Annotated in this window: 104 protein-coding genes, 1 tRNA gene and 1 riboswitch (2 of these 106 cut by a window edge); of the genes, 60 read left to right on the top strand and 45 right to left on the bottom strand. The window is 61.9% G+C overall.

The features are described from left to right. The 5 genes from nikC to ACFOGH_RS16815 all read left to right on the top strand — a co-directional run. A protein-coding gene (nikC, locus tag ACFOGH_RS16835) for a nickel transporter permease (RefSeq protein ID WP_380074325.1) crosses the window boundary here: on the top strand, positions 1-810 show its 3' portion. It extends 96 nt beyond the left edge of the window; the window shows 810 of its 906 coding nt (coding positions 97-906); its start codon lies off the left edge, out of view; its stop codon occupies positions 808-810. Then, positions 807-1,637, top strand: coding sequence for an ABC transporter ATP-binding protein (locus tag ACFOGH_RS16830; protein WP_380074324.1), 831 nt, complete (start codon positions 807-809; stop codon positions 1,635-1,637). The genes nikC and ACFOGH_RS16830 overlap by 4 nt, the downstream gene beginning before the upstream one ends. Before the next feature lies 1 nt (position 1,638). After that, positions 1,639-2,388, top strand: a complete 750-nt coding sequence (locus tag ACFOGH_RS16825; RefSeq protein WP_380074323.1) for an ABC transporter ATP-binding protein — start codon at positions 1,639-1,641, stop codon at positions 2,386-2,388. A gap of 75 nt (positions 2,389-2,463) precedes the next feature. Continuing rightward, positions 2,464-3,522: a dipeptidase gene (locus ACFOGH_RS16820; RefSeq protein ID WP_380074322.1), complete on the top strand. Its 1,059-nt coding sequence runs from the start codon at positions 2,464-2,466 to the stop codon at positions 3,520-3,522. 88 nt (positions 3,523-3,610) lie between these two features. Next, positions 3,611-4,375 (top strand): SDR family NAD(P)-dependent oxidoreductase, encoded by a 765-nt coding sequence (locus ACFOGH_RS16815; RefSeq protein ID WP_380074321.1) that lies wholly within the window; start codon positions 3,611-3,613, stop codon positions 4,373-4,375. Positions 4,376-4,487: 112 nt separating this feature from the next. Here the strand turns inward: ACFOGH_RS16815 and ACFOGH_RS16810 are convergent, their stop codons facing one another. Then, on the bottom strand, positions 4,488-5,414 hold the full coding sequence (locus tag ACFOGH_RS16810; protein ID WP_380074320.1) for a LysR family transcriptional regulator: 927 nt from the start codon (positions 5,412-5,414) through the stop codon (positions 4,488-4,490). A gap of 92 nt (positions 5,415-5,506) precedes the next feature. Here ACFOGH_RS16810 and ACFOGH_RS16805 point away from each other — a divergent pair, with 92 nt between their 5' ends. Continuing rightward, the gene (locus ACFOGH_RS16805) at positions 5,507-6,742 is read left to right on the top strand and encodes a urate hydroxylase PuuD (protein WP_380074319.1); all 1,236 of its coding nucleotides are present in this window, start codon (positions 5,507-5,509) and stop codon (positions 6,740-6,742) included. Between the two features lie 54 nt (positions 6,743-6,796). On the opposite strand, the gene ACFOGH_RS16800 is transcribed toward ACFOGH_RS16805, so the two are convergent. After that, complete coding sequence (locus ACFOGH_RS16800; protein WP_380074318.1) at positions 6,797-7,585, bottom strand: peptidoglycan-binding domain-containing protein; 789 nt, start codon at positions 7,583-7,585, stop codon at positions 6,797-6,799. A 199-nt stretch (positions 7,586-7,784) separates the two neighbouring features. Here ACFOGH_RS16800 and ACFOGH_RS16795 point away from each other — a divergent pair, with 199 nt between their 5' ends. After that, positions 7,785-8,675: a GGDEF domain-containing protein gene (locus ACFOGH_RS16795; protein WP_380074317.1), complete on the top strand. Its 891-nt coding sequence runs from the start codon at positions 7,785-7,787 to the stop codon at positions 8,673-8,675. 140 nt (positions 8,676-8,815) lie between these two features. Here ACFOGH_RS16795 and hrpB read toward each other — a convergent pair whose 3' ends face one another. After that, on the bottom strand, positions 8,816-11,242 hold the full coding sequence (gene hrpB / locus ACFOGH_RS16790; RefSeq protein ID WP_380074316.1) for an ATP-dependent helicase HrpB: 2,427 nt from the start codon (positions 11,240-11,242) through the stop codon (positions 8,816-8,818). 242 nt (positions 11,243-11,484) lie between these two features. Here hrpB and meaB point away from each other — a divergent pair, with 242 nt between their 5' ends. Then, on the top strand, positions 11,485-12,459 hold the full coding sequence (gene meaB, locus ACFOGH_RS16785; RefSeq protein WP_380074315.1) for a methylmalonyl Co-A mutase-associated GTPase MeaB: 975 nt from the start codon (positions 11,485-11,487) through the stop codon (positions 12,457-12,459). Positions 12,460-12,943: 484 nt separating this feature from the next. Beyond that, positions 12,944-17,281, top strand: a complete 4,338-nt coding sequence (locus tag ACFOGH_RS16780) for a beta strand repeat-containing protein (protein WP_380074314.1) — start codon at positions 12,944-12,946, stop codon at positions 17,279-17,281. 154 nt (positions 17,282-17,435) lie between these two features. Here ACFOGH_RS16780 and ACFOGH_RS16775 read toward each other — a convergent pair whose 3' ends face one another. Further along, complete coding sequence (locus ACFOGH_RS16775) at positions 17,436-22,460, bottom strand: Hint domain-containing protein (protein WP_380074312.1); 5,025 nt, start codon at positions 22,458-22,460, stop codon at positions 17,436-17,438. A gap of 394 nt (positions 22,461-22,854) precedes the next feature. Here ACFOGH_RS16775 and rpmB point away from each other — a divergent pair, with 394 nt between their 5' ends. The 5 genes from rpmB to ACFOGH_RS16750 all read left to right on the top strand — a co-directional run bounded on the left by rpmB (position 22,855) and on the right by ACFOGH_RS16750 (position 25,554). After that, positions 22,855-23,142, top strand: coding sequence for a 50S ribosomal protein L28 (rpmB, locus tag ACFOGH_RS16770; protein ID WP_380074311.1), 288 nt, complete (start codon positions 22,855-22,857; stop codon positions 23,140-23,142). Positions 23,143-23,271: 129 nt separating this feature from the next. Then, a complete protein-coding gene (locus tag ACFOGH_RS16765) occupies positions 23,272-23,622 on the top strand; it encodes a DUF2946 family protein (RefSeq protein ID WP_380074310.1) in 351 nt (116 codons plus the stop codon). Positions 23,623-23,659: 37 nt separating this feature from the next. Next, complete coding sequence (locus tag ACFOGH_RS16760; protein WP_380074309.1) at positions 23,660-24,184, top strand: copper chaperone PCu(A)C; 525 nt, start codon at positions 23,660-23,662, stop codon at positions 24,182-24,184. 49 nt (positions 24,185-24,233) lie between these two features. After that, a complete protein-coding gene (locus tag ACFOGH_RS16755; RefSeq protein ID WP_380074308.1) occupies positions 24,234-24,785 on the top strand; it encodes a 2OG-Fe(II) oxygenase in 552 nt (183 codons plus the stop codon). Between the two features lie 112 nt (positions 24,786-24,897). Then, positions 24,898-25,554, top strand: coding sequence for a pyridoxamine 5'-phosphate oxidase family protein (locus ACFOGH_RS16750; RefSeq protein WP_380074307.1), 657 nt, complete (start codon positions 24,898-24,900; stop codon positions 25,552-25,554). Positions 25,555-25,583: 29 nt separating this feature from the next. Here the strand turns inward: ACFOGH_RS16750 and ACFOGH_RS16745 are convergent, their stop codons facing one another. Further along, a complete protein-coding gene (locus ACFOGH_RS16745; protein WP_380074306.1) occupies positions 25,584-25,895 on the bottom strand; it encodes a hypothetical protein in 312 nt (103 codons plus the stop codon). A gap of 341 nt (positions 25,896-26,236) precedes the next feature. Here ACFOGH_RS16745 and lepA point away from each other — a divergent pair, with 341 nt between their 5' ends. Further along, positions 26,237-28,036 (top strand): translation elongation factor 4, encoded by a 1,800-nt coding sequence (gene lepA, locus ACFOGH_RS16740; protein ID WP_380074305.1) that lies wholly within the window; start codon positions 26,237-26,239, stop codon positions 28,034-28,036. Between the two features lie 116 nt (positions 28,037-28,152). Here the strand turns inward: lepA and ACFOGH_RS16735 are convergent, their stop codons facing one another. After that, on the bottom strand, positions 28,153-28,941 hold the full coding sequence (locus ACFOGH_RS16735) for an HTH domain-containing protein (RefSeq protein WP_380074304.1): 789 nt from the start codon (positions 28,939-28,941) through the stop codon (positions 28,153-28,155). A 199-nt stretch (positions 28,942-29,140) separates the two neighbouring features. Beyond that, positions 29,141-29,353: a hypothetical protein gene (locus ACFOGH_RS16730; RefSeq protein ID WP_380074303.1), complete on the bottom strand. Its 213-nt coding sequence runs from the start codon at positions 29,351-29,353 to the stop codon at positions 29,141-29,143. Positions 29,354-29,480: 127 nt separating this feature from the next. Here ACFOGH_RS16730 and ACFOGH_RS16725 point away from each other — a divergent pair, with 127 nt between their 5' ends. Then, on the top strand, positions 29,481-29,777 hold the full coding sequence (locus tag ACFOGH_RS16725; RefSeq protein ID WP_380074302.1) for a hypothetical protein: 297 nt from the start codon (positions 29,481-29,483) through the stop codon (positions 29,775-29,777). Here the strand turns inward: ACFOGH_RS16725 and ACFOGH_RS16720 are convergent. Next, positions 29,755-29,943: a hypothetical protein gene (locus ACFOGH_RS16720; RefSeq protein WP_380074300.1), complete on the bottom strand. Its 189-nt coding sequence runs from the start codon at positions 29,941-29,943 to the stop codon at positions 29,755-29,757. The two genes, ACFOGH_RS16725 and ACFOGH_RS16720, sit on opposite strands and share 23 nt — an antisense overlap. 108 nt (positions 29,944-30,051) lie before the next feature. Here ACFOGH_RS16720 and ACFOGH_RS16715 point away from each other — a divergent pair, with 108 nt between their 5' ends. Continuing rightward, positions 30,052-30,369, top strand: a complete 318-nt coding sequence (locus ACFOGH_RS16715; protein WP_380074299.1) for an antibiotic biosynthesis monooxygenase family protein — start codon at positions 30,052-30,054, stop codon at positions 30,367-30,369. On the opposite strand, the gene uvrB is transcribed toward ACFOGH_RS16715, so the two are convergent. Further along, the gene (gene uvrB / locus ACFOGH_RS16710) at positions 30,370-32,550 is read right to left on the bottom strand and encodes an excinuclease ABC subunit UvrB (protein WP_380074298.1); all 2,181 of its coding nucleotides are present in this window, start codon (positions 32,548-32,550) and stop codon (positions 30,370-30,372) included. A gap of 359 nt (positions 32,551-32,909) precedes the next feature. Here uvrB and ACFOGH_RS16705 point away from each other — a divergent pair, with 359 nt between their 5' ends. From ACFOGH_RS16705 to ACFOGH_RS16690, 4 genes are all read left to right on the top strand, one after another. Then, entirely contained in the window at positions 32,910-33,221 is a 312-nt protein-coding gene (locus ACFOGH_RS16705; RefSeq protein WP_380074297.1) for an ETC complex I subunit, read from the top strand. A gap of 64 nt (positions 33,222-33,285) precedes the next feature. Next, entirely contained in the window at positions 33,286-34,716 is a 1,431-nt protein-coding gene (locus ACFOGH_RS16700; RefSeq protein ID WP_380074296.1) for a hypothetical protein, read from the top strand. 50 nt (positions 34,717-34,766) lie between these two features. Further along, a complete protein-coding gene (locus tag ACFOGH_RS16695; protein WP_380074894.1) occupies positions 34,767-35,177 on the top strand; it encodes a GNAT family N-acetyltransferase in 411 nt (136 codons plus the stop codon). A 31-nt stretch (positions 35,178-35,208) separates the two neighbouring features. After that, positions 35,209-35,285, top strand: a tRNA-Arg gene (locus ACFOGH_RS16690). Here the strand turns inward: ACFOGH_RS16690 and ACFOGH_RS16685 are convergent. From ACFOGH_RS16685 to ACFOGH_RS16675, 3 genes are all read right to left on the bottom strand, one after another. After that, positions 35,286-35,756 carry a hypothetical protein gene (locus ACFOGH_RS16685; RefSeq protein WP_380074295.1) on the bottom strand — a complete coding sequence of 157 codons (471 nt, stop codon included), beginning with the start codon at positions 35,754-35,756 and terminating at the stop codon, positions 35,286-35,288. Between the two features lie 67 nt (positions 35,757-35,823). Further along, positions 35,824-36,621, bottom strand: coding sequence for a 3-methyl-2-oxobutanoate hydroxymethyltransferase (locus ACFOGH_RS16680; RefSeq protein ID WP_380074294.1), 798 nt, complete (start codon positions 36,619-36,621; stop codon positions 35,824-35,826). Then, positions 36,622-36,936 carry a MocE family 2Fe-2S type ferredoxin gene (locus ACFOGH_RS16675; RefSeq protein WP_380074293.1) on the bottom strand — a complete coding sequence of 105 codons (315 nt, stop codon included), beginning with the start codon at positions 36,934-36,936 and terminating at the stop codon, positions 36,622-36,624. 107 nt (positions 36,937-37,043) lie between these two features. Here ACFOGH_RS16675 and ACFOGH_RS16670 point away from each other — a divergent pair, with 107 nt between their 5' ends. Beyond that, positions 37,044-38,117 (top strand): ABC transporter permease, encoded by a 1,074-nt coding sequence (locus ACFOGH_RS16670; protein WP_380074292.1) that lies wholly within the window; start codon positions 37,044-37,046, stop codon positions 38,115-38,117. Beyond that, entirely contained in the window at positions 38,114-38,872 is a 759-nt protein-coding gene (locus ACFOGH_RS16665) for an ATP-binding cassette domain-containing protein (RefSeq protein ID WP_380074290.1), read from the top strand. The genes ACFOGH_RS16670 and ACFOGH_RS16665 overlap by 4 nt, the downstream gene beginning before the upstream one ends. A gap of 1 nt (position 38,873) precedes the next feature. Here the strand turns inward: ACFOGH_RS16665 and ACFOGH_RS16660 are convergent, their stop codons facing one another. Then, the gene (locus ACFOGH_RS16660; RefSeq protein WP_380074289.1) at positions 38,874-40,076 is read right to left on the bottom strand and encodes an MFS transporter; all 1,203 of its coding nucleotides are present in this window, start codon (positions 40,074-40,076) and stop codon (positions 38,874-38,876) included. A gap of 61 nt (positions 40,077-40,137) precedes the next feature. Here ACFOGH_RS16660 and ACFOGH_RS16655 point away from each other — a divergent pair, with 61 nt between their 5' ends. Next, the gene (locus ACFOGH_RS16655; protein ID WP_380074288.1) at positions 40,138-40,605 is read left to right on the top strand and encodes a MarR family winged helix-turn-helix transcriptional regulator; all 468 of its coding nucleotides are present in this window, start codon (positions 40,138-40,140) and stop codon (positions 40,603-40,605) included. A gap of 22 nt (positions 40,606-40,627) precedes the next feature. Here ACFOGH_RS16655 and ACFOGH_RS16650 read toward each other — a convergent pair whose 3' ends face one another. The 7 genes from ACFOGH_RS16650 to ACFOGH_RS16620 all read right to left on the bottom strand — a co-directional run bounded on the left by ACFOGH_RS16650 (position 40,628) and on the right by ACFOGH_RS16620 (position 48,530). Further along, positions 40,628-41,263: a LysE family translocator gene (locus tag ACFOGH_RS16650; RefSeq protein WP_380074287.1), complete on the bottom strand. Its 636-nt coding sequence runs from the start codon at positions 41,261-41,263 to the stop codon at positions 40,628-40,630. Positions 41,264-41,272: 9 nt separating this feature from the next. Next, positions 41,273-43,213 (bottom strand): cation:proton antiporter domain-containing protein, encoded by a 1,941-nt coding sequence (locus tag ACFOGH_RS16645; RefSeq protein ID WP_380074286.1) that lies wholly within the window; start codon positions 43,211-43,213, stop codon positions 41,273-41,275. A gap of 159 nt (positions 43,214-43,372) precedes the next feature. After that, positions 43,373-44,611: a mandelate racemase/muconate lactonizing enzyme family protein gene (locus ACFOGH_RS16640; protein ID WP_380074285.1), complete on the bottom strand. Its 1,239-nt coding sequence runs from the start codon at positions 44,609-44,611 to the stop codon at positions 43,373-43,375. A gap of 30 nt (positions 44,612-44,641) precedes the next feature. Then, positions 44,642-45,859 carry a TCR/Tet family MFS transporter gene (locus ACFOGH_RS16635; protein ID WP_380074284.1) on the bottom strand — a complete coding sequence of 406 codons (1,218 nt, stop codon included), beginning with the start codon at positions 45,857-45,859 and terminating at the stop codon, positions 44,642-44,644. A 117-nt stretch (positions 45,860-45,976) separates the two neighbouring features. Continuing rightward, a complete protein-coding gene (gene pcaD / locus ACFOGH_RS16630; RefSeq protein ID WP_380074283.1) occupies positions 45,977-46,762 on the bottom strand; it encodes a 3-oxoadipate enol-lactonase in 786 nt (261 codons plus the stop codon). Then, the gene (locus ACFOGH_RS16625; RefSeq protein WP_380074282.1) at positions 46,762-47,697 is read right to left on the bottom strand and encodes a threonine ammonia-lyase; all 936 of its coding nucleotides are present in this window, start codon (positions 47,695-47,697) and stop codon (positions 46,762-46,764) included. Before ACFOGH_RS16625 ends, pcaD begins: the two co-directional genes overlap by 1 nt. After that, positions 47,694-48,530, bottom strand: a complete 837-nt coding sequence (locus tag ACFOGH_RS16620) for an alpha/beta fold hydrolase (protein ID WP_380074281.1) — start codon at positions 48,528-48,530, stop codon at positions 47,694-47,696. Before ACFOGH_RS16620 ends, ACFOGH_RS16625 begins: the two co-directional genes overlap by 4 nt. A 354-nt stretch (positions 48,531-48,884) precedes the next feature. Between ACFOGH_RS16620 and ACFOGH_RS16615 the strand changes: the two genes are divergently transcribed. The 4 genes from ACFOGH_RS16615 (at position 48,885) to ACFOGH_RS16600 (ending at position 53,852) form a co-directional block, all read left to right on the top strand. Further along, a complete protein-coding gene (locus tag ACFOGH_RS16615) occupies positions 48,885-50,663 on the top strand; it encodes an ABC transporter transmembrane domain-containing protein (RefSeq protein WP_380074280.1) in 1,779 nt (592 codons plus the stop codon). 89 nt (positions 50,664-50,752) lie between these two features. After that, entirely contained in the window at positions 50,753-51,196 is a 444-nt protein-coding gene (lysM, locus tag ACFOGH_RS16610; RefSeq protein WP_380074279.1) for a peptidoglycan-binding protein LysM, read from the top strand. Between the two features lie 149 nt (positions 51,197-51,345). After that, the gene (locus ACFOGH_RS16605; RefSeq protein WP_380074278.1) at positions 51,346-53,244 is read left to right on the top strand and encodes an acyl-CoA synthetase; all 1,899 of its coding nucleotides are present in this window, start codon (positions 51,346-51,348) and stop codon (positions 53,242-53,244) included. Positions 53,245-53,348: 104 nt separating this feature from the next. After that, complete coding sequence (locus tag ACFOGH_RS16600) at positions 53,349-53,852, top strand: hypothetical protein (protein WP_380074277.1); 504 nt, start codon at positions 53,349-53,351, stop codon at positions 53,850-53,852. Positions 53,853-54,100: 248 nt separating this feature from the next. On the opposite strand, the gene dtd is transcribed toward ACFOGH_RS16600, so the two are convergent. The 10 genes from dtd to ACFOGH_RS16550 form a co-directional block, all read right to left on the bottom strand. Beyond that, the gene (gene dtd / locus ACFOGH_RS16595; protein ID WP_380074276.1) at positions 54,101-54,544 is read right to left on the bottom strand and encodes a D-aminoacyl-tRNA deacylase; all 444 of its coding nucleotides are present in this window, start codon (positions 54,542-54,544) and stop codon (positions 54,101-54,103) included. Continuing rightward, complete coding sequence (locus ACFOGH_RS16590; RefSeq protein WP_380074275.1) at positions 54,541-55,464, bottom strand: carbohydrate kinase family protein; 924 nt, start codon at positions 55,462-55,464, stop codon at positions 54,541-54,543. The genes dtd and ACFOGH_RS16590 overlap by 4 nt, the downstream gene beginning before the upstream one ends. Before the next feature lie 63 nt (positions 55,465-55,527). After that, positions 55,528-56,499, bottom strand: a complete 972-nt coding sequence (locus ACFOGH_RS16585) for a phosphoribosylaminoimidazolesuccinocarboxamide synthase (RefSeq protein ID WP_380074274.1) — start codon at positions 56,497-56,499, stop codon at positions 55,528-55,530. A gap of 229 nt (positions 56,500-56,728) precedes the next feature. Continuing rightward, the gene (locus tag ACFOGH_RS16580; RefSeq protein ID WP_380074273.1) at positions 56,729-57,868 is read right to left on the bottom strand and encodes a primosomal protein N' (replication factor Y) - superfamily II helicase; all 1,140 of its coding nucleotides are present in this window, start codon (positions 57,866-57,868) and stop codon (positions 56,729-56,731) included. Between the two features lie 6 nt (positions 57,869-57,874). Further along, on the bottom strand, positions 57,875-58,963 hold the full coding sequence (locus tag ACFOGH_RS16575; protein WP_380074272.1) for an SPFH domain-containing protein: 1,089 nt from the start codon (positions 58,961-58,963) through the stop codon (positions 57,875-57,877). A 154-nt stretch (positions 58,964-59,117) separates the two neighbouring features. Continuing rightward, positions 59,118-59,786, bottom strand: a complete 669-nt coding sequence (locus tag ACFOGH_RS16570; protein ID WP_380074271.1) for a DUF6338 family protein — start codon at positions 59,784-59,786, stop codon at positions 59,118-59,120. Between the two features lie 4 nt (positions 59,787-59,790). After that, positions 59,791-60,750, bottom strand: a complete 960-nt coding sequence (locus ACFOGH_RS16565; protein ID WP_380074270.1) for a DUF2927 domain-containing protein — start codon at positions 60,748-60,750, stop codon at positions 59,791-59,793. Positions 60,751-60,752: 2 nt separating this feature from the next. Further along, positions 60,753-61,937: a toxic anion resistance protein gene (locus tag ACFOGH_RS16560; protein ID WP_380074269.1), complete on the bottom strand. Its 1,185-nt coding sequence runs from the start codon at positions 61,935-61,937 to the stop codon at positions 60,753-60,755. A gap of 47 nt (positions 61,938-61,984) precedes the next feature. Beyond that, entirely contained in the window at positions 61,985-62,857 is an 873-nt protein-coding gene (locus ACFOGH_RS16555) for a 5-bromo-4-chloroindolyl phosphate hydrolysis family protein (protein ID WP_380074268.1), read from the bottom strand. A 186-nt stretch (positions 62,858-63,043) separates the two neighbouring features. Further along, positions 63,044-64,228, bottom strand: coding sequence for a pseudouridine synthase (locus ACFOGH_RS16550; RefSeq protein ID WP_380074267.1), 1,185 nt, complete (start codon positions 64,226-64,228; stop codon positions 63,044-63,046). Between the two features lie 114 nt (positions 64,229-64,342). Here ACFOGH_RS16550 and ACFOGH_RS16545 point away from each other — a divergent pair, with 114 nt between their 5' ends. After that, complete coding sequence (locus tag ACFOGH_RS16545; RefSeq protein ID WP_380074893.1) at positions 64,343-64,771, top strand: nucleoside deaminase; 429 nt, start codon at positions 64,343-64,345, stop codon at positions 64,769-64,771. A gap of 453 nt (positions 64,772-65,224) precedes the next feature. Continuing rightward, positions 65,225-65,452 carry a hypothetical protein gene (locus tag ACFOGH_RS16540; RefSeq protein WP_380074266.1) on the top strand — a complete coding sequence of 76 codons (228 nt, stop codon included), beginning with the start codon at positions 65,225-65,227 and terminating at the stop codon, positions 65,450-65,452. 97 nt (positions 65,453-65,549) lie between these two features. On the opposite strand, the gene ACFOGH_RS16535 is transcribed toward ACFOGH_RS16540, so the two are convergent. Next, complete coding sequence (locus ACFOGH_RS16535; protein ID WP_380074265.1) at positions 65,550-66,146, bottom strand: flavin reductase family protein; 597 nt, start codon at positions 66,144-66,146, stop codon at positions 65,550-65,552. Positions 66,147-66,223: 77 nt separating this feature from the next. On the opposite strand from ACFOGH_RS16535, the gene ACFOGH_RS16530 reads away from it, so the two are divergent. Genes ACFOGH_RS16530 through ACFOGH_RS16520 form a run of 3 tightly spaced genes read left to right on the top strand, consistent with a single transcriptional unit; the run spans position 66,224 to position 67,954 of the window. Next, positions 66,224-66,748 carry a GNAT family N-acetyltransferase gene (locus tag ACFOGH_RS16530; RefSeq protein ID WP_380074264.1) on the top strand — a complete coding sequence of 175 codons (525 nt, stop codon included), beginning with the start codon at positions 66,224-66,226 and terminating at the stop codon, positions 66,746-66,748. A gap of 44 nt (positions 66,749-66,792) precedes the next feature. Then, complete coding sequence (locus ACFOGH_RS16525; RefSeq protein WP_380074263.1) at positions 66,793-67,551, top strand: EcsC family protein; 759 nt, start codon at positions 66,793-66,795, stop codon at positions 67,549-67,551. Position 67,552: 1 nt separating this feature from the next. Continuing rightward, entirely contained in the window at positions 67,553-67,954 is a 402-nt protein-coding gene (locus tag ACFOGH_RS16520; protein WP_380074262.1) for a GFA family protein, read from the top strand. Between the two features lie 232 nt (positions 67,955-68,186). On the opposite strand, the gene ptsP is transcribed toward ACFOGH_RS16520, so the two are convergent. Next, complete coding sequence (gene ptsP / locus ACFOGH_RS16515; RefSeq protein ID WP_380074261.1) at positions 68,187-70,436, bottom strand: phosphoenolpyruvate--protein phosphotransferase; 2,250 nt, start codon at positions 70,434-70,436, stop codon at positions 68,187-68,189. A gap of 252 nt (positions 70,437-70,688) precedes the next feature. On the opposite strand from ptsP, the gene ACFOGH_RS16510 reads away from it, so the two are divergent. The 3 genes from ACFOGH_RS16510 to ACFOGH_RS16500 all read left to right on the top strand — a co-directional run bounded on the left by ACFOGH_RS16510 (position 70,689) and on the right by ACFOGH_RS16500 (position 72,253). After that, positions 70,689-71,045: a hypothetical protein gene (locus ACFOGH_RS16510; RefSeq protein WP_380074260.1), complete on the top strand. Its 357-nt coding sequence runs from the start codon at positions 70,689-70,691 to the stop codon at positions 71,043-71,045. Positions 71,046-71,104: 59 nt separating this feature from the next. Continuing rightward, complete coding sequence (locus tag ACFOGH_RS16505; protein WP_380074259.1) at positions 71,105-71,788, top strand: L,D-transpeptidase; 684 nt, start codon at positions 71,105-71,107, stop codon at positions 71,786-71,788. 93 nt (positions 71,789-71,881) lie between these two features. Beyond that, positions 71,882-72,253 carry a DoxX family protein gene (locus tag ACFOGH_RS16500; protein WP_380074258.1) on the top strand — a complete coding sequence of 124 codons (372 nt, stop codon included), beginning with the start codon at positions 71,882-71,884 and terminating at the stop codon, positions 72,251-72,253. Here the strand turns inward: ACFOGH_RS16500 and blaOXA are convergent. From blaOXA to purD, 4 genes are all read right to left on the bottom strand, one after another. Beyond that, positions 72,250-73,056 carry a class D beta-lactamase gene (blaOXA, locus tag ACFOGH_RS16495; protein ID WP_380074257.1) on the bottom strand — a complete coding sequence of 269 codons (807 nt, stop codon included), beginning with the start codon at positions 73,054-73,056 and terminating at the stop codon, positions 72,250-72,252. The genes ACFOGH_RS16500 and blaOXA overlap by 4 nt on opposite strands. Before the next feature lie 168 nt (positions 73,057-73,224). Beyond that, positions 73,225-74,481 carry an aspartate kinase gene (locus tag ACFOGH_RS16490; RefSeq protein WP_380074256.1) on the bottom strand — a complete coding sequence of 419 codons (1,257 nt, stop codon included), beginning with the start codon at positions 74,479-74,481 and terminating at the stop codon, positions 73,225-73,227. Between the two features lie 79 nt (positions 74,482-74,560). Next, positions 74,561-76,549 (bottom strand): calcium-binding protein, encoded by a 1,989-nt coding sequence (locus tag ACFOGH_RS16485; RefSeq protein ID WP_380074255.1) that lies wholly within the window; start codon positions 76,547-76,549, stop codon positions 74,561-74,563. A gap of 219 nt (positions 76,550-76,768) precedes the next feature. Next, positions 76,769-78,031: a phosphoribosylamine--glycine ligase gene (gene purD, locus ACFOGH_RS16480; RefSeq protein ID WP_380074254.1), complete on the bottom strand. Its 1,263-nt coding sequence runs from the start codon at positions 78,029-78,031 to the stop codon at positions 76,769-76,771. 84 nt (positions 78,032-78,115) lie between these two features. Between purD and ACFOGH_RS16475 the strand changes: the two genes are divergently transcribed. Further along, complete coding sequence (locus tag ACFOGH_RS16475; RefSeq protein ID WP_380074253.1) at positions 78,116-78,667, top strand: hypothetical protein; 552 nt, start codon at positions 78,116-78,118, stop codon at positions 78,665-78,667. 87 nt (positions 78,668-78,754) lie between these two features. After that, positions 78,755-80,314 (top strand): exodeoxyribonuclease VII large subunit, encoded by a 1,560-nt coding sequence (gene xseA, locus ACFOGH_RS16470; RefSeq protein WP_380074252.1) that lies wholly within the window; start codon positions 78,755-78,757, stop codon positions 80,312-80,314. Positions 80,315-80,505: 191 nt separating this feature from the next. Here the strand turns inward: xseA and ACFOGH_RS16465 are convergent, their stop codons facing one another. Beyond that, on the bottom strand, positions 80,506-80,928 hold the full coding sequence (locus tag ACFOGH_RS16465) for a hypothetical protein (protein WP_380074251.1): 423 nt from the start codon (positions 80,926-80,928) through the stop codon (positions 80,506-80,508). Between the two features lie 68 nt (positions 80,929-80,996). Continuing rightward, positions 80,997-82,040 (bottom strand): alkane 1-monooxygenase, encoded by a 1,044-nt coding sequence (locus ACFOGH_RS16460; RefSeq protein WP_380074250.1) that lies wholly within the window; start codon positions 82,038-82,040, stop codon positions 80,997-80,999. Between the two features lie 309 nt (positions 82,041-82,349). On the opposite strand from ACFOGH_RS16460, the gene ftsY reads away from it, so the two are divergent. The 4 genes from ftsY to ACFOGH_RS16440 all read left to right on the top strand — a co-directional run bounded on the left by ftsY (position 82,350) and on the right by ACFOGH_RS16440 (position 85,666). Continuing rightward, positions 82,350-83,345, top strand: coding sequence for a signal recognition particle-docking protein FtsY (gene ftsY / locus ACFOGH_RS16455; RefSeq protein ID WP_380074249.1), 996 nt, complete (start codon positions 82,350-82,352; stop codon positions 83,343-83,345). Between the two features lie 73 nt (positions 83,346-83,418). Further along, positions 83,419-84,318, top strand: a complete 900-nt coding sequence (locus ACFOGH_RS16450; RefSeq protein ID WP_380074248.1) for an EamA family transporter — start codon at positions 83,419-83,421, stop codon at positions 84,316-84,318. A gap of 4 nt (positions 84,319-84,322) precedes the next feature. Beyond that, positions 84,323-84,937, top strand: a complete 615-nt coding sequence (locus tag ACFOGH_RS16445) for an inner membrane-spanning protein YciB (protein WP_380074247.1) — start codon at positions 84,323-84,325, stop codon at positions 84,935-84,937. 108 nt (positions 84,938-85,045) lie between these two features. Beyond that, entirely contained in the window at positions 85,046-85,666 is a 621-nt protein-coding gene (locus ACFOGH_RS16440) for a hypothetical protein (protein ID WP_380074246.1), read from the top strand. A gap of 223 nt (positions 85,667-85,889) precedes the next feature. Here the strand turns inward: ACFOGH_RS16440 and ACFOGH_RS16435 are convergent, their stop codons facing one another. Next, positions 85,890-86,807 carry an alpha/beta fold hydrolase gene (locus ACFOGH_RS16435; protein ID WP_380074245.1) on the bottom strand — a complete coding sequence of 306 codons (918 nt, stop codon included), beginning with the start codon at positions 86,805-86,807 and terminating at the stop codon, positions 85,890-85,892. 81 nt (positions 86,808-86,888) lie between these two features. Then, positions 86,889-87,611 (bottom strand): hypothetical protein, encoded by a 723-nt coding sequence (locus ACFOGH_RS16430; protein ID WP_380074244.1) that lies wholly within the window; start codon positions 87,609-87,611, stop codon positions 86,889-86,891. A 111-nt stretch (positions 87,612-87,722) separates the two neighbouring features. Then, a riboswitch (SAM riboswitch) is annotated at positions 87,723-87,799 on the top strand. 50 nt (positions 87,800-87,849) lie between these two features. Between ACFOGH_RS16430 and metZ the strand changes: the two genes are divergently transcribed. Both metZ and folE2 read left to right on the top strand, forming a co-directional pair. Next, positions 87,850-89,031, top strand: a complete 1,182-nt coding sequence (gene metZ, locus ACFOGH_RS16425) for an O-succinylhomoserine sulfhydrylase (protein ID WP_380074243.1) — start codon at positions 87,850-87,852, stop codon at positions 89,029-89,031. A 166-nt stretch (positions 89,032-89,197) separates the two neighbouring features. Continuing rightward, entirely contained in the window at positions 89,198-90,286 is a 1,089-nt protein-coding gene (folE2, locus tag ACFOGH_RS16420) for a GTP cyclohydrolase FolE2 (RefSeq protein ID WP_380074242.1), read from the top strand. Between the two features lie 260 nt (positions 90,287-90,546). On the opposite strand, the gene ACFOGH_RS16415 is transcribed toward folE2, so the two are convergent. Continuing rightward, on the bottom strand, positions 90,547-92,292 hold the full coding sequence (locus ACFOGH_RS16415) for a trypsin-like peptidase domain-containing protein (RefSeq protein WP_380074241.1): 1,746 nt from the start codon (positions 92,290-92,292) through the stop codon (positions 90,547-90,549). A gap of 153 nt (positions 92,293-92,445) precedes the next feature. Between ACFOGH_RS16415 and ACFOGH_RS16410 the strand changes: the two genes are divergently transcribed. From ACFOGH_RS16410 to ACFOGH_RS16370, 9 genes are all read left to right on the top strand, one after another. Then, positions 92,446-93,372 (top strand): glycine--tRNA ligase subunit alpha, encoded by a 927-nt coding sequence (locus tag ACFOGH_RS16410; RefSeq protein ID WP_380074240.1) that lies wholly within the window; start codon positions 92,446-92,448, stop codon positions 93,370-93,372. Next, positions 93,369-93,863, top strand: coding sequence for a DUF6446 family protein (locus ACFOGH_RS16405; RefSeq protein ID WP_380074239.1), 495 nt, complete (start codon positions 93,369-93,371; stop codon positions 93,861-93,863). Before ACFOGH_RS16410 ends, ACFOGH_RS16405 begins: the two co-directional genes overlap by 4 nt. Beyond that, positions 93,864-95,975 (top strand): glycine--tRNA ligase subunit beta, encoded by a 2,112-nt coding sequence (gene glyS / locus ACFOGH_RS16400; RefSeq protein WP_380074238.1) that lies wholly within the window; start codon positions 93,864-93,866, stop codon positions 95,973-95,975. Positions 95,976-96,100: 125 nt separating this feature from the next. Beyond that, positions 96,101-98,656 carry a putative PEP-binding protein gene (locus tag ACFOGH_RS16395; RefSeq protein WP_380074237.1) on the top strand — a complete coding sequence of 852 codons (2,556 nt, stop codon included), beginning with the start codon at positions 96,101-96,103 and terminating at the stop codon, positions 98,654-98,656. 184 nt (positions 98,657-98,840) lie between these two features. Next, the gene (locus tag ACFOGH_RS16390; RefSeq protein WP_380074236.1) at positions 98,841-99,551 is read left to right on the top strand and encodes a cell wall hydrolase; all 711 of its coding nucleotides are present in this window, start codon (positions 98,841-98,843) and stop codon (positions 99,549-99,551) included. A gap of 117 nt (positions 99,552-99,668) precedes the next feature. Then, a complete protein-coding gene (locus ACFOGH_RS16385) occupies positions 99,669-100,577 on the top strand; it encodes a dihydroneopterin aldolase (RefSeq protein WP_380074235.1) in 909 nt (302 codons plus the stop codon). A 45-nt stretch (positions 100,578-100,622) separates the two neighbouring features. Then, entirely contained in the window at positions 100,623-101,633 is a 1,011-nt protein-coding gene (gene folP, locus ACFOGH_RS16380; protein ID WP_380074234.1) for a dihydropteroate synthase, read from the top strand. Beyond that, positions 101,630-102,973: a phosphoglucosamine mutase gene (gene glmM / locus ACFOGH_RS16375; RefSeq protein WP_380074233.1), complete on the top strand. Its 1,344-nt coding sequence runs from the start codon at positions 101,630-101,632 to the stop codon at positions 102,971-102,973. The genes folP and glmM overlap by 4 nt, the downstream gene beginning before the upstream one ends. A gap of 241 nt (positions 102,974-103,214) precedes the next feature. Then, entirely contained in the window at positions 103,215-103,436 is a 222-nt protein-coding gene (locus tag ACFOGH_RS16370) for a hypothetical protein (protein WP_380074232.1), read from the top strand. An 85-nt stretch (positions 103,437-103,521) separates the two neighbouring features. Here ACFOGH_RS16370 and ilvC read toward each other — a convergent pair whose 3' ends face one another. Both ilvC and ACFOGH_RS16360 read right to left on the bottom strand, forming a co-directional pair. After that, on the bottom strand, positions 103,522-104,544 hold the full coding sequence (gene ilvC, locus ACFOGH_RS16365; RefSeq protein ID WP_380074231.1) for a ketol-acid reductoisomerase: 1,023 nt from the start codon (positions 104,542-104,544) through the stop codon (positions 103,522-103,524). Between the two features lie 136 nt (positions 104,545-104,680). Then, complete coding sequence (locus ACFOGH_RS16360; protein ID WP_380074230.1) at positions 104,681-105,826, bottom strand: Hint domain-containing protein; 1,146 nt, start codon at positions 105,824-105,826, stop codon at positions 104,681-104,683. Between the two features lie 227 nt (positions 105,827-106,053). Here ACFOGH_RS16360 and ACFOGH_RS16355 point away from each other — a divergent pair, with 227 nt between their 5' ends. From ACFOGH_RS16355 to ACFOGH_RS16345, 3 genes are all read left to right on the top strand, one after another. Further along, positions 106,054-106,509 carry an Lrp/AsnC family transcriptional regulator gene (locus ACFOGH_RS16355; RefSeq protein ID WP_380074229.1) on the top strand — a complete coding sequence of 152 codons (456 nt, stop codon included), beginning with the start codon at positions 106,054-106,056 and terminating at the stop codon, positions 106,507-106,509. Beyond that, a complete protein-coding gene (locus ACFOGH_RS16350; RefSeq protein ID WP_380074228.1) occupies positions 106,506-106,964 on the top strand; it encodes an Lrp/AsnC family transcriptional regulator in 459 nt (152 codons plus the stop codon). Before ACFOGH_RS16355 ends, ACFOGH_RS16350 begins: the two co-directional genes overlap by 4 nt. Positions 106,965-107,084: 120 nt before the next feature. Next, positions 107,085-108,209, top strand: a complete 1,125-nt coding sequence (locus tag ACFOGH_RS16345; protein ID WP_380074227.1) for an aminotransferase class V-fold PLP-dependent enzyme — start codon at positions 107,085-107,087, stop codon at positions 108,207-108,209. A gap of 262 nt (positions 108,210-108,471) precedes the next feature. Here the strand turns inward: ACFOGH_RS16345 and tldD are convergent, their stop codons facing one another. Both tldD and ACFOGH_RS16335 read right to left on the bottom strand, forming a co-directional pair. Then, the gene (gene tldD / locus ACFOGH_RS16340; protein WP_380074225.1) at positions 108,472-109,905 is read right to left on the bottom strand and encodes a metalloprotease TldD; all 1,434 of its coding nucleotides are present in this window, start codon (positions 109,903-109,905) and stop codon (positions 108,472-108,474) included. A 363-nt stretch (positions 109,906-110,268) separates the two neighbouring features. Continuing rightward, positions 110,269-111,078 carry an alpha/beta hydrolase gene (locus tag ACFOGH_RS16335; protein WP_380074224.1) on the bottom strand — a complete coding sequence of 270 codons (810 nt, stop codon included), beginning with the start codon at positions 111,076-111,078 and terminating at the stop codon, positions 110,269-110,271. Positions 111,079-111,306: 228 nt separating this feature from the next. Between ACFOGH_RS16335 and coxB the strand changes: the two genes are divergently transcribed. From coxB to ACFOGH_RS16315, 4 genes are all read left to right on the top strand, one after another. Continuing rightward, entirely contained in the window at positions 111,307-112,242 is a 936-nt protein-coding gene (gene coxB / locus ACFOGH_RS16330; protein WP_380074892.1) for a cytochrome c oxidase subunit II, read from the top strand. A gap of 71 nt (positions 112,243-112,313) precedes the next feature. Continuing rightward, entirely contained in the window at positions 112,314-113,246 is a 933-nt protein-coding gene (gene cyoE / locus ACFOGH_RS16325; protein ID WP_380074222.1) for a heme o synthase, read from the top strand. After that, on the top strand, positions 113,246-113,479 hold the full coding sequence (locus ACFOGH_RS16320) for a hypothetical protein (RefSeq protein ID WP_380074221.1): 234 nt from the start codon (positions 113,246-113,248) through the stop codon (positions 113,477-113,479). Before cyoE ends, ACFOGH_RS16320 begins: the two co-directional genes overlap by 1 nt. Next, a protein-coding gene (locus ACFOGH_RS16315) for a cytochrome c oxidase assembly protein (protein WP_380074220.1) crosses the window boundary here: on the top strand, positions 113,476-113,885 show its 5' portion. It continues 187 nt past the right edge of the window; 410 of the gene's 597 nt are visible here — the first part of the coding sequence; the start codon lies at positions 113,476-113,478; its stop codon lies off the right edge, out of view. Before ACFOGH_RS16320 ends, ACFOGH_RS16315 begins: the two co-directional genes overlap by 4 nt.

The raw sequence follows: 113,885 nt of genomic DNA, 5'->3' as shown, positions 1-113,885 counted from the left end.
CGTAACCCCTTGGCGATGATTGGTCTGACGATCTCTTTGGTGCTGATCTTCATCGCCATCTTCGCGCCGCTCCTCGCGCCGCATGATCCGATCACGCAGGAACTCTCCCGGCGTCTGCTGCCCCCCGGCACCCCCGGCAACATCCTTGGCACCGATGATTTTGGCCGCGATATCCTGTCGCGCATCCTCTACGGCAGCCGCATCACGCTTTACATCGTACTGTTGGTGATCCTGACCGCCCCCGTGGTCGGCCTGATCATCGGCACCGTCGCGGGCTATTTCGGCGGCTGGGTCGATACGATACTGATGCGGATCACTGACATTTTCCTCGCCTTCCCCAAGCTGATCCTCGCCCTCGCCCTCGTCGCCGTCCTCGGCCCCGGCATGGTCAACGCAGTCCTCGCAATCGCGCTGACAAGCTGGCCGCCCTATGCCCGCGTCGCCCGTGCCGAAACCCTCACCGTGCGCAACTCCGACTATATCGCGGCGGTGAAACTCCAAGGTGCGGGCCCCATCCGCATCATCTGGGGCCACGTCATCCCGATGTGCCTGCCTTCCGTGATCATCCGCGTCACCCTCGACATGGCCGGCGTGATCCTCACCGCCGCCGGCCTCGGCTTCCTTGGCCTTGGCGTCCAGCCCCCCCTGCCCGAATGGGGCCTGATGATCTCGGCAGGCCGCAAGTTCCTGTTTGAACAATGGTGGGTCGCCACCATGCCCGGCCTTGCCATCTTCATCGTCTCGCTTGGCTTCAACCTGCTGGGTGACGGCCTGCGCGATGTGCTAGACCCCAAGAGTGCCAGCAAATGAGCCTGCTTTCCGTCAAAAACCTCCGCGTCACCTTTGACACCGAAGCAGGCAGAGTAGAGGCCGTGCGTGGCGTATCCTTTGATCTGGGCCGCGAACGCCTTGGCATCGTGGGCGAGTCCGGCTCGGGAAAAACCATGACAGGCCGCTCTGTCCTCCGCCTGATCCGCCCCCCGGGCAAGATCGAGGCCGATGAGATGACCTTCGACGGCATTGATCTTATGAAGGCCTCCGAAACCCAGATGCGGTCCTTGCGTGGCCCCCGTATCGCCATGGTGATGCAAGATCCGAAATATTCGCTGAACCCGGTGATGAAAGTCGGCGCCCAACTGACCGAAGGCCTGCGCCAGCGTGATAAAGTCTCCAAACCCGAGGCCTATGCCAAAGCCATCGACGCGCTGAACGCAGTGCAAATCCGCGACCCGGCACGGGTGATGGAGGCTTACCCGCACGAACTTTCCGGCGGCATGGGCCAGCGCGTGATGATCGCGATGATGCTGATCCCGAACCCCGATCTGCTGATCGCCGATGAGCCGACCTCCGCCCTCGACGTCACCGTGCAGGCCGAGGTGCTGTCGATCCTCGACAATCTGGTGAAAACCCGCGGCATGGGCCTGATCTTCATCTCCCACGACCTGCGCTTGGTGGCGCGCTTCTGCGACCGCGTTTTGGTGATGTATAAGGGCAAAGTGGTGGAAGAACTCGCGGCCAAGGATCTCATGCACGCCAAACACCCCTACACCCAAGGCCTGCTGAATTGCCTGCCGCGTATTGGCGGCAACCGCGCACCTCTGCCAAGCCTTGACCGCGATGCAAGTTGGGCGAACTGACATGCTGATCGAGATCGAAAACCTCTCCGTCACCTTCACCGCGCAAGGCCGTCAGGTCCGCGCGGTGGAAAACGTCTCGCTCAACGTCAAAGCGCAGGAATCCTTCGGTCTGGTGGGTGAATCCGGCTCTGGCAAATCCACCATCCTCCGCGCGATCTGCGGGCTGGCCCCGATTTCCGGCGGCACAATCCGCATCAACGGCAAAGCGATCAGCCATGACCGCGCGTTTTCACGCCAAGTGCAAATGGTGTTCCAAGACCCCTACGCCAGCCTGCACCCCCGCCACACCCTTGACCGCACCCTCAGCGAACCGCTTGCAATCCACGGCCTGCCCCTGACCGATGCCGCCATCACCAAGGCACTTACCGATGTCGGCCTGCCGCCCAACTTCCGCTTCCGCTACCCGCACCAACTCTCGGGCGGCCAGCGCCAGCGCGTCGCCATCGCCCGCGCTTTGATGCTGCAACCGGAAATCCTGCTGCTGGATGAACCCACCTCGGCGCTTGACGCCAGCGTCCAAGCCGAAACCCTCAACCTGCTCTCACGCCTGCGCGCTGAACGCGGCCTCACCTTCCTGATGGTCTCCCATGACCTCGCCGTGATTGACCACATGTGCGACCGTATCCTCGTGATGCAGCATGGCAAAGCGGTCGAGGAACTCAGCCGCGACGCCCTCGCCACCGCCCAGATGAAAACTGACTATGCCCGCAGCCTGTTCGCGGCCTCCGCCGACCGCATGCTCGAAGGCTGATTTCATCTGTCTCTAAATATCCTGGGGTCTGGGGCAACGCCCCAGCCGCCTGCCCAAAACCCAAAGGCTTACCAAATGTTCCCCACCTTCGACGGCCACAACGACCTGCTGCTCCGCCTGCACAACCACCCCGAAAACCGCGAGGCAATCTGGCTGACGGGCGAAGGCAAAGGCCACCTGGACCTGCCCCGGATGCAGAAAGGCGGCTTCAAGGCCGGCTTCTTCGCCATATACATCCCCTCGCCCGAAGCCCACGACGCCCCCGACTATATGGCGCAGATGGAAAATCCGCCCTTCAGCATCCCCTTGGGCGATCTGATCACCGAACCCGAAGCGCTCCCCATCGCCATGTCGATGGCCCGCCAGTTCCTGTGGATGGAGCGCTCCAGCCAAGGCCAGTTCAAACTCTGCACCACCACCGCGCAAATCCGCGACTGCCTGAAAGCCAACACCATCGTCGGCATCTTGCATATGGAAGGCGCCGAGGCCATCGACGCCAACCTCGACAACCTCTACGCCTTCCACGCCATGGGCCTGCGCTCGCTCGGCCCGGTGTGGTCTCGCCCGACCATCTTCGGCCACGGTGTCCCCTTCGCCTTCCCGTCCTCGCCGAACACGGGCGAGGGCCTGACCGATGCCGGGAAACGCCTGATCCGCGCCTGCAATGAGCTGAAAATCATGATCGACCTCAGCCACATCAACGAGGCGGGCTTCAACGACGTGGCAGCGCTCTCGGATGCGCCCTTGGTCGCCACCCATTCCAACGCCCATGCCATCACCCCCAGCAGCCGCAACCTGACCGACCGCCAGTTGCACATGATCCGCGAATCCAAAGGCATGGTGGGCCTGAACTATGCCACCTCGTTCCTGCGCCGCGACGGCAAACAGAGCGGCGATATGGGCTGGGAAGATGTCCTCGCGCACCTTGATCACCTGTTGGAAAACCTCGGCGAAGACCACCTCGGCCTCGGGTCTGATTTCGACGGCGCAACCCTGCCCGACGGCATCGGCGACGTCACCGGCCAACCCGCCCTGCAACAAGCCATGCTGGACCACGGCTATGGCACGGCCTTGGTGCAGAAAATCTGCTACGACAACTGGCTGGCGCTGCTTGATCGCACTTGGGGCGCATGATGTAGGGTGCGTGATCTCACGCACCTTCCGTGACACCTCACCCACATGTAAAGGTGCGTGAAGTCACGCACCCTACAAAGGCCGCATCATGTCCAAACTCGCCCTCGTCACCGCAGGCCCCTCTGCCATCGGCCACGCCCTTGTGACCGCCCTCGCGGGCGCTGGCTATGATGTGGGCTTCACGCATCTGGGCCAAGCGCAAGCCGCCGAAACCCTGATCACACAAGTCGAATCCCTCGGACAACGCGCCCGCGCTTGGGAATCTGACGCAGGGGATGAGTCCCAAACCGCCCGCTTCCATGCCGAAGCTGCCGAATGGGCCAATGCCGCCCCCTCGGTCATGGTCAACAACGCAGGCATCCAAACATGGTCATCCCTGCTGGATCTGAAACCCGAAGATTGGGACCGCACCCTTGCCACCAACCTGCGCGGCACTTTCCTAAACACCCAAGCCGCCGCACGCGCGATGATTGCCGCAGGCCATCCGGGCGCCATCATCACGCTTGGGTCAGGCTGCAACAAACTCGCCTTCCCGAAACTGGTCGATTACACCACCTCGAAGGGTGGTATCGAGCAGTTCACCAAGATTGCCGCGGTTGAACTTGGCCCCCACAACATCCGCGTCAACTGCATCGCCCCCGGCGCCATCGCCACCGCGCGCACCGCCGCCGAGGCCCCCGATTACGATGCCACCTGGGCGCGCGTCACGCCCCTGCGCCGTGTCGGCACACCACAAGACCTGACCGGCCCCCTGCTGTTCCTGATCTCGGACGCCGCTGCTTTCGTGACTGGGCAAACCCTCTGGGTTGATGGCGGTGCCTTCAGCCAAGCCAACTGGCCGTATGAGACTTGATCGCGTGCGCCCGGTTCGGCTGTAGAGCCCTCCGGGGGGAGTATTTTTGCCAAGATGAAGTCCGCCGCAGTTTCATCTTGGCAAAAGTACTCCCGCGCGGCGCGCGCACATCTCAACCGGCGTTCCCGCTGGTCGCCCCGCGCACTGCATCGCGCACATGTGCGGCCATGAAATCGGTGAACAGCTTGACCTTCGGGTCTTTCAACCTCCGATGCTGCGACAGGCTGGAAAGCTGCGTCGGCAGCGGCGGGGTGGCCACTGCCACCGGCACCAGCGCGCCAGATCGCAGGTGATCTGCGACTTCAAAAACTGGCTTCATCACGATGCCGCGCCCGTCCAGTGCCCAACCGGTCAGCACATCGCCGTCGTCTGACTCAAACGGCCCGGTGATCTCATAGCGCCGCACCCCGTCGGGCGTCTGCAACGCCCACTGAAACTCCTTCGCCCCCGGAAACCGCAAGTTCAGACAATCATGCTTTTCCGCGACCAATGCTGCGCCATCCGCAGGCATCCCGCGCCGCGCGATATAGGCAGGGGCGGCACATAACACCCTCGGGCAATCGGCGATCAACCGCACTTTCAGTGTGGAATCCTCGAGAATCCCAAGATGAAACGCCACATCCAGCCCCTCGGCGGTCACATCAATGATCCGGTCGGATAGCCGCAACCGCACGTCAATCTGCGGATACATATCCTTGAACACCGGTACATGCGGCGCAATGAACCGCCGCCCCACTCCCAGCGGGGCCGAAACGAAAATCGTCCCCCGCGGGTTTTGCGTCACATCCATCACCGCGGCTTCGGCCTCGTCGATGGCCTCCAGCACCCGCTTGGCACCTTCAAAGAAAATCCGGCCATTCTCGGTGGGCTGCAAGCTGCGCGTGGTGCGTGAAAACAGCCGCACGCCCAGATGCTTCTCCAGTTCCGAAATCCGCGCCGAAGCCACAGCCGGCGAGGTGCGCTGATCGCGTGCCGCTGCCGACATCGACCCCAGTTCATACACCCGGACAAACATCTTGATCGTGTTGACATAGGACATTTTCGCGCCAATCTTGAAAGTATTCCCGGCGTTTTCAGGATTAACAGATCAATGCCCGGCGGTATAGCCTATCCCAAACAGGAGAATGCCGAATGTATGACTGGGTCGTGCTGTGGGAATGGGTCGAACTGGCCGTGCGCTGGCTGCATGTCACCACAGCGATGGCTTGGATCGGATCATCGTTCTATTTCATCGCGCTAGACCTTGGCCTGCGCAAAACCCCCAGCCTGCCACCGCTTGCGCATGGTGAGGAATGGCAGGTCCACGGCGGCGGCTTCTACCATATCCAGAAATACCTCGTGGCCCCGGAAATGCTGCCCGAGCATCTGACCTGGTTCAAATGGGAAAGCTACACCACCTGGCTTTCCGGCTTTGGGATGCTGTTTCTGGTCTATTACCTTGGCGCCAACATCTATCTGATCGACCCGGAAGTCGCTGACCTGACGCAAACTCAAGCCATCGCCATCTCGCTCGGAAGCCTCGCTTTCGGCTGGATCGCCTATGATCTGATCTGCAAAAGCCGCTTTGGCGACGACAATACCCGGCTGATGATCGGCCTCTACATCATCCTTGTCGGCATGGCCTGGGGCTATACCCAAGTCTTCTCGGGCCGCGCCGCCCTGCTGCACCTTGGCGCTTTCACCGCCACGATCATGAGCGCCAATGTCTTCATGATCATCATGCCGAACCAGCGCATTGTGGTCGCTGACCTGAAAGCCGGTCGCACCCCCGATCCGAAATACGGCAAGATCGCCAAGCAGCGTAGCACGCACAACAACTACCTGACCCTGCCGGTGCTGTTCCTGATGCTGTCGAACCACTACCCGCTGGCCTTTGCCACCGAATACAATTGGCTGATCGCTTCTCTGGTGTTCCTGATGGGCGTCACCATCCGGCATTGGTTCAACACCAAACACGCCCGCAAGGGTAACCCGCATTGGACATGGCTCGTTACGGTGATCCTGTTCCTGATCATCGCCTGGCTCTCCACAGCGCCGATGCGCCACCGCCCCGAGGAAGCCGCCCTGACCGGACCCGCCCTCGCTTATGCCTCTGCCGCAGGCTTTGAGGATGTGGTATCCATCGTGCAGGGCCGCTGCTCAATGTGCCACGCTGCCGAGCCGGTCTATGAAGGCATCTATTGGCCGCCAAAGGATGTGGTGCTGGAAACCCCGGCGCAAATCGCCGCCGAAGCGCAGCGCATTTACCTGCAAGCGGGCCTCACCCACGCCATGCCGCCCGCCAACCTCAGCTATATGGAACAGCCCGAGCGTGACACCATCCGCCGCTGGTTTCAATCGGCGGGGCAGGGCGGCCAGAACAGCTAACACAGCACAGCGGCCTCGGCGTCAAACCGGGGCCGCTGCGCCACTCCTGACCCTTCAACCGCCGGTTTGCTTGCGCAGCAACCGCACCTGATCGGCGGTCAGATAACCGCTGGCACGCAAATTCTCATCACGCTGCCAGCTTGCCAACGCCCGCCTTGTGTTGCTGCCAAAGGCCCCATCGACGCCATAGGTGTTGTAGCCCAGCAGGGTCAACTGCCGCTGCACCTCGCGCCGTTCATAAGAGGTCAGGCTCAACAAGCTTTCCTGCAACGCATCATCGCCCGCTGAAGGCTGCCCCGGCGTGGGCTTTACCTTGTCGCCCGCCTGCTGCGCGATCAGCGTCACCTGCCGCGCCGTGACATAGCCGGTCACGCCCAACTTGTTCGCCTTCTGCCAACGGCTGATCGCATCGCGGGTTTTCGACCCCCACAGCCCATCGGCCACGCCGGTCGAATACCCCACTGCCGTCAACTGCTGCTGGATCAACACCCGCTGCGACCGGCTTAGACCCAACGAAGCCTCAACTTGTGCCGCACTCGCGCCATTCGAGGGAATGACCGGATCGGATGTGCCCGGTGCAGGCTCAACCGTAGCACCCAGCCGCACCAGCGCCTGCTCGGCGTTGCGACGATAAATCCCCTTCGGATACTGCGCCAGATAGCTGCGATAGCCGCGCACCGTATTCACGCGCTGCGCCTCCAGATAGGCCTTCTTGTCCAGCTCTTGCGTGATCAGGGATTGCGCAATACCGGAAACAACGTCGCCCAGATCGGTCTGCGCATGAACCATCGGCGTCGCCACAAGGCTCGCCGCCAGCACCATTGGCAAAGTCAACATCCGCATGATGTGCATCCTTTCAAGAGTCCGGCCCGATTGGCCAGAACATAAGTTCGCAAGATAACGCGCCAACAACCAAACGGTTGCACCGCGTTGCCACCGCGCAGTTAAGTGCCGACGTCCGACAAAACCGATTGCCGGGTTGGGGCGATATGCTATCAACGCCAGCGCGCAACTGTCAGTCGAGACAGCAAAAAGAGGTCGCATGAAAACCTACGCTGGTCTTGCCCGGCTGTTTCCCAACAGCTTTCCTGCCAAAGTGTTTCTGATCGCCTTCATCGGCACCCATATTCCACTGATCGCCACCGTCTATTTCCTGCTGGCCGAGCGTGGCGGCGTCATGGCCAATCTTGAAATCTGCATCGTGATGTTGCTTGCCACCCTCATCGGCACCGCCGCCACGCTTTACGGCCTGCGCGCCATTCTTCAGCCGCTGTTCTTCGTGCGCGATGCAATGGAGGCCTTTGAATCTCGCCGCGAAAAGCAGGACTTGCCCGGCCAGTTCAACGACGAAATCGGCAAGATCATGGCGATGACCAATCGCCTTATCGGCGATCTTGACCTTGATCTGCGCCGCAAGAAATCGGTTGCCAACACCGACCCGCTCACTGGCCTGCTGAACCGGCGTGGCTTTGATCAAAGCGTTCCGCAAGCTGCCGTCGGGGCGATCATCTATGTCGATCTCGATCATTTCAAGGCGGTGAATGACCGCTTCGGCCATGACGTTGGCGACACGGTGCTGCGGCAAGCGGCGCAGGTGCTGACGGCGGCGGTCCGCACCGGCGACGTGCTGTCGCGCTTTGGCGGAGAGGAATTTGTCATCTTTCTGCCGGGGGGCGATCTGCTTGCAGCCAAGGCGGTGGCCGAGCGTGCCCGCGCAACCCTTGTCGCCAAGGTTCAGGTTGAGGGGGCGGCGGTGACAGGTTCTTTCGGCGTGGCCGTCACGCCCGCAGCGGGCGGCGACATTGCCGAGACGATCAGGCAAGCCGATACCGCCGTCTACGCCGCTAAGGCGCAGGGCCGCAACCGGGTCACGACATCGGAATTGGCGGGGGCGGGGATGGGGGCAATTTCAGGTGCGCAACCCGCAACCTGACAGCCGCAGCGGCTGGCGATCAGTCGGCTTCGGCTTTGCTCATCAGGCAGTTTCAGGGTCAAAGATTAGCAAATCGTAATCGACGCCTCGCAACCCATTGAAAAACAAAGTCCCAAAATGGTCCCGAGTTGGGACCGCCCTCACGTCCCCCTCGGCTTGGCCCGCAGGGTCGGCTCTGCCACCGTCGGATCTTCCGGCCAGGGATGCCGCGGATACTGGCCGCGCATATCTTTCCTGACATCCGCATAGGAAGATTTCCAGAACCCCGGCAAATCCATCGTGACCTGAATCGTCTTCTGCCCCGGCGAGGTCAGAACCACCCGCAGCGGCAGACGTTTCGCCCCCACCACCGGATGCTGCGTGACCCCGAACATCTCTTGCAAGCGCACCTCAATCCCCGGCACCTCGCCATCATAATCAATCGGCACCCGCCGCCCCAACGGCGTCTCAAACGCCCCCGGCACCAGCTTGTCGAGGCGCGCCACCTGCTCCCAAGAAAGCCGCGCCTTCAAAGCCTCAGTCAGATCAAACCCACGCAAATCCGCTTCCGTCCGCACCCCTGTCAGATGTGGCAGCAGCCACGCCTCGGCGCTGTCGAGCAAGCCCTGATCGCTGAAATCCGGCCAATCCTCACCACCCCCCCGCGCCAGTTCCACCCGCGCCCGCAGCCGCCGCGCCGCAGGCGTGAAATGCAACCCATTCAGCCGCATCCCCTCCAGCGCCGCCCGCGCCACCGCCTCGGCAGGCGCATCCCAATGCTGATCCGCCAGCACCAGCGCGCCGAAACATTCCTGCCGCCGCGCCATCACCCGGCCATCCCGCTTCGACCAGAAGCAAACCTCACGCCAGCCGATTTGATCGCCATGCACCGCCCGCAGTTCCGCCTCACTGATGCTCACCGCCTGCCGCACGGCCGCCTCGCGCGCGTCCCCATCCAGATCGGTCGCTACGATCAACCGCGCCCCAGCCAATGGCGTGCCCGCCGCCATCGCCGCCCCCTTGCCGCCCGACAGCACCCACCTTGGCGCCTCCCCCTTGCGCCGCAGCCCCACCCGATCCGGGTAGGCCAGCGCCGCCATCTGCGCCAGACTGAACCCCGCATCGCTGCTTGAGATCGCCCGCGCCAACCGCCGCGCTTCCAGCTTCACCCGCTCCACCACCGGGCGTAAAACTTGCCACGGATGCGCGGCCTCAAACCGCCGCGGGTCCGCCACCGCCGCCATCCGCAACGCCAGATCAGGCGGCGCGCCCTTCAACACATCCCGCTCACCCAGCACCGCCGCCAACACCGCCGCCTCCGGCCCCGCCACCGCCAGCATATGCGCCAGCCGAGGATGCACCGGCAGCCCCGCCAACACCCGCCCATGCGGCGTGATCCGTCCCTCGGCCAGCGCCCCCAACCCCTCCAACAAAGCGCGCGCCTCGGCCATCGCCCCCGGATTGGGTGTGGTCAGAAACCCCACCTCACCCCCCCAAAGCGCCAGTTCCAACGCGAGGCCCGTCAAATCCGCCGCCTCAATCTCTGCCGGCGGATACGCCGCCAACCCGCCTTCCTCACCGCGGGTCCAATAGCGATAGCAAATCCCCTCGGCCACGCGCCCAGCCCGCCCACGCCGCTGCTCGGCCTCGGCCTTCGTCACCCGCTCTGTCACCAGCCGCGACATGCCCGAGTTCGGATCAAACCGCGCCCGCCGCGCCCGCCCGCCATCCACCACCACCCGAATGTCCGGGATGGTCAGCGAGGTCTCGGCAATCGAAGTCGCCAACACCACCTTGCGCCCCGCCGTCGGTGCCAAAGCCGCCCGCTGCGCCGCAAAATCCATCGCGCCAAACAGCGGGCGGATCTCGCACCCCGGCAAACCCGCAAGTAAGCCTTCCACCCGCCGGATTTCACCTTCCCCCGGCAGAAACACCAGAACCCCGCCCGTCGTCTCCTCGACCGCCTGCCGCACCAAACCCGCCACCCCGGCCTCATAGCGCAGGCTCGCATCCGGGCTGCGCCCCAGCCAGCGGGTCTCCACCGGATAAGCCCGCCCCGCCGAAGTCACCACCGGCGCATCGCCCATCAGTGCCGCCACCGGCTCGGCATCCAGCGTCGCCGACATCACCACCAACACCAGATCATCGCGCAAAGCGCAGCGAATTTCCAAGGCCAGCGCCAGGCCTAGATCAGCATTCAGACTGCGCTCGTGAAACTCGTCAAAGATCAGCGCGCCGACACCCTCCAAGCCCGGATCATTCTGGATCATCCGGGTCAGAATACCTTCCGTCACCACCTCAATTCGGGTGGTGCGCGACACCTTCGCCTCACCCCGGATGCGATAGCCCACCGTCGCCCCCACCGCCTCGCCCAAAGTCTCGGCCATCCGCTCTGCCGCCGCCCGCGCCGCCAGCCTGCGCGGCTCCAGCATGACGATCCGCCCCGCGATCATCCCCGAGGCCAGCAAATCCAGTGGCACCATCGTGGTCTTGCCCGCCCCCGGCGGCGCCTGCAACACCACCATCCCGCGCGCCGCCACCGCCGCGCGCACATCCTTCAACACATCTTCTATCGGCAATCTGATCATGCCCGCTTATCCGCGATGCCAGTGCAATTTGCCAGCACGCCCTGATTTCATCTGTCCAAAAATATCCCCGCCGGAGGCTCCCCGGCTGCCACCAGCACCCCGCCGCCAAACCATTCCCCGGCAGCGCGGCCGAGGGGTGGCTCGATGCCACCCGAGGCCGCCCCTGTTTCAAGGGCATCCTGTTTCAAGCCCGCACTGGCCAAACCCCGCGGCATCGGGCAAAACCTGCGAAAGGAGTCGCCATGGATATCGCCCCTCTCGCCCACAGCTTGCAAACCGGCGACCGCCGCAGCCTTGCCCGCGCCATCACCTTGGTCGAAAGCGCCCGCGCCGATCACCGCGCGCAGGCGTTGGAGTTGCTGCAGGCCGTGGGCAACGGCAAACAGGCGTTGCGCATCGGCTTGTCGGGCACGCCGGGGGTGGGTAAATCCACCTTCATCGAAAGCTTTGGCTTGCTGCTGACGGGGCAGGGCAAGCGCGTGGCTGTGCTGGCGGTCGATCCCTCCTCGGCCCGCTCTGGCGGTTCGATCCTGGGGGACAAGACGCGGATGGAGCGGTTGTCGCGCGATCCGCTGGCCTTCATCCGCCCCTCGCCCAGCCAGGCCCAGATGGGTGGCGTGGCACGGCGCACCCGCGAGGCGGTGGCTTTGTGCGAGGCGGCGGGCTTTGACATCATCCTGATCGAGACTGTCGGCGTCGGCCAATCCGAAACCGTGGTCGCAGAGTTGTGCGATCTGTTCATCCTGCTGCTGGCCCCCGCTGGTGGCGATGAGTTGCAGGGCGTCAAGCGCGGCATCATGGAAATGGCCGATCTGATCCTGGTCAACAAGGCCGACGGTGATCTGAAACCCGCTGCGCTGCGCACCTGCGCCGATTATGCCGGTGCGTTGCGGCTGCTGCGCAAGCGCCCGCAAGACCCGCCCGGCTATCCGAAGGCAATGACTGTCTCGGCGCTGGAACAGGATGGGCTTGAAACCGCTTGGGCCGAAATGCAGGCGCTGGCCGATTGGCGGCGCGCGCAGGGGCATTGGGCCACGCGGCGCGGCCAGCAGGCGCAGCATTGGTTCACCGAGGAATTGCGCCGCGGCCTGCTTGCGGTGCTGGAAGTGGAGCCTACGCGCGGCATCGTGGCGGCTGAGGGGCAGGCCGTGGCCGAGGGCCGCAGCACACCCGAAGCCGCAGCCCGGCAAGTGCTTGCGCTGTTGCACCGCGCCTGACGCGCTGAGCCTTTCCCATCTGGGAATGACTTGTGTTTTTTCTGCCAATTTTCGCGTTTTTCTACCATATGTTGTGGAAAGCCGGTTTTGCGGTGTTTTTTCTTGGTGGCTGTCATCATCCCGTCAGCGGTTTTTGGCCTAAGGTGCCGCGATGCCGCGTTGATTGTCGGAATTCATTCGCAAGCGCTTGCCTCGGCACCGTCAGGTTGATTCGCGGCAGGTGATGTTAACCAGCGTCGAAGGTTGAGATTGCGGCGAAGCTGGTGCGATTGCTGGCGCAGATTTTTGGCGTAACTATATGATTACAAATAAGTTTCGTAAATTTGCGATGGCGAATTTTGCCACAAACTGCCGCCATTTTGCTGCAATTCGCAGTTTTTGCCTGCGCCGCTGTCCAAATTAAGCCCGAAGTCTCACCTATCTCTTTCGGCAATGACGCATTGTCCCCGGCATTCCGGCGGCCCGAACCTTAGGAGATACAAGCATGGCGACTTTTACCGGCGGAAGTGGAAATGATACCGTTACGGCTGCGGCGGGTACGATCAACGATACCCTCACTGGCCTTGCAGGCAACGATACGCTGATCGGTCTTGGCGGGGCTGACCTGCTGGACGGCGGCACCGGCACTGACACCGCAAGCTACGCCTCCAGCTCGGCTGGGGTGAATGCCAACCTGACCACTCTGACCGGCACGGGCGGCGATGCCCAGGGCGACACCTATATCTCGATTGAAAACCTGATCGGCTCGGGTCAGGCCGATACCCTGACCGGCGACACTGGCGCGAACGTGCTGAGCGGCGGCGCAGGTAACGACAGCCTCTACGGCGGTGCAGGCAACGACACGCTGGTTGGCGGCACGGGCAACGACCGCATCGACGGCGGCGCCAATATTGACACCGTCAGCTATGCCGCGGCCACTGCGGCTGTCAGCGTCAACCTGACGACGGGCCTTGCCACGGGCGGCGAAGGTTCGGACACGCTGGTTGGGATCGAAAACGTCATCGGTTCGAACTTCAGCGACACCATCATTGGCGATACGAACAACAACGTGATCGCGGGCGGCGCGCTGAACGACAGCCTTGATGGCGGCGCGGGCATTGATACGGTTGATTATTCGACCTCTGCCTCGGGCGTGACCGTCAACTTGCAGAGCGGTGTGAACACCGGCGGCGATGCCGAGGGCGACATTCTGCTCAACTTCGAGAACATCATCGGTTCGGCTGGTGCTGACAGCCTGACTGGTGATGCAAATGACAACGTGCTGACGGGTGGCGCGGGCGCTGACACGCTGGACGGCGGTGCGGGCGTTGACACCGCAGACTATTCGGCTTCGTCGGCAGGTGTTGCGGTTTCTGTTGTTTCAGGCGCGACGGGTTCGGGTGGTGATGCGCAAGGCGACCGTCTGTTCGGCATTCAGAACCTGATCGGTTCGGCCTTTAACGATACTTTGACGGGCGATGCTTTCGTCAACGTGCTGACTGGTGGCGCTGGCAATGACTTGCTGGATGGCGGCGGCGAGAATGACACCATGATCGGTGGCGCCGGGGACGACTCGTATGTGGTCGGCTCGTCGGCCGAGGTGATCACCGAACTGACCAACGAAGGCAATGATCTGGTCACGTCCTCGGTGGACTTTACCTTGGGTGCCAACCTGGAGCGCCTGACTCTGGTCGGCTCGCTGGACATCAACGGCACCGGCAACGAGTTGAACAACATCCTGATCGGCAACAGCGGCGACAGCAGCCCCGGCACGATGGGCAAGAACATTCTGCGCGGTATGGCTGGCAATGACACCATTTACGGTATGGATGGCGGCGACGTGCTGGATGGCGGCACCGGCAACGACAGCCTGATCGGCGGCAAGGGCAGCGATATCTATCAGGTGGATAGCCTGAATGACGTGCTGGTCGAATTGGCCAACGAAGGCACTGACACCGTTCAGACCACCGTCAACTGGACGCTGGCGGCAAACTTTGAAAACCTGTTGCTGGACGATGTTGGCAACATCAACGGTATCGGCAACACTGTTGCCAACCTGATGACCGGCAACGCTGGTAACAACTTGCTTTCCGGCATGGAAGGCAACGACACGCTGATCGGCAACGCTGGCAATGACACGCTGAACGGCGGCACCGGATCGGACGACATGTATGGCGGCACCGGCAACGACTATTTCTACGTTGACAGCTCGGGTGACGAGATTTTCGAACTGGCCGATGGCGGCATTGACACCGTGGAAAGCTCGGTCACTGTCACGATGGATCGCTATGTTGAAAACCTGATCCTGTCGGGCAGCGCCAATATCAATGCGACTGGTAACACCTCTGACAACATCATGACCGGCAACATCGGTAACAACGCGATGACCGGCGGCACCGGCAACGACACGCTTTACGGCGGTGCGGGCAATGACAGCCTGGACGGCGGCATCGGCAACGATGTGGTCGCAGGCGGCGTGGGCAACGATACCTACACCATCAATGCCACCGCAGATGTCGTCACCGAATTCCTGAACGAAGGCACCGATACCGTGATCGCCGGGGCAACCTGGACGATGAGCGACAATATTGAGAACCTGGTGCAGAACGGTGCCTCCAGCATCAATGCAACGGGCAACGCTTCTGCCAACAGCATCACTGGCAACGGCGGGCAGAACCTGCTGCAAGGGATGGCGGGCAATGACACCCTCGACGGCGGTGCAGGCGGCGATACGTTGGACGGCGGTGCTGGCAACGACATCATGATCGGTGGCATTGGCAATGACATCTTCATTCTGGATAGCGCCAATGATGTCGTGGTCGAAAACCTGAATGAAGGCATCGATACGGTGCAGACGGCCTTCAGCTACACCCTGCTCAACAACTTTGAAAACCTGACTTTGCTGGGCACCTCGGGGTTGTCGGGCACTGGTAACGCGATGGCAAACGTTCTGACGGGCAACACTGGCGCTAACCTGTTGTCGGGTATGGCGGGCAATGACGCCCTGTTCGGCGGTGCAGGCAATGACACGTTGGATGGCGGCACCGGCAACGACTCGATGACCGGCGGTGACGGCAACGATCGCTTTATCGTCGACAGCCTCAATGACAACACCTTCGAGACCAGCACCGGCGGCATCGACACTGTGGATACCAGCATCAACTGGACCTTGTCGTCTTACACCGAGAACCTGAACCTGCTTGGCAGCGGCAACCTTGAAGGCCATGGCAACAACCTTGGCAACATTGTCACCGGCAACACCGGGAACAACGTTCTGTCGGGTGAATCGGGCAATGACACCGTCTATGGCGGCGCCGGCAACGATACACTAGACGGCGGTGCTACCGGGGCCAGCGGTAACGATGTACTTTATGGTGGCATGGGCGATGATCTTTACTTCGTCAACTCGCTCAATGACTCGATTATCGAAGGCGCAAACAACGGGGTTGATACGGTCAGCAGTTCGGTGAACTGGTCTCTGGCGGCGAACTTGGAAAATCTGATACTCACCGGGTCCTCGGGCTTGTCGGGTGTTGGAAACGCCAGCAACAACGTGATGACGGGCAATCTGGGTTCCAACAACCTGAACGGCTTGGGTGGCAACGATACCCTGGATGGCGGCTCGGGCGCTGACACGTTGAACGGCGGCACCGGCGATGACTCGCTGATTGGTGGCTTCGGCAACGACACCTACTACGTCGACTCGCTGAACGATGTGGTCGTAGAACTGGCCAACCAAGGTGCGGATACCGTGTTCTCGTCAGTCAACTACACGCTGGCTGACGCGCTGGAAAACCTGACCTTGAATGGCACCGCTTCGATCAACGGCACTGGCAACCTGAACGCCAACGTCATCCTCGGCAATGCCCAAGACAACTATCTGTCGGGTATGGCTGGCAATGACAGCATCATCGGCGGCGGCGGGAACGATACGATTGATGGTGGCACCGGCAACGACACTATGGCCGGCGGTATTGGTGACGACAGCTACATCGTGGACAGCGCTTCGGATCGCGTCAACGAACTGACCAACCAAGGCATCGACACGGTCTATGCTTCGGTCAGCTACTCTATCCTGTCGCCGGTCGAAAACCTCACGCTGACCGGCACTGACAACATCAATGCCACCGGCAACTCGTCGGCCAACATTCTGATCGGCAACGCAGGCAACAACCTGCTGTCGGCCAGCGGCGGCAACGATACGCTGGATGGTGGTGCGGGCAATGACACGCTGGATGGCGGCGCTGGTTCTGACAGCATGTCGGGCGGTTTGGGCGATGACACGTTCATCATCGACAGCCTGAATGATGTTGTCAGCGAGGGCCTGAACGGTGGCACTGATCTGGTGCGTTCGTCGGTCAATCACGTGCTGGGCGCGAACTTTGAGAACCTGACCCTGTCGGGCAGCTTCGGGGTGAACGGCACCGGCAACGAGTTGAACAACGTGCTGACCGGCAACTCGGGCAAGAACGTGCTGAATGGCATGGCAGGGGATGACACCCTGACTGGTGGCAGCGGCGCGGATGTGCTGATCGGCGGCACCGGGGCGGATCACTTTGTGTTCGCATCGGCATCGACTTCGCAAGCGACGATCTCGGATTTCAACTCTGTTGATGGCGGGGCGGCCGAGGGCGATCTGCTGGAGTTCGTGGGTCTGTTGACGGGCACTTTTGCCTATATCGGTGATGCGGCCTTCTCGGGCACGTCGAATACCGAAGCGCGCTTTATCGCCGGTGCGCTGCAACTGGACTTTGACGGCAACGGTGCGACTGACCTGACCATCCGTATCACGGGTCTGACTGATGATGCGCAGATTTCGGGCGGGGACTTCTTGTTCTCCTGATCGGAAAAATAATTCAAAACCATGGGGCTGGCCGATCTGTTGGCTGGCCCCATGGGCATTTGTGATCGCGAATGGCGATCAGTCGGCCACTGCGCACAGCAAAACGCCGCAGACCTTCCGGCTGCGGCGTTTATGTATGCGTGGCATGGCAGGATCAGGCCGCCAGAAGCACCCTTGCCTCAAAGGATTTCAGCGTCGGGCGTGCTGCCTCGAAGCGGGCAAGCTCTCCCTCCTTGGCCAGTTCGGGGAAGATCTTGTAGATTTCTTCGCGCTGGGCCGTTTCCATGCCGCCCATGGTGCGATCGCCGGGCTGGAAGCTTTCGCTCCAGGCGCCGTCTGCCAAGATCACCTCGTGACGGTCAAACAGGATGTGCAGATAGGTCACGGCATCGACTTCTGCCACCGAGACGCCGGGCAGGCACAGCAGATGCTGCGCACGCACCAGAACCTCATCGCTGCCGAACAGCAACTCGGCGCGCGGGCCGCTGAGCAACATGCGGTGCTGGCGCGAGACCATCATGTCGGTCTCCGGCAAGCCGTGCCCCAAGGCCCCGGCGCGGATCAGGATCGGTCGCAGGCTTTCATCGGCGCGCAATTCCGCACGGGTGATCCGGCGTGACCCGATCCAGCGGATTTGCTGCATGCCGTTGTCACGGGTGGCGACCATATCGCCAACCCGCAAGTCTTCGACCGCGATTTCCCCGATAGGCGTTGCGATCATCGTTCCCGGCGTGAAGCAGGATACGATGTTTTCGATGTTGGTATAGGTCAGCGTGCCGATCAGATTGCCGCTGCCATCGAAGAAATTCACCGTGCCGTTCAGCGGGTTCAGGGGATCGCGGATGATCTTGAACGGTGCTTGGCCGGTCAGATCCAGCACGTCCCAATCGCTGCCGCTGGTGCCACCGTCGACCACATCGCCCGCACCGGCATAGATCGTGTCTGCTCCGATCCCGCCGACCAGCGTATCAGCCCCCGCACCGCCAAACAGCACATCACTGCCGTCACCGCCGTAAAGCGCATCATTGCCGTCGCCGCCCGACAGCGTGTCGGCGCCTGTGCCGCCATAGAGCAGATCGTTGCCTGCGCCGCCATCCAGACTGTCATTGCCATCGCCGCCTTGCAGCGTGTCAAGGCCCGCGCCGCCGAACAGGCTGTCATTGCCGGTGCCACCATCGACCAGATCATTGCCATCACCGCCCGAGACAATGTCATTGCCCGCGCCGCCATAGACCTGATCGTCGCCCGTGCCGCCATCGGCGTTGTCGTTGCCGTCACCGCCATAGACCGTGTCATTGCCAGCGCCACCCAAGACGGTGTCATTGCCCTGATCGCCATAAACGCTGTCGTTGCCATCGCCGCCATCGACACTGTCATTGCCATCGCCGCCGTAGACCTGATCGTTTCCGGTGCCGCCGTCCAGCGTGTCATTGCCTGCACCGCCGTAGACCAGATCGTTGCCCGCACCGCCAAAGGCTGAGTCGTCACCGATGCCGCCGTCAACACTGTCGTTGCCATCGCCGCCATAGACCGCATCATTGCCTGCGCCGCCAAAAACAGAATCCTCGCCTACGCCGCCGTCGACACTGTCATTGCCGTCGCCGCCATAGACCAGATCGTTGCCCGCGCCTCCAAAAGCCGAGTCGTCACCGATGCCGCCGTCAACACTGTCGTTGCCGTCACCCCCGTAAACCGCATCATTGCCTGCGCCGCCCAGCACGGTGTCATTGCCGAGATCGCCGTAAACGCTGTCGTTGCCGTCGCCACCGTCAACACTGTCCGCGCCATCGCCGCCATAGGCTGCGTCATTGCCGCTGCCCCCGAACACGCTGTCATTGCCGACACCGCCGTAAACGCTGTCATTGCCCGCGCCGCCATAGACGCTGTCATTGCCCGCATCGCCCGAGACGCTGTCGTCGCCGTCGCCGCCGTCCACGCTGTCGTTGCCGTCGCCACCATAGGCGAGATCATTGCCTGCGCCGCCGCTGACCACGTCTTCGCCCGCGTCGCCGTAGACCGTGTCGTTGCCGTCACCGCCATCCGAGGTGTCATTGCCAGCGCCGCCATAGACCAGATCGTTGCCTTCGTCGCCGAACGAGCTGTCGTTGCCGTCGCCGGCATAGATTGCGTCATTGCCGGTGCCGCCATAGCTGGTGTCATCGCCCGTGCCGCCATAGACCGAGTCGTTGTCCGCCCCGCCGAACAGGATGTCGTTGCTGCCCCTGCCGTCGAGATAGTCGTCGCCCGTGCCGCCGTAGAAAATGTTGGTGAATACGTCACCCGACAGCCCGACCTCATCAAAGCCGATGATGGTATCATTGAAGGCCGAGCCGATGACGCCATCGACCCCTGTCAGCTGATCGCCCTGCGCATCGCCATAAAGCGCGGTCCAGGTGGTCAGGTTGATCGAGACCGCGGCATTGCTGGTCGAGTAATCGACAAAGTCCATCCCGGCGCCGCCGTTCAGGATATCGGCACCAGCCCCGCCCGATAGCGTATCGTCGCCGTCGCCGGCATAGAGGCTGTCAACGCCCGCGCCGCCCCACAGATAGTTGTTGCCCGCATTGCCGGTCAGCACATCGGCAAAGGCCGAGCCGACGAGGTTTTCGATGCCCACCAGCGTATCGCCCGCAGCATCGCCGCCGGTATTCGCGCCGCCGTTCAGGTTGACGTTCACCGCTGCGGTCGAGGCGCTGTAATCGGCGGTATCAATGCCCGCGCCGCCATCCAGGCTGTCGTTGCCTGCGCCGCCAAACAGCGTGTCATTGCCGCTGCCGCCATAGAGGCTGTCGACGCCTGCCGCGCCGTAAAGCATATCGTTGCCGTCGGCCCCGGTCAGCGCATTCGCCGCCGCATCGCCGATCAGCGTGTCGTTGTAGGCCGAGCCGATCAGGTTTTCGAACCCGCTCAAGCTATCGCCGGTGGCATCGCCGCCCGAGGCCGTGCCCGCGGCCAGCGAAATCGCCACCGCAGCACCCGAGGCCGAGTAATCCGCCGTATCTATGCCAGAGCCGCCGATCAGCGTATCGGCCCCCGCGCCGCCTGCGATCGTGTCATTGCCCGCGCCACCGTCCAGCACGTTGGCCCCGGCATCGCCGGTCAGGCTGTCGGCCGCACCCGAGCCGGTGATGTTTTCGATCCCTACCAGCGTATCGCCTGCGGCATCGCCGCCGGTTTCAACCCCGGTGGCCAGATTGATCGTCACCCCTGTCGCCGAGCTGGAGTAATCTGCGGTATCAATCCCCGCACCGCCGTCGATCAGATCACCGCCCGCGCCGCCGCTGAGCGTGTCATTGCCGTCGCCGCCATAAAGGCTGTCGACGCCCGCCATGCCGCTCAGGCTGTCATTGCCAAGGCCGCCATAGAGTGCATTGGCGTTGCCGTCGCCGGTCAGGGTATCGTTGAAGGCCGAGCCGAGCAGATTTTCGATCCCGGTCAGCACATCGCCCGCTGCTTCGCCTGCGGTGCCGGTGCCCGTGGTCAGGCTGACGGCGACTGCCGCCGCGGCGGCGGAATAGTCGGCGTTGTCAATGCCGCTGCCGCCGTCGAGCAGATCATTGCCCAAGCCGCCAACCAGCGTGTCATTATCCGCGCCGCCGTAAAGCGAATCGTTGCCTGCACCGCCATCCAGCGTGTCAGACCCCGCCGCGCCGTAGAACACATTCGACCCGGCATCGCCTGTGATCGCATCGGCAAGGGCCGAGCCGATGATGTTCTCGATCCCCACCAGCGTATCGCCCGTGGCATCGCCGCCCGTGGCGGTGCCAAGTGCAAGGTTGATGGTGATGCCAGCGCCCGAAGCCGTGTAATCGACCACATCGGCGGTGCCAGTGCCGCCGTCCAGCAGATCGGCCCCGCCACCGCCGATCAACGTGTCGTTGCCCGCGCCGCCAAACAGCGAGTTGTCGCCCGCGTCGCCGGTCAGGTTGTCATTAAAGGCCGAGCCAATCACTGCCTCGATGCTGGTCAGGCTGTCGCCAGCCGCGTCGTTGCCCAGGTTGACATTGGTGGCCAGATTGATCGTGACTGCTGCGGTCGCGGTGGAATAATCCACCGTATCAATGCCAAGCCCGCCGTCCAGAACGTCAGACCCGGCACCGCCGTTCAGGGTATCACTGCCGTCGCCGCCATAGAGGCTGTCGACACCCGCCATGCCTGAAAGGCTGTCGGCGCCTGCGGCACCATACAGCGCGTTGGCATTGCCATCGCCGACCAGCGTGTCGTTAAAGCCCGAGCCTGCAAGGTTTTCGATGGTGTTGAACGTATCGCCCGCCGCATCGCCTGCCGTGCCGGTGTTGGTGGTCAGGCTGGCTGCGACGCCCGCCGTTGCCGTGCTGTAATCGGCCGTATCAATTCCTGCGCCGCCAAACAGGCTGTCGGCACCCGCGCCGCCCAGCAGCGTATCATTGTCGTTGCCGCCATAAAGCGTGTCATTGGCTGCGCCGCCATCCAGCCAGTCCGCTCCAGCCGCGCCATACAGCATGTTGGCAGCCGTCGAGCCGCTGATCGTGTCGGCATAGGCCGAGCCGATCACGTCCTCGATGCCCACCAGCACATCGCCCTGCGCGTCGCCGCCCAGACCCGTGCCCGCCGCCAGATCGACGTTGATCGCCGAACCTGAGGCCGAATAATCCACATCATCCGCGCCCGCGCCGCCATCCAGCAGATCAGCGCCGCTGCCCCCGATCAGAATGTCGTTGCCGTTGCCGCCATAAAGGCTGTCACTGCCCGCGCCGCCTGACAGGCTGTCGTTGCCAAGGCCGCCCCACAGCACGTTATTGCCGCCGTCGCCGGTCAACGTATCGGCATAGTCCGAGCCGAGGACATTCTCGATGCCCACCAGCGTATCACCACCGGCATCGCCGCCCGAGCCCGCACCCGTTGCCAGATTGACCGTAACCGCCTGCGTCGAGGCATCATAATCCGCAGTATCGGTTCCCGCGCCACCGTCAAGCAGGTCAGACCCCGACCCGCCGTCCAGCGTGTCGTCGCCATTGCCGCCATAAAGCCTGTCGCCGCTGCTGCCACCAAACAACGAGTCGTTGTCGTCGCCGCCATAGAGCGTATCCGTGCTTGATCCGCCATAGAGCGTATCATTGCCACCATACCCGTTCAGGGTATCGGACAGAATCGAGCCAACCAGGGAATCGTTCCCCGAGGTGCCATTATAGGTTGCCAATTTACTACTCTGCTCGCTTGCCCGGATCTGACGCCCGGATCTATTTGCGTCCCAATTATGCCAAATACGCCGAAACTGTGGCGATAATTTGTCAGATTCCGTGAAGTTTCTCAGGGGTTTGTGATAAATCGGCGACGGCTGGGCATATCTTGCGTGCCAAGCCTTGGTCGCGCGTGACAGAATCGGGCAGGGCAGGGCGGCAAAGCCCACTGGCGCGGCGTGATTTTTCGCGGCATTTTCCGCCCAAACCCGCGGTTCTTCGCGCGTTTCGCCGGGCTTTTGTCGGCTTGCACGCTTGACGCGCCGCCGGATTACCCGTAAATGCCCGAAATCAAATTCGGGTGCTGCCGAGCGGTGGCTGCCCTTTCGTCTTAAACTGACAAGGAAATAGACCATGTCTCGCGTCTGCGAACTCTCTGGCAAAGGCCCGATGTCTGGCAACACTGTCAGCCACGCCAACAACAAAAACCGTCGCCGCTTTCTGCCGAACCTCAATCAGGTCACGCTGATCTCTGACGTTCTGGGCAAGTCGTTCTCGCTGAAGATCTCGGCTGCTGCGCTGCGCACCGTCGATCACCGTGGCGGTCTGGACGCGTTCATGGCGAAAGCCAAAGACGAAGACCTGTCGGTCGACGCGCTGAAAATCAAGAAAGAGATCGCCAAGGCACAAGCCACCGCTTGATCTTTTCGACATTGTTCGCGCAAGGCCCCGCCCGATAAGGCGGGGCTTTTGCGTTTGGGAAGGCTGACGACGGGCAAGCTGACAAACTGTCACCTTCCACCATCAGGCACTTTGCGTTAAACGCAGGCCATGATCCGCCAGCTTTGCACCCTTCTGCTTGCTCTTATCCTTGCGACCACATCGGTCAGCGCGGCGGTGATGCATGCCGAAATGCAGGGCGCGCAGCAGATGGTGATCTGCTCGGACAGCGCCGCTGGCAGTGGCATTGCCACCGTTACGCTTGACGCCACCGGCAAACCCATCGCCCATCCGCATCGCTGCCCGGATTGCACCGTCAGCGTCACTGCGCTACTGCCAACCCTGTTCGCTTTGGCCAGCCGCACCGGCGTCTCGGCCCCGCCCGATCTGCTGCCACAGCCCATCGTTGCCAGCATCAGCCCGCCGCCGCAATCCGCCCGCGATCCCCCCGCCTTTGCCTGATCCGCACATCCCTCTGATCAACCGCAAAGGAAAACCCATGCGTATTCATTCGCTTATCACCGCTTTCGCCCTGTTCATTGCCGCCCCGGCCTTCGCGCATCAAGGCGTGCATATCGAAAACCCCTATGCCCGCACCAATGGTGGTATCGGCAAAACCGGCGCGATCTTTCTTGAGATCATGAACCACGCCGATACAGATGACCGCCTGATCGGCGTCGCCTCGGATGTTGCCGAAAAGGTCGAGATGCACACCCACAAGGCCGATGCGAACGGCGTCATGAGCATGTCTGCCGTCCCCGAGGGGTTTGAGATCCCCGCGCTGGAAAGCCGCTTTCTGAAACGCGGCGGCGATCACATCATGCTGATGGGGCTGCGTCAGGATCTGAAAGACGGCGATATCATCCACCTGACGCTGACCTTCGAACACTCGGGCGAGGTCAAGGTCGATGTCCCGGTCGATAACGCCCGCAAACCCGAGGAGGCAGCCGATCCGATGGCAGACATGCCGGGAATGGACCATAGCACGATGGACCACAGCACGATGGAAGCCCCCGCCAACTAACCGCAACCGAACCTCGGGCGGGGAGGCATCCCCGCCCACAAAGGCCAGCATGACACCGCATTTTTCGATCCCCAACGCGCTCTCGCCGCAGCAATGCGATGATCTGATCACCCTGATCGCGGCGCATCATCTGAAAGATGCGGGCCTTGTGCGCGGCACCACCGCTCATGACATCCGCCGCGCCGAGATCGCTTGGCTTGACGACATCCCCGAAGCCGCCTGGGTGATGGACCGCATGATTTCGCTCACCGCGCAAGCCAACCGCGAGGCGTTTCAGTTCGACCTGTCGGATTTCGGCGAAAGCCCGCAGGTCGCGCGCTATACCGCCGAACGTGCGGGCCATTTCGACTGGCACAGCGACATCGGCGCGGGCCAATGGGCCGCCAAGCGCAAGCTGACCATCGTGGTGCAACTCTCCGATCCCGCCACATACGAAGGCGGCACGCTGGAACTGCGCCCCGACAGCAACGTGACCCAAGCCCCGCGCGCCCGTGGCACCGCCACGATCTTTCCCAGCTTTGTGCTGCACCGCGTCACCCCCGTCACCGCGGGCACCCGCTGGTCGCTGACGCTGTGGTCACATGGCCCGGCGTTTCGCTAGGCTTTCTCCCGCCAGGATGCCCTGCTAGCAATTTCATCTTGGCTGTAAATACTCCCGCGCGGCGCGCTCCCGCAGCCGACAGCCGCACTGCCGGTACTCAGAAAGGCAAATCATGACCGCCGCTAAAGCCCCGAGTGACCGCACCCGCGCCCGCCGGATGCACGAGAAAGCCGCCTACGAGCGGGCCACCATTGACGCGATCCTTGATGCGATGCCGGTCGCCCATGTCGGCTATGTCAAGGATGGTGCGCCGGTGGTGATCCCCACGCTGCAATGGCGCATTGGCGATCAGATTTACTGGCACGGCTCTACCGCCAGCCGCACGCAACGCAGCGCCAGCGATGCGCAGGTCTGCGTTACCGTCACCTTGACCGATGCCATGGTGTTGGCCCGTTCAGGGCTGGAACATTCGGTCAATTTCCGCTCAGTGATGGTGTTCGGCACCGCCCGCGCCCTGACCGACCCTGCCGAGAAGGCCGAAGCCCTGCGCATGATGATGGAACAGATGTTCCCCGGCCGCTGGGAGCAGTTGCGCCCGATGACCGCGCAGGAACTCAAAGCCACCGCGATCCTGACCCTGCCGCTGACCGAGGCTTCCGCCAAGATCGGCACCGGCATGCCGACCGATCCGCCCGAGGATCTGGCAACCCCGGTCTGGGCCGGGATTTTGCCGATACAGCTGACGATGGGCCAGCCCATCGCCGATCCATCGCTGGCGCCGGAAATCACCGTGCCCGACCATGTCAAAAACTATCGTTTCGGCGGGTAGGGTGGGGCGACCTAACCAAGCGCAGCCAATCAACCGCCGCAATACGCCTGTGCTTGGGCGCTGAACGCCTTGTAGCGATCCCAGAACTCATCATCGCCGCGCGATTTTGACATCCAGACCTTATGCGCCTTTTCCGGGTCTTTGAAGAAAGACGCCGCCCGCCGCTGATCCGCGCCGCGCAGGGTCTGGTCGGCAACCTGTTGGATGCAGCCACAAAGCTGCGGGTTGGCCGCCTTGCGATCTGATCGGTTGCACGCATTCTCGATTGGCCCGGCATGGGCAAGACTGCTCATAACCGGAAGCACCACGGCCACGCTGGCCGCCAGAAGTAGTGATTTCATGTCGCTCTGCCTTTACCGCCCGCAGCCGGGTTTCCCTCACCTGCGGATCATTATGTGGAATCACTATGGCGTCAAACGCAGGATTTTTCAAGAACGCGGCCACAAGGCGCAAATCCGCTTACGGCGTGGCGTGCCCTGGTCGCAGCCCGGCAGCACAGCCCCCCGTCCGTCAGCGCGCCGTGCAAATGCGCAGATATTGCAGCGTCAAACCGTTAACAAAACCGAAATCAGCAATGCTATATATATGAAAAACATGGAATTTATGCCGGTCCCGGCTCGGGACTACCCCCCGCGTCCACAAGCCCCTTCACGGCCCAGCCAAACCAAGCTATATCGCGCGCATGACCCAGCTTGATCTCATCCGCAATTTCTCCATCGTGGCCCATATTGACCACGGCAAATCCACCCTCGCCGACCGTCTTATCCAGATGACGGGCACGGTCGCCGCACGCGACATGAAGGCGCAGATGCTGGACAGCATGGATATCGAGCGCGAGCGCGGCATCACCATCAAGGCCAACACGGTGCGGATCGAATATCCGGCCAAGGATGGCAAGACCTATATCCTGAACCTGATCGACACCCCCGGACACGTCGACTTCGCCTACGAAGTCAGTCGCTCGATGCGCGCCGTCGAAGGATCGCTGCTGGTCGTGGACGCCTCCCAAGGGGTCGAGGCGCAAACGCTGGCCAACGTCTATCAGGCGCTGGACGCAGGGCATGAGATTGTCCCCGTTCTGAACAAGATCGACCTGCCGGCAGCCGAGCCTGACCGTATCCGCCAGCAGATCGAGGACGTGATCGGACTTGATGCCTCTGATGCCGTGCTGATCTCGGCCAAATCCGGTCTGGGTATCCCCGAGGTGCTGGAAGCCATCGTCACCCGCCTGCCGCCCCCCAAAGGCGACCGCGATGCGCCCCTGAAGGCGATGCTGGTCGATAGCTGGTATGATGCCTACCTTGGCGTGGTCGTCATGGTCCGCATCATGGACGGCGTGATGAAAAAGGGCGACCGCGTCCGCATGATGCAAACCAATGCGGTTTACGGCATCGACAAACTCGCCGTGCTGAAACCCGAAATGCGTGACATTGCCGAGCTTGGGCCGGGCGAGATCGGCATCTTCACTGCCTCGATCAAACAAGTCCGTGACACCCGCGTCGGCGACACCATCACCCACGAACGCAAGGGCTGCACCGAGGCGCTGCCGGGCTTCAAACCCGCGCAACCGGTGGTGTTCTGCGGCCTGTTCCCCGTCGATGCCAATGAATTCGAAAACCTGCGCGACGCGATTGAGAAGCTGTCGCTGAACGACGCCTCTTTCAGCACCGAGATGGAAACCTCTGCCGCCCTCGGCTTTGGCTTCCGCTGCGGCTTCCTTGGTCTTTTGCACCTTGAAGTCATCCGCGACCGGCTGGAGCGCGAATATGACATCGACCTGATCACCACCGCGCCTTCGGTGGTCTTCAAACTGCACATGAAAGACGGCACCGTGCAAGACCTGCACAACCCCGCCGACATGCCCGACCTGACCTATGTCGACCATATCGAGGAACCCCGGATCAAGGCGACGATCATGGTCCCCGACGATTACCTCGGCGACGTGCTGAAGCTGTGTCAGGACCGCCGCGGGATCCAGATGGATCTGTCCTATGCCGGGTCGCGCGCGATGGTGGTCTACGACCTGCCCTTGGCCGAGGTGGTGTTCGACTTCTACGACCGCCTGAAATCGGTCACGCAGGGCTATGCCTCGTTTGACTATACGATCTCGGAGTATCGCGAAGATTTCCTTGTCAAAATGTCGATTCTGGTGAACGAGGAACCTGTCGACGCGCTGTCGATGATGGTCCACCGCGACCGGGCCGAGGCGCGCGGGCGGGCGATGGTCGAGAAACTCAAAGACCTGATCCCCCGCCACATGTTCAAAATCCCGATCCAGGCGGCGATTGGCGCGCGGGTGATTGCCCGCGAAACCCTGTCCGCCATGCGCAAAGACGTGACGGCGAAGTGCTACGGCGGGGATGCCAGCCGGAAGAAGAAACTGCTGGAGAAGCAGAAGGCCGGGAAAAAGCGGATGCGTCAGTTCGGCAAGGTGGAGATTCCGCAGGAGGCGTTTATTAGCGCTTTGAAAATGGACAGCTAAGGCTGTCCTTTTTCAAAGCGGGTGGGCGAAAGAGAATGGTGAAACCATTCGCGTGCCCACACAGTGCAGGATGGGCGCGGCGGTTTTTGAATGGCCAGTCGCTTGCATAATTTAGTTTAATCTTCCATCCCAAGCTGTTGCTTGAAGAGTTCAAGCATAGCTTTGTTCTTTTTAGACGAAATTTCCTTGTCATCAGCTTGAAGATATTCAATTTCCGAGAAATCGTCTCCGCGTTTACGATTTTGCGGAGGCTCAAGCGCTTCAATTAGTATTGCTTCCATAAGGCCAATGATTTGGCCTTGTGTAGCATTAAAATCTGGCTCGGTCAGCTTCCCAGTTTCGTCTACGCCTCTCAATCCAAACCAAGAAAAGCGATCCCAGCGGCCATTGAGGCGGTCTTTTGTGTGCTCTGCGAGGCGCTGTCCTAAAGGTCTGTCTACCGAACGTCCCACATAGATCACGCGAGAGCGATCATATAGCAAGTAGATGCCAATTTGCTCGCAGAAGTCAATTTCCTTGCTTCCTTGCTGTTGTTGGCCAAGAATTTTCGGTCTTGTTTTCCAACTAACTTTGTTAGCGTTCCAATACATTCCTACGCATTTAACAACCGGTCGTTCCTCAACCTCAAGTTCAACAGTTTCGAGCGGTTCTTGGACAGCGGGGGTGCCAACAGTAACGCTTCTAAGCATAAACATGCCCGGACTTGTTTTTATAAACGGGCTTTCATCACCCTCGTTTTTAATTGAGTTATTAATTACAACAAAAACAGTGTTTGCAGGAGTTGCACCCAATGTCTTGCGCAGCTTTTGCTTCTCAATTTCTTCAGCAATAGTTTTATAATGTAGCGATTGAACTGACTTCCCCAGTACAATCGACGCAGCCTCTTTCCACGGAGTATCGTGCATTCAACCCTCCTGATGCCCCTACACCTTTGAATTTTTACGCTTTTAATGTCAAGTGTCACGGAAAGATATCGGCACGCACAACATCGATTTAGTCGCTATAGGGGCAACCTCACCCACACAACAAAAAGGGTGGGCTAATGCCCACCCTAGATTTTATTTGAAATGGCTAGGCCAACTCGCCCGCCCCCTCCCCCAACCCTCACTTATTCCGGCAGCCCGGCACGTTCAGGTCGCGGCAGAAATAGCCACCTGCGCCGCCGATGACTGCGCCCGTCACGGCATTTCCGCCGGTGGCTCCTGCGATCACCGCACCGCCTGCGGCTCCGGCGAGGCCGCGTTCGGCGTCGCTGGCAAGGCAGCCGGACAGGCCGAATGCGGCGATACCGACGAGGATGTAGGATTTGATGGTCATGGAAGCCTCCTGTGACATTGGCTGATGCCTGCTAACGCGCCCCCCGCGGCTTCGTTCCCCGGCCAAAATGTCTCGGCGCAATTCCGCCGTTAATCATAGCTTAACCAATCCCCGGCAAGTTGTGGGGATGAAAGCCCTTATCCTCCTTCTGATCCTCGCCGCCTGTGGTGCCCAGCCCGCGCCAGAGTTTTTCAATGCCAAGCGCGTGGATGTCAGCCGCGGCGGTCGGCAATACACCGTCTATTACACCGACAGACGGGTCGAGGTGATCCGCCTCGGCTATGCCAAACGCGGCGAACATGACGACATTCGGGCGCAGATGATCGCGCTGATCCCCGAGGTGACGGGGTGCAAGCTGAATGAGGCCAGCTTGCAAGGGGATAGCGGCGAAATGCGCGGCTCTATCCGTTGTCCACGCGGGTAAGGATCAGCTTGTAGAATGCGTAAGCCCCCGCCACCATAAACAAGATCCCCCAGCCGGGACTGTCGAAGTAAAACTCGACCAATCCCCACAGCAGCGGCAGGATGCAGGTTGCCCAACGCACCCAAGCCTTGTTGAAGAACGGATCATTCGGGTCGAGGATTTTCATGCGCGGCCTTTTCGTTACTGGCTGGCACAATGCAGCGAAATGCCTGCGCTGCCAAGCCCTTGCCCGACTCGGCCCCACGGCATAGCCTGAGACAAAAGGAGGCCCGCCATGACCGAAATCTCCGCCAGTTTTCACGGCCAGACTGTGATCACCACGTTTGAGATGACCCCCGCCACCGCGCATGATCTGATGGAAAAGCTGCAAGCGGCTTACGATGAATTCATCCGGCATCAGCCGGGCTTTCTCGGCGCGGGCCTGCACATGAATGATGCGATGACGCGGGTGTGCAATTACTCGAAATGGCAGCGGCGCGAGGATTATCAGGCGATGCTGCGCAGCCCGGAAATGCGCGAGAGGAACCGTGAGATCAACACCCTGTGCAAAGGGTTCGAGCCGGTGATGTATGAGGTGGTCGCGGCGTTCTGATCACTTGCGCCGCCGCGCCTTGCCGCCCCGCATCCCGGCGCGCCCCGCGGTTGAGCGGCCCGCCATTTTCACGGCCTCTTCCACGGCTTCCTCGACCACGGATTGCCGCGCCAACGGGTCGTCGGCGATGGTCAGTTCGACCGCTTCCAGCCGCTTGACCTCATCGCGCAGGCGGGCGGCTTCTTCAAACTCCAGATTCTCGGCGGCCTTGCGCATCGCCAGCCGCAACGCATCCAGATGGCTGGCAAGGTTATTGCCCAGCATCGGCTTGTCGATCTTCGCCGTCACCCGCGCCTGATCGGTGTCGCCTTGGTAAATGCCCAGCAGCACATCCTCGACGTTCTTCTTGATCGTGGTCGGCGTGATCCTGTGCAAAGTGTTGTAGGCCATCTGTTTTTCGCGTCGGCGGTTGGTCTCGCCAATCGCGCGCTCCATGCTGCCGGTGATGCGGTCGGCATACATGATCACCCGGCCTTCCGAGTTGCGCGCGGCCCGCCCGATGGTCTGGATCAGCGAGGTTTCCGAGCGCAGGAAGCCTTCCTTGTCGGCATCCAAGATCGCCACCAGCCCGCATTCGGGGATATCCAGACCCTCGCGCAACAGGTTGATGCCGACCAGCACATCGAACGCCCCCAGCCGCAAATCGCGCAGGATTTCAATGCGTTCGATGGTGTCGATGTCGCTGTGCATATAGCGGATGCGGATGCCTTGTTCGTGGAAATACTCGGTCAGATCCTCGGCCATGCGCTTGGTGAGGGTCGTCACCAGCACCCGCAGGCCCAAAGCGGCAACGCGGCGGATTTCGTCAAGCAGGTCATCGACCTGCATATCCACCGGGCGAATTTCGATCTGCGGGTCGATCAGCCCGGTGGGGCGGATCACCTGTTCGACAAACACGCCGCCGGTCTGCTCCATCTCCCACGCCGCCGGGGTGGCCGAGACGAACACGGTTTGCGTGCGCATCGCGTCCCATTCCTCAAACTTCAGGGGGCGGTTGTCCATGCAGGACGGCAGGCGGAAGCCGTGTTCTGCCAAGGTCATCTTGCGCCGGAAGTCGCCTTTATACATGCCGCCGATCTGCGGCACCGAGACGTGGGATTCGTCTGCAAAAACAATGGCATTGTCGGGGATGAACTCGAACAGCGTCGGCGGCGGTTCGCCCGGTGCGCGGCCCGTCAGGTAGCGCGAGTAGTTCTCGATGCCGTTGCAAACGCCGGTGGCTTCCAGCATTTCCAGATCGAACGAGGTGCGTTGTTCCAGCCGCTGCGCTTCCAGCAGTTTGCCCTGCGCCACCATCAGATCAAGCGTCTGACGCAGCTCTTTCTTGATGCCGATGATCGCCTGCTGCATCGTCGGGCGCGGGGTGACGTAGTGGCTGTTGGCGTAGATGCGGATTTGCTTGAAGCTGTCGGTCTTGGCGCCGGTCAGCGGATCGAATTCGACAATCGCCTCAAGCTCCTCGCCAAAGAATGAGAACCGCCAGGCGCGGTCTTCAAGGTGAGCGGGCCAGACCTCGACAGAATCGCCGCGCACGCGGAAGCTGCCGCGCTGAAACGCCTGATCGTTGCGCTTGTAGGCCTGCGCCACCAATTCGCCCAGTACCTGCCGCTGATCATAGTGCTGGCCGACGACCAGATCCTGCGTCATCGCCGAGTAGGTCTCGACCGAGCCGATACCGTAGATGCACGACACCGAGGCCACGATGATCACGTCGTCACGTTCCAGCAGCGCGCGGGTGGCGGAGTGGCGCATCCGGTCGATCTGTTCGTTGATCTGCGATTCCTTCTCGATGAAGGTATCGGTGCGGGCGACGTAAGCCTCGGGCTGGTAGTAGTCGTAGTAGGAAACGAAGTATTCCACCGCGTTGTCGGGGAAGAAGGTCTTGAATTCACCGTATAATTGCGCAGCCAAGGTCTTGTTGGGCGCCAGAATGATCGCCGGACGCTGGGTTTCTTCGATCACCTTTGCCATGGTAAAGGTCTTGCCGGTGCCAGTTGCGCCCAGCAAAACCTGATCATGCTCGCCTTCCAGCACACCCTGCGACAGCGCGGCAATCGCCGTCGGCTGATCGCCCGCAGCTTCAAACTGGGTTTTCAACACGAACCGCCGCCCGCCTTCCAGCTTGGGGCGGGTCAGCACATCGGGGCGTTCGGTTACGGCGTTGATGTTGTTATGGGGCACAACCGATCCTTCATGCGATTCCCTGAGGAAACCAATCTATTCCGTTTTTGTTCCCATGAAAGGGGGCGAGGTCAGAAAGCGTCGCGCAGCGTGCATTTTGAAAGGTTCTGTTCACCTTTGTTGTGCGAAGGTGAAAGAATGAAATGCAATTTTAACGAAAATGCAGATCAAAGGCGCACTTTATAGTTGTCTTGGGCCGCAAGCTGCGGCAAATTGCATGGGCAAGCAGCAAACTCAGCTGTCGGTTGGTCGCACCACACACCCCACTTACACCCCTCGCGACCAATCGACAGCGCCTTCTGCCTTGCCTTTCCCCGCCAATTTCGGAATAAACGTGGCAACATACAGGGAGTTTCCTCATGCGCGCCCGCATCTATCAGCCCGCCAAAACCGCCATGCAATCTGGCACCGCGAAAACCACCGGCTGGGTGTTGGAATTCGCCCCCGCCTCGGCGCGTGAGGTGGATCCGTTGATGGGCTGGACCAGTTCTTCGGACACGCAGGCGCAGGTCAAGCTGCGCTTTGACACGCGTGAGGCTGCCGAGGCCTATGCCAACGCGAATGCGATCGAATTTGATGTGATCGAGCCGCAAAAGCGCAAGCCGATGATCCGCCAGCGCGGCTATGGCGAGAATTTTGCAACCGACCGTCGCGGTGTGTGGACGCACTGAGGCGAAAGCTCATCTTGGGCAAGTTTTAAGCGGCCCCTTTTTCAACCAAAACAAGGATTTCACCATGCGTTATACATCCCTGATCGCGATTCCTCTCAGCCTGTGCGCCGGGATGGCGGCCGCTGAAGCCACGCAAGAAGGTGCGGATGCCCTGACCGCGACGCTGCAAACCTATCTGGGCGCGACCGATGGCGTCGTCTCGGTTGAGGTGGGCGATGATGTTTACGACGTCACCCTCGATTTCGCGCCGCTGATCGCCAAGGCCCCGGCAGAGGTCAAGGCGACCGTCACCCCGATTGAATTCAGCCTGACCGACAACGGCGATGGCACGTGGGAGATGGAGCAGGATCAGCCGCTTGACCTGACCTTGTCGGTTCCCGGTGCCGCCGATATCTCGGTGAAGATTGCCAGCTACAAAAGCACCGGCACCTTTGATGAGGCGCTGCAAAGCTTCACCACATCGACCACCACGCTGACTGATATGGCGCTGAGCGAAAAGATCATCGACCCCACCACCAAATCCGAAACCAACACGTCTTACAGCCTTGCCAGCATGACCTTTGAGGGCACCGCCGAAGAGGGTGCCGATGGCGGTGTTGACAGCAAGGGCACTTACGAGGCCATAGGCCTGTCGCAGACGATGATGGTGCCGGAAATGGGCGTGCCGATCACGCTGACCGCCGAAACCCAGTCGGGCACCGCTGACATTTCCGGTCTGCGCCCGGATGCGTTCTACAAATTGATCGCCTTTGCCGTGGCCAATCCCGATGCGGCGGCAGCCGCAGCGCAGCAGGACACGCTGAAGGGCATCATCAAGGATGGCTTGCCGCTGTTTGACCATCTTGCCAGCACCAGCGCGATCAAAGCTGTCAAGTTTGACACGCCGATGGGTGCCGTTTCGATGACGGATATGGGTGTCAATGTTGAGGCGAACGGTGTGGTGGACGATGGTTTGTTCCGCGAAGCATTCAGCATCAACGGTCTCAGCCTGCCCGCTGGTTTGGTGCCGGAATGGGCCGCGCAACTGGTGCCGACGTCGCTGACGCTGGATTTCAAGGCCTCGCGGTTCAATCTGGCGGCGCCGGCGGCGATCCTGTTGGAAACGATGGATCTGGCAAACCCCAAACCCAACACGCCCGAGCAGGATCAGGCCTTGCTTGCGGCTTTGCTGCCGGAAGGTGTGGTGGATATCACGCTGGCACCGGGCACCATCACCTCGCCGCTGTACACGGTGACTTATGAGGGCATGTTCAGCGCGGGCCCCGCGACTCCGATGCCGGTCGGCAAAGCCACCATCACCGCCACGGGCATGACCGCCGTCGAACAGGCGCTAGCGGCGGGCCCGGCTGAGATGACTGGTCAGATCACCCCGATGCTGAAAATGGCGGAAAGCATGGCCAAGCCCGGCGAAAACGGCGCCTTGGTGTGGGAGTTGGAATCCACAGCAACTGGCGGCTTCCTGGTCAACGGCACCAATATGATGGGCGCACAGTGAGCATCACCATTGCCAAGGAAAGCCCGCTGGGCGCGGATTTGGCGCTGCTGATGCAGCGCCATACCGAAGATATGCACGCCGATACCCCGCCCGAGAGCATTCACATGATGGATGCCTCGGAACTGGCGATCCCTGCGGTGGATTTCTTCGTGCTGCGCGACGGTGGCAAACCTTTGGCGATGGGTGCGTTCAAACGCATTGACGCGACCCATGCCGAGATCAAATCCATGCACGTTCTGGCCGAAGCCCGCGGGCGTGGCCTGTCGCGGGCGATGCTGGATCATCTGCTGGCGGCAGCCAAATCCGCCGGTCTGCAACGCCTGTCTCTTGAGACCGGCGTGCAGCCGACCTTCGTTGCTGCCCGCGCTTTGTATTACAAAGCAGGCTTCACCGACTGCCCACCGTTTGAGGGCTACAGCGAAGACCCGAATTCGGTTTTCATGACGCGCAGCCTTGCGTAACGGCCAATCCTGCCGCAAATAGGCTAAATGCGGCTCCGTAGCTCAACTGGATAGAGCACGGACCTTCTAAGTCTGGGGTTGAGGGTTCAAGTCCTTCCGGAGTCGCCATTACCCGCTGCACGCATCCGATGGCACGTCCATGGATTTGGCGGGGCGCAGATGGCCCTGACGGATTTCGATGGGGCGAAACGGTGGGGTGTCCTGAACAGCTGGTTGCACTTGCGCCACTGTGTAGCACCCAGCGAAAAATGCCACCGATCCATCTTTGTGATGCGCTGCAATCGCGACCGGCACCGTGCTGTAGATCGTGCCCGCAGCGCCGTCGGATTGCACCTCGCCATAGGCGACATCGACCGTCGTGGTATCCTGATAGCCATCGCGAAAGCTGGCATAATCGGTGACGGCACCTTCGCCAAAATAGCTCCAGGCGCGCAGATACTCTTGTCGGTTCAAAGCGTTATACAGGGATGCCACCACCGCCACCGGGGTTGAGCGGTCATCGGTGTAATCGGGCGTGACGGCCCCGGCAGCGGTTCCGGACACGATAGCGGCCAAGGCCAGACAGATGCGCATAGTCATGTCAGTTTCCCGTCAAACAGGCGGCATAAACTCCGCCGCCACACGTTGGTTTCTGCGCAAGCCTGACCTAATCCTGCAGCGCCAGCCAATCACAAAACTGTGCCACCACATCGGCGTCACTCTCCACCAGATGCTGCGGCGCGGGGTAGCTGCCATCGCGCACATCCGCGACATAGGCCGTCATCGCGGCCACCCGCATCTGCTGCAACCGCGCGTATTCACGGGAGAAATCGGCATAGCGCTTGGCATGGCGCGGCACGTGGCCCGTGTTCTGGCCCAGCACATCATCGCTGAACAGATATTGCGCATGGCCCGCAGGCCCCGCGCCCATCGAGATCAGGAACAAGCCGGTTTTCGCGGCAATCGCAGCGGTGATCGCCTGCGGCACCACCTCTATCTCGGCGGCAAAGGCCCCGGCTTCCTCGAGCGCGCGGCATTGCTGATATACCAATTGCGCCGAGGCCAAGGTCTTGCCCACCGCCTTGAAGCCGCCGGTCCAAGTGCGCTTTGACGGGATCAGGCCGACATGGCCGCAGACCGGCAAGCCATGATCCGCCATCGCCTTTACCGTCTGCAACGACCCTGAACAATAAAAGCCATCCGCCCCGGCCTTATACAGCGGAAACGCCCATTTTAGAAAATCCGCCGTATCGCCGATCTCGTAAAAATTATCGCCCGGAAACGCGAAAGCCGTGGGGGCAGCATCGCGAAACTGCCGATCCATGATCATCGCGGGCGGGATTGACAACAGTTCCACCCCAGCCTTTTCGGCAGCCTCGGCTTCTTCCAGAGTTTCCACCCGCAGCATGGCAAATTGATGCTTGCCGCGCGCATCCAGCAGATCCTTCACCGTCAGCCGCGACATTCAAGCCACCTGAATGAAGACGCGACCGCCCTCATCCTTCACAGGGTAGGTTTTCAGGTTCACGCAGACCGGCGCACGCTTGGCCTCACCTGTGCGGTAATCGAACTGGCCGTTGTGCTTGGGGCATTCGATCACATGATCCATCACCAACCCATCCGCCAGATGCACATCCTCATGCGTGCATTTGCCTGCCGTGGCATAAAACTGGCCATCCGGGGCGTGATAGATCGCATAGGTGGCCGCCCCATGATCAAAGCGGATCAGGTCTTCGGCGTCGATATCGTCGGTCGCGCAGGCGTCAATCCATTGGGTCATGCTTTACTCCGCAGCAGCAGGGGAGGCGCTATGGCGTCGCCCTTCGTCAACCCTCTGCCATTGCATGGGGTCAGACCATTTCATCTGACAATCTGGGGGAGAAGCCCGTGGCAGAGCCTGCGCATGGCCTTGTTGGCCTGAAATACGACCCGTCGAAAAAAGCCCGGCCGCAAGAGTTGAACGTGTTCACCGCCTTCGTGATCATCGTCGCGGCATTTGAAATTCTGGGCCGCCTGATCATCGGCGAAAGCTTTTTGTTCAACACCCGTGAGGGTACGCAGGGCCTGCTCAACACCCAGCGGCTGTCGATCATCATCTTGCAAGTCGCCACCGTTGGCATCATTGCCATCGGCGTGACGCAAGTGATCATCACCGGGGGTATTGATCTGTCCTCGGGCTCGGTTGTCGGCGCCACCGCCATGGTCGCGATGAGCTTTGCGCAAACCGCGCTGGTCAACGGCAACCCTAACGCCAAGGCAATCTTTGGCGACTGGGCAATGGATTTGCCGATTCTGGTGCCGATCCTCGTCGGTCTTGGCTGTGGCCTTCTGGCGGGCCTGATCAATGGCGCGCTGGTGGCTTACACCAAGATCCCGCCATTCATTGCCACGCTGGGCATGATGGTCTCGGCGCGCGGTTTTGCGCGTTGGTGGTCTACCGGCAATCCGATTTCTTTCCCGACCGAAAGCTATAACGCCATCGGATCAGGTATGCGCCCGGTGCTGATCTTTGTTGCACTGGCGGTGCTGTTTCACCTGATCATGACATACACCAAATACGGCAAGTACAGTTATGCCATCGGTTCCAATGAACAAGCCACCCGCATGTCAGGCATCAACGTCGATCGCCACAAGGTACTGGTCTATGTGATCGCTGCGATGTTGGCCTCGATTGCCGCTATTGTGGTGTCGTCCAAGGGGCAAACCGCGCAAGCCAATATGGGCATGATGTATGAGCTTGACGCTATCGCCATGGCCGTGATCGGCGGGATTTCCTTGCAAGGCGGGCGCGGTTCGATCATCGGCACGGTGATTGGCGCGCTGATTTTCGGGGTGATCATCTCGGGTTTCACCTTCCTCAAACTCGATGCCTATTATCAGGAAATGGTCAAAGGCGCGATCATCGTCGGCGCGGTGGTTCTGGATCAATGGCGGCAGAAACGCCGGGGGGCACGGGTATGAGCGAATTTATTCTGGAAACCCGTGGCCTGACCAAGCGCTACGGCGGTGTTCACGCGCTGGAGGATGCCAATTTCACCCTGCGTCACGGCGAGCATGTGGCGGTGGTGGGCGACAATGGCGCAGGCAAATCCACCTTCGTCCGCCAGATTACCGCAGTTGAGCAACGCACTGCGGGTGACGTGATTTTCGATGGCGCGTCGGTGAATTTCGCAGGCCCGCTGCAAGCGCGTGAGGCTGGTATTGAGACGGTGTTCCAAACCCTCGCCCTTGCCGATGATCTTGACGTGCCGTCAAATCTGTTTCTGGGGCGCGAGTTGTTCAAGTTCAAACTCGGGCCATTCTCCGTGCTGGACCGCAAAGCCATGCGCGAAAAAACCATGGAGGCGCTGAAGATCACCGCCGTCAAAATCCCCAATGTTGATAACCCGATCCGCAATATGTCGGGCGGCCAGCGCCAATGCGTCTCGATCGCGCGGACGGCGGCTTTCGCGTCAAAACTGGTGATCATGGATGAACCCACGGCTGCGCTGGGGGTGCAAGAGACCGCGCAGGTGGAAAACATCATCCGCGGTCTGAAAGATCGTGGTGTGCCGCTGATCCTCGTGTCGCACAACTTGCGGCAAGTCTTTGATCTGGTCGACCGCATCGTGGTGTTCCGTCGCGGCCGCATCGTCGCCAGCTTGCGGAAAGATGAAACCGACGGCAACGACATCGTGTCATACATTACGGGCGTCAAAGGCGGCGTTGAGGCGTAATTTATCCCAGCGCGGCCTCTGGCAGGGGCCGCGCAAAAGGCCGGAACGTCATCGCCACCGCAAACGCCGCCAACCCCAGCCCAAAGCAGGTGATGTAAAGCCCGCCATAGCTGCCCGTGCGGTCAAAGATCCAACCGCCGAGCACCGGCCCAGTCGCCATGCCCAAACTGCCGGCCATGCCTGTTCCGCCCATGATCGTGCCCATCATCTTCATTGGAAAATTCTCGCGCACCAGCACCGCATACAGCGGCATGATCCCGGCATAGATAAAGCCAAACAGCGCCGCCACGGCATAAAACTGCCCCAGATCGCGGGCAAAGAAATACCCCAGCGCCCCGAACGCCTGCACCAAAAGCCCCGCCACCAGCACCTGCTTGGCGCCAAACCGATCGCCCATCACGCCAAAGCCAATGCGGCCAAACATGCCGGCAATGCCCTCGACCGAGTAAATCGACACCGCCGCCAGCGCCGCAATCCCGCAGATTTCCGCATAGGAAACCGTGTGAAAAATCGGCCCCGAGTGGGTGGCGCAGCAGAAGAAATTCGTCGCAACCAGCACGATGAACTGTGGCGAGCGCACGGCACCCCGCACCGTCATCGTATCATCCGGCCCATCCACCCCCGGCATTGCCGTTTGCATCGGAGGCCGCTTCAACAGCAAGGCCAGCGGCAACGTCACTACCGCCACGATCCCGGCCAAGATCGCAAATACGCTGCGCCAGTCATATGTCTGCACCAGCCAGGCCGCCAACGGCGACATCGTTACCGGTGCCATCCCCATCCCGGCCGAAACCAGCGACACCGCCAGACTGCGCTGCGTGGTGAACCAACCCGTCACCGTCGCCATCATCGGTGCAAAAAACGCCGCCACCGATCCGCCCACTGCCACGCCGAAAATCACCTGAAACGCCAGCAGCGATGGGGCTTGCCCCGCAGCCCACAGGCTGACCGAGAACAGCGCCGCCCCCGCCATCACCACCGGCCGCGCGCCATACCGATCCGACAGCGCGCCCCAGATCATCGCCATCGCTGCCATTGACAGAAAGGCAATCGTCATCGCCGCCGAAATCCCCGCCCGTGACCAGCCCGAGGCCGCGACCATTGGTGTCAGCAAGACTGGCAGCGCGAACAGTGCCCCCATTGCCACACAGCCCATCACCCCGCCTGCCGCTACGATAACCCAGCGATATCCTGCATCCGCCATGCTAACCTCCTGCGACAACCCGCCGCTTGTCCCACTCGCTTTAGTTTGATATCAATATAAAATGACCCAATCAAGCCTGCCCCAAACAATCTTCCCGTGTCTGCCCCTTCAGACCGTTCTGCAAATCCGTGACGAATGTCTGTGCCTTGCAAGCCAACGTGCGGCGCGCAAACTGGCCCGGCGGTTTGATCGCTTGTTTGCACCCTTGGGCCTGACCAATGGCCAGTTTTCCATGCTGGTGGCGCTCAGCAGTCCATGGAAGCCTCGTTTGGGCGAGTTGGCCGAGTTTCTGGCAATGGACGCCACCACCATGACGGCAGCCGCGAAAACCTTGGAAAAGCGTGGCCTTGTCGCCCTGATCCCCGATGAGAAGGACGCTCGTGCCCGCCGCCCGGTGCTGACAGACACGGGCCACGCGATCATTGCCGAAGCTGTGCCGCTGTGGAAAGCCGAACACGCGGCATTGGCGCGCGAAGTCACCACCACCGATGCCGCAGCACTTGCACAAATCCTGTGGCAGTTGGGCTAAGTCCGCCGTGGCGTAGCGCCGATCAGGCCCGCCGCACCAATGCCGTCGCGGCTTGTCCCAGAATGACCACCCCGGTCGCGCCGATGATGCCACCCGCCACCCGGTTCAGCCGCTGCATCGCCGCAGGCCGCCGCATCAGCCCGCGCGCCCGCGCAGCCAGCATTGCATAAGGCGTCAAAACCGCTGTCAGCACCAGCGCGGTCACTGGCACAAACAGCGCCCATTCGGCCAGACCGATGCTGCGTAAATCCAGCACTGTGGGCAGCAGGGCAAGGTAGAACACGATGGTTTTCGGGTTGCCCAAAGTTACCGAAAAACCGGTCAGAAATGCGCCAATATCCGTGCTTTGCTTTTCAGTGCGATCCGCGCTGATGCTTGCGTGGCTGGTCCACAGCTTGTAGGCCAGATACAAAAGATATGCCCCACCCAGCACCTTCACCAACAGAAACACCCCGGCAAAGGCCTTTGCAATTGCCGCCAATCCCGCCACGGCAACCGTCAGATACACCACATCGCCCAGCACGATCCCGGCCAGCAGGAACAGCGCCGCACGCAAGCCATTGCCCATGCTTTGCCCGACCAATGCCGCAACGCCCGGCCCCGGCACCGCCGCCGCCAATCCCAAAGCCGCCGCATAGGCGATCAGTGATGCAAGCATGGTTCCCCCTTAGCCCCGGATGGTTTCGGTGGCGAATTCTTCCGGCACATCCTCAAGCGGCGGCTGATGCGGTTCCGGCACGCCGGGCGGCAGCAGTGTCTCTATCGGTGTCTTGCCCAGAATTTCCGCGAATTTCAGGATCAGCTTCTGCTCGAGCTTGGCGCTGATCGCGCGGGCATTCTTGATATAGGCCTCATTCTCAAAGTTGGGGATGTTCGGGTCGTAATGCTCGGCCATCGCCAACATGCTTTTCTGATCCATCACGTTATAGGCCTGCCGCATTTCTTCGGCCTGCTCTAGCGTCGCGCCCAAGGCCTGAAACGCCGAACGTCCCATCCGGGTCGAGCTGTCATAGGTCTCGCGGATGATATCGCGGCACCCCGCCGCCCACAGATCATACACATGGTTGCGATCCACCGCGCGGGCGATCACATGCAGGTTCGGATAGGTCTGTGTGGTGTGGCGCACCAATTCGGTGATCTGATCCTTGTCGTCAATCGCGATCACGAACAGCTTGGCCTCGGCAATCCCCGCCGAGATCAGCATGTCGGGGCGCGTCGCATCGCCGAAATAGGCCTTCACGCCGAATTTCGCCAGCATATCCAACTGCTTCGAGCTAAAGTCGATCACCGTGGTATGATAGCCCGCTGCGCGCAGCATCCGGTTGACCAATCCGCCCACCCGGCCATGCCCCGCGATGATGATATGGCTGGGGTCGGTGATTTCATCTGCCGGGCGGTCGATCTTGTCGGCCAGACGCGGCGCGATCATGCGGTCGTAAAAGATGAACAGCCCCGGCGTCAGCAGCATCGACAGCGCCACCACCAGCAGCAGCTTGTCGGCGATCTCTCCCGGCAACACCGCCGAGGACACCATCAGCGAGATCAGCACAAAACCGAACTCCCCCGCCTGCGCCAGCCCCAGACCGAACAACCACTTATCCAGCGAACCGAGCCGGAAAATCCGCCCCAGCACCAGCAGAACCACCACTTTCACCACAATCAGGCCCAGCGTCAGCGCAATGATCTGGCCAAGGTTATCCCACAGCAGCACAAAGTTGATGCCCGCCCCCACCGTCATGAAGAACAGCCCCAGCAGCAGCGCCTTGAATGGGTCGATGTCGGATTCCAACTCGTGCCGATACTCGCTGTTGGCCAGCACCACCCCGGCCAGAAACGTGCCCAAAGCCGGCGACAGGCCCACCAGCGTCATCAGCAGCGCGATGCCGATCACCATCATCAGGGCTGTCGCGGTGAACAACTCATGCAACTGTGCCGAGGCGACAAAGCGGAACACCGGGCGGGTGAGGTAACTGCCGCCCAGCACCACGCCGATGATCGCCGCGATATTCACCAGTGCCACTTGCCAGCCGTTCAATCCCGCCACCAGCGTGAATGCCTCGGCATGATCCGTGACCGAATGGCCGCCCTGCAATTCCGGCAAAGCCAGCAGCGGGATCAGCGCCAGCATCGGGATCACGGCGATATCCTGCGTCAACAGCACAGCGAAACTCGCCTGCCCGGCGTCGCTTTTCATCAATCCCTTCTCGCCCAAGGTCTGCAACACGATGGCGGTGGATGACAGTGAAAACACCAGCCCCACCGCCAGCGCCACCGACCAAACCTGCCCCAAGGCCATCGCCACGGCCATCACCGCCAGCGTGGTCAGCACCACCTGACCGCCGCCCAACCCCAGTAGCCGCGCCCGCATTGCCCACAGAGTTTCCGGCTCCAACTCCAGCCCGACGAGAAACAGCATCATCACCACGCCAAACTCGGCGAAATGCTGGATCGAGGCGACATCCACATGCAGCAGCGCCAGCACCGGGCTGATCACGATACCGGCAATCAGATAGCCCAGTACTGACCCGAGGCCCAGCCGCGCCGCAATCGGCACGGTCAGCACGCCAGCCACCAGAAATACAAAAGCCAACAGCAGAAAATCGGTCATGCGCAAATCCTATCGGGGGTGGCATGTTCTACGCGAAAACCATGCCCGCCAACAGCCCGATTTTTGAGAAAAATCGTGGCCCCGGCATCAGCGGAGCCACGATTCATCAAATGCATAGCCTCGGCCGCTCGTAGGAAAGCCGACCCTCAAAAGCTTGCGTCAGAACTCGGTGCTGGGCGCGCCACCCTCAAACCGATTGCCATGCAGATAGTCGCAAGGCGCTTCCTGCATCTGCAAATGCAACGCTGTGCCAGTATAGGGATGCGCCCGCGCCACATCCTCGTCAAACTCGATCCCCAGACCCGGCGCGGTGGGCGGCAGGATATAACCATCCTCCCATTTCAAGGAATGCTTGATCAGCTTCAGATGGAACGCCCCGCCGGTCTGGATCGTCTCGGCCATCAGGATATTCGGGATCGACACCGCAAAATGCACATTCGCTGCCCATTCCACCGGGCCCGCATACAAATGCGGCGCCATCTCGGCGTTGAACACTTCCGCCATCGCGGCGATCTTCTTCGCTTCCCAGATGCCGCCAACACGCCCCAAGGCAGGCTGCAAGATCTTCGCGCCGCCATGGCGCAACAGCGCGCCAAACTCGGCCTTCGTCGTCAACCGCTCGCCCGTGGCAATCGGAATGCGCACCGATTTCGCCACTTCGGCAAACTCGGCCAGATTATCCGGCGGGATCGGCTCTTCATACCACAGCGGATTGTAGGGCTCGATCGCCACCCCCAACCGGATCGCCCCCGGCGTGGTGAATTGGCCATGCGTGCCGAACAACAGGTCAGCCTTGTCGCCCACCGCCTCACGGATTTTCGCACAGAACGCCACCGAGCGGGAAATATCCGACATCGCAGGCTCATGTCCGCCGCGGATGGTATAGGGGCCAGCCGGGTCGAATTTCACCGCCGTGAAGCCCTGCTTTACACACCTAGCCGCAGCTTCGGCGGCCATATCCGGGTTCACCCAGAAATCTGCCGGAATCACACCTTCTTCGGGGTAAAGGTAGGTGTAGGAGCGCACCTTTTCATTCATCATGCCGCCCAGCAGCGCCCAAACCGGCCGCTCGCGCGCTTTGCCAAGGATATCCCAGCAGGCGATCTCCAGCCCCGAAAATGCCCCCATCACCGTCGGATCAGGCCGCTGCGTGAAGCCCGACGAATAGGCGCGGCGATACATCAACTCGATATTTTCCGGGTTTTCGCCCAGCATATGCCGCTCAAACACATCATGGATCACTGCATCCATCGCGCGCGGGCCCACGGTAGAGGCATAGCACTCGCCATAGCCGACGATGCCGTTATCCGTCGTCAGCTTCACAAAGGTCCAATACCGCCCGCCCCAACCCGGCGCAGGCGGGGCTACGGTGAAAATCTCAAGATCGCGCAGCTTCATAAGGCACCCCCATTTTCGGGTCAGGCTAGCCTAGGGCTTGCCCGCTTCGCGCGTTCCCGCGACAAAGAGTATAACAACCGCGACCATAAGTGTCGCAGACAGCAAAAATGGCGCGCCGGGCAGATGAAACGGCACCTTATCCGAGGTGAACAGATCAAACACCCATGTCATGACCAAGGGAGAGATAATCATCGCCAAAGCATTCAGCGAGGAATTCACCCCCTGCAACTCGCCCTGTTGGTTTTCCGGCACCGCGCGCGACATCATCGCCTGCAAACTCGGCCCCGTTACCCCGCCCAAAGCTGCAATCGGCGTGAACACCAGCGCCCAGAATCCCGAAGTGGCAAAGCCGTAAAAGCCGTAAGACACCACCTCCAACCCCATGCCCACCGCCGCCGTGCGCCGCTCGCCCAAGCGGCGGATCATCGGTGCCACCAACAGCGCCTGCGTCAGTGCCATGCAGACGCCAAATGCCGCTAGCGCAAACCCGATCCAGCGCGCATCCCAGCCAAACGCCGCCTTGCTGTAATACGACCAGATCGCTGGCCAGACGTTGAACGTCACCGCATACAGAAAGCTCACCAGCAGCAACCGCTGCAACCCCGGCAACCGCCGCACCGCGCGGAGTGAGGCCAAGGGATTGGCGCGCGCCAGCGTAAAACCGCGGCGGTTCGCCAAGCTCAAGCTTTCCGGCATCACGAACCAGCCGAACACCAGATTGGCCAAAGCCAGCCCCGCCGCCACCCAGAACGGGGCCCGCACATCAATCCCCGCCAGCACGCCGCCCAGCATCGGCCCCGCGACAAAGCCAATCCCGAACGCCGCCCCGATCAGCCCAAACCGCTTGGCGCGCTGATCCGGGGTTGAGATATCGGCCACATAGGCATTCGCCGTGGCATGGGTCGCCGCCGCCACCCCCGCCACAATCCGCGCGATCAACAGCAGCCAAACCGTATGCGCCAAAGCCATCGCCACATAATCCAGCGCCATCACCGCCAAAGACACCAGCAATACCGGCCTGCGCCCGAACCGATCAGAAAGATTGCCCACCAGCGGCCCGCATAAAAACTGCATCACCGCGAAAGCCGCAGCCAAGACCCCGCCCCACAGCGCCGCCTGCCCAAGCCCCGCGTGGGTCACATCCTCCATCAGATCCGGCATCACCGGAAAGATCAACCCGATCCCGATGGCATCCAGCGCCACCGTGAACAGGATGAACAACAAACTCAGATTGCCGCGCGCAAACATGATATTCCCCTAACTCCAACCCGCGCCTTGCGGCCAGTTACAAACAATTCGACTAAAATTGTTTCATCTGTTCATAAATATCCTGGGGGTGTGGGGGCTAGCCCCCGCTTCAACGCCTCAGACTTGCCCAACCGAAACCAGAAACTCCGACAACACCGCCCCATATTCCTCTGGCTTCTCGACCATCGGCAAATGCCCCGCGCCGCGCATCAGGTGAAACCGGCTGCCCAAAATCAAATCCGCCGTCTCTCGCACCAGATCGGGCGGGGTTGTGCCATCATTGGCCCCGGCAATCGCCAGCGTTGGCAGAGTTAGCGCGGCGGTCGGCGTGTAAAAATCCGTCCCGGCAATGGCACTTGCGCAGCCGACCCAGCCGCGCGGGTCCATCCCCTCCAGCATCGCGCGCACCCGGGGCATTCCTGCCACTTCTTGCCAACGCCGCCCGAACATCCGCGCCATCGCCCCCGGCGCATAATCGGCCAGCCCTGTGGCCTGCACCTGCGCCACGCGCTCGCCCCACATCTGCGCCGAGCCGATCTTCGCCGCAGTGTTGCTCAGCACCATGCCGCGCACCAGATCCAGCCGCTTCACCGCCAGCCCCTGCGCCACCAGTCCGCCCAAGCTGAGCCCAACCACCACCGCATCGCGCATCCCGAAATGCGCCATCATCCGTTCGGCATCCCGGATCAGCGCGCCCATCGCATAGGGCGGCTCGGGCACATCAGACCCGCCATGCCCGCGCTGATCAAACCGCAACACCCGGCAGCTACGCGGCAGCAGCGGCACGACCGCGTCCCAGATCGAAAGATTTGTGCCCAAAGCATGCAAGAGCACCACCGCAGGCCCGCCGACAGGCCCCGACACTTCGGCATTCAGTCGGATATCATCCAGATAAACCAGCATCAGCCGAACCGCGCCATAGCGCCTGCGAACACCGCCGGATCGACATTGCCACCCGAGGCCACCGCGATCACCGTGTCGCCAAGGCTCTCATCGAACAAAGCCGCCGCCAGCGCCACCGCACCGCCCGGTTCCAGCACGATGCGCAGATGCTGGAACGCCAGCACCATCGCCTGCAACGCCTGATCGTCGCTCACCACCAACCCCGGCCCCGCCAGCCGCTGCAAAATCGGAAAGGTGATTTCGCCGGGGCAGGGCGTCAGGATCGCATCACAGACCGAGCCCGCCAGCGCCGCATTCCGCAACCGCTCGCCCGCCGCCAGACTGCGCGCCATATCGTCAAACCCCGCAGGCTCTACGGTGCGCGTGCGCATCCGTCCCTCACAGGCCAAGGCAATCCCCGACGACAGCCCCCCGCCACCGCAACAGGCCAACACCTCGGCATCACCCTGAAACTGTTGTAAAATCTCAAGACCGACCGAGCCTTGCCCCGCAATCACCTCTGGCTCGTCATACGGGCGCACCAGCACCAGCCCCCGCGCCGCAGCCAAGCCTTCGCCAATCACATCGCGATCCTGTTGCGTGCGATCATACAGCACCACCTCGGCCCCATAAGCGCGAGTATTGGCAATCTTCACCGCAGGCGCGTCCTTTGGCATCACGATCACCGCAGGTAAGCCGTGCTGACGAGCGGCCAAAGCCACCCCCTGTGCATGATTGCCCGAGGAATAGGCAATTACGCCCTTCGCTGCCCGTAGGGCCGAAACCGCCGCCCAAGCGCCGCGATATTTGAAACTGCCGGTCCATTGCAGGCATTCCGCCTTCACCAGCACCCGCCGTCCCGCAATCCGGTCCAACAGGGGCGCATTCAGCAACGGCGTCACCCGCGCATGGCCTTCCAGCCGCCGCGCCGCCGCATGGATCATCTCGATATTCATGCGCCCACCTTCCCGCCGCAAACTTCCAGAAACGCCCGGATCACCGCCAGACTTTCCGGCTCGTCCAGAAACGGAATATGCGCGCGGTCTGGCACCGATCCAAAGATCATATCCGGCCTGCGCGCCTGCATCTCGGCCACCGTCGCCATGCTCAACAGATCCGAGTGCGCGCCCCGGATCAGCGCCACCGGCACGCCCGCGAGCGCATCAAACAGCGGCCAGGCATCCACGGCTGGCCCCTCGAACCCGGCGATGAAGCTGTCGCGCAGGGCAGGGTCATAGGTGATCCGCAACCCTTCTGGCGTTTGGGTGTAGTGCAGACGTGCTTCTTGAAGCCAGCGTTCGGGCGGCACCACAAACCCCGGCATTGCGCCGGGCAGGCGTTCCGCCAAGGCCTCATGCGTTTTCACAAACGGATTGCGCCCGACATAGTCGAAAATCCGCTCCAGCCCCTTGCGCTCGATCACCGGGCCGATGTCGTTCAGGCACAGCCCGATCAACCGATCCTTCGCGATCATCGCCAGCAGCATCCCGATCAGCCCGCCGCGCGAGGTGCCTAAGACCGCCGCGCGCGCTACCCCCAGATGATCTAGCAGCGCCAGCGCATCCTGCGCCTCTTGCAACACTGTATAGCTGGCTGCCCCAGTCCAGGCACTTTGCCCCCGCCCGCGATAATCCATCCGTATCAGGCGCAGGGGCGGCAGATGCGGGCGCAGATAGTCGAAATCCGCCATCGTGCGCGTCAGGCCCGCAAGGCAGAGCAGCGGCAAGCCCGCGCCTTCATCGCTGTAAGCCAGCTTCGCCCCATCGCCTGCCGTAAAGAAATCAACCATGTCCGCCTCCGTTTCGCGGGTAAACTGCCATGCCCCACCCAAATACAAAAGGGCGCAACGCTCGGTTTCTTGCCCGATTTGGCCCGCGCCAAATCGGGCCGCGCCTGCCTGCCCCCGGCAGGCGCGTCTCCGCGCCAGCCAGTCAGGCGCGCCCCGATTTTACAGCCTCGGTTTGCAGCACATCGCCCCTTGCGCAACGGCGTCCCGCCTTATGCGCAACGAACCGGCAAACTCTGCCCCGCAGAGTTTGCTTTCGGTTCGCCGCCTCCGACCAAAGGCCTGCGCGACATCCGGACGCTTGCAGCCATCCGCGCACAGGCTTAGACGAAGCCGCAAGCAATCAAGGGCACCGCCATGGCCGACACCACCACCGAACAACGCGCGAAATCGAAGAAAGTCGGTGCCCTGCGCGGCCTCTGGCCCTTCCTGCGCCCCTATCGCCCGATGATGATCACCGCTGGGCTGGCCTTGGTGCTGACCGCCTCTGTCAGTCTGATCCTGCCAATGGCCGTCCGCCGCGTCATCGACAATTTCAACGCGGGCGACCTGAGCATCGTCGATAAGTACTTCGGTGCGGCGCTGCTGATCGCCGCGGCCTTGGCAGTGGGCACCGGCATCCGTTACTACTTCGTCACCCGCTTGGGCGAGCGCGTTGTCACCGACATCCGCCGCGCTCTGTTTGACCGCGTGATGGGGATGAGCCCGGCGTATTTTGAGAAAATCCTCACCGGCGAAGTGCTCAGCCGCATCACCACCGACACCACGCTGATCCTGTCGGTGATCGGCTCGTCGGTTTCCGTCGCCCTGCGCAACAGTCTGACGGTGATTGGCGGCATGGTGCTGATGTGCCTAACCTCGTTCAAACTGACGGGATTGGTGCTGCTGATCGTCCCCGCCATCATCATTCCCATCGTCACCCTTGGCCGCCGCCTACGCAATCAAAGCCGAGAGAACCAGGACTGGATCGCGCAAAGCTCTGGCAAAGCCTCGGAAGCCCTGTCCGCCGTGCAGACGGTCCAGTCTTTCACGCATGAGGCGCTGACCCGTGCCGAATTCGCCACGGTTTCGGAACAGTCGTTCATTTCGGCCAAAACCCGCATGGCCACCCGCGCCGCAATGACCGTTATCGTGATCTTCCTGGTGTTTGCGGGCGTAGTCGGCGTGCTGTGGATGGGCGCGCGTGACGTGCGCGACGGCACGATGACCCCCGGCCAGTTGGTACAATTCGTCATCTACGCCGTTCTTGTTGCAGGGGCGGTCGGCTCACTCTCGGAAATCTGGGGCGAACTCCAACGTGCTGCAGGCGCGACCGAGCGGTTGGTGGAAATGCTCGAAGCCACCGACCCCGTCGTTGAATCCGCCACACCTGCCGCTCTGCCGCGCCCGGTCAAAGGTGCGATCACGCTGGATAATGTCGTCTTTCACTACCCCGCCCGCCCCAACGCCCCCGCCCTGCACGGCCTTAGTCTGACTGTGCAACCCGGCGAAACCGTCGCCCTCGTCGGCCCCTCGGGCGCAGGCAAATCCACCGTGCTGCAACTCTTGATGCGGTTTTACGATCCGCAATCGGGCCGCATCACCATCGACGGCCAAGACCTGCGCAGCCTCGCCCGTGCTGATTTCCGCGCGGCCATGGCCCTTGTCCCGCAAGACCCGGTGATCTTCGCCACCTCGGCGCTGGAGAACATCCGCTTCGGCCGCCCCGACGCCACCCTCGCCGAAGTGCAGGCCGCCGCAAAAGCCGCCGCCGCTGACGATTTCATCCAAGCCCTGCCGCAAGGCTATCAAACCTATCTGGGCGAGCGTGGCGTCATGCTGTCCGGCGGCCAGAAGCAACGCATTGCCATCGCCCGCGCAATCCTGCGCGACGCGCCCGTGTTGCTGCTGGATGAGGCCACCTCGGCGCTGGACGCTGAATCCGAACGCGCCGTACAGGCCGCTGTAGATCACCTTGCCAAAGGCCGCACCACCATCGTCGTCGCCCACCGCCTTGCCACCGTCAAGCGCGCCGACCGCATCGTGGTGCTGGACCAAGGTCGTATCGCTGCCATCGGCACCCATGATGAACTGGTGGCCCAAGGCGGCCTTTACGCCCGCCTCGCCCGCCTGCAATTCACCGACGGGTCTGTTTGACGGGGAAATCCCCGCCGACTTTCCCTCGCGCCTTCCAACAACGCCCCCGCTACCTTGCGCCCAGTTGTGCAAGCTTAGAGGAGCGTAAAATGGGTTTGTGGAGTTTCGTTAAGGAATCGGGGGCCTCGCTGTTTGGCAGCAAAGCCGAAGCCGCCACCGCGCCAGAGCCCGAGGCGATCAAGACCGCGATGAACGACATCGGCCTTGATACCACGGGTGTCGACATCTCGGTTCAGGGTGACAAAGTCACTCTGCAAGGCACCGCCGTCAGCCCCGAGATGAAAGAGAAGATCATCCTTGCCGCCGGCAATGTCCAAGGCGTCGCCCAGGTTGAGGCCGAAGCAGATGCCGAAGCGCCGGTGTTCTACACGGTCAAGAAGGGCGACACGCTGTCCGCGATTGCCAAGCACACCCTCGGCAAAGCCAGCATGTATCAGGCGATCTTTGAAGCCAACAAACCGATGCTGTCGCACCCCGACAAAATCTACCCCGGCCAGATGCTGCGGATTCCGCAAACCACGCACCGCGCCTGACTGTTTCAGCCCGCCTGTCACCAAAGGCGGGCTGACGTTGCGTTTTGCGCGCGGCTTTTCCTTGCCCCAGCCCGCAATCTTCCCCATCTTGACCCTACCCGAGGCCGCCGCAGATCGGCCCGGTTCGAAGACCAAAGGGGAGGATTACCATGACAGGCGGCTTCGCATCTCGCGCCGATCTTAAAGCTATCGAGGCCGAATCTTCGTGGGAAAGCCGCGACATTGCCCATTCGATCTATGATTTCCTGTCGCGCACCCGCGCCAAACACGGGGCCCGCCCGGCGATCAGCTATCAGCTTCTGTCTGGCCCGACCGACCCCGCGCAGACCCTGACGTGGAACGAACTGCACGCCTGCGTGACCCAGGCCGCCAACCTGTTCCGCAGCCTTGGCATCGGCCCCGCCGATGTAGTGGCCTATGTTCTGCCCAACGCGCTGGAAACTGCCATAACCCTGCTCGCCGGGGCGACCGCAGGCATCGTCAACCCGATCAACCCGCTGCTGGAGCCTGCACAGATCTCGGCCATCCTGCGTGAAACCGGCGCGAAAGTCGTCGTCACCCTTAAACCCTTCCCAAAAACCGACCTTGCGCAAAAGGTGGCCGAGGCTGTGGCCCACGCCCCCGGCGTCAAAACCGTGCTCGAGGTTGATCTGAACCGCTATCTCAGCCCGCCCAAAAGCTGGATCGTGCCGTTCGTGCGCCCGAAAAACCACGTCCACCACAGCGCGAATGTCAAGAATTTCAACGCCGAATGTGCCCGCCAGCCCGCTGATCGGCTGACCTTCACCGACCGCATCGCTGACCACACCGCCGCCTATTTCCACACCGGCGGCACCACGGGCATGCCCAAGGTCGCCCAGCACCGCGCCTCGGGGATGATTTATAACGGCTGGCTCGGTGGTCGCCTGCTGTTTCGCGAAACCGATACCGTGATGTGCCCGCTGCCACTCTTCCATGTGTTCGCAGCCTATCCGATCCTGATGTCGATGATCGCATCGGGCGCGCATGTGATCTTCCCCACCCCGGCAGGCTATCGCGGCGAAGGCGTGTTCGATAACCTGTGGAAGCTGATCGAACGCTGGCAGGCCAGCTATCTTGTCACCGTGCCCACGGCACTTTCCGCTTTGCTGCAACGCCCGGTCAACGCCAAGATCGAGTCTCTGCGCGGCGCATTTTCCGGCTCGGCCCCGCTGCCGATTGAGCTGTTCAACCGTTTTGAGAAAATCACGGGCGTGCAGATCGTCGAGGGCTATGGCCTGACCGAATGCACCTGCCTTGTCGCGGTCAATCCGCCCGATGGCGCGAAGAAAATCGGCTCGGTCGGGTTTGCCTTCCCCTATACCGAGATCCGCATCCTGCAAAAAACCCCGGATGGCTTCCGCATCTGCGACACGGATGAGGTCGGCGAAATCTGCGTCTCGAACCCCGGCGTGCTGCCCGGCTCGACCTACACCGAGGTCGACAAGAACCGCGATCTGTTCGCCGATGGCATCTTTTTGCGCACCGGCGATCTGGGCCGGCTGGATGCCGACGGCTACCTGTTCATCACCGGGCGCGCCAAGGATCTGATCATTCGCGGTGGCCATAACATCGACCCCGCCATCATCGAAGAGGCCCTGATGGGCTGCGAAGGTGTCGGCTTTGTCGGTGCCATCGGCCAGCCCGATGCGCATTCGGGTGAATTGCCCTGCGCCTATGTCGAACTGGGCAAGGGGGCGACGCTGACCGTTGATCAACTGATGGATTACGCCAAAACCCATATCGCCGAGCGCGCCGCACAGCCAAAATACATCGAAATCCTGCCCGAACTGCCGAAAACCGCCGTGGGCAAGGTGTTCAAACCCGATCTGCGCCGCCTTGCCATCATCCGCACCTACAACGCCGCCTTGGCCGAGGCGAAGCTGCCGGTGACAGTGGCCGAAGTGGTCGAGGATAAGAAACGCGGCCTCGTTGCCAAGCTGGTGGCCTCAAGCCCAACCTCCACCGAGGCCGTCGCTGCGGTGCTTGGCGCGTTCACGCAGGGCTGGGATTGGCAGGCCAAGCCCTAAACCGCAGATTGAATCTTGCCGCTACGGCAAGATGACAGCCTATTTCATTTGCGAAATGGCGGATTCTCGCCGATCTTCCTCACGCAATCGTGAGGGAGATCGCCATGAAATTCTGGCAAATCGGAATGGGTGCAGTTGTTTTGGCCGCGTGTATGGCCCCCGGTCTGGCGCAAGCCGAACAGCAGGTTCTATTCCAGCACAAAAACTGGATGGTGGCGGTCAACAGCTTTGATGATGGCTCTGTCGCCTGTCAGGCCGCGGTCGATGAAGGTGCGGAAAGCTTCACCATCTGGGTGTTCCAGGATCAGTCGATCCGCCTGCAATTCTATTCGACCGATTGGAATTTCACAGAAGGCGACACCGCCGATCTCCAAGTGGAAGTGGATCGTCGCGGCGAATGGAGCCTGAGCAATGCCACCCTGACCGGCAATTCAGCACTGTTTGATCTGCCCAACAGCGACAAGGCGGTGAACTTTCTGGTCGAAGTGGCCGAAGGCCGCACCGCACATCTGCGCGACGAGAACGGTGACGGCGTGCGCGATTACCCGCTTGCAGGCTCGAAAGCCTCGATGGCGGCGTTGATCGAATGTGCCGACGCGCTGAACTGAGCGCGGATCTTTGGCACGCTAAATCAATTTTGCGTCCCGCCCCAGCGGCCTTGCCCCTTCGGGTCTTGGCCGCTGCTGCCGCTTCATCTTGGCCTAAATACTCCCGCCGGAGGCTTCTTTGGTGGATGGCAGGAGCCTCCGGCGGGAGTATTTAGGCCAAGATGAAGGGCCAAAGGGCGACTGGGACTCGATCTGACGTGGCCGGGTGGATAGTGGCAGCAGATTGATCAGGTTTGGCGTTTGACCTTTCACAAATCTGCTGTGTCCATCCAGATCGTCACTGGCCCATCGTTGTTCAGGCTGACATCCATATCGGCGCCAAAAATCCCGTTGGCGACAGCGATCCCCTCGGCCGCAATCCGGCCCGAGAAGTACTCATAGAGCCGCCGCCCCTCATCCGGGGCCGCCGCATAGGAAAAACCCGGCCGATTGCCGCGCAGATCGGCTGCAAGGGTGAACTGCGACACCACCAGTGCCGCGCCGCCCGCGTCTTTCACCGACAGGTTCATCTTGCCTGCGGCGTCTTTGAAAATCCGCAGTTTGGCAATTTTGGCGGCAAGTTTATCTGCTTGCGCTTCGGTGTCACCCTGCATCGCGCAGATCAAAATCAGCAACCCCGCGCCGATCTCGCCCACCACCGCGCCATCGACTGAAACCGAGGCTCGGCTGACCCGTTGCAGCAGCGCCCTCAAAGCTCGTGCGCCCAAGGCGGGTTTGCGCCCGCACGCGAGACCGTCACCGCCGCTGCGCGGGTGCCCAAGGACAAAGCCGCGTCCAGTTCGGCGTCCGACAGGGCTGCCACGCGCGATTTCGACAGTGCGCCCGCCTGATGCAAGGCTGCCAACACGCCTGCGTTGAAGGTATCGCCTGCGCCGACGGTATCGACCACCGTCACCTTTTGCGCCGCGACAAACCGGTCTTGCGTGGCTGTCACCGCGCGGGCGCCTGCGGCACCCTCGGTGATGAACACCACTTTCGGACCCTTTGCCAGAATACCGCGTGCAAGGGCCACCAGATCGCCCGCACCTTCCAGCCAGTGCAGGTCTTCATCCGACAGCTTCACGATATCCGCCCGCGCCACCATGCGTTCGATGCGGGCGCGGTATTCTGCCTCTTTGCCAGCGATAAAGCCGGGGCGGATGTTGGGGTCGATCATCGTCACCCGCAGGGGAGCCTCACGTGCCTGAAGCGCCTCGTAGGTGCTGGCGGCGGGGTCGTTGACAAGGGAGATACCGCCGACAAACAGTGCCTCGATCTCATCGCCCAACTGCGGCAAATCCGTCAGCGCCAGCATCCGCCCGGCGGTGGCTTCATCGTAGAAGGCATAGGTGGCTTGGCCGTTCACCAGCTTGACGAAAGCCACCGTGGTGGGGCGATCTGAGCGCGCGCAAAAGCTGTGGTCGACTTTGGAGGCGGTCAAGGTATCGGCCAAAATCTCGCCCAGCATGTCGTTCGAGACGCCCGAGAAGAACCCTGAAGGTGCGCCCAGACGGCCCAAGGCCATCGCTGTGTTGAACACCGCGCCGCCTGCATAGGGCGAGAACGCGGGTTCGCCCAGCGTGGTCGTGCGCGGCAGCATGTCGATCAGGGCTTCCCCACAGGACAGAATCATAATGGCCTCCCTTGGCGTTTTTGCGACACTACACGATCCGCCAGAGTTAGCGCAAACAGCCGCCTACACGAAATAGGGGGCCAGATTGGCGCGCACACGGTCCAACGGTGTGGCCCCTGTCGCGTCGGGCACGAAAGTTTGGCCGGTGATCGCCTCATATGCCTCGATGTAGACGCGGCTGGTGGCTGCAATCATGTCTGCCGGGATTTCCGGGATGGCATCGACGTAAGGGTCGCAGCGGGCGTTGACCCAAGACCGGATCACATCCTTGTCGAAACTTGGCGGGCGGGTGCCTGCCTCGAAAGCCTGTTGATAGCCGCTGGCGATCCAGTAGCGGCTGGAGTCGGGGGTGTGAATCTCGTCAGCGATCAGGATGTTGCCTTCGGCATCAAGGCCGAATTCGTATTTGGTGTCGACAAGGATCAAGCCGCGCTCTGCCGCCATCTTTTGCCCGCGGGCGAACAGGGCCAGCGCCTTGGCTGACACATCGGCCCATTGCGACGCCGTCAGCAGGCCTTGAGCGATGATTTCGGCCTCGGTCAACGGTTCGTCATGGCCGCCGTCGAAGGCTTTCGACGTGGGCGTGATGATCGGGGTGGGCAGCACCTGATTGTCGCGCAGGCCATCGGGCAGGGTGTGGCCATACATGGTGCGGGTGCCGTTCTTATACTGGGTCAGCACGGAAGTGGAGGTCGTGCCCGCCAGATAGCCGCGCACCACCACCTCGACCGGAAGGATGGTGACGTGTTTGCCGATCACCACATTCGGGTCAGGATAGGCCAGCACATGATTGGGGCAGATGTCGGCGGTGTGGTCAAACCAGAACCGCGCCATTTGCGTCAGCACCTGCCCCTTGAACGGGATCGCGGCAAGGATGCGGTCAAACGCGGAAATCCGGTCGGAGGAAATCAAAATCCGCCGCGCGGGTTGATCGGCGGTGGCGGGCAGATCGTAGCAATCGCGCACCTTACCGAAATAGGGGTTCGGCAGTTCGGCAATGCGGGCGTGGTCAAGAACGCGGGAAAGATCGGTCACGGATTGGCCCCCAAGCTGCCCAGTATGCTGTTTCGCCTCATCGCGCGCGGGCGGGGCAGAGTCAACCGTCGGGCTTGACCGCTGCGGGCATTGGCGCAGATTTCTGATCAAACTGCGGCAAAGTCATTCCCATCTGGGAATGACTTGTGTTTTTGGAGCGGCATTTGGGCGAAATCCACAATATGTTGTGGTTGGTGCGATTTTCACTGCCCGAAGCGCCCGCGCAGGTTCAATCCATCCAATCGGGTTGCGGCAGGCCAAAGATGGACGGATCGTAAATATACGCCGCCGCCGCTGCCAGAATGAGTGCCGCCAGAACGGCAAAGGTGATCTTCCAGACGCTGTAGGGACGCTCGCCCTGCACCTCTCCGGTTTGGCCGTTGACCAGAAAGCGATAGCTTTTGCCGCCATATTTGTAGGCGGCCATCCAGATCGGCAGCAGGATGTGCTTGAACGTCTCGGCGCTGTAATCGGTATCGACGGTGTCCACGCGCTGTTCATCGCCGCCAATGTCGCGGCGCACGTCGTTTTCAATCACATCGGCCATCACGGCTTGGGCACGGCCCCAACCATCGGCTAGGCCCACGGTGTAGCCTTCGGCTTGAAAACCAGCGAGGTAATCGGGCGAATAGGGTTGCAGTTTGGTCAGATCCCACGGGGTCAGATCATTGCCAAGACGTGCAGGCAAGCTGCTGGAGGCCATCACCAGCACATCATCGAAATCACGCGAAACCCGGCCCGAAGTGGCAGACCAGCGTGTCTTGCGCACCTGTTCTTGCCGCCGTTCGGTCTTGCCGTTGACGGTGACGTTCACCCATTGGGTTTCATAGTAATAATCGCCGCGCTGGCCGCGATAGCGGCTGTCGGTGTCGGCGTCAAAGGTCCAGAATGGCGCGTAGATGCCATCCATCGCGCGGCCCGCACGGGTGTATTCCAGCAGAGAGTTCGGCGCGAACCACAGGCTGCCCAGCCAGCTTTTCAAGGCGGTGCGGGCCTGAGATTCTGTCAATTCGAACGGCACAAGGGCTTGCGGCTTGATCCGGCGGTGGCTGCCGGTATCGACCACGACGGGGGTGGCGCAGAACGGGCATTGGCTGGCGTGATTGGCGCCCTGAAACTCGACCACAGCGCCGCAATTCGGGCAGGTGGTCGAGCGCACATCTTCGCTGGCCGCGTCGGGCAGATCATCGGACAGGCCCTTTGCAAGGGGATGTTCGACCAGCGCACTGGCTTTTTGACGCGGGGCTTTGGCTGGGATGGCTTGGACATAGCCGCAATGGTCACATTTCAACTCGGTCTGACCCGGCGCATAGCGCAGGTCGGCCCCGCATTGTGCGCAGGGCCAATGATTTGCTTCCGTTACGGCCATGATGCGTCAGCCTGCCGGGGGTGGTGGTGGCACCATCGCGAACAGTTTTGCCAGCTCGGTGTCGTTCGCGGCTTTCCAGCCATCCTGACCGGCGGTCCAGACTTGGCTGGTGCGCGACAGGGTGCCCGAGGCTGCCATGCTGGCAAGGTCGGATTCAGAGAACGGGCCTTTGGTCGCGCCATTCTCGGCCACGTGCCAGACCTTGGCGGCGGGCGGTGGTGGCGGCGGGGCTGCTGCCGCGGGAACGGCACCCCAGGGACCAGCGCCGCTGGCCATGTTCATTCCCATGCCTGCGGCCATTCCGGCACCGACCATCGCGCCGACGCCGCTGTTCGGTTGCGCCATGCCTTCGGCGGCGTTGAACTGCATGTATTTGTTCAGATCGCCCGCGACGCCCATCGAGGTGCGTTTATCCAGCACCTTTTCCACCTCTTCCGGCAGGCTGATGTTTTCGATGTAGAATTCCGGGATCGCCAGGCCGTATTCGGCAATCTTTGGCGCAATCGCGGTGGCGACCAGCTTGCCCAGATCGGCGGTATTGGCGGCCATGTCCAGCACCGGGATGCCGGATTTGGCCAGCACTTGGCTGACCTCTTGCAAGATCACGTTGCGGATCTGGTTGCTGATCTCATCCGAGGTGAACTCGCCATCGGTGCCGACGATTTCGCGCAGGAACACCGATGGATCGGCCACGCGCATCGAATAGGTGCCAAAGGCGCGCAGGCGAACTGGGCCGAACTCGGGGTCGCGGCACATGATCGGGTTCTTGGTGCCCCATTTCTGATCGTTGAACCGGGTGGTGTTGATGAAATAGATTTCGGATTTGAACGGGCTGTCGAAACCATGATCCCAGTTTTGCAGCGTGGTCATGATCGGCATGTTGTTGGTTTCCAGCATATACATGCCGGGGCCGAACACATCGGCCAACTGGCCTTCGTGCACGAACACCGCCGCTTGGCCTTCGCGCACCGTCAGCTTGGCGCCGTATTTGATCGCATTGCCGTGGCGTTCGAACCGCCAGACCATCGTGTCGCGGGTGTCATCCAGCCAAGTGATGACGTCGATGAACTCGCCCTTCAGAAATCCGAAAACCATGACTTACTGCTCCTTGGGTCTTACAACTGAACTACTGGTGTTTTTGGGTGGCGGAGGTGGTGTAGGTGAGGCGGGCCGACCGCTTGCAGTGGGCTGGTAGCCACGTTCCGCCAATGACGATTCACCTTTTGAATACGGGGTCGGTTTATAGCCTTCATTCAGCAGTTTCGGTGCCATTTTGAGTTTCCCTTTGAGGGTCGATGAATTCTATCGAGCGCAAATCCTTGAGCAGCAACAGGGCCGACTTTGGCGGCTCAGTTGGCACCCATACGCCATCTGCCAAATCATATAGGCGCTCAATGTATATGTCGCCACGGTCTGGGGCCGACGATGCCAATGAGTTTGCGCCATAATATCCATAGATAATGGTGCCATCGCTATAAGTTACGATTACGAAGCGGTCGGTCGTGATGTCTCCAAAAGCGTAATCATAAGCGCGCATTGTTGGGTGGATGATCGGCATTGCGAGGCGAGTCAGGATAGGGGTGTTCCAACCTGCCCTTAGGACAAGGCCGGAAAGCAAGCCGAGCGCCGCAGGCAGCAACAACGTTTCCAGTTGAAAAGCGAAATGATCGCCAATGCGGAAAAGCCACGCCGCGAATGGATTTGTGATCACAGTTGGAACAGACCAACTTATGATCGCTGCTAGGGCTTGAAATACGAGTTGATTCAGCAGGCTGAGTATGATCGCTTCATAGATCACGTCACCGGGGGCAGGTTTCTCTCCAATAACATAGCGCGCGCGCACTGAGGCCAGGATGAAACCTGCAAGAAAAAATCTGGCGAAGAAATCAAAAGTCTCGGGCTTGAAAATATCCGGCATAGAGTCAGCTTTCCCCGCCCATCAGACGACGGGCAAGGGTTTCCACAATCGGGCGCGCTTCGGGTTCGGTCATGCCGGGGCGGAGCGCGGGGTTATAGAGGATACGCAGCATCATCTCATCCTGCGTGGTCAGCAGCGCGAATTCCTCATCATCGTTGAAGATCGAGGGGCGGGCCTTGGGGCTGTCGTTGGGCAGGCCAAGGCCTTGGGCGATTTCCTCGTGGATGCAGGACAGGCGCAACAGGTCGGGATGTTCGGCGCGGATCACCGCGAAGGCCCCGGTATAGACGCCCGACGAGCCCGCCGATTGCGCATAAACGATGCAATAGGTTGAGCGTTGCATGGCAGTGATGCCGCTGACATCGTTCGCGGTCAGGCTGGGCATGGCGGCGCGCAGCACGGGGCCAAGCGCTGCGCGTTCATCTTCCGACACGATATAGACCCAGAAGTTCGGGCGGTTGTCGTCCAGCCGGATCGGGTGGCCCGTCAGCCCCTGCAAGCGTTGCAGATAAGAGCCGACCCGCGCCGTATCGGTAGCCCGCGTCTGCTCGGACACGGAATCGCCAAAGCGCAGGCCCACGCGCACCGGCTGCTGCCAGCGGCGCAGGGCCGAAGTCGTTTGGCGTTGCACCGTGCTGGTGGCCGAGCGGTCGTATTCATCATAGAGCGCCACGCGGATGAAGTTATCCGCCAGCATCCGGTCGGTGTAGGGCGTGTCTGGCCCGCCGCCGTCGGTGCGCAAAAGCCCTTGGCCCAGCAAACCGCGCTGCACCTCGGCGTAATAGGCGCGCGCGGCGGCGCTGGCGGGGGTTTCGGGAGCGACGACGGGCGCAGGCTCTGCCATCACCACCGGGCGCGGCGCAGGTTTCACCTGCGGCAGCGGAGCCTCGGCACAGCCCATCAGCGCCAGCGCGGCCAACAGGCCGCCTGCGCGTTTTCGTCCCAAGGGCCGTGCCTGCACCATGATCAGACTGCGCTGCCGATGTTGGCACCGCTGGCGGTGTTGCGGGCGCGGGCCGACGCCAGCGTGTCGCGCAACTCGCCTTCCATCTTCACCAGTTCCACTTCGGCCGCGGCGCGGCGGGCCTTGCCTTCATCGGCAATCGCAAGGCTTTCCTCGATCGTGGCGACCAGCGTGGCATTGGCCTTTTGCACAGCCTCGATATCAAACACGCCACGCTCCATCTCGGTGCGCACGATCTTGTTGGCTTCTTGCAGATTGTTGGCGTTGGCGGTGAGCAATTCATTGGTCAGATCATTGGCATCCTTGATCGCCTCGGCGGCCTCTTTGCTGCGCTGGATCGTGACCGCCTGCGCAAGCTGGGTTTCCCACAGCGGCACGGTGTTCATCAGGGTGGAATTGATCTTGCCGACCAAGGACTTGTCGTTTTCCTGCACCAGCCGGATCGAGGGCAGCGATTGCATCGTCACCTGACGCGTCAGCTTCAGATCATAGACCCGGCGTTCCAGATCATCGCGGGCGGCGCGCAGATCGCGCAGTTCCTGCGCCTTCAGCATCTGATCGGCTTCGGGTGCCGCCTTTACCGCGGCCTCGCGGGCCGGAATGTCTTTTGCATCCAATTCTTTCAGCTTGGCCTCACCTGCGGCGATGTAGAGGCCGAGTTCGTTGTAAAACGTCAAGGTCTTGCCGTAGAGGATATCCAAGGATTTGATATCTTTCAGCAAAGTGGTTTCGTGCGTCAGCAGGTTTTCGGTGATCTTGTCGATCTGGGTCTGCACCTGTTCGTAGCGGGCGACAAATTCGGCCAAGGGGGCGGCGTGGCCGGTCAGCCATTCCCACCAGCTTTGCTTGCGGTTCACATCCAGCTCTTCACCGGAAAAGCCGCGAATGGTGGTGACGATTTCGCGCAAGGAATCCCCAGCCGGGCCAACATCCTTGTTCTTCACGCCCTGCAGCATTTCCTGGCTGATCACCTGCAATTCGGCCTGCGCGCCAGAGCCGAACGAGATGATCGACTGGGTGTTGGTCATATCCAGTTCCGCCATCCGTTTGCGGATATCCTCGGCCACCGGGGCAGGGGCGGTTTCCAGCGGCACAATCGCGGTGCCCGGTTCTGGCAGGATGACCGCCGTCACCTTTTCAACTTCGGCGAGGGAGGTGGCGGCAGCGGCGCGGATATCTTCGGTCATGGTTCTCACTCGTTCAAAAGCCCGGCAGCAGGGCGGATTGCGGAAAATCAGGTTTCCAGCTTCAAGCGATCACGCAGCACTTGGATTTCAACATCCAGATCGGTGTGATCGCCTTGCAGCAGGCTTTGAGTGCGGGCGGCAAAGGTGGTTTCCAACTCGCCCAGCAGGGTTTCATAATCGGCGCGGATTTTCGGATCGCGGCCCTGTGCATAGGCGTCGGCGAATTTCACCGTCGCGTCGCGCGCGCCCATGAGGTAAACCGACAGATACTTGCGCGCCGCCGTCAGATCACCCGGATCACTTTCGATCGAGCGGAACAGACCGCGCGCGACGCCGGAAAACTTTGCCACGCGGGCCTCTAGCCCGCTGTCGCGGGCACGCAGGATCGCGTCTTTCATGCTGGCGAGCAGGCCCTCGGCCTCGTCCACGGCACGGGCGACGCGTTCGACCTGAAAGCTGTCAACGCCCTCCATCCCCTTGTCGCGCATCGGGTCCAGCCCGAACGCGCCGACATGCAGGATGAGGCCAGCAAGGCCCAACAAGATCGCGTAAAGCGGCGGTTGCGCCACCAAGGCCCCCACGCAGAGGCCAACGCACATCAGCACCGCCCCGAACGCCTTGCGCGGGATGGCCGGACGCCGCGCCACTTTGCGCGCATCATAGGCGTCTTGCGCGACGGCCCCTTGCTGGGTCAGCCAAGCCGCAAGCAGCAGGATGCCGCAAGCCGCCAACCCCATGATCAGGCTGCGCGGCTCGCCCTTGAAGGCAAGTGCTGCGAACAGGAAGGGCGGCAGGAACAGCGCACGGGAACGGCCCACCGCCTTGGACCGCGCAGGCATCCCCGGCACAGGGGCGATGCCCGCTGCGCCTTCGGTTCTGGAATTCTGCGGCGAGTATTTGCCGCCAAACCGCTCTGCCATCCTCGCGCCCTCAGCCCTGCGCGCCGATGATGGCCACATAGACCATCAACGCCAGCAGCAGCATAAACGCGCCCGATTCCAAACCCTTGGCAGACATCACGCCTCCATGTCGCACAACGCGCACCCCTAGACTATAGGCACAGCCGCCCCGTCGTGCCAGAGGGCAAAAGCGGGGAATTGTAGCACTTATGCGCCGCGTTTTGGCCGCCCGCCTGCAGGCTTTGGCCCGGTGGTGGCGCCACGCGTTGCGGTGGGGCGTTTGGCAGGCGGTTTTGCAGGGCGGGGGGCGGCGGTTTCAGCCTTTTTCGCCGCCGTGCCAAAGCTGCGCGGCTTGTCAGTGGGCGCATCGGCCTTGGCGGCGGCGGTGCCAAATCGGCGCGGCTTGGTGGCCTCGCCCCAGGCGTCTGACAACTGCTTCAGCCCCTCGCCCGATTTCAAGCGTTTGCCGGATGCAGCACCCTCGGCCTTGCCGGTGGTGGTGCGGCTGGCAGGGCGGGGCGCGCGGGTGCGCTTGGGGGCGTCTTCATCAACTGTTGCCCCTTGGCCCAACTGATCGCGCAGCACCTTGCCCTTGACCTCTTCCACCTCGCCGGGTTGCAGATCGTTCAGGCGGAACGGGCCATAGCTGATGCGGATCAAGCGGTTCACGGTGAGGTTGATCGCGGCCATCGCGCGGCGGATTTCGCGGTTCTTGCCTTCGCGCAGGCCCACGGTCAGCCAGGCATTCGCGCCCTGAATCCGGTCAATCACCACGATCATCGGCTGAAACCGCTCGCCGTCCACCACGATACCTTTGCGCAGTGGCTCCAGATCCGGGTCCATCGGGTTGCCGTTCACCCGCACGCGATACTTGCGCAGCCAGCCGGTTGAGGGCAGTTCCAGCCGCCGCTTGAGCGCGCCGTCATTGGTCAGCAGCAGCAGGCCTTCCGAGTTCAAATCCAGCCGCCCCACCGACATCACGCGCGGCAGTTCCGGCGGCAGGTTGGCGAACACCGTGTCGCGGCCCTTCTCGTCGCTTTCCGAGGTCACAAGGCCGTCGGGTTTGTAATACAGCCACAGCCGCGCCTGTTCCGGCTCGCCAATCAGGGTGCCGCGCACGGTGATCTTGTCTTGCGCCGTCACATTCAGCGCGGGTGAGGTGATGACCTTGCCGTTGACCGAGACTTCGCCGAGTTCGATCATCCGCTCGGCCTCGCGGCGCGAGGCAACGCCTGCGCGCGACAAAACCTTGGCAATCCGGTCGCCTTCTGGCGTGCCCGCCGCAGGCTTGGCTGCCACGGCTGCCTTGCGCGGGGTTGCCTTGCCGTCGGTGCCTTCCAGCTTCGGACCGGCGACCTTCGCGATTTTCGGGGGATTTGTATTCTCGGCCATGTTCTTTTATCCTTCAACGGGCATTGCGCGCGATCATCGCGGGCGATGTGGCCAAACTAATCTCTCAACCGCCAAGCGGCAAGCGCCAAGGGGGCTGCGGTGTTCAAAACCTTCATGGACGCCGCCCTAGATCAGGCGCGGATGGCAGGCGCGCGGGGCGAGGTGCCGATTGGCGCGGTGGTGGTGAAGGATGGCGCGATCATCGCCGCTGCTGGCAACCGCACACGCGAATTGTCTGACCCCACCGCCCATGCCGAGGTACTGGCGATCCGCGCTGCTTGCCAGATTGCCGGGTCGGAACGGCTGCCCGGATACGATCTGTATGTGACGCTCGAGCCTTGCCCGATCTGCGCAGGCACCATCGCCGCCGCCCGCATCGCCCGGCTGTATTACGGTGCGGCAGACCCGAAATCGGGTGGCACGCTGCACGGCGCACGGGTGTTCAGCCATCCGCAATGCCACCACACCCCCGAAATCTACGACGGCATCAACGCCGCCGAGGCCGAAGCCCTGCTGAAAACCTTCTTCGCGGATCGGCGCTAACCCCATAAAATTTATCTAAAACGTTTCATCTGTCGTTAAATATCCCGGGGTCCGGGGCAGCGCCCCGGCGCTTGGCCAGCAGAAATCCGTTGTGACGCCACGGCAACACCGCCTCACCCATCGCGCCCGCCAAAGTATTCGCGTATTGCAAGCCCAAAAACCCGTGCCATAAGCACCGCACCACGCACAGGAAAGGGAGGCGTCAGATGTTCAATTTTGCAAGCGCTTCCGCTTCGTCTGTTGGCGTGCGATGCACTGGCCTATGGTATCGCGGCTAAGCCCGCTGCCTTTTGCGCCCCGCATCCCAAGCCCAAGGCTTGATCCTTCTCAGACCTGACAAGCCGCAGACCTGAGATCTTCCCACCGCACCAGCCGCCCGCGCATTTTTGGCGCCTTTGGCCCCACCTCAACATCAGCAAAGGACCAGTCCGCGTTGCGGCTGGAGATATGCACATGAACGCGACCCCGATTCCGAAATCTGCCCTGCTGCCGACCCTGCAACAACTGATCGCCGAGCATGGCCCGCTGGCCACCCTGCTGGCGCTGCTGAAGGCGCTGCGGCAACGTCCAGCAAAGCAAAGACGCGCGAAACCTCCGCCAGCGATGATGCTGTCGGATCATCTGCGGCGCGACATCGGCCTGCCCGATTTGCCCCCGCCGCGCAGCAAGCCGCACCTCTGATACCGCAGCCCAGCCGCCCCGGACTTGATCCGGGGCCTCCGGTTGCTGCCAAGAGGCCCCGGATCAAGTCCGGGGCGGCGGGGTGCATGTGGTGGCGTCAGCTTAACTCGTCTGGGCGGGCCAGTTCGAAGGGCGCGGTGATCACGGCATAATCCTTGTAACCCAGGCGGGCGACGGGCCGGACCAGCGCCAGATCAAACCGGCCATCGCGCAGATATTCGTCGCGGATATGCACGCCCACCACATCGCCCACCACCATCCAGTTCTCGCCCGTCAGTTCCAGCACATCCGCCACCCGGCACTCCAGCGTGGCGGGGGCCAGCGCCACCCTTGGGCAATCGATCTGCGCACACTCGGCCTTTTCCACCCCCGCCAGCGCAAATTCATCCACCCCGCGCGCCACGGTTTCGGAACTGGCATTCATCGCATCGATCATAGATTCGGCCACCACATTCACCGCGAACACCCCGGTGTCGCGCAGGTTGCGGATCGAATCCTTCAACCCGCCCGCAAACATCACCTGCATCGGCGCATCATTCACCGCGTTGAAGAACGAATAGGGTGCAAGATTATCCCCCAAAGGCCCGCGTGTGGAAATCCAGCCGATCGGGCGCGGCGCGACAATCGCCTTGAACGGGTTGAACGGCAGCCCGCCGTTGCGCGGGCTGTCCGCATTATTCGGGTTATAAAACATCAGCATCCCCTTCTGATTTGATCCCACACCTAGCCCATGCTACCCGCGTTTCCAGATGATTCTGGAAGGGCGGCGGCGTGTATCAGCTTGAAGAAGAAGTCGAGGCAGATTGGTGGGAAGTCGAGGCACTGTATGATCTGTGCTTCTCTCCGGGCCGCACTGCCTTGTCGTCTTACCGGCTGCGCGATGGTGTGCCGACGGTGGCGGCGCTGTGCCTGACGCTGCGCGATGAGGATGGCACTCTGGCGGCTGCGATCCGCTATTGGCCGGCTGAAATCGACGAGGGCGATGGCGAGGACGGCGAAGACGTGCTGCTGCTGGGTCCGATTGCCGTGCACCCCACCCGGCAGGGTGAGGGGTTGGGCGGGCTGTTGATGAACGAAAGCCTGTCCGAAGCCCGGCGTCTGGGCTGGGAGCGGGTTTTGCTGGTGGGTGATGCGCCCTATTACAACCGGTTCGGATTTCAAAAGCTGGAAGGCGTGGTGATGCCACCGCCCACCAACCCCGACCGCGTGCTGGGGCTGGAGTTGAAAAAGGGCGCTTGGGTGGGCATCAAGGGCCATGTGGTGAAGGCCAGCGGCGCAACCTTGCCGCAGGCCTGATCAGCGGCCTTGCCGAAGTGGGTCAAACGCCCCACATTGTTGGTATGACCCAGCTTCCCGCCGTGCGCGCGCCCGCAAATGATACCGAAATCGCCGAATTGGCCCGCGCCTACAAGCGTGCCAATGGCCCGCTGATGACGTTGGTCAACAAGATCGGTGGCGGGTTGGAAAAGCAGGCGGCGCTGCTCCCTGATGCCCTGCGCGGGCAGATCGAACAGGTGGTGATCCGGGCTTTGACGGCGGCGCATGGCGTGGCGGGGCTTGCCGATCAGGGGCCGCGGATGGGCGGGCGGGCCAGCACGTTGGCCGCGATGGCCACCGGGGCTGCGGGCGGGGCGGGTGGCTTGGTAACAGCGATTGCCGAATTGCCCGTGACCGTGACGCTGATGCTGCACACCATTCGGGCCGAAGCGATCCGTGCGGGCTTTGACCCATCCGAACCCGGCATCCGCGCGGCTTGTCTTGAGGTTTTTGCCGCAGGCACGCCGCTGGCGGGCGATGATGGCGTCAATGCTGCGTTCTTTTCGGCCCGCATGACGCTGACCGGCCCTGCGATCCAGAAGCTGATCGCCACTGTCGCGCCGAAACTTGCCGCCACCATGGGCCAGAAACTCGCCGCCCAAGCCGTGCCGGTGCTGGGGGCGGTGTCGGGGGCGGCACTGAATGCCGCGTTCCTGTCCTATTACCGCGAAATGGCGCGCATCCGCTTTGCCCTGATGCGGCTGGCCGAGACGCAGGGCGGTGAGGCCGTGGTTGCAGCCTTCGCCCGCGCGATAGAGCCGCCAAAGATCAGCAAGGTTTGAGATGGCGGGGCGTGGCGACATCGTGACGGGGGGCTGCCTCTGCGGACAGGTGCGGATCGCAGCGACGGGGCAACCCTACCGCGTTGGACTGTGCCATTGTCTTGATTGTCGCAAGCAGCACGGCGCGCTGTTCCACGCCAGCGCGATCTTCCCCGCCGCCGCTGTGAAGATCAGCGGTGAAACCCGCGCCTATGAGGGGAGAAATTTCTGCCCGACCTGTGGCAGCTCGGTGTTTTCCATTACGGATGATGAGGTTGAGGTGAACCTTGGCGCGCTTGATGCGCCCGATCAGTTCATTCCGACCTATGAGCTTTGGACCATCCGGCGTGAGACATGGCTGCCAGAGTTCGCCGTGAGGCACTACGAACGGGATCGCGATAACGACGCCCGGAGTGAACCCTAAGCAACGCCCCTTTCAGGCACGCAACCTGCCCGGAATCAAGGCGCGAATGCGCCGCCGGGCAGCGCCTGACCGCCCCCACGGGCAGGCGCTTCTGCGCTGTCTCGCCTAGAACCTCTGGGGGATTTGCTGAGGCATAAAGTGCCTAGAACTTCTGTGGCTCGCCCACCCGGCGGTCAGGCGATGCCCTGTGTGGTCGGTCCAAATCAGAGCTTATCGCAAAGCGGACCTCTCCTCACTCCCCCAAGCCATCCAGATACGCCGTCAGCGCAGGCCGCACGGTTTCGGCGCCGTCACTCCGGGCCTTGTCGATTACCCGGCGGGCTTCGGCCAGATCGACCCGGCGGAGCAGCGCTTTCACCGGGCCGATGGACGCGGGGCGCATCGACAGATTGCGCAGGCCGATGGCGGCGAAGGCCACGGCCTCCACGGGTCGCCCGGCGTCTTCGCCGCAGAAGGAAAGTTTTGTCCCGGTCGCAGCGCAGCGCGCCACGATGAATTGCAGGAAGGTCAGGAACGAGGCGTTCAGCGTGTCATAGCGTTTGCGCACCCGTTCATTCTCACGATCGGCAGCGAAGAAAAACTGTTTCAGATCATTGCCGCCGATCGAGATGAAATCGGCCATCTGGAAGAACGCATCCGGCGCGTAGGCAAGGCTTGGCATCTCGAGCATGGCGCCGACTTCCAGCGCCGAAGGCACGGCATGGCCCAGCGATTTCTCGCGGTGCAATTCGCGCAGCACATGGGCGCGGGCATCGACGAATTCGGCATGTTCCGACACGAACGGAAACATCACCGCCAAAGGCCGGCCCGCCGAAGCGCGGATCAGCGCCTGCAACTGCATCCGCAGCACGCCGGGTTTGTCCAAGCCCACACGGATCGCGCGCCAGCCCATCGCGGGGTTCGGCTCGTCCTGCGGCTTCATGTAGGGCAGCACCTTGTCCGAGCCGATGTCCAGCGTGCGGAACGCGACGGGGCGGCCTTTGGCGGCTTCGATCACGCGGGTATAAAGTGCGGCCAATTCCTCGCGCCGGGGCATGTAGTTGCGCACCAGAAACTGCAACTCGGTGCGGAACAGGCCAACGCCTTCGGCGCCAGAGCCCACCAGCGAGGGCAGATCTGCCATCAGGCCCGCATTCATCAAAAGACCAATGGTCACGCCATCTTTCGTCGTCGCAGGCAGATCGCGCAAAGACGCATAGCGCTGCATTGCCTGCGCCTGCATCGCGATCTTGTCGCGGAATGACCGGGCCACGGTATCTTCGGGGCGCAGATGCACGATGCCCTGATCGCCATCGACCAGGATCGCATCGCCGTTCAGCGCCTCGTTGGTGATGCGGTCGGCGTGGATCACCATCGGGATCATCAAGGCGCGCGCGACAATCGCCGCATGGCTGCCGACCGAGCCTTCTTCCAGCACCACGCCCTTCAGTTTGCGGCCATATTCCAGCAGTTCGGCGGGCCCGATGTTGCGGGCGATCAGCACCGGATTTTCCGGCATTTCTGCCCCGGTATCCTTGCCTTGCCCGGTGAGGATGCGCAGCAGGCGATTGGATAGGTCATCCAGATCTTGCAGGCGTTCGCGCAGATAGGCATCCGGCACTTGGCTAAGGCGCGAGCGTGCGGCGGATTGCTCTTTTTCCACCGCCGCTTCGGCAGACAGGCCCGAGGAAATGTCCTCCTCCATCCGGCGCAGCCAGCCGCGCGAATGGGCGAACATGCGGTAGGCTTCCAGCACCGCCTTTTGGTCTTTATCAAGGCTTTCGGCCGCCAGCAGATCATCCACCGACACCCGCAGCACGCCCACGGCTTCGCGGATGCGGTCGATCTCGGTCAACGGATCATCCGCCACCGGGTTGGTGACAACCACGCGCGGCTCGTGCAGCCAGACGCGGCCTTCGGATGCACCTTCCTGCCCGCTTGCACCCCGGAACAGCACCGGCTGCTTGTGCAAAGCGCCCATGCCGCCAACGCCTTCGCCCGAGAAAGCGCCCAGTTCGGTCATCTCGGCCAGCACCATGGCGACGACTTCCAACGCGTAGATGTCATCTTCGGAATAGGCGCGGGCCAGTTTCGACTGGACCACCAGCACGCCCAGCTTTTCGCCAACGCGCTGGATCGGCACGCCAAGGAAGGCCGAATACAATTCCTCGCCGGTTTCCGGCATGAAGCGGAAACCTTTTTCAGACGGCGCATCGGCGGTGTTCACCGGCAGGCCGGTGCGGGCCACACGGCCCACCAGACCCTCGCCCAGTTTCATCCGGGTTTGGTGCACAGCCGTTTTGCGCAGGCCTTCGGTTGCGCAAAGCTCCAGCGTTTCGGCATCGCGGAACAGATAGATCGAGCAGACTTCCGCGCCGATGGAATCCGCGATCAGATGGGTGATCTGGTCAAGCCGATCCTGCCCCTTCGCCTTGGTGCCCAGCACATCGCGCAGGCGGCGGAGAAGTTTGCGGCTGTCACTGTCAGTGCGCTCTGCGGGCATCGCTGTAATCCGATCACATCCAATCTGCTCTCTATAGGCGCGTTGTGTGACAAAAGTCAGTGGGCAAACCGACGTTGCAACAGAGTTTATCGCGCTTGTGCGCAGAAAACCCCCGATGCTGCGGGCTTTGCGGCAGATTTATGCGCAGGCGGCGCGATGCTCACAGCCATGTGACAACTGGTGATCGCAATGGGCAAAGGATCGCCACAGCTGCCACTCGACAGGCCACGCGACGCATGGCAGGAAACCGGCATGTCGATGTTGACCCGCCTTGTCTTGCTGCTGGCTGTGCTGGCATTGCTGCCGTTTGGCAGTTTTGCCGCCAAATTTGGCACGGTCCCGCATGTGGCGGCGGCGGTTGTCTCGGCGCAGTTGGATGATGATGCGGCGGTTGCGCCGGTTGCGGCGCAAAAGACCTTTGCCACCGTGCAAAGCCGCTGCAAGGGCACGGCTTTGCCGGGGTCGCCCTGTAACCCGGCGCTGGCGGTCTGGCCGGACGAGTTGACATTGGCATTCCATGCGCCCGCGACGCTGTTGCAGGCTGGGGCTTGGTGGGCCAGACCGGGGCAAACCCCAGCCCAGCCGCGCGACCCGCCCAAGCTGGCCTGAACGCCTGCTGCCGCATCGCGGCCCCGTTCTGCCCAATTCCCTGCCGATAAGGATACCCCATGTTCACCCGACGCGCCTTTATGGCTGCGGCCTCTGCCGCTTCGCTGTCCGCCTGTGCCGCCAAACCCCCAGCCGCTGCCGAACCGCCACCGCCGCCGCCGATGCCTGCCCGCTATGGTGCGATCTATACGGAACCGCATCCGGTGCCTGCTGTTCCCGATGGTGTGGTTGACGAACGGCTGTGGCGGCAAGAAGTTGAAAATCCGTTTCCGTTTGAAACAACCGGCACCATCATCGTTGACCCGGATGCGGCCTATCTGCATCTTGTCACATCGCCTGACCGCGCCTTGCGTTATGGCGTCAGCGTGGGGGCCGCAGGCTATGGCTGGAATGGCGATGCCAAGGTGCAGTTCCGCCGCAAATGGCCGGTGTGGAAAGCCCCGGATGAGATGATCGCCCGCCGCCCCGAGTTCGCGCCCTATTCGGTGGCCAATGGCGGTATGCCCGGCGGCCCCGGCAACCCGCTGGGTGCCCGCGCGCTGTATCTGTTTCAGGATGGCAAAGACACGCTCTACCGCATCCATGGCGCCTGCGAGCCGAAATATCTGGGCAAATCGGTGTCCTCGGGCTGCATCCGTATGCTGGACCAAGACGTGATCGACCTGCATGACCGGGTGCAGGACGGTGCCAAGGTGGTGGTGCTGCCCTCGGTGCAGCATCACACGTTTGAAGTGCCGTATTGATGCCAGATAGGCGGGCTTTGCGTCACGCAACTGTGCGCTTGCCGCTTTACAGGCAGCATTGCCCGCCTTGTGATAACCTGCGATCCTGAGGCCATGAACGATAGCCTTAACCTTTTGGGCCGCATCCTGATCGCCTTGCTGTTTCTCGGCGGTGCGGCGCAGAAGTTGGGCGACCCGGTGCCTGTCAGCGCGATGATTGCCTCGATCGGGTTGCCGGTTTGGTTGGTCTGGCCTGTTGCGGCCTTTAATCTGATCGCGGGCTTGGGGTTGATCTTTGGCCCCGGCGTTCGGGTCTGGGCGCTGGTGCTGGCGGGATATTGCGTGTTTACCAGCTATTTTCATTGGCAGTTGCGCGCCGACCCATGGCAGGTGACGATCATGGTGAAAAACTGGTCGATTGCAGGGGGCTTGCTGATCTTGGCCAGCACCGGGCCGGGGCGGTTTGTCTGGTGGGGCAGGGGTTAGCGACGAAGGTCTTTGATCAGGGCAGGCCATTCAGCCAGGAAGGCGTCGCGCGTCATGTTCCCCGGCGAGCCCTCGCTGCGTTCGCGGGCCTGTGTCAGGCGCACGAACACCACGTTGTCGCCCGTGTGAATACCCCAGCCCACGAACCAGCCCCAGCCGCGGGCATAGTCAAAGCTGCCATCGTTCTTGCGCGGATAGGCGGTGCCGGTTTTGCCGCAGACTGTCCAATCTGCAACCGGCGTGCATTCCACAATCGCGCGCGCTTGTGCCATCGCGGCGGGGCTTGCGGGCAAGGCATCGGTAGCCAACGCGCGCAGAAACGCCGCCTGTTCGCGCGGTGAGATTTGCAATGACGAGGCGATCCAGGCCCGTTTCAGCCCGTTGTCCTTGCCGGTATCGCCGTGGAAGTCGGCATTGCCATAACCAAATGCCTGCGCATAGCGGGTCAGCTTGTCTGCCCCCACCGCCTGCGTGATCCGCTGGGAATACCACACCACCGAATAGCGCATCCAATCGGTCGGGTTGGTGTCGCGCATCCAGTTGGCACCGCCCCATTTCGGATCGCCGGTCTGATAGGGCAGCACAGGCTGCGTCGCAGACGTCAGAAATCCCGCGTCATAGCCTATCACCGCCAGCGCAATCTTGAAGGTCGAGGCTGGCGTGACACGGGTGGCGCAGTCGCCTTCTTCGCGTAAAACCGTGCCGGTTTCGGTCGACAGGATCAGGGTGCAGATGGTCTGCGGCGCTGCAGTCGCGACCAAGGGCGCGGCCAGCAGCATACCCAAAGCCAGCAAGGTGGCCATAATTCTGCGTATGTCAGCCCCCGATGGCAAATCTTGCCAAATCCTTAACGGAAAATATCAACATACTGATAATAAGCACAGATTTAAATGGTCCCAACGCGGGGCCAACGAAAAACGCCGGAAAGCCCAAGGCTCTCCGGCGTGATTTTCGCAGGCAGATCGAAAGCGTCAGGCCTTCTCCAGCTCAAACGCGTCGTGCAGTGCCTGCACGGCCAGTTCCATGTATTTGCGGTCGATCAGCACCGAGATCTTGATCTCGGAGGTGGCGATGACCTTGATGTTGACGTTCTCTTTCGACAGCGCCTTGAACATGGTGGCGGCAACGCCTGCATGGCTGCGCATACCGATGCCAACCACCGAAATCTTGGCAACGTCGCTGTCGACCACGATGCCATCATAGGTGATCGTGCCCGCAGCCACGGCGTCTTCCATCGCCTTTTGCGCGCGGGCGACCTGATTGGTCGGGCAGGAGAAGGTCATATCGGTGGTGGCACCCTTGACGCTGCCAACCTCAACCTCTGAGATGTTCTGCACGATCATGTCGACGTTTACGCCTGCCTCGGCCAAAGGACCAAAGATGGCGGCGGCGATACCGGGGCGGTCTTCGACCCGCACCAGCGTCACCTTGGCTTCATCCCGGCTGTAGGCCACGCCAGAAACTACTTTCGATTCCATGATCTCATCCTCGTCGCAGACCAGCGTTCCAGAATTTTCATCGGTATCCTCAAACGAGGACAACACCCGCAGCCGCACCTTGTAGCGCATCGCCAGTTCGACCGAGCGGGTTTGCAGCACCTTGGCACCCAGCGATGCCAGTTCCAGCATTTCCTCGAACGCGATCTTGTCCAGCTTGCGGGCTTTGTTGGTGATGCGGGGGTCGGTGGTGTAGACGCCATCGACATCGGTGTAGATGTCGCAGCGTTCGGCCCCAAAGGCGGCGGCAAAGGCCACGGCGGTGGTGTCAGACCCACCCCGGCCCAGCGTTGTGACCCGGCCTTCGGCGGACACGCCTTGGAAGCCTGCCACCACGGCCACCTTGAAACCTTCGGCAAATTTCGCGTCGATGTTGTCGCGCGGGATGTTGACAAAACGGGCGCTGGAATGGGCGGATGTGGTGTTGATCGGCACTTGCCAACCCTGCCACGACCGCGCCGCAATGCCCATTTCCTGCAAACGCAGCGCCATCAGACCGGCGGTCACGTTCTCACCACTCGACACCACCGCGTCATATTCGCGGGCGTCATAGAGTTTGGAGGTGCCCTCGACAAAGCCGACCATCTTGTTGGTTTCGCCCGACATCGCCGAGACGATGACGATCACGTCATAGCCACGCGCGACCTCGGCCTGCACCTTTTTCGCGGCATTTTCGATCCGCGCGAGGTCGGCCACCGAAGTGCCGCCAAATTTCATCACCAGAAGCGGCATGATACGCCTTTTCCTGCCATTCAAATCGCGGGCTTCATAACAGAAGCGCCCGCGAGGGCAAGGCCAGCGATGAGGGGGCTTACCCGAACCCGGCCAGCAAATCGGTCAACCCAATGGCGTTGCGTGAATAGAATGCCAGATCGGTTGTGCCGTCGCCGTTGAAATCGAAGGCGTAGAGCCACACGGACATCGCGTTATAGCTGCCAATGCTCGCGCCGATCAGCGGCACGCCGGGGCCTGTGGCCAGCGCTGCGGCGTGCAGATCCAGAACGTCGCCCGCCTCAAAATCGTCCAGATAGTCGATGCCGCCATCGCTGATCAGATCGAACACGAAACGATCCGCGCCTGCGCCGCCATGCAGTTCGTCGCAATCCGCGCCGCCTGCCAATGTGTCGTTGCCGCCGCCACCATCCAGCGTGTCATTGCCCGCGCCGCCGAGGATTGACTCGGCGTTGGCCATGCCCGTCAGACGGTTGGTGCCCGCATTGCCCTCTAGTCGTTGCACGGTGCCGCCGCCGGTCAGATCCAGCGCGGCGGTGCCCAGCAGGCGCAGCACTTCAATGTTTTGGCCGTAATCCGCGCCTGCGCTGGCATCGAGCGTTACGCTGTCGGTTTCGACCACGTCAAAGCCCTGATTGGCCGTTTCGTGGACGTGATCAAGTGTTGGATCGTAAAGGAAATAACGATCATCGCCGGTGCCGCCATAAAGCTCTACCCGGGTGAAGGCGGTCAGCGCCAACAGCACGTCGTTGCCCGCGCCGCCATAGAGGCTTTCGCCGTCCATGCCGCCCGAGGTTAGTGTGTTCTGGCCGCTGTTGCCGATCAACTGCACCACCTGACCACCGCCGGACAGATCAAGGTGCTGCGTGCCTTGCAGTTGCAAGACCTCGACTTCGGCGTAGTCGCCGCCGCTGAGCGCGATCACCGACGAACGCACGGTGTCATAGCCTTCGCCGGACAGTTCGATCACCCGATCAGCAGCGCTGTCGATCAGATAGATGTCGTTGCCTGCACCGCCGCTAAGGTGGTCGTCGCCGCCATCGCCCACCAGCATATCGTTGCCGCCACCGCCGTCGAGCGTATCATCCTCGGTTCCGCCATACAGCGCATCGTCCCCATCGCCGCCCGCAAGGCTGTCGCGATCGCTGCCGCCATAAAGCCGGTCGTTGCCTGCCTCGCCGCTTAGGGTGTCAAACCCGTTCAGCCCGATCAGGGAATCGTCGCCCACTCCGCCAAACAGGCGGTCGTCGTCAAGATTGCCGTTCAGGGTATCGTTGCCAGTGCCACCATAGAGCCAATCGGCATCACCGCCCGAGTCGAGATAGTCATTCCCGGCCTCGCCCCACAGACTGTCCGCACCCGTGCCGCCATAGAGCCGATCATCGCTGCCAAGGGTCGAGGCAGAAGCCCTGTCGCCGTAGAGTTTATCTGCGCCGTCGCCGCCATAAAGTGTATCGGCACCAAGCCCGCCCGTGATGCGGTTGGCCGCAGCATTGCCGGTGATGGTGTTGGCAAGATCCGATCCGGTGACGTCGAATTTGCTGCTGCCCTGCAAGATCAGGGTTTCCACATTCTGCATCGGCACCATGCTGACGCTTTGTATGCCCAAAGCCGCCGCCCGCAGCAGGTAGGTCGCGGTGATAAAGACGCGGTCGGTGCCGCCATTCGCCACGTCTATCACGCGGGCATCGGTGTGGTTCAACTGGTAGCTGTCATCGCCCATCCCGCCCGACAGCGTTTCCGCAAGACTATAGGCCGCGGCTTGGGCTGCACTTAGGCCGGTTGGGTATTTTGCCGAGATCAACGTATCGTTGTCATCCCCACCTGCCAGCACGCTGCGGATGGCCAGGGTTTCACCGGATGGCGCGGCGTTGAAAAAGATTGCCCAGTTTGATGGGCCCTGCCAGCCGGTTAAGGTATCATCGCCGGATGCGCCGTTCAGTGTGGTGATATAGGTGCGGATTGCGCCAGTCGCGATCAATTCGCCTGCGAGAAACCTCTGCCGCACCGTCATCGCATCAGCGCCGATGCCGCCTGTTGCCACGCGTGTGATGCTGGGATCGGCCAAGCCGGGTTCCTTCAATGACGCTGTCTCAATTCCGGGTATCAACTCATACGCAAAAACTGTCGCGCGACGGGATGCCAGAACGGGCAGGCCATTGCAGATCAATCGGGGGCACTATGTCAGAAAATGCAAATCGGTGCAATTTAGTGTGAATTTATCACATCCGGCGCAGCAAACCGGAATTTGCATAAATTCCGGCCCGAATTCTGGTGCAGAATTCGGTTACAGCGCGCGCCAGCCGATGTCAGAGCGGCAGAAGCCTTCGGGCCAATGCAAAAGATCAATCATCGCATAGGCGCGGTTGCGAGCATCGGCCAGAGTATCGCCGCGCGCGGTGATGTTCAGCACCCGGCCACCGTTGGCAACGATCTGCCCGTCTTTTGTCGCGGTGCCCGCATGGAACGTCATATGACGGCTGTCCTCGGGCATCCGCTCCAGCCCTTCGATGACCGAGCCCTTTTGATAAGCCCCCGGATAGCCTTTGGCGGCCATCACCACGGTAATCGCGTGATCATCCGCCCAATTCACCTGCGCTTTGTCCAAGCGCCCCTCGGCACAGGCCAGCAGCAGATCCAGCGCCTGCGCCCCCAGCCGCATCATCAGCACCTGCGTTTCCGGGTCACCAAAGCGAGCGTTGTATTCCACCAGCCGCCCCTGACCGTTCTTGATCATCAGGCCGGCGTAAAGCACCCCCTGATAGGGCGCGCCGCGCCGCGCCATCTCGGCAATCGTCGGCAAGACGATCTCATTCATCGCGCGCTGGGCAATCGCATCGGTCAGCACCGGGGCAGGCGAGTATGCGCCCATGCCGCCGGTGTTCGGCCCGGTATCGCCATCCCCCACCCGCTTGTGATCTTGCGCCGTGCCGATCGGCAAGGCATGAACGCCGTCAGTCAGGATGAAGAAACTGGCCTCCTCGCCGGTCATGAACTCCTCGATCACCACTTCCGCGCCAGCCGCGCCAAATTCACCGCCGAACATGTCGTCGATGGCAGCCAAAGCCTCGGCCTCGGTCATGGCCACTATCACGCCCTTGCCTGCGGCCAATCCATCGGCCTTGACGACAATGGGCGCACCTTGCGCGCGGATGTAGTCCTTTGCCGCAGCGGCTTCGGTAAAGCGCGCATAAGCCGCCGTCGGCGCACCACAAGCGTCGCAGATTTCCTTGGTGAAGGCCTTCGATGCCTCTAACCGCGCCGCCTGCGCGCTTGGCCCAAAGGTCAGGAAACCTGCCGCACGCGTCGCATCCGCCACCCCGGCGGCGAGCGGCGCCTCTGGCCCGACGATCACGAAATCAATCGCATTGGCCTCGCAAAACGCCACAACTGCCGCGCTGTCCAGAATGTCAAACGCTGCACATTCCGCCAGTTGCGCGATCCCCGCATTGCCGGGGGCGACGATCAGCCGATCCGTCTTGGGGTTCTGCTTCACCGCCCAAGCCAAAGCATGTTCGCGCCCGCCCGAGCCGAGAATAAGGATGTTCATGGCGCGCTCCTGCTTGGCTTGTGGATGCAGGCTTCATAGGATGGTGATGACGATTGAACAAGTGCTGCGACGTGCGAGGTGGCAATGCGCAACGATAAACTGTGGCAGGACATCAAGGCTGCACGAAGCGCCCTTGCCACCGCCGACATGACCCTTGAGCGGGCAGTTTCCAAGAGTCTACGCAGAACATTCGAACTCGACCCAGACAAGTGCATCTTATTGATGCTAGAATACAGAAGGTTTCGATATCTGCACCACATTGCCGAAGGCCCACTCATGCCTTCTCCCCTTATCGCGTTTATTCAAACGCGCGACACACCCAACTCCATCGCGTTCGCGGAGATCAAGCGTTGGTGGGGTGGTGCGGCAAGGCGGGTCAATACCAGCTTATCGTCTTTCGTCCACGAGCCAGCCTATCAGCGCACGCTGGAACTGTATCAACAAGAGTTTGCCGCTACACCACCATACGAAATTTGGCCGACTCACGTGCAGGTTCAACGCAAAAAAACGGGCCTTTCTCGCGTGCGGTCTGGGTCTCACGATGGGCATAATGGGTCAATGGGTGCAGTCAGGTATCGTAGCTACATTAGGCTTTGTTTTGTTTGTTATCGCGTTTGCTTACCTTATTTTCTTTGATCGCCATTGGGCTGAACCGCCGGGCGATGGCTAAAGAGGTATCTGCGAGCGCTTTTCGCGGATCAGTTTTTATGTCAAACCTTTTGAATGAGCGATCTATTCGAAGACACCCCCGCGCCCTCCAACTCGCCCGAATTCACCGTCTCGGAACTCTCCGGTGCGGTGAAAAAGGTCATCGAGGGCGAATTCGGCCTTGTCCGCGTGCGTGGCGAGGTGGGCCGGGTCAGCCGCCCCGCCTCAGGTCATCTCTACTTCGCGCTGAAGGATGATCGCGCCTCCCTCGATGCTGTGTCGTGGAAGGGCCAGGTCGCCAAGATGCAGGTCCGCCCCGAGGAAGGCATGGAGGTGATCGCCACCGGGCGGATGACCACCTTCCCCGGCCAGTCGAAATATCAACTGATCGTCGATGATGTCGCCCCCGCAGGCGCAGGCGCGCTGATGGCGATGGTGGAAAAACGCAAAGCAGCATTGGGGGCCGAGGGCCTGTTCGACCCCGCCCGCAAAAAGCCGATCCCCTATCTGCCGCAGGTGATTGGCGTGGTCACGTCGCCCTCGGGTGCAGTGATCCGCGACATCCTGCACCGCCTGCGCGACCGCTTTCCGCGCCATGTGCTGATCTGGCCCGTCGCCGTGCAGGGCCAGAACTGCGCTGCCGAAGTCAGCGCCGCTATCAAGGGTTTCAACGCGTTGCAACCCGGCGGAGCAATCCCGCGCCCCGATCTGATCATCGTTGCGCGCGGTGGAGGCTCTCTGGAAGACCTCTGGGGCTTCAACGAGGAAATCGTCGTCCGTGCCGCAGCCAGCAGCCAGATCCCGCTGATCTCGGCTGTGGGGCATGAAACCGACACGACGCTGATCGATTATGCCGCTGATCTGCGCGCGCCGACCCCTACCGCTGCCGCCGAACTGGCGGTGCCAGTGCGGCTGGACCTGCTGGCAACGCTGGCCGACCTTGCGGCCCGCCAATCGCGGGGTGCTGCGCAAACCCTGCAACGCCGCGACCAACGCCTGCGCGATCTGGCGCGCGCCTTGCCCCGGCTGGAAAGCCTGCTCGCCACACCGCGCCAAAGGCTTGATACCGCAGGCCAACGCCTTGGCGGTGCGCTGGGCATGGCGGCAGCGAAGAAACGCGGCGCCTATGCCACCGTGGCCTCACGCCTGCGCCCCGAAGCGCTGTTGACCCTCGTCGCCCGTCGCCGTGAAGCGCTGGCCGCCGCCGATCTGCGCCTGAGCGACCGCACCCTGCGCGTAGCCGAACGCAAACACGCGAACTTCGACAAATGGGCCTCGCGCCTGCCCGCAGCCTTGACGCGCCTGATCGCCGATGCCAGCCGCAACACCGCCGACGGCCGCACCAAACTCGCCGCCCTCGATGCCCGCCTGCAAGCCGCCCCCACCCATCGCCTGCGCAGCCTCGCGCAACGGCTCGAGGCGCTGGACCGCACCCGCACCACATTGGGCTACACCGAAACCCTGCAACGCGGCTACGCGGTGGTGCGCGGCGATGGCGATGTCGTCACCAGCAAAGCCGCAGCAGAAAAGGCGCAAACGCTGGAGATCGAATTCGCCGATGGCCGCCTGACCCTTGGCGCGCGTCCTGCCAAAAAGCCCAAACCCACCGGCCCCACCCAAGGCAGCCTGTTCTAAGAGGATCTGGCTTCATCTTGGTCTAAATACTCCCGCCGGAGGCATCCGACATCTGCCAAAGGAGCCTCCGGCGGGAGTATTTAGACCAAGATGAAATACCGCATCCGCGCAATCCTGCCATCACAGGCTCTATCCCCGGCAGCGCCGCCGCGTGGTGGCTCGATGCCACCCAAGGCGGCACCAGGTTCAGATCAAACGCCGACCTGTGGTCCCATGCAACTCATCGGGCCTGCCGACTGCGCGACCTCTGACAAATCTGCGCCACCGCCTGCGCCCATGAATTCGGCCTTCATGCCACCTGCAGCCATGAAGAACAGCCAGCATTGTGGATCGTTCGGGTCTTCATAGACAAAGCAGATTTGCGGGCCTTGTTCATACCAGTAGCCTTCCCGACACTCATCCTCGGTAAAGGCCCAGACCACTTTGCGCCCCGGCTTGTACTGCTCGGTGCCATAGACCGCCCCGCCGCTGGCATAGGTCAGGGTTTTGCCAGTAACATAGGCCTCAAATGCGGCACCCGTCATAGGGGTGGTGGGCGGCGCAATCGGTGCTGGTTCTTCCGCCCACAGCGGGGCTGCAATTGCCATCATGGCAAGGCTGAGTCTGTAGCGCATCTGGTATCCCCCGTCGTTTGATCCTGCCTCGCAGCGGCGCATAATGCCAGTGACAGCTTTGTGTTCGCCTAAAGCCAGGGCTTCAGATGCGGACGGATCGCGCGCTTCCACAACGGCGGGCACAAAGCGATCATGCAGGCGGCCGGCAGCGGCCAAGGCAGCATCGGCGCCTCTTCCCGCCCAGGCAGGCTCAGGGCAGGGTAGGGCCGCGCCGGATGCGCATGGTGATCGGAATGGCGCGGCGCATTCAGCATGAACGCCGATGAGAACCAATGCGGCGCGTTCCAACTGTGCCGGACCGACACCGGCTCCAGCCGACCATCGGCGCGCACCGCCCGCACCAGCCCGTAATGCTGTACGTAATCCGACAGCATCAACTGGCATTGCGCATGCACCGCCAGCGCGCCCCAGACCAGCGCTCCCCAAACCCCGGCAATCGCAAAGCCAAGGCCCAGACAGACCAGCGCCATGCCGATGTAAATGGCATAGGGATGCAGCCCCGTTTTGCCTTTTGCCCGCAACGCATCCTCTGCCGCCCAACCACGCCTGAAACTGCCGCCCCAGGCCCGGAGCAGAAAGGCATAATACCCTTCACCCGAGCGCGCCGTGTTCGGGTCTTGCGCACTGGCCGCATGGCGGTGATGCACCAGCCGGTGCGCCGAGGTGTGATGACCAAACAGCAGCCAGCAATAGACCAGCGCCCCCAGCCGGAACAAACCCCGGCTTGGCCTGTGGATCAACTCATGCGCCGCCGGATTGGCAACCTGACCCAACCACAGCCCCGTGCCTGCAAACACCGCCAGCTGCCCGCCAACAGAAAGCCCAGACGCACCCGCTACTGCCCAAACCGCCACCGGCATCAGCCCCAACGCGCCCAGCGCCACCGCAACCAGCAGTGCATCGGCGGCCGGAAACTCGGCCCCCTCCGCTGCATCGCCCTGAAACCAGCCGCTGATCTGATCAAGGCAAGCGGCAAACCCGGTCATATAGACCAGCCCCGCCACCGCCCACCAACCACCGCAAACCACGCCTGCGCCAAACAGCGCCAAGGGCAGCAGCGAGGCCAGCGCGAACAGCGCCATCGGCAGAGGACGTGAGGTTACGGCTTGCATGAGCGCCAAAATAGCAGAGCGTGATCAGATCACCAGAGCGATGACGCGCCAAAGGTCTACACCATGCTGAACATGTTTGCTCTGTTGGCCTTGCAGTCTTCCGTCGCTAGCTTGGCGGTGGCTGTTTATGACTGATCGCTCGATCTCGACAGCCATCTAGGTTTTATGCTTGGGCCCGCCTACTGGCTGGGCCAGGCGTTGATCCTGATGGGGGCCAGCGTCTATTGGATGCACCCCAAAGGCTGAACCCTTTCAAATCCGCCGCGAATTGACTAGGTGAAGGGAACGCGACTCCAACCCCGAGGCCCCATGTCGTTCTTCAAGAAGCTGAAAGACCGGATGTTCCGCTCCTCCGACAAGATCGGTGAGGGGTTGGAGGCTTTGGTGGCCGAGCCCGAAACCAGCATCGCGCCAGAGCCCGAGGCGAAACCCGGCCTGATCTCCCGCCTGATTGGCCGCAGCGATGAGCCGCGCCGCTTGGTCGATGATGCGATGCTGGAAAGCCTTGAGGAGCTGCTGATCACAGCCGACATGGGCGTCGAGACTGCCACCCGCGTCACCGCCAATATCGCCGAGGGCCGCTTTGGCAAGCGCATCTCGACCAGCGAGTTGCGCGCGGCGCTTGCGGCCGAAATCGCCCGCATCATGGAACCCGTGGCGCGCCCCTTGCCGCTTTATCCGCAAAAGCCGCAGGTTGTGCTGGTGGTGGGGGTGAACGGTTCGGGCAAGACTACCACGATCGGCAAACTCGCCTCGCAGTTCAAAGCTGCCGGGAAATCCGTAGTGATTGCCGCAGGCGACACCTTTCGCGCGGCGGCGGTGGAACAGTTGCAGGTCTGGGGCACCCGCGCCGGTGTGCCGGTGCTGACTGCCCCCGAAGGCTCTGACCCGGCCAGCCTCGCCTTTGATGCGCTGACCCGTGCTCAGGCCGACGGTGCCGACCTTCTGCTGATCGACACCGCAGGCCGTTTGCAAAACCGTCAGGATCTGATGGAGGAACTCTCCAAAATCGTCCGCGTCATCCGCAAGAAAGACTCGACAGCCCCGCACAACACCCTGTTGGTGCTGGATGCCACCACCGGGCAGAACGCCCTCGCGCAGGTCGAGATCTTCCGCAAGATCGCCGATGTGTCTGGCCTTGTGATGACGAAACTCGACGGCACCGCCAAGGGCGGCGTGCTGGTGGCTTTGGCCGATAAGTTCGGCCTGCCGATCCATGCCATCGGCGTGGGCGAGCAGATCGACGATCTTGCGCCCTTCGATCCCGAAGATTTCGCCAAGGCACTGGTCGGCCAACCCGACTAGCCCTTCATCTTGGGTTAAATACTCCGGGGTCCGGGGCTGGCCCCGGCTGCCCGCCCCAAGCGCAGCGTGAACAATGTCAAACTGGCTCGTCTCCATCGCAGGCACCCCCACTGGCCAGCACCTCGCCTTGGCCTTGGCGCTGCTGGCCGCCGTCTTGCACGCGCTGTTCGGGGCCCTGCAAAAGGGCAAGCACGACCCATGGCTGTCGCGCGCGGTGATTGATTTGACCTATGGCGCCATCGCCGCCCCCTTTGCGCTGTTCGTCGTGCCATGGCCGGAACCGCATATGTGGGCGATCTTTGCAGGCGCCTTCGTGATCCACGCCATCTACAAACTGCTGCAAGCGATGACCTATGATCGTGGCGCTTATACTGTGGTCTATCCCGTGGTGCGCGGCACCGGGCCGCTGTTCACTGTGATCGGCGCGGGTCTGGTGTTTGGCGAGCATTACCACCCCCTGCAATGGTTCGGCGTTTGCCTGCTGGTCGCGGGCATCCTTGGCCTTGCCGCCTACAACCTGCGCCATCTGACCGAGAACCGCGCCACATTGGTGCCCGCGCTGGGCTTTGCCGCCGCCACCGGCGCGATGGTCGCCGCCTACACCACCTATGACGCCTGGGGCATCCGCGCCACCGCCGATCCGTTCACCTTCCTTGCGTGGTTCTTCATGCTGGACGGCATCTTCATCCCCGCCCTGATGGCACGCCGCCTTACCGCCCTGACACGCACCCAAGCCATCCCCCTGTTCAAACGCGGATTGATCGGCGCTTTCGTCGCCTATTTCTCGTTCGGCTCGATCATGATCGCCACAAGGCTGGACCGTGTCGGCGAGGCGGCTGTGCTGCGCGAGACCTCGACCGTGTTTGCGGCCCTGATCGGCTGGCTTGTGCTGGGCGAGAAGGTGGGGCTTGTCCGCACTGGCCTGATGGCGCTGATTGCGCTAGGAGCAGTCGTGATGGAATGGGCGGGGTAATCCGATGGCCGACACAAAATTGAACCCGATGGTGAAACTGGCCCTGGAGCTTGGCCCCATCGTTTTGTTCTTCGCTGGCTTCCGTTATGTCAAAGACAGAACCTTCCACATCCTTGGCACCGATTATTCCGGCTTTCTGGTGATGACGGCGGTTTTCGTCGTGCTGATCATCGCCACCACGGCGCTGCTGTGGAAGCTGACCGGCATGCTGTCGAAGATGCAGATCATGACACTGGTGCTGGTGATCGTGATGGGCGGGCTTTCGGTCTGGCTGAAGGATGAGCGCTTTATCAAGATGAAACCAACGCTGCTGTATCTGGCCTTTGCCATCACATTGGGCATCGGCCTGTTGCGCGGCGAGTCTTATCTGAAGCTGGTGATGGAAGAGACCCTGCCGCTGCACCCTGAGGGCTGGATGATCCTGACCCGCCGCCTCTGCGCGTTCTTTTTCGCGTTGGCGATTGCGAATGAGGCGGTTTGGCGGCTGCTGTCGACCGATGCTTGGGTCAACTTCAAGACTTTCGGGCTGACGGCTGCGCTGTTTCTGTTCTTCATCAGCCAAAGTGCGGTTCTCAGCCGTTATGCGATCGAAACCGACACACCCTCGGACAAGACGTAAACAGGGTGTTTCCGGCGATAGGTTAACCGCCGCATTGGCACCACATTTCAGCCCCACCCCGGCCCGATTGCGGTTGCATCAAGGCCGCAGTCAACCGGGGGATGCTGGATGCTGGATGCCACACTCGACAGTTTTGCGCAGTTTATCCGCAGCTTTCGCCGCACAACCCCGTTTCCGGTCGAGATCATGCTGCCGGGCCTGTTGATCCTGTTTGCGTGGCCATTGCTGCGCATCTGGCTGGATGATGCCAGCACCACATTCATGGTGGCGTTCGTGCTGGGGATGGGCCTGCGGCTGGCGATGAAATCGCGGCTGATGATCATGCGCACGCGGGCGCATGTATCAACCCCCGCCACCGTGGCGTTGATCCTGCTGGCTGGCCCCGGCGTGCTGGCCCTGCTGATCTGGAGCGCGGAACCCTTGCTGTGCCAGCGTTTCCTGAGCCTCTATTTCGTATTTGCCGCAGCCCTTTACATCATCGACGTGGTAGATGGATCTTACGCGATCAACCGGTTTCGTTGGCCGCAGCCAGAAATGCGCGGCACCGATGCGGTGATGACGCGTGTGATGGTGATCTATAACCTTGCGATGGTGCTGGCGAATGAGACGCTGATCCACCACGCCTCGCAAACCACATGGCTGCTGTATTTCGGGCTGTTGCCCTTGGCGACGAACCTGATCCGCACGGCTTTGGTGCGTACGGTGCAGGAAGGCTATGGGGCTGCCTGACACGGGCAAACGGTCGCCGTTCTTGCCCGATTTGGCCCGCGCCAAATCGGGCCGCGCCTGCCTGCCCCCGGCAGGCGCGATATCGCGCCCGCCAGTCAGGCGCGCCCCGATTTTCAAACCTGCCGCTTGCTGCACAACGCCCCTTGCTTGACGGCTTTCAGCCTTACAAGCAACTCACCGGAAAACTCTGCCCCGCAGAGTTTTCTTTCGGTTCGCGCCCCCTTCAAACGCGCTCCATCCGCCCTGCCAGCGGCCAGCGCCACCCGGCCAGCAAACGCGACCACCTTGGATCGCGTCGCTCAGGCAGCGCGCTGCGCAGCCGCTCCAACGGCAAACTGCCGTCCAAGATCGCGCGATATAGGCCCAGTGCGCCGGGGCGCAGATAGGGCGACCAATGGCTGATCCGCGCGGGCGGGGCGGGCAATGCATGCCCAAGTCGTGCCAGCGCCGCCAAGCTCGCCGCCTGATCCAGTTGCAAATCCAGCCAATTCGCCGGGGCGTTGCGCAAGCCCTGACCGATGGCGGTATCCAGCCCGGCAGCCGCCAGCCATTCAAACAGAAAGTCGAACAGATCATTCTCGCGCGTGGTGACATTGACCACCTGCACCAAGGCCCCGGCGGCCGATTCCATCGCGCGTTGCGCTGGCTTGCGCACCTCGGCGGCTGCCAGCAGGATCATCCGGCGGAAATCGCCCGCCTCGGCATAGGGCAGGGCGGTCAGCGCAACCCGCGCGCCCAGACTGTGCCCCACCACATCAAACGCCCGCCCCGGATCAAGGCTTTGCACCAGCGCCGCAAGCTCCGCCAAAGCCCGCCCCGCCGCCCGTGCCCGCACACAGGCCCCGCGAAAGCGGCCCCGTGCTGGCCAGCCAAAACCAATCGCCAAGGCCCGGCCGCTGCTTAATCCCAAATGACGCGGCCATGAAATCGCGGTCCAATCCTGTGCGGGCGGCTGCATCGAGAAGATATGTGCGTGTGGGCAGTTGCCACCGCCCGCATCGGGGGCAAAGCGATAGCCGTGGATCATCACTACAACGCGTGCGCCCTTGGGTAGGGCGGCCAATGCACGCGCCAGTGCCGCTGCATCTATTCGCAACCCGCCGTGCGTGACATCGACGCGAAACACCGTCTGATCTGGCATGACACCGCCCCCTCATGACACGCCCTAGCTGCCACAAGCCTGCAACACGGCAATGAACGCCGGGTTACAGCAGCGTAACGGTCACTTTTTCTTCCAGAACTCCATCAGATCAAACTGAAACATGATGGTGGTGGGTTTGGTTCCACTTTGCAGAAATTGAGATTCCGCCTCGACTGTCAGCCCCGGCACTGGCAACGGCACGGTGACGCCTGCGCCCTCATCCAGCAGCTTGATCTTGTAGCCGTCCAACCCCGGCACAGGCAGCCATTTGTCTTTGATCAGGCCGAACGCCATCAGTCGCGTATCGCGCACCGCCAGAATGGGCGCGATCATCCCCCCGGCCACGATGACCGAGCTTGTGACGATCATCACCTTCTCGCCCGTCGGCGCGGCCTTCCATTCGCCCTTGAACAGGTTCCATTGCCGCTTGGCCTCATCCTGCACGATACCGACCTGCTTTTGCACGATCTCCAGCTTGTAGACCGCATCCAGCACATCCTTGGCCTCGCCCGCATGGGGTGTTTCGGGGCCAGGATTGGGCGTGGATTGCGCCGCCGTGCCGGGCAGGGGGGTAAGCCAAGCCGCCGGTGCGCCGGCCACCGGACCCACCACCACCGGGCGCAGGGTAGAAAGCTGCAACATCGGCAGCAACTGATCCCATTTCGGGGCCAGCATCGCCTCCATCCAGGCACGGGCCGCCATCTTCGCCTCAATCTCGGCGATGAAGGCTTGCGTCTCGGGCGATAATGTCAACTTGCCCGTCATCAAACTGATCGGCTTCGGCTGGTAGCCATATCCAGACATAGCAATCTCCATGTGTAAAAACTTGTATTAATCCGGCAAGCCTATCCGATTTTCGCGCCATTGTGCGCAAAATCTGCCGCCCAAGGTTGACCTTGTCCTGCCCACAAGCTATGCCGCCCGCGTGGTGCTTTATTCCGAATTGCGGGCCACGTTAAACAATCCGCTAAAGAGGGTCAGGGTCATCAGCCCCGAAGCCCTTTGGTTTCGGGGTTTTTCTATAGCCCAAGGGGCCCGCGACATGACCAAAGACTGGAAAACACGCACGAAACTGGTGCACGAAGGCTCGCGCCGCAGCCAATATGGCGAGATGGCCGAGGCGATCTTCCTCACGCAGGGTTTCGCCTATCCCACCGCCGAAGCCGCCGAGCAGCGGTTCATCAAGGCCGGTGACGACGAATTCATCTACGCCCGCTACGGCAACCCGACAACGCGGATGTTCGAAGAGCGCATCGCGGCGCTGGAAGGCACCGAGGATGCGTTCGCCACCGCATCGGGCATGGCGGCGGTGAACGGTGCGCTGACGGCAATGCTGCGCGCGGGCGATCATGTGGTGTCGTCCAAGGCGCTGTTCGGCTCGTGCCTCTATATCCTTGAAGAAGTGCTGACCCGCTACGGCGTCAACGTCACTTTCGTCGATGGCGCAGACCTTGATCAATGGCGCGCCGCCGTCACCCCAGCCACCAAGGCGGTGTTCTTTGAGAGCATGTCGAACCCTACGCTGGAACTGGTCGATATCACCGAAGTCGCCAAGATCGCCCATGCTGCCGGTGCCTTGGTGATTGTTGATAACGTCTTTGCCACCCCGGTGTTCAGCCGCGCGGTCGCGCAAGGCGCGGATGTGGTGGTCTATTCCACCACCAAACACATCGACGGACAGGGCCGCGCGCTGGGCGGTGTGATCTGCGGCACCAAGGATTTCATCCGCAAGGTTGCCGAGCCCTACCTGAAGCACACTGGTGCGGCGATGAGCCCGTTCACTGCCTGGATCATGCTGAACGGCATGGCGACGCTGGATCTGCGCTGCCGCGCGATGGCGGATTCGGCCAAGAAAATCGCCGAGGTTCTTTCCACTGATGCGCGGATTTCCAAGGTGATCTTCCCCGGCCTGTCCAGCCATCCGCAGCATGCGCTGGCGATGGCGCAGATGGGCTCGGGCGGCACCATCGTGACCTTTGACATCAAGGGCGGCAAAGACGCCGCGTTCAAGTTCTGCAACGCGCTGGAAATCGTCAAGATCTCCAACAATCTGGGCGATGCCAAGACCATTGCCACCCATCCCGCCACCACCACGCACCAGCGCCTGCCGCAGCCGCAGAAAGATGCTCTGGGCATCACGCCGGGGCTGATCCGGCTGTCGGTTGGGTTGGAAGACGCCGATGATCTGATCGCCGATCTGCAAAACGCGCTGTCGGCCATCTGACACCTGTTGGGGGGCGCAACGGCGCCCCCCAATCCCCCCACACCACGAAAAATTGCAAGCCTGTCAATCCAATGTCGCCTTTGGCGCGTATTTCTTCGGTCAGGCTTTGGAAATCACGGCGATCCCGCTATATCTGAAGTCTGCGACCAACCTGGGGAGCGCTGCAATGAACATTCACATGCCGGATATCGAGCAACGTCCTGGCCGTGCCGAGGCCGAGGCAGCGCTTGCCACGCTGCGCGCTTGGGCACAGCGCGCCAGCGATGCCGAGATCGCGCATCTCGCGCCCGGTGCAGGTGCTCTGATTGGGCAGGATTATCCAGTGCTCTCTCGCGAATACCCGTCCGATTTCGTGGTGTCCGAGGCCTATAAGGATTCGATGCCCGATCTGCAGAACGGTCCGTCCAGCCTGATCGTCGGGGCCAAGCAGGTGATCCAGCACGTCGGGATTTCCAACTTCCGCCTGCCGATCCGCTATCGCACCCGCAACAACGGGCCGGTTACGCTGGAAACCTCTGTCACCGGCACCGTCAGCCTTGAGGCTGAAAAGAAGGGCATCAACATGAGCCGCATCATGCGGTCATTCTATGCCCATTCGGAACGCGAGTTTTCCTATCAGGTGATCGAACACGCGCTGGAAGATTACCTGAAAGATCTGGGCAGCTTTGATGCGCGCATCCAGATGCGGTTCTCGTTCCCGGTCAAGGTGGACAGTCTGCGCTCTGGCCTGTCCGGCTGGCAGTATTACGACATTGCGCTGGAACTGGTGGACAAAGCCGGGGTGCGCAAACGCTTGATGCACTTGGATTTTGTCTATTCCAGCACCTGCCCGTGCAGCCTGGAACTGTCGGAGCACGCGCGCCAGACGCGGGGGCAGTTGGCAACCCCGCATTCGCAGCGCTCGGTCGCGCGGATTTCGGTGGAACTTGTTGGCGACAAATGTCTGTGGTTCGAAGACCTGATCGAGATCGCCCGCAAGGCGGTGCCGACCGAAACGCAGGTGATGGTGAAGCGCGAGGATGAACAGGCCTTTGCCGAGTTGAATGCCGCCAACCCGATCTTTGTCGAGGATGCCGCACGCAGCTTCTGTCAAGCGCTGCAACAGGATGGCCGCATCGGCGATTTCCGCATCGTCGCCAGCCATCAGGAATCCTTGCACAGCCACGACGCGGTGTCGGTGCTGACCGAAGGCGCAACCTTCGCCGCCGACAGTCTGGACCCCAAGCTGTTCGCCAGCCTCTATCACGTCGGCTGATCTGCCCTGCGCAATCACACTGCCGCCGAACCTTGAAACAGCAATGCCGCAAACTGGTCCCCAGTTTGCGGCATTGTTCTTGGTAACCTACGCGTAAAGACTTACGCCTTGGTCATCCTCTCTGCCCAAATATCCCCGCCGGAGGCTTCAACATTTCAAACGGCGATGCGGCAGAAGTCTTAACACCGGGTAAACGACACTCGTTAACCCTTTGAAATAATGAGGTGCAATTTTGGTCCCAACTCGGGACCATGGCGCGCTCACTCCCAGCAAGACACCAGAACCGTCATCCCCAACCCTGCCGCATTCAAAGCGTCCGGCGTTGCCAGATCGGTTGCGGTGGCCGTGGTCGGCGTGATCCCTGCGGCGGTCAATGCCTGCGTCACCACGCCGGCTTGGGCTGCAAACGCCACGCCATCGGGCAGCAATTTCGCGCCCTTCACCGCAGCAGGCAGGAGCATCCCCAGCACCGCCCCAGTGCCGTCCAAAACCGGCCCTCCCGCATCACCGGCCAAGACCGGAGCAGCCAGACGCGACAGCCCGGCCTCGCCGTTCAGACCCTTTTCTTCCTCGAGCGTGCCAAATGTCAGCACGGGCGCGGGCAGCTTGTCTTCATAGGAATAGCCCGCCACTGCCACTTCCGACCCCAGCCGCACTGATCCGGCCGCGAACTGCGCAAAGGCACGTGGCGCCAGAGGCGTGCTGGGCTGCAAGATCGCCAGACCGCTGGCCTGATCCTGCGCCACCACCCGCGCTTCGGTGGCGCGGTCAATCGTCACCCGCCCGCATTGCGCCACAGCCTCGACAGTCGTCACCACGCTGCCCTTGGCATCGACATAGAAGCCCGAGCGAGACAGTTTCGGCAGCTTCACTTCCATGCCCGCCAGCAGACCCGAGCGGGTCGCGTCATCCATCGGCACAAGACCGGGGTCCAGGGCCTTGTCGCCCACACCGCGGAAGCTGGATTTCAGCGCGGGCAAGATCCGGCTCATCCGTTCGGCATCGGCCGGGTTCCATACCACGAGATAGCCCTTCACCATGCCATTCTTGGCCTCGGCATAGGCATAGCTTTGCACGCGGTCGGACACCGCGTTGATGGTGAAATTCTTGTCGTTCTTGCTGCGCTCCCCCTGAGCAGGCACCACTTCCAGCGTTTGCAGGATATCATAGAGGCCCGAAAGGCTGTCTTGGTTGCCGGGTTCGGAAATCAGGATCACCCGCAGGCCGGAATTGGCTTTCTCGGTGTAATGCACGAAGGGCGGCTCGTAGTGGTCGAACTGCACCAAGGCCAGCGGCAGGGTAATCTCGATCCCGGCCTCGGGCTCGGAAACGCTGGCAAAGCCAAACTCGGCCTGATCGGCCTTGTAATTCGCCACCAGCGCGTCGCGTTGCTTGGTGGTCAACACGCCTGTTGCCTCAAACCCATTCGCCTCTTGCCAAGCCGCCATCGAGTTGCGGGTGCCGGGGCCGAACGCGCCGTCAATGCCGCCCTCGTAAAAGCCATACCACGCCATCGCGGTTTGCAGCGCCTTGCGGCCATCGGCATCGAGGGCGGCTTCCGACGCCTTCGCCTCTTGCACGGTTTCTTCGGCGGGCATCACCTCTACAACGGGCAGATCGGGCTGCACCGCTGGGTCGACCACCGTCAGATCGGTTGCAGGAGCTTCTTGCCCCGCAATCGCCCCCACCGGCCAGAATTGCTGGCGGTGCGTGGCGTCATCGGTGACAAAGCTGTCACGCGGGATGGCACCGCTGCTGCGCAAATCCGCCAGCGTGCCCGCAGCGGCCTCGGGCGCATAGGGGCCCAAGACGATCGCATACCAACCCGACGACAACTGATACCCTGCCACATTCGGAAATTCGGCGGCATAATCACGGGCGCGCGCCTCGGCTTCGGCCAGACTGGGCTGTGCTTCCACCTGCACCCAAGCCTGCTGCTGCGCCATCGCAACCCCGCTTAGCCCAAGCACCGCCAGCATCGCCAGCACAACCATCCGCAATCTCATAGACCCGTCCCATCTCGTTTTCGCAACGCACTCATCGGGCGAACCTAACAGAGCGCCCCGCAGATGCACATGCTTTCGCCCCACAATTCAAGCGCCGCATTGACCCTTGGCTGCCTCTTGCCTATGGAGTGGCAACATTTCAAGAGGTCCGTCATGGCTGATGCCCCCAAAGCCCCCCGCAGCTTTCAGGAAATCATCCTGCGTTTGCAGAATTACTGGGCCGCACAAGGCTGCGCGGTGTTGCAGCCCTATGATATGGAGGTCGGCGCGGGCACCTTCCACCCGGCGACCACGCTGCGGAGCTTGGGGTCGAAGCCTTGGGCTGCGGCCTATGTCCAACCCTCGCGTCGCCCCACCGATGGCCGCTATGGCGAAAACCCGAACCGCCTGCAGCACTATTATCAATATCAGGTGATCATCAAACCCTCGCCGCCGAATTTGCAGGACCTGTATCTGGGCAGCTTGCAAGCCATCGGCATTGACGCCAGCCTGCACGACATCCGTTTTGTCGAGGATGACTGGGAATCCCCGACTCTGGGTGCTTGGGGTTTGGGCTGGGAGATCTGGTGCGACGGCATGGAAGTGTCGCAGTTCACCTATTTCCAGCAGGTCGGCGGCCATGATTGCCGCCCCGTATCGGGCGAACTCACCTACGGGCTGGAGCGTCTGGCGATGTATGTTCTCGGCGTTGATCACGTCATGGACATGCCGTTCAACGACCCGCAGTCGCCGATCCCGCTGACCTATGGCGATATCTTCCGGCAGACCGAGGAAGAATATTCACGCCACAATTTCGACGGGGCCGATACCGCGCAACTGCTGCGGCATTTCGAGGATGCCGAGGCCGAATGTCAGCGCTTGCTGGATTTTCCGCCGATTGATCCGAAGAATGGCAAGCAGATCATCATGGCGCATCCAGCCTATGATCAGACCATCAAGGCCAGCCATCTGTTCAACCTTTTGGACGCGCGCGGGGTGATTTCTGTCACCGAGCGCCAGGCCTATATCGGCCGCGTCCGCGCCTTGGCCAAGAAATGCGCCGATGCGTTCCGGCTGACTCCAGCGGGGGCAGACGCGTGAATGGCAAATACGTCGCAGGTTTCATCGTGATCGTCGCGGCCCTTGCGGGCTTAGCTATGTATCTGAAATTGCAAGAAGATACCAACTATGTCCCCGCCAGCTTCCAGAAGGGGGCCGAGATTGCGCTGACGTTGATCGAATCCGGTCAGCCCGAGCCTATTCTGGTGGATCAGATCGAAGGCATCACCGCCGAGGCCTCGCCCTTGGGCTATCGCGCCTGTTTCCATACGCCGCTCAGCCAGGCGATGCTGACCGAAACCTACAAGATCTACGACAAACCCACGCCGCTGATCGCGCCCAAGTGGTTTGATTGCTTTGACGCCGACGCGATTGGAGAGGCGCTGGAGAAGGGCGAGGCGATTGCGTTTCTGTCCGAAGCCAATGTCACCCACGCCAAGCCCAGCGATCCTGTCATCGACCGCGTTGTCGCGGTTTTCCCCGATGGCCATGCCTTTGCGTGGCACCAGATTTCTCCTGTAGCGGAGCCGTAAATGTCTGACCTGCTGATTGAGCTCTTCTCCGAGGAAATCCCCGCCCGGATGCAGGCCCGCGCCCGCGAAGACCTGAAATCCCTGATCACCAATGGCTTGGTCGAGGCTGGGCTGACCTATGCCTCTGCTGGCGCGTTTTCCACCCCCCGGCGTCTGGTTCTGTCGGTGGAAGGTCTGTCGGCGGAAAGCAAACCCGTGCGCGAGGAACGCAAGGGGCCGAGTGCATCGGCCCCACCAGCGGCGATTGAAGGCTTCTTGCGCTCCACCGGCTTGACGCTGGATCAGTTGGAACGCCGCGCCGACAAAAAGGGCGAGACGCTGTATGCCGTGATCGAAAAGCCCGGTCGTGCGGCGGCTTTGATCATTGCCGAGGTGCTCGAGGCGACCATCCGCAACTTCCCGTGGCCGAAGTCGATGCGTTGGGGGGCAGGGGCGCTGCGTTGGGTGCGCCCGTTGCATTCGATCATTTGCCTGTTGTCGGACGAGGCCGGCGCGCAGGTTGTTCCCGTTGCGGTGGACGGTATTGTGGCGGGAAACACCACCTGCGGCCACCGTTTCCTCGCACCCGCCCGCTTTGCGGTGACGGGGTTTGACGATTACGCGGTGAAACTGAAACGCGCGCATGTGGTGCTGGATTCCGCCGAGCGTGAGGCCGCGATCTGGCAGGGCGCGCAGAACCTGGCCTTTGCGGCGGGCTGGGAAGTGGTTGAAGACAAAGGTCTTCTGACCGAGGTCGCGGGTCTGGTCGAATGGCCGGTGCCGCTGATGGGCAAGATTGCCGAGACGTTTCTGGCCCTGCCGCCCGAGGTTTTGCAAACCTCGATGAAGGAACACCAGAAGTTCTTCTCGGTGCGCAATCCGAAAACGGGCCGGATTGAGGGATTCATCACCGTCGCCAATACCGAAACCGCCGACCATGGTGAGACTATCCTGAAAGGCAACCAGAAGGTGCTGTCGGCGCGGCTGTCGGATGCGAAATTCTTCTGGGAAAACGATCTGCGCGTGGCGAAGGCCGGGATGGTGGAATGGCTCGATGGCCTGAAAGCCGTCACCTTCCACAACAAACTCGGCAGCCAAGCCGACCGTATCGCCCGCATCGCGGCGCTGGCCCGTGAAATCGCGCCCTTGGTCGGTGCCGATGCCGATATTGCCGAACAAGCCGCCAAACTGGCGAAAGCCGACCTGCGCTCTGCCATGGTCGGCGAATTCCCCGAACTGCAAGGCCTGATGGGCATGTATTACGCCCGCGCGGCTGGCCTGCCCGAAGCGGTGGCCCTTGCCGCACGCGACCACTACTCACCGCTCGGCCCCACCGACACCGTGCCGAGCGATCCGGTCTCCGTTGCCGTGGCCTTGGCCGACAAGATCGACACGCTTACTGGGTTCTGGGCGATTGATGAGAAACCCACAGGGTCAAAAGACCCTTTCGCGCTGCGCCGGGCTGCGCTGGGGGTTATTCGGTTGGTGTTGGGGAATGGTGTGCGGATGACTCTAGCATCGCAAGGTGTGAAACCTGCAATCGAACCGATTATCATTTCTGGCAAGTTGTCGACTTGGGAGCCGGAACAAAGAGATGCTACCCTGATCGCAGACCTCCTCGCCTTCTTCCACGACCGCCTGAAAGGTTTCCTGAAAGACAAAGGCATCCGCCATGATGTGATCGATGCTTGCCTTGCCATGCCCGGCAATGACGACCTCACCCTGCTGGTCAAACGTGCCGAAGCCCTCGCCGCCTTCCTGAAAACCGAAGATGGCCCGAACCTGTTGCAAGGCTTCAAGCGCGCCAACACCATCCTAAGCCAAGCGGAAGCCAAAGACGGCGTCGAATACTCCTACGGTGCCGACCCGAAATTCGCCGAAACCGATGAAGAACGCGCGTTGTTCACCGCTCTCGACACCGCCGAGGCCGCCATCACCCCGGCAATGCGCGCCGAAGATTTCGCTGCCGCCATGGCCGCGATGGCCAAGCTCCGCGCCCCGATCGACGCCTTCTTCACCGCCGTTCAGGTCAATTCCGACAACCCGATCATCCGCCGCAACCGCCTGAACCTGCTGCACCGCATCCGCGCGATCTGCTCGGGCGTGGCGGACCTTACCAAGATCGACGGCTAACGACTTCATCTTGGGAAAAATACTCTGGGGGCCTGGGGGCTAGCCCCCAGTGTTCCAGCGCCCAATAAGCTTGCACCACGCTGTCCGCCCTGTGTATCCTGCACGCGCAAAGTAAAGGTGCCGCAGTGCAGAAAATCGCCGAATTCGCCGAAATCACCCCCAGCGCCGACATCCGCCGCGAGGCGCATGGCTGGCGGGCGAAATGCTTGCAACGGCTGGTGCGGCTGGATCTGCCTGTGCCGGAAACCGTGGCCCTTCCGGCGCAGACCGTGCGGGCGATTGCGGCGGGGCATCCGGTGGACGCCAAGGCCATCCTGTCGCATTTCGGCCCGGTGCCGCTGATCTCGGTGCGCCCCTCGCCCGAGAACCCGGACTGGGGCGGCCCCGGCACGGTGCTGAACATCGGTATGAACGCGGCCCAGCACGCGCGGCTGGTTGAAACCAATGGGCGAGAGGCGGCAGACGCACTCTACCTGCGGTTTGTGCAAGCCTATGCCACCCATGTCGCCCGTCTTGACCCTGATATGTTCGATTCTGGCAAGACCAATGCCGATAGTCTGCGCGATGCGCTGCGGCATTATGAGCGGGAGATGGAAGAAGCCTTCCCTGAAGACCCCGCACAGCAACTTTCGGAAGTGCTGCGCAGCATGGCGCGGGCTTGGGAAGGCACCTCGGCCCGCCTGCTGCGCCAAGCCAAGGGCGCGCCGGTTGAGGCGGCTTTGGGTCTGGTGGTGCAGGAGATGGCGCAAGGCATCGGGCAGGGGATTTCCGGCTCGGGTGTGATGCAGTTCATTGATCCAGTGACGGGGCTGCCCTTGGTGAAGGGGCGCTACCTCGGCCAATCTCAAGGCCGCGACGCGCTGAAAAAGACCGAGGCGATTTACCTGACCCGCGACAAGCGCGGCCCGTCGTTGGAAGACATTGCTCCCGAGATTTTTGCCGATCTGATCCGCCACGGTGCGGTTTGTCGCCAAAAGCTGCGCGAGGAAATGCAGATCGAGTTCACCATTGAGGACGGCAAGCTGTCAGTGCTGGATGCGATCAAGGTGCAACGCTCGGCCCGCGCGGGGCTGAAGATTGCGGTGGCTTTGGCCGATGATGGCATCATCAGCCGCGAGGAAGCCGTGCTGCGGGTAGAGCCGCGGGCTTTGTCCGAACTGCTGCATCCGCAGGTCGATATGCGGGCGGCGCGGGATGTGTTCGCCAAGGGTATCGCGGCGTCGCCGGGTGCAGCGGTGGGGCGGATCGTGTTTTCCTCGCAAGCCGCTCAAGCCAGCGCGGCGAGGGGCGAGCCCTGCATCATGGTGCGCCGTGAAACCGCACCCGAAGATATTCGTGGCATGCACGCGGCGGTGGGGGTTGTCACCGAACGCGGTGGCGTGACGTCTCATGCGGCGGTGATCGCACGCGGTCTGGGGGTTCCTTGCGTGGTGGGGGCGTCGGGGATGCGGCTGGATACCAAGGACAAGCGCCTTGTTGCAGCAGATGGCCGGGTGTTTGGCGAAGGCGATCTGATCACCGTTGATGGCACCACAGGCGACGTGTTGGCGGGGGCGGCTGAGATGCTGGCCCCCGCGCTTGACGATACGTTCCGCAAGCTTTTGGGCTGGGCCGACAGCTTCCGCGACATTGGTATTCGCGCCAATGCTGACACCCCGGCAGATGCGGCGACCGCGCGGCAGTTCGAGGCGCAGGGCATTGGCCTGTGCCGGACTGAGCATATGTTTTTTGACGAAGATCGCCTTGTGGTGATGCGCGAGATGATCTTCGCCGACACCTCGAAAGACCGCGCGGCGGCACTGGCGCGGTTGCTGCCGATGCAGCGCGCCGATTTTGTACAACTGTTCGAGATCATGGCGGGCCTGCCGGTTTGCATCCGTCTGTTCGACCCGCCGCTGCACGAATTCTTGCCACACAGCCGCGAAGGCCTGCGCGAACTGGCCGAGGCACTGGATCGCCCGCTGTCCGAAGTCACCCGCCGCGCCGAGGCTTTGGCCGAATTTAACCCGATGCTGGGGATGCGCGGTGTGCGGCTTGGGGTGGTTTTGCCGGAAATCTACGCCATGCAGGCGCAGGCGATCTTTGAAGCCACGGTTGAAGTCGCTCGCAAAGGCGCGCCGGTGGTGCCGGAAATCATGATCCCGCTGGTCTCGGCCCGGCGCGAGGTGGAACTGGTCAAGACCCATATCGACGCGGTTGCCGCCTCGGTGCGGGTGAAGACCGGGGTGGCGTTTGATTACAAACTGGGGGTGATGGTCGAAACGCCGCGTGCCGCCCTGCGCGCAGGTGAGATTGCCCAGCATGCAGCCTTCCTGTCTTTCGGCACCAACGATCTGACGCAGATGACCTATGGCCTGTCACGCGACGATGCCGGGCGGTTCATGAACACCTATGTGCAGCAGGGCGTATTTCCCGAAGATCCGTTCCATACGCTTGACGTGGATGGGGTCGGGGAATTGCTGTTGATCGGCGCCGAACGCGGGCGCGCGACTCGGCCTGATCTGACGGTTTCGATCTGTGGTGAACACGGCGGCAACCCCGAATCGATTGGCTTTTGCCGTAAGGCGGGCTTCGATTATGTGTCTTGCAGCCCCTATCGGGTGCCTTTGGCGCGTCTGGCGGCCGCACATCTGGCCTTGGCTGATCGTGTGGATATCCGAAAAACCACCACAATATCATGAATTTGCACTGCTTAGTTCATCTAATGCTTTAAGAATTTGCGCGGAAATCCGCTCAAATGTCCAAGAATCGCGTGGTAATTTTGCCACGCGACTGGACCGATGGGGATTCGTTCTCTAGGCCAGTCCCTCGTCGTATGAGGCTGCTCTCTTGCGGCGTTGCTGAAACAGACTGGGATACTGATCTATGCGCTTCCACCAAGCCTGGACGAGTGCCGCTGCGGCGCTTTGCGTCCTAAGCGGGGCGGCCTTTGCCGATGTGACGGTAAGCCATTCCAACGACCCATCGCTGCTGATGGGGTCGCAGATGGCCTCTTTGTTTGGGGCAGAACATCAAGCCTTTGACGCCCTGCCAGAGGGCAAGTTAACGGCGATGGCGGTGGGGCCAAAAGTGGCAACGCCTGTCGCTGAAAAGCCGAAAGCGGCAAAAGCCGACGAAAAGGCCGCTTTGCAAAATCCGGTTCTGGTCAGCTACAGCCCCGAATGGCTGATGGCTCAACCAGCAGCTACGGGTGACGCGCAGTGGCAATGTCTGAAAACCGCGATCTACTTTGAAAGCCGGGGCGAGACCCTGAAGGGTCAGTTCGCGGTCGCTGAAGTGGTGCTGAACCGCGTCGACAGCCCGCGCTATCCCAAAACGGTCTGTGGCGTCGTGCAGCAGCGCGGCAGCGGATCTTGCGCGTTTTCCTATTCATGTGATGGCCAGCAAGACGTGATGACCGACCGCAGCTCGGCTGAGATTGCCGGACGCATCGCGCGGGTGATGCTGGATGGCGCGCCGCGTCAGTTGACTGCAGGTGCCACCTATTTCCACACCCGCGCCGTCAGCCCGTCGTGGTCGCGGCAATTCCCCCGTACTGCGTCGATCGGTTCGCATGTGTTTTATCGCCAGCCCTAGGCGATAGTTCTGCGCTGGCAAGGTCGCGCCTCTTGCGCTTCCTGTCGGGTTCGGACTAGGCGCTGTGCCGGGCAAGCGATAGCTTGCCCGCAACGCATTTCGCCTTTCGGGGGCCCCATGACCAGCGACATCGCCCAAGCCTTCGCCCACCCGGAGGAGCGTTCCATCGCCTCGGCCACCGCCGATCCACGGGATCGCATCAGCCTGCGCGATCATATTGTTTCGGTGGATATCGGCGCGTTCCAAAAAGAGCGCGGCCATACCCAGCGCGTGCTGTTCAACATCGTGGTCGAAGTGCGCCCCGCCGCGCAACCGTTGAACGACGATGTCGATCTGATCCTGTCCTATGACACGCTGACCGAGGCGATTGATACAGAGCTTGCTGCCGAGCGGTTGAACCTGCTGGAAACGCTGGCCGAACGTCTGGCCGAGCGTATTCTGGCAGAGCCGCAGGCGATGCGGGTGTTCGTGCGGATCGAAAAGCTGGATGTCGGCCCCTATAAACTCGGCGTCGAAATCGTGCGCAGCCGCGCGAGTGACGCGGTAAAGATGGTGGGCCATGATGGCGAAGAGGCCGCCGTGCATCCGTTGGTGGTGTTTCTGGACAACCCTGCGGTGATGGCAAGCGACCTTGCTTCGCGGTTGGATCACTGGCAGGCGCAGGGCCGCCCGGTGATCCTGACGGTGGGGCTGCCTGACATGGCCCGCCCGCAAACCGGGCACAAGCCCACCCAGCGCCGGGTCGATCTCCTGGCCATCGAGCAGAACGCTTGGGTTCTGGCCGCCCGCGATCCGCGCTGCGTGGTGATGGCGACGCGCACCGAGATTGATTGGGCGATCAAGCGTGGGCAGATGGTGGTCTGGGCGCCGTCAAAACTGGTGCTGGATGCTGTCGATGGCCCGCACAGCCGCGAACCTGTTGCACTGGCCTTGTGGCTTGCCGAATTGATGGCGGCAGAGCGTCTGGTGGTTCACGGCGATGTTGCACTTCCGGCGGGAAGCCGCGTGCGGGTCGAGCAGGCCTAAAGCTTCCCCCTTGCGACACAACCGCTAGAGTTTTACCACAGGTCTATGACCTACATACGCCCCATTCCGATGACCGACCCCGCCCGCCCCGCCGGTGCCTTGCCGCTTGCGGGGGGATGGTGTTGGTTCTCACATGTCGAAGTGATCCATCGCGATGAAGCTCCGCGCATAGTCTCGGTCGCCGATCTGGATGGCGAAACCCGTGACCGCCTGTCGGGCAAGCGGCCTGATTTTGGCGGCCTCTCGATGGATCGGCCCCGCGTGATGGGTATCCTGAATGTCACGCCCGACAGCTTTTCCGATGGTGGTCTGTTCCTGCGCCCCGAGGCCGCGCTGATGCAGGCGCGCAAGATGGCGGCGGGGGCGGATATTCTGGACATTGGCGGTGAAAGCACCCGCCCTGGCGCGGCAGAGGTTGAGGCCGCCGAGGAAACCGCCCGCACCGCCCCGGTGATCGCAGCGTTGCGCGATGGCGGTCTGGATGTGCCGATCTCGATCGACACGCGCAAGGCTTCGGTTGCCAGGTCGGCTTTCGCGGCAGGCGCCACTATTCTGAACGATGTGACGGCTTTGCAGTTTGATCCGGCGATGGCGAGGGTTGCGGCACAGTCTGGCTGTCCGGTGATCCTGATGCATTCCATCGCTACGCCTCAGACGATGCAGAACGATCCCTATTACGACGATGTTTTGCTCGACGTCTATGACGCGCTATCAACCCGTCTGGCCGAGGCCGAGGCCGCAGGCATCCCGCGCGCCAAGTTGGCGGTTGATCCGGGCATAGGCTTTGGCAAGACCTTGCAGCACAATCTGATCCTGCTGTCGCGGTTGTCGCTGTTTCATAACCTTGGGGTTCCCGTTCTGCTGGGGGCGTCGCGCAAGCGGTTCATCGGCACGATCAGCGCGGAATCCGATGCGCAGAAACGGCTGCCGGGCAGTCTGGCGGTGGCTTTGGCCGGGGTGGCGCAGGGGATGCAGATGATCCGCGTGCATGATGTGGCCGAAACCCGGCAGGCTTTGTCGTTGTGGCAGGCCGCAACAACAGGAGGCGCGGCATGAGTCGCAAACTTTTCGGCACCGATGGCGTGCGCGGCACCGCCAACACCTATCCGATGACCGCCGAGATGGCGTTGAAGCTGGGTGCTGCGGCGGGCGAGTTCTTTCGCCGCGATGGCGCAACGGCGCATCGGGTGGTGATCGGCAAGGACACCCGGCTTTCGGGTTATATGCTGGAAAACGCGCTGACGGCAGGGTTGACCAGCACCGGGATGAATGTGTTGCTGCTCGGGCCGGTGCCCACGCCTGCGGTGGGGTTTCTGACCCGCTCGATGCGGGCGGATCTGGGGGTGATGATCTCGGCCAGCCACAACCCGCACCACGACAACGGCATCAAGTTCTTCGGTCCCGATGGCTTCAAGTTATCGGATGCCGCCGAGGCGGAGATTGAGGCGATGCTGATGGCCGACCCGAACCTGGCGCCCCCGGAAAACATCGGTCGCGCCAAGCGGATCGACGATGCGGTGGGGCGGTATCAAGAGTTTGTCAAAACCACCTTCCCGGCGGGGCTGCGGCTGGATGGTTTGAAAGTGGTGATCGACTGCGCCAACGGGGCTGCCTACAAGGCCGCGCCGGAAGTGCTGTGGGAGTTGGGGGCCGAGGTGATCCCGGTTGGTGTCAGCCCGAACGGCAAGAACATCAACCAGCGTTGTGGGTCGACCTATACCCAGACTGCGGCCGAGGCCGTGGTGGCGCATGGCGCGCATGTCGGGATCAGTCTGGATGGCGATGCTGACCGGGTGATGATCCTGGACGAGTCCGGCAGCGTGGCGGATGGGGATCAGATCATGGCGCTGCTGGCGGGGCGTTGGGCAGACGAGGGGCGCTTGCAGGGTGGCACGCTGGTGGCCACGGTGATGTCCAACCTGGGATTGGAGCGCTTCATGACGGGCCGGGGGCTGCGGCTGGAACGCACGGCGGTCGGCGACCGTTACGTGGTCGAGGCGATGCGGCGCGGTGGCTTTAATCTGGGCGGCGAGCAATCGGGGCATATCGTAATGACCGATTATGCCACCACGGGCGACGGGCTGATCGCGGGCTTGCAGTTTCTGGCCGAGATGGCGCGGTCGGGTAAGGCCGCGAGTGAGTTGGTGAAACAGTTTGAAACCGTGCCGCAGATGCTGAAAAATGTCCGCTACGCGCCGGGGTTGGAGCCCTTGAAAGCCGCCGAAGTGAAGGCGGTGATTGCGGCGAAAGAAGCCGAGATCAAGGGCAAGGGGCGGATACTGATCCGTAAATCCGGCACCGAACCGCTGATCCGGGTGATGGCGGAATGCGAGGATGAGGCCATGCTGCGCGGCGTGGTCGAGGAGATCGTCGGGGCGGTCCAGGCTGCGGTTTGAGACGGTCCCGAGTTGGGACCGTTTTCGGTGTGAACGAAATCAAGGGCTTGTGCTGACGACTTTAGGATTTGTTAATCTTTGATCGCGTCAACAACACAGGGCCAGCCATTGGCCGCACTCATGAGCGCGTATTTGCGATCATAAGAAAGGCGAGGCCGCTAGGCATCACAATGCCCGTTCGGGAACCATAATGCGATCAGCCTGTTGGTTATGCAGTCTGATAGCATGAGAGGAATACCCGATGGATACTGCATGGATCGTTCCAATGCTGGCGCTTTGCACGCTTGGGGCCGTTTGCATCTTTGCCTTGATCAGCAAAGAGCGGACGGAAGAACGCAAGCATGACCCCTTTGCCCCTAAATCGACCTTGGCCAAGGATGGCCCGCAAGGCGGCGTGGCATTTCTTTTGCCGCTGGATCAGCGCGTGAACCGCAACCCGAATGTAGAGCCGGTGCTGGAGTAAGATCAGCCCGACAGAAAGCTTATCCAAAAGATTGGGGCTGGCGGCAATAGCCACCAGCCCCGAATTTTAGACCAGACCTGTCCGCTTAGTTGCGCGAACGGTCCACCATTTTGCCTTTGGAAATCCACGGCATCATCGCGCGCAGTTTTTCACCGACTTTTTCGATCTGGTGTTCGTCGTTGATACGACGGGTTGCTTTGAACGACGGCTGGCCAACAGCGTTTTCCTGCATGAAATCACGCACGAATTTGCCGGTTTGGATGTCGGTCAGCACGGCTTTCATGCGGGCTTTGGTTTCTGCGTAGGGCAGAATCCGCGGGCCCGAGACGTACTCGCCGTATTCTGCGGTGTTGCTGATCGAATAGTTCATGTTGGCGATGCCGCCTTCATAGATCAGATCGACGATCAGTTTCACTTCGTGCAGGCATTCGAAATAGGCCATTTCCGGCTCGTAGCCAGCTTCGACTAGGGTTTCAAAGCCCATACGGATCAACTCAACCAGACCGCCGCAGAGAACGGCTTGTTCGCCGAACAGGTCGGTTTCGCATTCCTGACGGAAGTTGGTTTCAATGATACCCGAGCGACCGCCACCGATGCCCGAGCAATAGGACAGGCCGATTTCCATCGCCTTGCCGGTTGCGTCGTTATGCACAGCCACGAGGCACGGCACGCCGCCGCCTTTGGTGTATTCGCCGCGCACGGTGTGGCCCGGGCCTTTCGGCGCCATCATGATGATGTCCACGCCCTTTTTCGGCTCGATCAGGCCGAAATGGATGTTCAGACCGTGGGCGAATGCCAGAGCAGTGCCTTCACGGATGTTGTCGTGAACGTATTTCTTGTAGGTTTCGGCCTGCAACTCGTCGGGCATGGTGAACATGATCAGATCGGCCCAAGCGGCGGCTTCGGCGATGCCCATGACCTTCAGGCCCTCGGCTTCGGCTTTCTTGGCGGAAGGCGAGCCTTCGCGCAGCGCCACGACAAGGTTCTTTGCGCCCGAATCGCGCAGGTTCAGCGCATGGGCGTGGCCTTGGCTGCCGTAGCCCAAAATGGCGACTTTCTTGTCTTTGATGATGTTCACATCGCAGTCGCGGTCGTAATAAACGCGCATTTGGGCGCTCCTTCATGGTTGATGGGCGCAATATAGGCGGTTTGTGAAACCGATCAGTGCAAATTTTTCCAGTATTGCGGGAATGGTGAAAACATCATGCGCAGATCACTGGATTCTGAATGTTTCATGCGCGGGACTAGGCGGCGCGGCGATGGCTGTTGCGGCTTTCGGTCCAACGCAGCGTATCGCGTCCGTTACGCAGCGGCAGCAGCACCTGTGCTTCGGTGCGGGTCAGACTGCGGTGGCGCAATCTTTGCTGGGTCAGCGCGAGTTTCGGGAAAATCGCCTGAAGCTCTGCCTGTGCGGCGGTATCAAGCGCTTGCATGGCATTGGCGCCGGTGAACAGGCTTTCGGTGGCAATGCCTTCGGAAAACACCATCTGATGCTTGTCCAGCAGCAGATGCATATAGGCGGCGTAGCGCATCGGCTGTGGGCGGATCGTGGTGCCGTTGATCAGGAATTTTGCGGCAACCAGAATGTCAGAGCTGCCGAAATATAGTTCTGCCTTGGCCGTGCGCAGCAAGATGCGGTGATTGGGTGAGACGTAAAGCGGGCGGCTGTTGCCAAGTGCGCCCGTCGCGATGCGAATGGGGGCAAGGGCTTCGCGGCCATCGACCCGGCTGTGCCCGATCCAGCGCACGGGGGCGCTGCCCTCTGGCGTGATCACGGCGTCACCGATGTTCAGATGTTCAATGGCGCGTGGGCCGGTGGGGGTTTCAATCAGGGTGCCGGCGAGAAAGCAGGTGACGGCAGGCGGGATCACCACGCTTTGCCCGGTGCCTGAATAGCTTGAGATGCCCTGTTTATAGTAAAGCGTGGTGCCGGGGGGTGGGGTGGGGCCATCAAACATCACACCCACAACGGTGGTGGTGTAGCCTTGGGTGATGGAAACGCCGACCATGCGGTAAGCGGTGCCTGCGGCATCGTAGAGGGTGACTTCGTATTCGTTTTCAACATTGACCGGGCTGGGATTTTTCCAGCGCACCGTCTCGGCCGAGGGCGTGTAGGTCACGCCGTTGACTGTGACGGGTTGGGTCAGGCGTTGGTCGATGACGTTCGAGCCCGAGAACGGATCATCGGTCAGCACACCGTCGGCGTCGTCAAACGTGATGGCCGTGCTGGGCGTGCCGAAGGTCAGCGACAGGTTAGACGGATTTTCCCAACTGAACGCATCGCCATTCAGCGCATTGCCGATGACATCCGCCTGAAATGGTGGTGCGCCATTCGCGCGCGTGATGGTCACGCCGCTTTTGGCGAAGATATGAATCGTCTGTTCTGCCATTCTGCGCGGGTATTCCGGCTTGTGCCGTTGTGTTTCTGCCCCTGAGGCTAGCGTAATCTGGGCTGCAAGGGACTGATTTTGTTCATATCCGGGCAATTTGGCCCAAACTGTGGCCGGTGTGCCATAGTTTGTCCGAACAGCGCGGCGGTGGCGGAGCATCCGCCTTTGACGAAGCCGGCAAAAGTTGCGATGAGTCATGCGCGCTTTGATCGGATTTTGGAAAATTCATGCTGGACGATACCGACCGTCGCCTGTTGCGGCATTTGCTGGCTGATCCGGCGCTGGCCACGGCGGCACTGGCCGAGCGCGCGGGCGTGACCACAGCCACCTGTTGGCGGCGGTTAGAGCGGTTGCGCGCGGCAGGCGTCATCCGCGCCGAGGCGGCGGTGATCGACTGGCGGGCCTTGGGCTATGCGGTGGAAGTCTCGCTGCGGTTCACGCTGGACAAGACCAACCCCCGCGCCTTCGACGAGTTTCTGGCGGCGGCGCGCGAGGTGCCCGAGGTGATCGGGATTGAGACATTCCTTGGCCGGGTCGATGTCCGGCTGAACGTGATCGCGCGGGATATGGCGCATTATCAAGAGGTGTATCGGCGGCGGATTCTGGTTTTGCCGCATATTGCCGACATTGAGGCGCTGATGCTGATCGCGACGATCAAGGAAAGCGAAGGGTTGCCGCTGTGATGGATCTGGATGATGTCGATCGTGGCTTGCTGCGGGCTTTGGTGCTGGATGGTGGGCTTTCGGCGGGGGAATTGGGGCGGCGGTTCGGGCTGAGCCAGCCTGCGGCATGGCGGCGGATCAAGCGGCTCGAGGATGCGGGCGTGATCGCCGGGCGCAGGCTGGATGTGGATCGCAGTGCTTTGGGCTTTGGCGTGACGGTGTTTCTGGGCGTGAAGCTGGCCACCAAGGGCCGGGTCTCGCTGGAAGATTTTGAGCGCGCGGTGATGGCTATTCCTGAGGTGCAGGTGGTGCAGCATGTGCTGGGCCTGTTCGATTACCGCTTGCGGGTGGTCGCGCGTGACATTGCCGATTTTGAGAGGGTGCTGCGCCGCCGCATCATGACGTTGCCGGGGGTGGGGCAGGTCGAGGCCAATGTGCTGCTGACCGAAGAACGCAGGCCTGGGCCGCTGGGGTGATTTTCAGGAATTGGGGAACAGTGCTTTCTGCGAAAACCATGGTCTCCTTGTCGGTTTTCGCAAGGCGCGCGCGCCAAATCCGGTTAGATTAATGACAGAGAGTTGCAACGGAGAGCCGCGATGAACCTGCCACATGCTGATGTCGATCCCGATGGGTTGGAAGAATTCTCGGTGGTGTTCACCGACCGCTCGTTGAACCACATGTCGGCCAAGTTTCAGGGCGTGATGCGCGATGTCTCGACCCTGCTGCGCGAGGTTTACAACGGCCATGCCGTGGCGCTTGTGCCGGGGGGTGGCACTTATGCGATGGAAGCGGTGGCGCGGCAGTTCGGCCAAGGCTCGGCGCTGATCGTGCGCAATGGCTGGTTTTCCTATCGTTGGAGCCAGATTTTTGAGGCTGGCGGCTTTGCCAGCGCAACGACGGTGGTCATGGCGCGGCCCTCGGGCAATGGCGCGCAGGCAGCGTTTGCGCCGCCTCCGGTCGCGGAGGTTTGTGCCAAAATCCGCGAGGTGAAGCCCGATGCGGTGTTCGCGCCGCATGTCGAAACCTCGAGCGGGATCATCCTGCCGGATGACTATATCGCGCAGATGGCAGCGGCGGCGCATGAGGTTGGCGCGCTGATGGTGCTGGATTGCATCGCCAGCGGCTGCGTCTGGGTCGATATGGCCGCGCTGGGGGTGGATGTGTTGATCTCGGCGCCGCAAAAGGGCTGGTCGGCCTCGCCCGCCGCGGGGATCGTGGTGATGAGCGCGCGGGCCGAGGCGCGTCTGGCCGAGACCAATTCCAACAGCTTTGCGCTGGATCTGAAAAAGTGGCGCAGCATCATGGCGGCCTATGAGGCGGGCGGCCACGCCTATCATGCCACGATGCCGACCGATGCGATTGTCGGCTTCCGCGATGCGATGCTGGAAACCCGCGCGATGGGCTTCGCGAAGGCAAAGGAAGCGCAATGGGCCTTGGGCACGGCGGTGCGCGGGGCCTTGGCAGAAAAAGGCGTGGTCTCGGTCGCGGCTGATGGGTTTCAGGCGCCGGGGGTGGTGGTCAGCTTTACCGAAGATCCGGCGGTGCAGAACGGTGCGAAGTTCCGCGAGCTTGGAATGCAGATCGCCGCGGGCGTGCCGTTGCAGGTGGGCGAGGGGGCCGAGTTCCGCACCTTCCGTCTGGGCCTGTTCGGGCTGGACAAGCTGGCCGACGTGCCCGCAACGGTGGCGCGGTTGCAGCGCGGGCTGGACGCGGTGTTGTAGGCCCCGGCAGCCGTTGCGCGCCGATTGCTTTCCCATCTGGGAATGACTTGTGGTCAGGGGGCGGTTTTCGCCCCCTTTTCTACCATATGTTGTGGCTTAAGCAATTTGGCCGATGCCGAACCCTGCTGCATGCCATTTCATCTGTTCATAAATATCCCCGCCGGAGGCTTCTGCCGCTTACGCAGTAGGGCACCTCACCCGTGTGTGGAACGCCGGGGCAGGGGCCACGATTTTTGCGCCAAAAATCGGTCTGAAAGCCGCCTCAGGTTTGCGAGCCGCCCACGGTCAGCCCGCCGATCAGCAGGGTGGGCTGGCCGACGCCGACCGGCACCCATTGCCCGGCCTTGCCGCAGTTGCCGATGCCGGGGTCAAGGGCGAGGTCGTTGCCGATGGCGCGGATGTGTTTCAGCGCGGTGGCGCCGTCGCCGATCAGGGTCGCGCCTTTTACGGCTTCGCCGATCACGCCGTTGCGCACGCGGTAGGCTTCGGTGCAGGAGAACACGAATTTGCCGTTGGTGATGTCAACCTGACCGCCGCCAAAGCCCACGGCGTAGATGCCGTCTTTCAGGGAGGCCACGATGCCAGCCGGATCGTCCTTACCCGACAGCATATAGGTGTTGGTCATCCGGGGCATCGGGATATGGGCATAGCTTTCGCGCCGCCCGTTGCCGGTGGCGGCCACGCCCATCAGGCGGGCGTTCTGGCGGTCTTGCATGTAGCCGACCAGACGGCCGTCCTCGATCAGGGTGTTTTTCTGCGATGGGGTGCCTTCGTCATCGACGCTGATGGACCCACGCCGGTTCGGGATGGTGCCGTCATCCAGCACGGTGACGCCGGGGGCTGCGATCATCTCGCCCATCAGGCCGGCGAAAGCGCTGGTTTTCTTGCGGTTGAAGTCACCTTCCAGCCCGTGGCCGATGGCTTCGTGCAGCAAGATACCGGGCCAGCCGGGGCCAAGCACCACATCCATCATGCCAGCCGGGGCGGCGACGGCATCCAGATTGACCAACGCGATGCGCAGCGCCTCTTTCAGCAAGGGTTGCCAATGGCTTGGCTGCATCAGGCTGGCCAGACCATAGCGGCCACCGCCGCCGGTGCCGCCCTGTTCGCGGCGGCCCTTGTCTTCGATGATCACCGACACGTTCATGCGTGCCATCGGGCGCACATCGCTATAGCGCAGGCCCTCGGGGCGCAGGATTTCGACCTCTTGCAGGCCCGCGGCGATGGTGGCCGAGACTTGCACCACGCGGGGATCAAGGCTGCGGGCATAGGCGTCGATTTCTTTCAGCAGGTCGATCTTGACGGCGAAGGTGGCGTCGGCCATCGGGTCGGCGTCGCTGTAAAGCTTGATATTGCTGCGTTTTGGCGCATCGGCCAGCGTGCCGCCGCCATCGCCCACCGCAAGCCGGGCGGTTTCGGCGGCGCGCTTCAGGGCGTGTTCGCTGATTTCGGTCGCATGGGCGTAGCCTGCCACCTCACCGCGCACGGCGCGCAGGCCAAAGCCTTCGGAGGCATCATAGCTGGCGGTCTTGATGCGGCCATCGTCCAGCACGATGGCTTCGGACCGGCGGCGTTCCAAGAACAGTTCACCATCATCCGCGCCAGCGGTGGCTGCGCGCAGAGTGGCAAGCGCCGTGGCCTCATCCAGATAGGTCTCAAACGGGCGGAAGGGGGCGTCGGTGGCGGTATCGGACATGGGGGCCTTTCGGGGCCACACTGGCCCGGTTGTGGCAAACTTATGTGGCGGCAGGGGGCATCGCAAGGCCAGCTTGCCGGGATGTGATGGCTTGGGGTGGATCGACATTCGTCTGGGGCAATCTGGCGAAGGCCATCGCCTTCGCCATGCGAGACAAGGACCGCTGAGACCGCCGGGCCTCAAAGGCCCGGCCAGCGCCCGACCCGCCAATGGCGGGCGCTTCTCGCCCGCCGGGTCGGGCACTGGCCTCAACGGGTTTATCGTGGCACTGTTTACAGGGTGAAACCGCACACGCGGGCGGGGAAACGCGGTGCGTTTCCTGCTTCCGCCCGGATCTGCGCGCAAGGGCATGAATTATCCGGCTCAGGGCGCAAGCGTGGCGGTGAAGAACGCGGCCTCGGTGGCCCAGGTCAACGGTTGAAATAGCGCCTCATGGCCTTGACCGGGCAGCGGCAGCAGGGTTTTCGGCTGGGCTGCGGTGGCGAAAAGCTGTTCGCCCGATGCAAAGGGTATCACCTGATCGGCGGTGCCGTGCTGGATCAGCAGCGGCGCGTTGATGGCGGCGATGTGTTGGATCGACTGGAATTGATCCTTCATCAGCAGACGCACGGGCAACCACCAGTAAATCTGCGCGGCGATATCGGCGGTTGAGGTATAGGGCGCTTCCAGTGCCACCGCGCCGACAGGACGCTGCGCTGCCAGTTGCACGGCGACGCCGGTGCCCAGCGACTCGCCCACCACCGCGATCTGGTTGGGCGGGATGCCGTGGGCGGCAAGCCAGTCATAGGCGGCGGTGGCATCGGCGATCAGACCGGCTTCGCTGATCGGATCGGTGCTGCCGTTATAGCCGCGATAGGACAGAAACGCCGCCCCAAGGCCTTGCGACTGATAGAAGGCCAAGCGGTTGGCGCGCTGTGCCAACCCGCCGCCATTGCCTTGAAAATACAGCACTGTTGGCTTACCCGCCGCGGCGGGGGCATACCACAGCGCGGTCTTGATACCATCTGCGGCGGTCAGTGGCACCTCTTGCACGCCGGTCAACCCGGCCTCGGCGGGGGTGGTGTGGCGGGTGTCGGGAAAGTATTGCAGGCGGCGTTGCAGCACAAAGACCGCAAGCGCGATCAGCAGGTAAAGGCTGGCCGCAATGGCGAGAAGGCGCAAGGCAAGGGTCATGGCAGAACGGGCTTTCCTGTGGCGTGTGGCAGAGCGGTCGTGGCTGTGGCGTGGCAACCGTGGGATTTTTGCTTTGATCTTGATCAAGTGGCGCGGTTTTGCCGCAGCTTACTCTTGTCGGGAAGCGGCTAATATGGTTCACAGGCCAGAGATAACGGGATTCTGCCCCCTGTTTGGGCATGGTCAAAAAGGTGGCGTGAAAGCTGCCCATGGATACGGGAAATGAACATGCGTCTTAAGTCCACTTTCAACGCTGTTGCGGCCGCCAGCCTTGGTCTGCTGATGCAGCCTAGCTTCGCATTGGCGCAGGCTTTGGAAACCGTGGGGGCTCCGGTTCCGCGTGGCACCGAGCATCAGCCGGCGGCGACCAACATCGCCCGCGATCTGCAATGGCTGGATCATATGATTCTGATCATCATCACCGCGATCGTGGCGTTTGTGACGGTGCTGCTGCTGTATATCATGGTGCGCTACAACCGTAAGCGGAACCCGACGCCCGCGACCTTTACCCATAACTCGCCCTTGGAAGTGGCATGGACGATCATCCCGATCCTGATTCTGGTGTTCATCGGGTCGTTCTCGCTGCCCGCTTTGTTTGAACAGCAAGAAATTCCGGTGGCGGATATCACCATCAAGGCGACCGGCAACCAGTGGTACTGGTCGTATGAATACCCCGATGTGAAGGTCGGCGAAGACACGCTGAAGTTTGACGCCTTCCGCATCGACGGTGCCACGCAGATCGACGACGCGGCCGCTGGCTGGGGCAAGGATCAGCCGATGTCGACCGCTGGCGTGATGAGCGATGTGGCGGTGAAGAAACTGGCCTACTACGGCTACAAGAAAGAAGATTTCCTGTTGGCCACCGACAACGCTGTGGTGATCCCGGTTGGCAAGACCGTGGTGATGCAGGTGACGGGTGCCGACGTGATCCACGCTTGGGCCATGCCTGCCTTCGGCGTGATGCAATCGGCGGTGCCGGGGCGTCTGGGCCAGCTGTGGTTCAAGGCTGACCGTGAAGGCGTCTATTTCGGCCAGTGCACCACGCTTTGCGGCAAGGACCACGCCTATATGCCGATCACGGTGAAAGTGGTCAGCCAAGCGGCATATGACGCTTGGATCGCACAGGCGACTTCGACGGGCAATCTGCGGCTCGCCTCGAACTAAGCCCCAAGCTACGGCAAAGAGGGCCTCCACCCGTTGGGGGCCTTTTACTTACCAGAAAGCCAGGACACGTTATGACCGATATCCGGTCTTTTGAGGGCCCGAAAGAAGCGGGATTTGGCGATTTCGTGCAGCTTTTGAAGCCGCGCGTGATGTCGCTTGTGGTGTTTACCGCAATGGTCGGTTTGCTGGTGGCCCCGGTTGGCTTGCATCCGGTGGTGGGATTTACCGCGATTTTGTTCATTGCCTTGGGCGCGGGTGCGTCGGGCGCTTTGAACATGTGGTGGGATGCCGATATTGACGCGATGATGCGCCGCACCAAGGGCCGCCCCGTGCCTGCGGGGATGGTGCAGCCGGGCGAGGCGCTGGCGATTGGTCTGGCGCTGTCAGGTATCTCGATTGTCATGCTGGCGCTGGCGACGAATATGCTGGCGGGCGCACTGCTCGCGTTCACGATCTTCTTTTATGCCGTGGTCTATTCGATGTGGCTGAAGCGTTCGACGCCGCAGAACATCGTGATTGGCGGCGCGGCGGGGGCTTTCCCGCCGATGATCGGTTGGGTGGCGGCGACGGGATCGGTTTCGGTCGAAGCTTGTCTGATGTTCATGCTGATCTTCATGTGGACGCCGCCGCATTTCTGGGCTTTGGCGCTGTTCATGAACGAGGATTACTCGAAAGCCGGTGTGCCGATGCTGACGGTGACGCATGGCAAGCGTGTGACCCGCAATCACGTGCTGGGCTATACGTTGGCGCTGATCCCGTTTGCGATTGCGCTGGGCTTCACCCCGATTGGCGGGCCGGTTTATCTGGCGGTGTCGGTGTTGCTGAACGCCGAGTTCCTGCGCGGCGCTTATCGGATCTGGAAACGCGATGAGGCTGCGGCTGAGGCGGACAAGTACAAGGTCGAGAAAGCGGTATTCCGGTTCTCGCTGCTGTATCTGTTCCTGCATTTCGGCGCTTTGCTGGTCGAGGCAGTGCTGCACGCGCAAGGTATGGGGGGCTGGTGATGGCATTTCCGGCACCGGAACATGAGATCCACCGCCGCCGATTCTCGCGCAATCTGGGCGTGGGGCTGGCGCTGACCTGCTTTGTCGCGCTGGTGTTCGCGCTGACGGTGGTGAAGGTGACGCAGGGCGATATGGGCCATGCCAATGATGTGCCGGGGATGCTGGGCTCGACGGTGCCGATTGCACCGGAAGAACCTGCCCCCGCGCCTGCAACCCCGGCGGTGAACCCATGAGCCAGCCATTGACCCCCAAGAAAACGGCGGCTTTGTTGGCGGGCGTGGCGGCGATCATGCTGTCGCTGTCCTTCGCGGCCGTGCCGTTTTACAACTGGTTCTGCCGGGTGACGGGCTATGCGGGCACCACTTCGGTGGCCGAGCAGGGTGCGGATGAGATCCTTGATCAGACCGTGAAAATCCGCTTTGACGCCTCGCTTGAGGCCGGGATGCCGTGGCAGTTCCGCGCCATGCAGCCGTCGATGACCATTCGCATCGGTGAGACCGGGCTTGCGTTCTTTGAAGCCTATAACCCGACCGACAAGGCCGTGGGTGGGCAGGCGAGCTATAATGTGACGCCGGATCAGTCGGGCGGCTATTTCACCAAGATCGAGTGTTTCTGCTTTACCGAGCAGGTTCTGCAGCC

It is taken from the genome of Cypionkella sinensis (genome assembly GCF_042646385.1).
Lineage (GTDB): Bacteria > Pseudomonadota > Alphaproteobacteria > Rhodobacterales > Rhodobacteraceae > Cypionkella > Cypionkella sinensis.
This window is presented reverse-complemented; position numbering and strand designations above follow the sequence as displayed.

Excerpts from the sequence above, each read along its gene's own strand:
- ACFOGH_RS16450 (WP_380074248.1), top strand. The coding sequence starts at position 83,419 with ATGTCAAACTGGCTCGTCTCCATCGCAGGCACCCCCACTGGCCAGCAC.
- coxB (WP_380074892.1), top strand. The coding sequence starts at position 111,307 with ATGCGTCTTAAGTCCACTTTCAACGCTGTTGCGGCCGCCAGCCTTGGT.
- ACFOGH_RS16700 (WP_380074296.1), top strand. The coding sequence starts at position 33,286 with ATGCGTTATACATCCCTGATCGCGATTCCTCTCAGCCTGTGCGCCGGG.
- ACFOGH_RS16605 (WP_380074278.1), top strand. The coding sequence starts at position 51,346 with ATGACAGGCGGCTTCGCATCTCGCGCCGATCTTAAAGCTATCGAGGCC.
- ACFOGH_RS16320 (WP_380074221.1), top strand. The coding sequence starts at position 113,246 with ATGGCATTTCCGGCACCGGAACATGAGATCCACCGCCGCCGATTCTCG.
- ptsP (WP_380074261.1), bottom strand. The coding sequence starts at position 70,436 with ATGCCCGCAGAGCGCACTGACAGTGACAGCCGCAAACTTCTCCGCCGC.
- ACFOGH_RS16680 (WP_380074294.1), bottom strand. The coding sequence starts at position 36,621 with ATGTCGCGGCTGACGGTGAAGGATCTGCTGGATGCGCGCGGCAAGCAT.
- ACFOGH_RS16415 (WP_380074241.1), bottom strand. The coding sequence starts at position 92,292 with ATGAGATTGCGGATGGTTGTGCTGGCGATGCTGGCGGTGCTTGGGCTA.
- ACFOGH_RS16370 (WP_380074232.1), top strand. The coding sequence starts at position 103,215 with ATGGATACTGCATGGATCGTTCCAATGCTGGCGCTTTGCACGCTTGGG.
- ACFOGH_RS16520 (WP_380074262.1), top strand. The coding sequence starts at position 67,553 with ATGGCGGGGCGTGGCGACATCGTGACGGGGGGCTGCCTCTGCGGACAG.
- ACFOGH_RS16725 (WP_380074302.1), top strand. The coding sequence starts at position 29,481 with ATGAAAGCCCTTATCCTCCTTCTGATCCTCGCCGCCTGTGGTGCCCAG.
- ACFOGH_RS16525 (WP_380074263.1), top strand. The coding sequence starts at position 66,793 with ATGACCCAGCTTCCCGCCGTGCGCGCGCCCGCAAATGATACCGAAATC.
- ACFOGH_RS16615 (WP_380074280.1), top strand. The coding sequence starts at position 48,885 with ATGGCCGACACCACCACCGAACAACGCGCGAAATCGAAGAAAGTCGGT.
- hrpB (WP_380074316.1), bottom strand. The coding sequence starts at position 11,242 with ATGATCAGATTGCCGATAGAAGATGTGTTGAAGGATGTGCGCGCGGCG.
- ACFOGH_RS16560 (WP_380074269.1), bottom strand. The coding sequence starts at position 61,937 with ATGACCGAAGATATCCGCGCCGCTGCCGCCACCTCCCTCGCCGAAGTT.
- lepA (WP_380074305.1), top strand. The coding sequence starts at position 26,237 with ATGACCCAGCTTGATCTCATCCGCAATTTCTCCATCGTGGCCCATATT.
- ACFOGH_RS16655 (WP_380074288.1), top strand. The coding sequence starts at position 40,138 with ATGACCCAATCAAGCCTGCCCCAAACAATCTTCCCGTGTCTGCCCCTT.
- metZ (WP_380074243.1), top strand. The coding sequence starts at position 87,850 with ATGACCAAAGACTGGAAAACACGCACGAAACTGGTGCACGAAGGCTCG.
- ACFOGH_RS16730 (WP_380074303.1), bottom strand. The coding sequence starts at position 29,353 with ATGACCATCAAATCCTACATCCTCGTCGGTATCGCCGCATTCGGCCTG.
- folE2 (WP_380074242.1), top strand. The coding sequence starts at position 89,198 with ATGAACATTCACATGCCGGATATCGAGCAACGTCCTGGCCGTGCCGAG.
- ftsY (WP_380074249.1), top strand. The coding sequence starts at position 82,350 with ATGTCGTTCTTCAAGAAGCTGAAAGACCGGATGTTCCGCTCCTCCGAC.
- ACFOGH_RS16720 (WP_380074300.1), bottom strand. The coding sequence starts at position 29,943 with ATGAAAATCCTCGACCCGAATGATCCGTTCTTCAACAAGGCTTGGGTG.
- ACFOGH_RS16625 (WP_380074282.1), bottom strand. The coding sequence starts at position 47,697 with ATGAATATCGAGATGATCCATGCGGCGGCGCGGCGGCTGGAAGGCCAT.
- ACFOGH_RS16570 (WP_380074271.1), bottom strand. The coding sequence starts at position 59,786 with ATGCCGGATATTTTCAAGCCCGAGACTTTTGATTTCTTCGCCAGATTT.
- ACFOGH_RS16760 (WP_380074309.1), top strand. The coding sequence starts at position 23,660 with ATGCGTATTCATTCGCTTATCACCGCTTTCGCCCTGTTCATTGCCGCC.
- ACFOGH_RS16705 (WP_380074297.1), top strand. The coding sequence starts at position 32,910 with ATGCGCGCCCGCATCTATCAGCCCGCCAAAACCGCCATGCAATCTGGC.
- ACFOGH_RS16545 (WP_380074893.1), top strand. The coding sequence starts at position 64,343 with ATGGACGCCGCCCTAGATCAGGCGCGGATGGCAGGCGCGCGGGGCGAG.
- ACFOGH_RS16830 (WP_380074324.1), top strand. The coding sequence starts at position 807 with ATGAGCCTGCTTTCCGTCAAAAACCTCCGCGTCACCTTTGACACCGAA.
- ACFOGH_RS16620 (WP_380074281.1), bottom strand. The coding sequence starts at position 48,530 with ATGGTTGATTTCTTTACGGCAGGCGATGGGGCGAAGCTGGCTTACAGC.
- ACFOGH_RS16640 (WP_380074285.1), bottom strand. The coding sequence starts at position 44,611 with ATGAAGCTGCGCGATCTTGAGATTTTCACCGTAGCCCCGCCTGCGCCG.
- ACFOGH_RS16500 (WP_380074258.1), top strand. The coding sequence starts at position 71,882 with ATGAACGATAGCCTTAACCTTTTGGGCCGCATCCTGATCGCCTTGCTG.
- meaB (WP_380074315.1), top strand. The coding sequence starts at position 11,485 with ATGGATATCGCCCCTCTCGCCCACAGCTTGCAAACCGGCGACCGCCGC.
- ACFOGH_RS16665 (WP_380074290.1), top strand. The coding sequence starts at position 38,114 with ATGAGCGAATTTATTCTGGAAACCCGTGGCCTGACCAAGCGCTACGGC.
- ACFOGH_RS16825 (WP_380074323.1), top strand. The coding sequence starts at position 1,639 with ATGCTGATCGAGATCGAAAACCTCTCCGTCACCTTCACCGCGCAAGGC.
- ACFOGH_RS16440 (WP_380074246.1), top strand. The coding sequence starts at position 85,046 with ATGCTGGATGCCACACTCGACAGTTTTGCGCAGTTTATCCGCAGCTTT.
- ACFOGH_RS16410 (WP_380074240.1), top strand. The coding sequence starts at position 92,446 with ATGGCTGATGCCCCCAAAGCCCCCCGCAGCTTTCAGGAAATCATCCTG.
- xseA (WP_380074252.1), top strand. The coding sequence starts at position 78,755 with ATGAGCGATCTATTCGAAGACACCCCCGCGCCCTCCAACTCGCCCGAA.
- ACFOGH_RS16535 (WP_380074265.1), bottom strand. The coding sequence starts at position 66,146 with ATGTTTTATAACCCGAATAATGCGGACAGCCCGCGCAACGGCGGGCTG.
- ACFOGH_RS16430 (WP_380074244.1), bottom strand. The coding sequence starts at position 87,611 with ATGTCTGGATATGGCTACCAGCCGAAGCCGATCAGTTTGATGACGGGC.
- ACFOGH_RS16805 (WP_380074319.1), top strand. The coding sequence starts at position 5,507 with ATGTATGACTGGGTCGTGCTGTGGGAATGGGTCGAACTGGCCGTGCGC.
- ACFOGH_RS16565 (WP_380074270.1), bottom strand. The coding sequence starts at position 60,750 with ATGGTGCAGGCACGGCCCTTGGGACGAAAACGCGCAGGCGGCCTGTTG.
- ACFOGH_RS16475 (WP_380074253.1), top strand. The coding sequence starts at position 78,116 with ATGCGCAACGATAAACTGTGGCAGGACATCAAGGCTGCACGAAGCGCC.
- ACFOGH_RS16510 (WP_380074260.1), top strand. The coding sequence starts at position 70,689 with ATGTCGATGTTGACCCGCCTTGTCTTGCTGCTGGCTGTGCTGGCATTG.
- ACFOGH_RS16745 (WP_380074306.1), bottom strand. The coding sequence starts at position 25,895 with ATGAAATCACTACTTCTGGCGGCCAGCGTGGCCGTGGTGCTTCCGGTT.
- folP (WP_380074234.1), top strand. The coding sequence starts at position 100,623 with ATGACCTACATACGCCCCATTCCGATGACCGACCCCGCCCGCCCCGCC.
- ACFOGH_RS16800 (WP_380074318.1), bottom strand. The coding sequence starts at position 7,585 with ATGCGGATGTTGACTTTGCCAATGGTGCTGGCGGCGAGCCTTGTGGCG.
- ACFOGH_RS16465 (WP_380074251.1), bottom strand. The coding sequence starts at position 80,928 with ATGCGCTACAGACTCAGCCTTGCCATGATGGCAATTGCAGCCCCGCTG.
- ACFOGH_RS16550 (WP_380074267.1), bottom strand. The coding sequence starts at position 64,228 with ATGGCCGAGAATACAAATCCCCCGAAAATCGCGAAGGTCGCCGGTCCG.
- ACFOGH_RS16555 (WP_380074268.1), bottom strand. The coding sequence starts at position 62,857 with ATGGCAGAGCGGTTTGGCGGCAAATACTCGCCGCAGAATTCCAGAACC.
- ACFOGH_RS16490 (WP_380074256.1), bottom strand. The coding sequence starts at position 74,481 with ATGCCGCTTCTGGTGATGAAATTTGGCGGCACTTCGGTGGCCGACCTC.
- ACFOGH_RS16685 (WP_380074295.1), bottom strand. The coding sequence starts at position 35,756 with ATGACTATGCGCATCTGTCTGGCCTTGGCCGCTATCGTGTCCGGAACC.
- ACFOGH_RS16780 (WP_380074314.1), top strand. The coding sequence starts at position 12,944 with ATGGCGACTTTTACCGGCGGAAGTGGAAATGATACCGTTACGGCTGCG.
- ACFOGH_RS16445 (WP_380074247.1), top strand. The coding sequence starts at position 84,323 with ATGGCCGACACAAAATTGAACCCGATGGTGAAACTGGCCCTGGAGCTT.
- ACFOGH_RS16435 (WP_380074245.1), bottom strand. The coding sequence starts at position 86,807 with ATGCCAGATCAGACGGTGTTTCGCGTCGATGTCACGCACGGCGGGTTG.
- cyoE (WP_380074222.1), top strand. The coding sequence starts at position 112,314 with ATGACCGATATCCGGTCTTTTGAGGGCCCGAAAGAAGCGGGATTTGGC.
- ACFOGH_RS16360 (WP_380074230.1), bottom strand. The coding sequence starts at position 105,826 with ATGGCAGAACAGACGATTCATATCTTCGCCAAAAGCGGCGTGACCATC.
- rpmB (WP_380074311.1), top strand. The coding sequence starts at position 22,855 with ATGTCTCGCGTCTGCGAACTCTCTGGCAAAGGCCCGATGTCTGGCAAC.
- ACFOGH_RS16600 (WP_380074277.1), top strand. The coding sequence starts at position 53,349 with ATGAAATTCTGGCAAATCGGAATGGGTGCAGTTGTTTTGGCCGCGTGT.
- glmM (WP_380074233.1), top strand. The coding sequence starts at position 101,630 with ATGAGTCGCAAACTTTTCGGCACCGATGGCGTGCGCGGCACCGCCAAC.
- glyS (WP_380074238.1), top strand. The coding sequence starts at position 93,864 with ATGTCTGACCTGCTGATTGAGCTCTTCTCCGAGGAAATCCCCGCCCGG.
- ACFOGH_RS16540 (WP_380074266.1), top strand. The coding sequence starts at position 65,225 with ATGAACGCGACCCCGATTCCGAAATCTGCCCTGCTGCCGACCCTGCAA.
- lysM (WP_380074279.1), top strand. The coding sequence starts at position 50,753 with ATGGGTTTGTGGAGTTTCGTTAAGGAATCGGGGGCCTCGCTGTTTGGC.
- ACFOGH_RS16715 (WP_380074299.1), top strand. The coding sequence starts at position 30,052 with ATGACCGAAATCTCCGCCAGTTTTCACGGCCAGACTGTGATCACCACG.
- ACFOGH_RS16755 (WP_380074308.1), top strand. The coding sequence starts at position 24,234 with ATGACACCGCATTTTTCGATCCCCAACGCGCTCTCGCCGCAGCAATGC.
- ACFOGH_RS16590 (WP_380074275.1), bottom strand. The coding sequence starts at position 55,464 with ATGATTCTGTCCTGTGGGGAAGCCCTGATCGACATGCTGCCGCGCACG.
- tldD (WP_380074225.1), bottom strand. The coding sequence starts at position 109,905 with ATGTCCGATACCGCCACCGACGCCCCCTTCCGCCCGTTTGAGACCTAT.
- ACFOGH_RS16335 (WP_380074224.1), bottom strand. The coding sequence starts at position 111,078 with ATGACCCTTGCCTTGCGCCTTCTCGCCATTGCGGCCAGCCTTTACCTG.
- ilvC (WP_380074231.1), bottom strand. The coding sequence starts at position 104,544 with ATGCGCGTTTATTACGACCGCGACTGCGATGTGAACATCATCAAAGAC.
- ACFOGH_RS16675 (WP_380074293.1), bottom strand. The coding sequence starts at position 36,936 with ATGACCCAATGGATTGACGCCTGCGCGACCGACGATATCGACGCCGAA.
- ACFOGH_RS16660 (WP_380074289.1), bottom strand. The coding sequence starts at position 40,076 with ATGGCGGATGCAGGATATCGCTGGGTTATCGTAGCGGCAGGCGGGGTG.
- purD (WP_380074254.1), bottom strand. The coding sequence starts at position 78,031 with ATGAACATCCTTATTCTCGGCTCGGGCGGGCGCGAACATGCTTTGGCT.
- ACFOGH_RS16795 (WP_380074317.1), top strand. The coding sequence starts at position 7,785 with ATGAAAACCTACGCTGGTCTTGCCCGGCTGTTTCCCAACAGCTTTCCT.
- ACFOGH_RS16355 (WP_380074229.1), top strand. The coding sequence starts at position 106,054 with ATGCTGGACGATACCGACCGTCGCCTGTTGCGGCATTTGCTGGCTGAT.
- ACFOGH_RS16460 (WP_380074250.1), bottom strand. The coding sequence starts at position 82,040 with ATGCAAGCCGTAACCTCACGTCCTCTGCCGATGGCGCTGTTCGCGCTG.
- ACFOGH_RS16695 (WP_380074894.1), top strand. The coding sequence starts at position 34,767 with ATGCAGCGCCATACCGAAGATATGCACGCCGATACCCCGCCCGAGAGC.
- ACFOGH_RS16345 (WP_380074227.1), top strand. The coding sequence starts at position 107,085 with ATGAACCTGCCACATGCTGATGTCGATCCCGATGGGTTGGAAGAATTC.
- blaOXA (WP_380074257.1), bottom strand. The coding sequence starts at position 73,056 with ATGGCCACCTTGCTGGCTTTGGGTATGCTGCTGGCCGCGCCCTTGGTC.
- ACFOGH_RS16820 (WP_380074322.1), top strand. The coding sequence starts at position 2,464 with ATGTTCCCCACCTTCGACGGCCACAACGACCTGCTGCTCCGCCTGCAC.
- pcaD (WP_380074283.1), bottom strand. The coding sequence starts at position 46,762 with ATGCTGGTTTATCTGGATGATATCCGACTGAATGCCGAAGTGTCGGGG.
- ACFOGH_RS16385 (WP_380074235.1), top strand. The coding sequence starts at position 99,669 with ATGACCAGCGACATCGCCCAAGCCTTCGCCCACCCGGAGGAGCGTTCC.
- ACFOGH_RS16575 (WP_380074272.1), bottom strand. The coding sequence starts at position 58,963 with ATGGTTTTCGGATTTCTGAAGGGCGAGTTCATCGACGTCATCACTTGG.
- ACFOGH_RS16765 (WP_380074310.1), top strand. The coding sequence starts at position 23,272 with ATGATCCGCCAGCTTTGCACCCTTCTGCTTGCTCTTATCCTTGCGACC.
- ACFOGH_RS16810 (WP_380074320.1), bottom strand. The coding sequence starts at position 5,414 with ATGTCCTATGTCAACACGATCAAGATGTTTGTCCGGGTGTATGAACTG.
- ACFOGH_RS16390 (WP_380074236.1), top strand. The coding sequence starts at position 98,841 with ATGCGCTTCCACCAAGCCTGGACGAGTGCCGCTGCGGCGCTTTGCGTC.
- ACFOGH_RS16815 (WP_380074321.1), top strand. The coding sequence starts at position 3,611 with ATGTCCAAACTCGCCCTCGTCACCGCAGGCCCCTCTGCCATCGGCCAC.
- ACFOGH_RS16505 (WP_380074259.1), top strand. The coding sequence starts at position 71,105 with ATGTTCACCCGACGCGCCTTTATGGCTGCGGCCTCTGCCGCTTCGCTG.
- ACFOGH_RS16645 (WP_380074286.1), bottom strand. The coding sequence starts at position 43,213 with ATGACCGATTTTCTGCTGTTGGCTTTTGTATTTCTGGTGGCTGGCGTG.
- ACFOGH_RS16735 (WP_380074304.1), bottom strand. The coding sequence starts at position 28,941 with ATGCACGATACTCCGTGGAAAGAGGCTGCGTCGATTGTACTGGGGAAG.
- ACFOGH_RS16580 (WP_380074273.1), bottom strand. The coding sequence starts at position 57,868 with ATGGCCGTAACGGAAGCAAATCATTGGCCCTGCGCACAATGCGGGGCC.
- ACFOGH_RS16750 (WP_380074307.1), top strand. The coding sequence starts at position 24,898 with ATGACCGCCGCTAAAGCCCCGAGTGACCGCACCCGCGCCCGCCGGATG.
- ACFOGH_RS16635 (WP_380074284.1), bottom strand. The coding sequence starts at position 45,859 with ATGTTTGCGCGCGGCAATCTGAGTTTGTTGTTCATCCTGTTCACGGTG.
- ACFOGH_RS16650 (WP_380074287.1), bottom strand. The coding sequence starts at position 41,263 with ATGCTTGCATCACTGATCGCCTATGCGGCGGCTTTGGGATTGGCGGCG.